The sequence below is a fragment of the Streptomyces sp. NPDC050423 genome, from assembly GCF_040655445.1.
Taxonomy (GTDB): domain Bacteria; phylum Actinomycetota; class Actinomycetes; order Streptomycetales; family Streptomycetaceae; genus Streptomyces.
This window is the reverse complement of sequence record NZ_JBFAJY010000012.1, coordinates 1-112,987: the sequence shown is the minus strand read 5'-3', so window position 1 is coordinate 112,987 and position 112,987 is coordinate 1. Positions and strand designations below refer to the sequence as shown.

The following is a 112,987-nucleotide window of genomic DNA, read 5'->3' as shown; positions in this document are numbered from 1 at the left end:
CGCCCGACGAGCAGCCCGACCGCCGCGGTGCCGCCCGAGGCCCCGGCGTTGAACGCGGTGTTGACCCAGGCGCCCGCCTGGGTGCGCCGGGCGGCGTCCACGGACTCGTCCGCGATCAGATACGCGGTCGTGAGGACCGGGGCGACGAACAGTCCGGCGACCGCGACGACGGCGACCAGCACGTACAGGCGCGGCGAGAGACCGGCCGCCATCAGTGCCGCACCCATCCCCGCGGCCGCGGCCACCAGCCGCGCCCGGCTCGACAGCTTCCACCGGACCGCCCCGTACGCCAGACCGCCGACGGCGCTCCCGGCCGAGAGGGCGGCCAGCACCCAGGAGACCGCCGCCGCCTGGCCGCGCTGCTCGGTGAACGCCACGACCAGCAGTTCGAGCGCCCCGAGGCAGAGCCCCACGGCGGCCGTCACCAGCACCGTGTGACGCAGAGCGGGGATGCCGTACAGCCGGAGCCGGGGAGCGGCGGGAACGTCGGGGGAGCCGGCGGGGGGCGGTTCGGGGCTCGCGTGCTCACGGGGCACCGCCGGTGACGACACCAGCGCCAGCGTCCCCACGAACACCAGCAGGGCGCCGGCCGGCACACCGGCCGCGGGCCGGCCGGCCCGCACGATCAGACCCACCAGCAACGGGCCCGAGACATAGAGCAGTTCCTCGGCGACGCCGTCCAGGCTGTACGCGCGCTGCAACAGCTCCCGGTCCGGAACGAGCGCGCTCCACAGCGTCCGCATGACCGGACCCAGCGGCGGAGTGCAGACACCCGCCGCCACGGCGAGCGCCCCCAGGGCGAGGGGCGGTGCGCCCGGCCGCCAGGTGGCCAGGGCGAGTACACCGAGCACCGCCGCGTACAGCCCCGCCATCGGCGGCAGGACGCGGCGCGGCCCGTACCGGTCGATCAGCGCGGCACGGGCGGGGGAGAGGAAGACACTGGCGGCCCCGAACAGGGCCATGGCGCCTCCGGCGACGGAGTACGAACCGGTGGCGTCCTTGATCGCGAGCAGCAGGGCGAGCGGGACCACCCCGTACGAGAGCCGCCCGAGCAGTGCGGCGCCGAAGGTGCGTACGGCATGGGGGGTGCGCAGGACAGTGGCGTACGAAGGCGCGCGCGAGGGCGCGGAAGAAGAGGTGAACACGATGACATTCCTCGTGAGGGCGGCGCGGGGACACGGCGCCGCGAGTGTGCGGGGACACCGGAGTGCCGCACCCGGGGTGACGGGTGCGGTCAGTGCGGGGTCCTACGCACGAGGAGGAGTCATGCGGGCAAATCACCGTGATGAGTGGCTTCCCGGGCTGGGTGGACGACGGCAGCCCCGACCCACGCGCCCAGATGGGCATCCTGTCCACCTGGACGGTCGACCTCAAGCAGGCGTGCCTCAACCTGGTGGTCCGGTCCTCGGTCCCCGCCGACTGGAGCGGCGTTCCCCGGGCGGCCCTGGCCGACAGGCCCGAGGTCCTCACCGTGGACCGCACGTTCCGCAGCGGTGACCGGGGCGACTTCCGGACCGTCGTCAACCCGATGCGCAATCTCCGGCCCGCGCCCGGCTCACCACACAGGACACCCGGTGTCCGTGTCCCCCACACCCGGCCCGAGCACGTCAAGAAGCGAACCCTCGGTCTCTCCCACGGGTGTGGTCCGTCTCGGCGCGCACACGGACGCCGAGCGCCTCGCGCTGCGCGTGCTGCCGAGCGTCTCAAGTCCCGCACCGCACAAGGGTCTGCGCATCGCGCGTGCGGATCAAGGGCACGCTCACCGTGACCGACTCCAAGGCCTTCGTCACCGCTCTCACCCAGGGCGTCGGCCATGCACGGGCCTGCAGCTGCGGTCTGGTCCTCGTACGGTGAGCACCCTTGTCAAAGCACCCCTGTCAGTCGTTCGGCCGGCCGGCGGCGACCGCCGGCAGCCCCGACGTGTCGAGCACCTGACGGATCGCCCGGCCCGACGCCAGCTCCTCCATCGCGTGGTTGACCTCGTCCAGCGCGAGGGTCCCGGTGTGCATCTCCTCCACCGGCATCAGCCCGGCCCGCCACAGGTCCAGGAAGCGCGGGATGTCGCGGCGGGGGACCGCGTCGCCCATGTACGAGCCCAGCAGGGACTTGCCCTCGCCCGCGAAGGCCAGGGCCGGGACCTTCAGCACCCGGTCGGGGGCGGGCAGGCCCACCGAGACGACCTTGCCGCCCCGGGCCACGGCGGCGAGGCACTCGGCCATCACCTTCGGGCTGCCCACGGCCTCCACCGCGACCTCGGCGCCACCGGACGTCAGCTCGCGGATCGCGCCGATCGCCTCGTCGGGGGCGTACGTGTGGGTCGCTCCCAGGCGCAGCGCCAGTTCGCGCTTCTCCGCCACCGGGTCCACGGCGACGATCGGGTACGCGCCGGCCGCCCGCGCACCCAGCACCGCCGACAGGCCCACTCCGCCCAGCCCGTAGACCACCGCCGACTGGCCGGGGCGCAGGGCCGCCGTGTTGATGACCGCGCCGGCGCCCGTCAGGACCGCGCAGCCGAACATCGAGGCCACGGTGAACGGGATGTCCCGGGCGATCGGCACCACGGACTCCTGAGCCACCACCGCATGACTGGAGAACGCGGAGACACCCAGCTGGTGGTGGACCGTGGCGCCGGAGGCGTCCGTCAGCAGGGACGGGCCGTGCAGCAGGGCGCCCGAGCCGTTCGCCGCGGCGGCCTGCGCGCACAGGGCCGGGCGGCCCGCCGCGCAGTCGGCGCAGAATCCGCAGCTCGGCACGAAGACCAGGGCGACATGGTCGCCGGGTGCGATCCGGTGGACGCCGGGGCCGGTCTCCTCGACCACTCCGACCGCCTCGTGCCCGAGGGCCATCGGGAGCGGCCGGACCCGGTCGCCGTTGACGACCGAGAGGTCCGAGTGGCACAGGGACGCGGCCGCGACCCGGACCAGCACCTCGCCCTCGCGCGGGGCGCCGAGGTTCAGCTCCTCCACCTCGGCCGGCCGGGTCTCCGAGTAGGGCCGGGCCGTCGATATCCCGCGCAGCACCACCGCCCGGGTCTTCACGCGCCCACCTCGTCACGGGGCGCGCAGCGCAGCACGTCGCGGCTCTCCAGCAGCGGGACGACCTTGCCGAGCACGATCTCCCGGAAGTGCGGGGTCGCGCAGTGCGCGGTGAAGTCGGCCTCGGTCGCGTACTCCTCGTAGAGCACGATCGCCCGCGGGTCCTCGGTGCCCTGGTGGACCCGGTAGCCGAGGTTGCCGGGCTCCCGGCGGGAGGCGGCGGCCATGGTGTCGAGGAGCGGGAGGACGGTGTCCTGCTCGCCGGGCCTGGTGCGGTACCTGGCCACTACTACGTACGTCACGGGTTACTCCTGAAGTGGTGCGGGCCTCTTGAGGGCGGCGGGCGGGACCGGCGGCAGCTGGTCGCGGCGCAGATGCCAGAGGCGGGGGTCGGACGTGGCGGCCGCGGCCGACCCGAGGGCCAGCGCGAGTGCCACGTCGGCGGCGGATTCCACGAAGCCCGCGGCCACCGACGGGGACATCGCGCGCTGGGCCTGCGGGGTCATCCGGGCGACGATCGGGGCGGGCATGATCTCGACCAGGTCCGGCGCCCCGCGCGAGATCGCGTCCGTGGAGCGGCGCAGGTTGGACCGGTCGGTGACGAACACCTTCATCATCGTCAGCAGCCCGAGAGGGCGGCCCTTCTCTATGAGCGAGAGCCGGGTGCTGACCACCCCGTGCGCGCCCATGTTCTTGATGAACTCCAGCGCGCCCCGGTCCTGTGCCAGACCGGGGCTGCTGTCGACGTTCACGAACACGGTCTTCCCCGCCCGGCCCAGCGCCGGTACGACCTGGGGCAGCTGCCCCACCGCGAACGAGGCGAGGATGCACACCCTGGCCGGCGCGGTGAGGAACTGCCGCAGCGGCTGGGTGCCGACGACCGACGCGACGACGGGCACCTCGGCGAACGCAGCGGTGAGCCGGGGGTCGAGCGGTGCGCCGGACCGGGAAGGGGAGGGGGACATGGTCAGGCCCTTCGTTTGGATCGTGCCGGGCTCGCGGGGCCTGGCACGCACATCTGCGGTGTTGTCGTCGGTCGCCAATGCTCCGCACTGACTCCCTCCTCCGCCTTGCAGCTGCACGCACCGGGCCCCGCTCCCTGATCCGGCACGGTCCAAACGAAAGACCTTGCCTGCCTGGGATGGGTGTGTGGTGACCGCGTCAGTTCAGCGGAGACATACCGAATCGGCTGGGAAGGCCCAGTTTGCCAGGGTTGAGAATGCCGGCCGGGTCCAGGGCCGCCTTCACCGCGACGAACGTCGCGAAGCCCGCACCCAGGGATTCCTCCAGGTAGGGGCCGCGCAGCAGTCCGCAGCCGTGGTGGTGGCTGAGGGCCGCCGCATGGCGGATGAGGACGGCGTTGGCGGCGTCCCACACCGAGCGGTACCAGTCGCGCCGCGACTCGGGAGCCACGTCACCGCGCAGCGAGAAGTAGACACAGGCGCCGTCGGTGTAGGCGTGCGACTGGTGCGCGGAGGCGGCCAGGGTGCCGGGCACCGACTGGATCGCGGCGACCACCTCGTCGTAGATCACCGGGAGGTCGGCCCAGGACGCGGCCATCTCCAGGGTGTCGGCGACGAAGCCCGGACCCGGCGTGAAGCCGTCCGCGGACTTGCCGACGATCATCCGCTCGTCCAGCCAGCGCTCGAAGACCGCCTTGGAGTCCAGCTCGGGCCCGTACGCGGAGCAGACCTCGGCCGCCACCTTGATCGAGGCGTCCACGATCGCCGGGTCGCCCTCGTCGGCGATCAGCAGGAGGTTGGTCTCCGGGTGGCCGAAGTGCGTACCCGACTCCAGGGCGTCGTACAGCCGCAGCACGGCCGGGGTCGCACCGCGCTGCATGATCTCGCGGCAGGCGTCCAGGCCCTCCGCGAAGGTCTCGAAACCGAACGCGACGGCGTTCGCGTACTCCGGCAGCGGGTGGACGCGCAGCCGGGCCGAGACGATGACCCCGAGGGTGCCCTCGGAACCGATGAACAACTGGCGCAGGTCCGGGCCGACCGCCGCGCGGGCGTAGTCGCCGTACGTGGCGCGGGTGCCGTCCGCGTGGATCACGTCCACACCGACGACCATGTCCTCGATCTTGCCGTAGCGCGTGGAGAGCTGACCGGCGCCGCGGCAGGCGATCCAGCCGCCGACCGTGGAGACGGCGAAGGCGGACGGCCAGTGGCCGGTCGTGACGCCGTACTCCTCCTGGAGCTGCTTCTCGAAGAGGTCGCCGAACATGCCGGCCTCGACGTCCACCACGTTCGACCCGGCGTCGAAGCCGGTGATCCGGTTGAGCGCGCACACGTCCAGGACGACACCGCCGAAGACCGGCAGCGCCGCACCCGTGACGTTCGAGCGGCCGGCGGACGGGGTGACCGGGATGCCCGCCTCGTTGCAGATCCGCAGCACGGCCGCGATCTGGTCCGCGTCGGCGGCCTCGACGACCACGGCGTCCGGCGTCGCGGGACGTCCCTCGGTCTCGCCGATCATCGAGCCGGCCCACCAGTCACGGGTCCGGGTGACGACCTCGTCGCGCTCCACGTGCACGGTGTGCGCGGCCTCGCGCAGCGCCTCGATCACGGTCTCGGGAACCTTCACCGGGTCGACCTGGAGCGCGGCCTCGCCGTCCCCGACGGGGGTGTTCTGCGCCCACTTGGCGAAGCTGGGGGCGCCGATCGTGTAGTTGCCCCGGTTGAACGGGTGGGTGATGGTCTGACGGCTGATCATGCTGCTGCCCCTTCGAGGAGTACGGACTTTTCGTGACGGACGGCTGCGAGGTACTCGGAGACCGAGCGGTCCACCTCGGCCTCCGTGAGGTTCAGTTCCCGGCCGAGGATCGCGCCCACCTCGCCCGCCGCCTCGGCGGAGGCGTCCCGGGCGAAGAGCCGGGCGCGCAGCCGGCGGGAGAGGACGTCGTCGACCGAGCGGGCCAGCTCGGCACGGGCCGCGTACACGACCTCCGCCCTGGTGTACGGGAGTCCCGCGACGATCGGCCGGGCCAGCGTCGGGTCCTCCTGGATCAGGTCACCGACGAAGCGGGCCTCGGTGCCGAAGCGCTCGCCCAGGTGGGCGGCGATACCGCCGGAGGCGGCCACGGCCTCGGCGTCGTACCCGGAGCCGCCGAGCAGCGGGAGGTCGCTGGTACGGCTCCTGCCCTTGCGGCCCAGGACCGTCATCACCTTGTCGATGACGAGTTCGCCCATGTGCCGGCTGGTGGTGAGCTTGCCGCCGGTCACGGTCACCATGCCGGTGCGGCCGATGCTGATGTGGTGGTCGCGGCGCATGTCGAGCGTCGCGCCCTCCTTGCCGCCGACCAGCGGGCGCAGCCCGCCGATGGAGCCGGTCACGTCGTCCGGGGTGAGCTTCCCCTCGAAGGCGGTGTTGGCGCCCTCCAGCAGGAAGTCCATCTCCTGACGGGTGCAGTGCACGTCGTCGGGGGAGCCCTGGTAGTCCTCGTCCGTGGTGCCCAGCACGACGCTGTTGCCCCAGCGGGTGCAGGTCGCGCGGCGGGCGCGGCCGGGGATCGGCACGGTGACCGTGCAGTTGATCCGCACCTTGTCCCAGGGCACCACGATGTGGACGCCCTTGGCGGGCCGTACCTGCGGCTTGTGGCCGTCGACGGCCTTCGCGTCCAGCTCGTCGGTCCACACCCCGGTGGCGTTGACGACGGCGTTCGCCCGGATGTCGACGCCGTCCCCGTCCACCGAGACCCGGGCCCCGGCGACCTTGCCGCTCCGCATCAGCAGACCCTCGGCCTTGGCGCCGTTGAGGACCGTGGCCCCCAGCGCCGCCGCGGTCCGCACGATGGTGAGGACGAGGCGGGCGTCGTCCGTGCGGGCGTCGAAGTACATGAGCCCGCCCTGGAGGTTCTCCGAGCGCAGCGTCGGCGCCTGCGCGAGGACCTCCGGCACGGTGAGCCGCTGGTGGAGCTTGCCGATCCGCCAGCCGCCGACCAGGTCGTACGTCCACAGCAGTCCCTCGAAGCCCTTGGCGAGGCGGGCGTCGAAGATGCCCTCCTTCTCCAGGATCGGGAAGAGGAACGGCAGCCGGTGCACCAGGTGCGGGGCGTTCTTGCGGAAGCGGTGCCGCTCCAGCAGCGAGTGGCGTACGAGGTTGACGTTGCCCTGCTCGATGTAGCGCAGGCCGCCGTGGACCATCTTCGAGGACTTCGACGACGTGCCGGAGGCGAAGTCGTCCTTCTCGACCAGCGCCGCGCGCAGCCCGCGCGAGGCCGCGTCGAGCACGGCGTACGCGCCGGTGATGCCGCCGCCGATGACGAGCACGTCGTACGTGTCGTCGGCCAGCCGGCGCTTGGCCGCGGCGCGGTCAAGCAGCAGGGGCGTCCGGCGGGTGGCCGCGGCACTGCGCCGCGGCTTCCGGGCGGGCATGGTGATCACAACATCAACTCCTGGTGTTTCGGTGCGGCGGCCGCATGGTCGGGTACCGGCCGCCGGCTGACGGTGAGGGGCCGTCAGTGGGGGGTGAGGGGGGTGAGTGCGGGGTCCTTGAGGTGGGCGATCAGCACGTCGCGCCAGGCGGTCCGCTGGGCGGTCCGTTCGTCCGCGCCGAGTGACGGCTCGAAGATCCGGCCGTGCGGCTGCGCCTCGACGACCTCTTCGAGCGAGCCCCACAGGCCCTGGGCGACCCCGGCCAGATAGGCGGTGCCGCGCAGGCTGGCGGTGGCCGAGTCGGCGACCCGCTCCAGCGGCAGGCCGGTCAGGTCGGCCTGGATCCGCAGCAGCGGGTCGCTGCCCGCGACCCCGCCGCCGACCCGGAGCCGGGTGAACGGGGCGCCCATCGTGGCGGCGACCCCGTCGACGAGGTCGCACACCGAGTGCGCGATGCCGTCCAGGACGGCGCGGGCCAGATCGGCCCGGGTGGTGGCGAGGGTGAGCCCGGTGAGGGCGGCGGTGGCCTCCGGATGCCAGACCGGCGTACGGACCCCGGCGAGTGCCGGGACGAAACGCGGGGTGCGGCCCGGCCGGGTGGGGACCCGGCCGGCCTCCTCACCGAGCTCCTTCGGCGAGGCGAACAGGCCCAGGTCGTCACAGAGCCAGCGCAGCGCCGAACCCGCCGTGGAGGTGTAGGCCTCCAGGCTGTAGTGGCTGATGTCGCCCTGCCGCCGGCCGGGCTGGGCGAGCACCCCGGAGATGTCCGGCCGGGGCAGGGCGGGCGTGGTGCCGGTCGCCGCGTCGACGAACGCGCCGGTCCCGTACACGCACATGCCCTGTCCGGCGGCCAGGCCGCCGAGCGCGATCAGTGCGGCGTGCTGGTCGCCCATCGAGGCGGCCAGCGGGACGGCGATGCCGAGGGCGGCCGGGTCGGTGGTGCCGAACCCGGCGTCGTCGGAGCGGAGTTCCGGAAGCAGGTCGAGGGGGAAGCCCAGGTGGCTGATCCACTCCTCGTCCCAGGCGTGCCGCTCCAGCAGGTAGCCGCCGCTGGAGGCGGCGTTGGTCGGGGTGGTGGCGTGCACCGCGCCACCGGTCAGCCGCCAGATCAGCCAGGTGTCGACGGTGCCGAAGAGCAGCCGGCCCTCGCGGTGGGCGGCGGCCACCTCCGGGTGCGCGGCGATCTGCCGGGCGGCCCAGAGGAACGGTGCGCGGGCGCCGACCGGGCGGCCCTGGCGGGCGGTGAGGGCGGCGTCCCACTCCGCCTCGTGAGCGGTGAGTTCGGCGGCGTACCGCCGGTCCTGCCACACCACGGCGGGCAGCAGCGGCCGCCCGCTGACCCGGTCCCAGAGCATCGCGGTGGCCCGCTGGGTGGACAGCGCGACCGCGGTGATCGCGATGCCCTCCGCCCGTGCGGCGCCGACGGCCCGGCGCGCCACCTCAAGGGTGGCGGTCCAGATCTCCATCGGGTCCTGCTCGACCGAGAGGTCGTCCGGATGGCTGACCTTGATCGACCGGTAGAACACCTCGTGCGCGGCGCCGGAGTCGAGGACGACTCCGGCCCTGGTGCCGGTGGTGCCCTCGTCGATGGCCAGCACACCGCGCCGTGGGGCGGCGCCGGGGAGCGTCTGCGTCATTGCAGCCCTTTCATTGCGAGCATCGCGAGCTGTACGGAGGGGGAGAGGGACCATCGTGTGGTGCGGCAGGCGCGGCGGACGGTCAGCGCGCGGTCGCGGACTCCGCGGATTCCTGCTCGTCCGCCGCGGCGGTGCGCGGCGGCGCCGTCTCGTCGGGCGACGCGGCCTTCATCGGGTCCCACTTGATGGCCAGGCAGGTGATCATGCCGAGCAGCGGCACGACGGCGAGGACCAGGAAGGTGTCGGCCAGGCCGAGCGACTCCTTGATCTGCGGGAAGAGGTACAGCCCGGCGACACTTCCGAAGCTGCCGACCATCCCGGTGACACCGGTGCCGAGCGCGCGCACGTCACTGCTGTACGAGAGCGCCGCGATGGACTTGCCGTTGGCGCCGGGCCCCGCGGAGTGGCACAGGATGAACAGCACCGGCAGCAGGAACGCCACCGCTGTCGGGACCTTCTCGAAGGTGAGTCCCATCGCGATCAGGGCGACGAAGACCCCGCCGAAACCGGCGGCGGAGCTGAGCCGCAGCCCGAGCCGGCGGCCGAAGTACGCGGACAGCAGCCCGCCCGCGATGCCGAAGGCGTTGAACACCATCGAGCCGATCGTGGCCTTCTCGAAGCTCTCGCCGAAGATCGTCAGGCTGATCAGCGGGAGGTACCAGCCGACCGCGAAGTACTGCATCGACTGCCCGAGCGAGATCACCGAGGAGAGGATGGTGCGCGGCAGGTACTCGCCCTTGAAGAGCAGCCCCGCCTGGCGGAAGCCGATGGCGGGTGCCTCGGCCGCGGCGCGGGTCGCCGCGTCGGGCTTCCCGGCGACGGCCTTGATCCGGTAGATCCGGTCCAGGTTGAGGACGGCCTCGTCCAGCCGGCCCTTGCTGGCGAGCCAGGTCGGACTCTCCCTGAGCATCAGCCACTGGCCCACCAGCAGCGCGAGGGCCACGACCGCGGCGGACCCCACCGACCAGCGCCAGATGTCCGCGCCGACGTCCATGTTGAAGAAGAACAGGGCGAGCGCGAGGTTGCTGGTGGTGGCGACGTACCAGACGGCCTGCCACAGGTTCAGCCGGCCGGCGAGCTTGGCGGGGGTGTACTCGGCGAGCAGCGCCATGGCGACGGCGAAGTCGATGCCGTACGCGACACCCACCAGGACCCGGCCGAGCCAGACGACGGTGAAGTCACCGGCGAACGCGGCGAGCAGGGCGCCCGCGATGGCGAAGACCTTCGCGATGAGCAGCGGGGGGACCCGGCCGATCCGGGTGGCGAGCCAGCCGCCGATGGGGTTGAAGATGATCGCCAGGGCCGGAGCGGTGGCCGTGAGGATCGAGACCTGCGTGCTGGTCAACTCCATCTGGGACGTCATCGGTCCCAGACCGGCGCTCAGCGCCGCGTTCGAGTAGGCGTCGAGGAACAGCCCGCCGAACACGAGGAACCAGATGACTTGCGCCCGGCCGGTGATCTTTCCCAGCCCATCGATGAGCGCAACGACGTCGGCGACGCCTTTGACGCTCGGACGTTGTGCCATGAATCCGCCTTCGAGGAAGACCCATCGGCGGCACGGGGAGCACAAGAAAACAGGCATGACGAAACCACCGACAGGTGGTCTATGTCTGTGCCTGTCAAAACACTGCGGAAAGCGCCGCAGCACGTGAAGTGCGACTACACGAGGAGATTAGGAAGACGTCAGGAGAAACGTCAAGGGTTTCCGGCGGGTTACCCAAACGTGACGTTCTGGCGTTCCCGCACGTCACGGGCGGGGCGGCGCGCCCCGCCCGTGACCGGGTCCGTCAGCGGCCCGCCTGCAGCGCCGCCCAGGTGTCCGGCCCCACGACGCCGTCGGCCGTCAGGCCCCGGCTCGTCTGGTAGCCGCGCACCGCCGTCGTCGTCGCCGGGCCGAAGCTCCCGTCGATGCCGACGGCCGAGCCGAGCGTCGCGGTCAGCGCGCGCTGGAGCCGCTTCACGCCGTCGCCCGTCGCGCCCTCCCGGAGCGTCGCCGTGCTGCCCGCCGACAACAGGGCGGTCCAGGTCCTGGCTCCCACCACGCCGTCCTGGACCAGCCCGTGCGCCGCCTGGTAGGCCGCCACCGCGCCCGTTGTCGCCGGGCCGAAGTCGCCGTCGGCCGCGCCGGCCGCCTGGCCCTGCTCGTTCAGAAGCTGCTGGACGGCCTTGACCTGGGCGCCCGTCGAGCCGCTGCGCTGGGTGGCGTACGCGGTGAAGCTCAGCCCGTCGGGGGTGGTGCCGCCCCCGGTGTTCCCGCCCACCAGCTGCATGTAGCGCGTCCAGTCCCAGTTCGGGCCGGGGTCGGTGTGGTCGTTGCCCGGCGCCTCGCTGTGGCCGATGATGTGCGCCCGGTCCTTCGGGATCCCGTACCGGTCGCACAGGTACGCCGTCAGGGCCGCCGACGACCGGTACATCGCGTCCGTGAACCAGGACGGGTCGTCGACGAATCCCTCGTGCTCGATGCCGAGCGCCGAGGAGTTGGCGCTGCGCGCGTGGTACGCGGTGTCGCTGTCGCGGACCATCTGGGTGATCTGGCCGTCGGACGAGCGCACCACGTAGTGCGAGCTCACCTCGGACGCCGGGTTCTGGAACCAGCTGATCGAGCCCGCGTACGAGCCCTGCGTGACGTGGATGATCACCTTGTCGATCGCTGCCGAGCGGCCCGCCGCGAAGTTGTTCGCGTCGGCCGGGACCCAGAGCGCGGCCGGGTAGTCGGCGCTGCGGGTGCCCGGCTCCGAGTCGGCCGGCGAGCCCTTGTGCGGGGAGACCGGGCGGCCCGTCACCGAGATCCGCTCGCCGTCCGGGGCGACGGCGTCGAGCCCGTCCGCCAGGAAGGTGTAGACCGTGTCGGCGTACAGGGCGGCGGCCGGACCGCCGGAGCCGCTGTACCGGGCGACGGCCGGGTACCAGGCATCGATGTCCGCCCGGTCCCGGGCGTCCAGGCCCAGCTTGTCCGCGTAACCGCGCAGCACCGCCGCGCCGCCCAGGATGTTGGCCTCGGTGTCGGTGCGCAGGTCCGCCAGGGACTCGCCGGTGAGGTCGGCGGCCCGCTCCAGGGTCCGGTTCTCGGGGTTGCTGGCGAGGTGCATCACGCCGAAGCCGTTCGCCTGGCTGGGTTGCCCGGAGTGGCCGTCGAGGTGGGTTTCGCCGTATCCGACGGCGGCGAGCAGATCGCGCGGCACGCCGAACCGGCTCGCCGCCCGCTCGAAGGCCTGGTTCATCGGGTGGCCGGGGTCCGGGGCGGCGAGGGCCGGGGTGCCGGTGAGGGCCAGGACGGTGGCGGTGAGGGCCGCCAGCACGGATGCGCGGGTCCTCGTGTGGGCTGCGGGGCGGCTGGGCATACCTGCTCCTGCTCTGTGGGGGGAGAAGAGACGGCCCCCGGGCCCGAGGGGGCGGGCCGAGGGGCCGCCAAGCCCGCTCAGCGTATCGATCTGTTCAGTGCATGACAATTATCGTGCTGCGTGTCGAACTCCTTTTCACTCCAATGGAGTTGACCTGCTGTTATCGGTGTGCGAGTCCGGTACCGCTCGGCGGTGGCCCGGACCCGGGCAATGCCCGGACCCGGGCCGGCCGGCCTACCAGCGGTCGCGGTGGATGACGTCCGCCACCGGACGGCGCCGGATCGGACCGAAGTTGCCCTGCGGCCACCCGACCGGAACGGCGGCGAAGGTCTGCATGTCCTCGGGGATGCCGAGGGCCTCCTTCCACTCCTGCTCCAGCATCAGGTGCCAGAGGGTGACGTTCGCCGCGAGCCCCAGCGCGCGGGCCGCGAGGAGCAGGTTCTGCACCCCGGGATAGACGCAGGAGCCCTCGGCGAGCGCCTGGAACCTCGCCTGAGTGCTCGTCATGTGCTCCACGCCCGCCGGGCCGAGCGCCTGCGCGTACGCGACCAGGCCCTCCTCCTCGATCCGGGGCTCCGGGAACCGGTAGCAGGGCACGACCAGCACGGGCGTATCGGCGAAGTGGTCGCGCTGGTACTCGATCGCGGCGACCATCCGGCCGTACGCCGCGTCGTCCATGCCCTTCGGCGCGTACTTCCCGGTCGTCGCCAGATACGCGTCCACACACCGCTTCCACAGCGGCGCCAGACGCGCCATCACCTCACGGTCGGTCACCACGACGTACTCGTAACACTGCATGTTGCCGCCGCTGGGACCCCAGACGGCGGCCTGTATGAGCTGTTCCAGCGTCTCGTCCGGCACGGGTTCCGGTCTCAGGCGGCGCATGGCGCGCATCGTGGACATGGTGGAGAACAGGGCGCGGGCGTCGGCGGAGAGCTCGGCGGCCGGTGCCGATTCGGCCTGTGCCGGGACGGCCTGTGTGGGTTCGGTGTTCATGATCGCGGAGTTTACGGGCGAAACCCCTCCGGGAGGAGCCCTGCCGGCCGGCTCCTGGAGGCGGCGGCCCCGTTCCGCCCCCGCCGGTCCGGCCCGGCGCGCGTCCCGGAGATTCGTACACCTGCCCAACCCCCCCACCGCACGGGGGAACGCGGACCTGAGCCACTGCCGGCAGGGCGTATAAAGGGTGCCTCCGGACCGGCCGGCGTCCCCCGATGGCAGTGACCTCTCACGCGGCAAGGCGTCACCGCGTACGACAGCGGAGGAGTGCCCATGAGCACGGCAGACGAGATCAGCACCTTGCTGGTGGCGAACTTCGGAACCGATCCCGTGGCGATCCGCCCCGAAGCGTCGCTCCGTCAGCTCAGGCTGGATTCCCTGGCCCTGGAAGAACTGCGGCTCCTCATCGAGGAGCGGATGGGCGTCGACCTGGAGGACGTGCAGCTGACCTCGCGCGACACCGTCGCCCAGTTGGTCGACGCCGTGCACCGCAAGGCCGCGGCATGACCGCCCGGTTCCGCCCCGAGCCGTTCGCCGCCGCCGTCACGGGGATCGGCCTCGTCACCGCGGCGGGCGTGGGCACCGAGGCCACCTGGCGCGGGGTTTCCGAGGCCGCCACCGCACCCTCCGTCCCGCACCGGCCCGAACTCCACGGCCTGCCCTGCGACTTCATGTACACCATCACGGGCCTCGACACGAGGGCGGTCCTCGGGGTGGCGGCCCAGCGCCTCATGGACCGCTTCTCGCAGCTCGCCGTCATCGCCGCCCGTGAGGCCGTCGCGGACGCCGGGCTCGACCCCTCGGTCTGGGACGGCTCCCGCGTCGCCGTCGTCATCGGCTCCGCCCACGGCGGCCTGCCCTTCTACGACGCGCAGCACACCGCCCTCACCGAGCGCGGCGCCCGCCGGGTCTCGCCCAAACTCGCCCCGCTCACCGTCGTCAACGGCGCCGCCAGCAGCGTCGCCACCGACCTCGGCGCGCACGGCCCCAGCCTGGCCGTCTCCACCGCCTGCTCGTCCGGCACCGTCGCCATCGGCACCGCGCACCAGATGCTGCGCACCGGGGCCTGCGACATCGTCGTCGCCGGTGGCGCCGAATCGGTCTGCTCCCGGCTCCTGATCGCCAGCGCCTGTCAGCTGAAGGCCGTCTCCACCCGCCGGGACGACCCCGAGTCGGCCTGCCGCCCGTTCGACACCCACCGCGACGGCTTCGTCGTCGGCGAGGGCGCCGGACTCCTCGTACTGGAACGCCCCGAACACGCCCGCGCCCGCGGCGCCACCGTCCGCGCGCACCTCGCCGGATACGGCGCGTCCAGCGACGCGTACTCCGCCGTCGCACCGGATCCCGAGGGCCTCGGCATCGAACGGGCCCTGCGCGCCGCCCTCGCGGACGCCGGAGTCGGCGCTGCGGACATCGGACACGTCAACGCCCACGGCACCTCGACCGTGGCGAACGACCTGATCGAGGCGACGATGCTGCGCCGGGTGCTCGGCGAGCACCCCCTCGTCACGTCCACGAAGGCGATGACCGGACACACCCTCGGCGCCGCGGGCGGCATCGAGACCGCGCTGACCGTGCTGGCCCTCCAGCACCAACTGGTCCCGCCCACCGTCAACCTGGACGCCCCCGACCCGGAGATCCCGCTCGAAGTGGTGAGCAAGGAGGCCAGGACCGGAGCGTTCGACGCGGCCGTCAAGACCTCGCTCGGCTTCGGCGGGCACAACGCCGCACTCGTCCTCACCAGGGCCTGACCACCCAGCGCACCCCCCAATCGCCGGACCTTCTAAGGACGGTCACCATGCCCGACGAGATCATCCGGAACCTGTCGGTGCACGGGCTGCGCTACAGCTACCGGACCCTGACGCAGCCCTCGCCCCGCACCGAGCCGGTCATCGTCCTCGGCGGCGCGCTCCAGGGGATGTACGGCTGGCCGCAGATGGACGAGCACCTGGGACCGCGGGCCCACGTCGTCACCGCCGACCTGCCCGGCATGGGCGGCGCCGACCCACTGCCGCCCGGCACCGGCGACGACATCCTGTACGCGGCCGTCACCGGCATCATCGACGACCTGGGCGTTCCCCGGGTCAACCTCTTCGGCTTCTCCTACGGCACGTCGATCGCGTTCGGCTGCGCCCGGCAGAACCCCGGCCGCATCGCCCGGCTGATGCTCGGCGGCGTACCGGCCCACATCAGCGAAGCCCAGCGGACCCAGTGGGGCCGGGCCGTCGCCCGGCTCGCCACCGGTGACATGGAGGGGCTCGCCACGCTGACCGCCGAGGCGCTCATGTGCCTGGACCCGGCCCGCAACGTCCATCGCAGGGAGCTCGCCCGGCGCTACGTCCGGCGCTCGTTCCTGCACGCGCTCACCCACTCCCCGCACGCCGCGCAGTCGCTGCGCCGGGCGCTGGGCCACCGGCCGGACTTCTCCGGCGGGCTGAGCGGCGTGCCCGCGCTGGTCTTCGCGGGCGAGCACGACACGGTGACCTCGCCCGAACGGCAGCGGGCCTTCGCGGCGACGATCGAGGGCAGCCGGTTCCTGACCATCACGGACTCCGACCACTGGGTCGTCCTGGAACGCCCCGACGATGTCGCGGACCTGGTCGCCCGCTTCTTCACCGACCGCCCGCTGGAGACGGCGCCCGCCCTGGGACCCCTCGCGCTGCCGCACCCGCGTGCGGGTGCGGCAGGAGCGGCCCTGCCGCGGACGGGCGGCTGAGCCGCCCGTCCGCGCGGGATCAGTGGTTGCGGTGGCCGGATCCGTCGGCCCGTACCCGGACGATCTGCGGGTCGTGGTCGCTCGCCTGGTCCGCGAACTCCGCGTTGATGTGCACCACGTCGTAGTCGAAGTGCCGGATGCCGGGGCTCGTCAGGATGTGGTCCAGCGTCTGCGAGTTGCCCTCGTACACATAGCTGTACCGCTCGTTCGCCGGCAGCGTGTTGATCAGCGGCTTGAGCGCCTTCCCGGCGGTCAGCGCGGACATCGTCGGCGAGAACGCGAAGTCGTTCAGGTCGCCCAGCGTGATGACCTGCGCCGACTTGTCCGCCGCCAGCAGCGACTTGACGAAGGTGTTGACCTCCGCCGCCTGCTTGACCCGCTTCGTCTCCGAGCTGCGGACCGGTGCCTGGTAGCGGCCGTGCAGCGGCTGGTCGCCGCCCTTGGAGGTGAAGTGGTTGCCGATGACGAACACCGGCTCCCCGCGGAAGCGGAACTCACCGACCAGCGGCTTGCGGCTGTCGGACCAGGACTCGTTCAGCGGGCTGATCCGGGCGGGCGAGGCCGACAGGGTGACGCCCTTCTTCGTCCGTACGGCCTTCACCGCGGTGGTCGCGTCGCCGCCGGCGCGGTCCACGAAGGAGACCCGGGCGGGGTTGAAGAGGAAGACGTTACGGATGTTGCCGCCGGGCTCTCCGCCGTCCTTGCCGTCCTGCGGAGCGACATAGCGCCAGGAGTACCGCGGGCCGCCCGCCGCGACGATCGCGTCGGTGAACCGCTTCAGGGTCGCCTCGGAGCCGACCGTGCCGTCGTTGACCGCACCGTTGTCGTCCTGGATCTCCTCCAGCGACACGATGTCGGGGGAGGCCAGGTTGACCGCGACGCCCTCGGCGAGGGTGTCGAACTTGCCCTGTTCGTCGAGCGCGTCGAGGTTCTCCACGTTGTACGTGGAGACGGCGAGTTCGTCGCGCTTCTGCTTCCTGGTGACCTCGCGCTTCAGGTGCCGGTCGGTGAGGGTGCCGAGCCGGGTGGCCTGGAGGCTGTAGCCGCCGAAGGAGTCGTAGTCCAGCACCCCGGTGGTGGTGCCGGACAGCACGTCGCCCACGTTCGCGACCGGGACGGGCCGGGTGCTGTCGAGCGACATCACCTTGATCCGGCCGGTGTTCTGGTCGGTGTACGAGGAGTACAGCGTGCCGCCGCGCCGGGTCGGGTTCTGCTTGGGCTCGACGGTCACCCAGACCTCGCCGTACGAGCTGGTGGCGCCGGTGACCCGGGTGTCGGCGGTCTCGACCCGGGTGCCCTCAAGGGACTCGTAGAGATCGAGCGCGTACTTCGCGGGTTCGAGGGGCAGCGGGTCGATCGAGCCGCCGCCCGCCGAGGGGAGGTAGCCGCCGGGCACCGAGGCCGCGTTGAGCACCACCGGCGCCGGCAGTGGGTTGCCCGAGGACAGGACCGTGGTCCTGGGAGCGGTGATCTCGGTGACGGACTGCGTGGTGGACGACGGGTAGTACTCGTCCACCGTGCCGCTGACCAGGACCGAGTCGCCCACCGAAACGGCCGGGGCGGCGGAACCGGTGTAGACGAGGACGCCCTCGGAGGTGCGGGGGTCCGCGTCCGGCGAGGGGTCCTGGATCCAGAAGCCGCGCGAACCCGTGGTGCGTACCGCCGTGACGATGCCGGGGACCCCGGTCACCGCCTGGCCGTCCAGCGGGGAGACCCGGGTGGTGCCCTGGATGTCGTGCACGCGCACGGTGCCGGGCTCGGTGGGGTTGTCCGGATCGCCGGGGTCCTCGCCGCCGCCCGACGTCTCACCGGCCGCGTTCACCGGTGTGGGGGCGGCCGCGGACAGGTCGGCGGCGTTGTCGTCGGTGTCCGCGAGCGAGGCCGCCCGCGCCACGGAGGCGGTGGCGGAGGCGCCCGTGGCCGGTCCGCTGCCCTCCCGGACGACCGCCGAGCCGTAGCCCACCAGGTCGACGACCCGGGTGTCCGAGGCGCAGTCGGCCGCCGTCTTGCAGGTCAGCGGCGCGGTGCCGGAGACCAGTGCGACCGTGCCGCTCGCGGCGGCCATCGCGACGGTGCCGGTGGCGTCCGGGGCGGGCAGGTCGACGGTACCGCCGGTGCCCGCGGCCTGGGCCACCAGATAGCGGCCGCCCGGCGCGACGGCGCCGGAGAGCGGGGACACCTGCCACTGCGAACCGGCGGACGGCGCCCCGGGAAGGTACTGGACGCTGAACCCGGACAGGTCGTACGCGGCGGAGCCGGCGTTGGCCAGCTCGACGAAGTCGCGGGTGAGCGTCGCCCCCGAGTTCCCGCCGCCCCCGTACACCTCGGAGATCACGGCGGTCGAGGACGGGGCCGCGAAGGCGGCGGGCAGCGCGGTCGCCGAGAGGGTCACGGCGACCGCGCCGGCCAGCAGGACGGAACGTGGTCTGGATATGCGCACGGAAACTGCCCCTCAGAGTGTGATGAGGGGGCACAAGCTATGCGCGTAGAACGGGTGATGACAAGGCACCAGAGGTGAATTTCGGAAAACGCTGCGCCATCCGGCCCAAGCAGGCCGCCGACCGGGATCCGGACCCGCCTCGCCAAGGGCCCCGGCGCCGCTGTTCACGCCCCCGCCGTACACCCGTCATGCGGGGGCAACGCGGGGCAACACCCGTCAGGGGCAACGGTGTCCATGACGCGGCAATGGTTTGACCGGCTTGCACCGGTCCGGTTGCGTTGCGCGGCATGCAGCGATCCGCTCACCTGACGACGCGAGGTCACATCGGCCTGAAGCGCGTGTGCTCCGCCGTGTGTCAGCGGGTCTGAGAGCACCACGCCCGCGCGACCCGGCAGGCAGGGGCCGGGATGACGGAGTCCGTGACTCCGGCGGCCGGGGCGGCGTGCCGGGTACCGCGCGTCAGGCGGCCGGTACCCGGTCCAGGAATCCGCTCACCGAGCTGATCCGCCCGTCGTCGGCGAGAGTGATCACGTCCGAACCGGCGACGGGCGCCGAGCCGTCCGCCGCGGCGACCAGCTCCCAGCTGAAGCGGACGAGGCGGTGGTGCCCGTCGACGGCCCCGGCCGGACGGAAGGCGAAGCCGGGGAACTGCTGCTGGGCGCCGCTGATCGCGGCCGCCAGCTCGTCGTGCCCCCGCACGGCGGCCAGCGGGTCGGTGTAGGTGGCGTCCTCGGTGAACGCCGCGGCGACGGCCTTCTCCAGCTCCTCGGGGGTGGTGGCGTTCCAGGCGGTGAAGTAGCGCTGGACGGCGTCGTCGTACGCGGTCATCGTGGGGTCCTCTCGTCGGCCCCGGCGGGTGCGCCGGGCGCGTCGTGCTCGTGAGGAACACGATGTCCGACACCGTGGAACCGGTCGATTACCTCCGGGGTAAGCGAGGGCCGCGCGAGCGTGAGAACGCCGGACCGGTCAGCGCCGGTGTTCGTCCAGGAAGCCCATCAGCGCGGTGTTGAGCTCCTCGGCATGGGTCCAGCCGATGTTGTGCGGACCGCCCGCGATTTCCACGAGGCGGCTGTCGGGGATGAGGCCGGGCAGCCGCCGCCCGGTGGAGTCGATGGGCAGGATGCGGTCCTCGTCGCCCTGCACGATCAGCGTCGGCACGTCGTTCTTCGGCAGGTCGTCGCGGAAGTCGGTCAGCCAGGTCGGCACGCACGCCAGCGTGGCGTGGGCCGAGGCGTCCGCCGCCACGTTCCACTGCATCCGCAGGGCCTGTTCGCTGATCAGAGTGCCCCCGAGCTTGTCGGTGTTGTTGAAGGCATCAAGGAACTCCGTCAGATAGGCGGGCCGGTCCGCGACGACGGCGCTCATGATGCCGTCGAAGACGCTCTGGTCGACGCCGGCGGGGTTGTCGTCCGTCTTCAGCAGGAAGGGCGGCACGGGCGCCACCAGGACCGCCAGGCCGACCCGGCGCGAGCCGTGGTTGCCGAGGTAGCGGGTGACCTCGCCGGTACCCATGGAGAACCCCGTCAGCACCGCGTCCTGGAGGTCGAGCATCTCCATCACGGTGTTCAGGTCCTCGGTGAACGTGTCGTAGTCGTACCCGGTGACGGGCCTGCTCGACCGGCCGAAACCGCGCCGGTCGTAGGTGATGACCCGGTACCCGGCGCCGAGCAGGACCGGGAGCTGCTTCTCCCACGACGCGCCGCTCAGCGGGAAGCCGTGGATCAGGACGACCGGCCTGCCCGTGCCGTGGTCCTCGTAGTAGAGCTCGATGTCGGCGGAGTTCTCCCGGCCGACGGTGATGTACGGCATGTTGACTCTCCTTCGGTACGGCGGTGCCGCGACGGACGGGCGAAGTGGCGGGGGAGCGCGGCGGGTTCCCGGGCCACGATGGTTTACACCTGGCCGTCCGGGACGACATGCATGGCGGCCTCCTCGGCCGATGCCGCCGCGCCGTCGATCCCGACGTCCTCGCCCGCCGTGGTGTCCGGGTCGTTCCGGTCCAGCTCCCTGGTGAGGCGCCCCGCACGTACGGTCCCGACCTCGTCGTCCCAGGGCTCGCCGTTCCCGTCCGGCTTGTCGCCCACGCCGTCACCGGGCTCGTCGGCGACCTCGGGCAGCTCCCGGGCCAGCCGGCCCTCCAGGGCCTCGCCGCTGTGCTGCTCGGACGCGGTGGTGCCCCGGTCCTCCACCGCCCACGGCCGCTCGGGCGGGGAGTACCCCTGGTCGAGGATGTCGGGGACGTCGTGGTGGTCCAGGGTCTCTTCCGCGTCGAGCAGATCGGCGGGGTCGGAGGCCTCCGGCTGCTGGGGCTGGTAGACCTCGTCGCCCCGGTCGGCATCCTTCATGATGAGTCCCTTCCCGATGTAGGGGATCCCGGTCATGCCCGTACGACGCGGGAGAAGGGGGGCACGGCAGCCCAATTCCCTTCGAACTTCCCGTACCTCCTCAGGATAGGGCGCCCGGCACCGGGCCCGCAGTCGTGCGGCGGCGGGTGGGCGGCGACGGCCGGAGTGGGGGAGGATGGTGGGTGTGTGGGCCCGAGCGGCCCCCCAGCGCGGGACCGGCACGGAGAGACGCGTGAAGCACCGCGTCGAGAGGCCGTCCGCAGACGCAGCGACGGAAAGGCCGTCATGGATTACCCGGAGAGCTATCAGCTGGTATTTCAGACGTCCGCGGTCGAGGACGACACGGTGACCGTCCGGCGGACCGCACAGTCCGGGGCCGGTGGATACCCGGTCTACGAGGACGAGACAGGGATCATCCGGGCGGAGATCAGCGAGCGCGCGGAGGTGCGCATGCTCGCCAGCGGCGGGCACCAGCTCCTCGGGACGCCGCTGGCGGTGCATACACCGGCCGAATGAACCGGGGCCGGCCCTGCCACCACCGCGGCGGGACCGGCGCGACGAGCGGGTCCTCCGCGGGCGTGGAGCGCCCGGGAGTCCTGGACATCGCGGAGCCGTATCACGTGCCCCTGTCCGGTGACATCGTGCCGACGCAGGACAATCCGCCCCGAGGCGTCAAACACTTGGTCGAAATTTTGCCCCTGGTGGGCTGTGCGCGGGAGACACCAGGCACACTCAAGCTGTAGGAATCTCGCCACGAAGAGGATCACGCATGATCACGTTGAAGAAGGAAGACGGCCCCGCGGATCTGGACGGGGTGACCCATCTGTCCATCGGGGCGTCCTGGGATCCCACTGTCGGCAGCAGTGGCGGGCTGATCGGGAAGATCCGCGCGAAGAAGGGCACCGACCTCGACCTCATCGCCATCGCGATGCAGGGCGCGGAGCCGGTGCGGCTGGCGGGGCTGGACTCGCTGGACCCGCTGGGCAATGGCTCGCTGGCGCACAGCGGCGACAACCAGACCGGGCGCGGTGACGGCGACGACGAGACCGTGACCGTCGACTTCGCCAGGGTGCCGTCCAATATCACGTCCATCGTCTTCGTCGCCGCGGCGTACAAGAAGCACAGCTCCTTCCAGAACGCGCGCAACATCAGCTTCAAGGTGTACGACGCGACGGGCGGCTCCACCCAGCAGGTCGCCGACATCTGGCCGAGCCTGCTCAGCAACGACAACGGCTGCGCCGTGGCCAAGGCGTTCCGCGTCGGCGGGAGCTGGAAGCTTGAGGTGATCAACGAGACCGGGAAGATCAAGCAGGGCGACGAGCAGGCCCTGATGCGCTTCGCCGTGAGCAAGTAGCCGGCAGACAGCCGGGGCGTGTTCCTGGAACACGGCGTCCCCGTTCCGCGACCGCGCCGGTGTTCAGTCCACCCGGCGCGTGCGGGACGGGGACGCCGCGTTTCCGGAGGCCAGCGGTGACCGTGCCAGTTCGACGCAGCCCGCGGTGATCAGGACCAGGGCCAGCAGTTCGGGGAGCAGCCACCAGCCGGTGCGCAGTTGCTCGCCGAACAGGGTCACCCCGTACAGGACGCTGATCAGGGCGTCGCCCAGGGTCAGGCACGGCTGGACCGCGACCAGGGTGCCCGCCTGGAGGGCGTTCTGGAGGAGGAACAGCGAGCCGACGCCCGCCGCTGCGGTGGCGTAGAGCTGCCAGGACTCGAAGAGCGTCACCACCCCGTCGCCGTCGCTGAGCCGCGCCATGGCGTCCTTCATGAGGGCGGCGGTGAGCGCGTATCCGCAGGCGGCGGCCAGGCCGAGCAGGGCGCCCCGGGGATTGCCGCGGGTGGCCCGAGCCCCGGCGATCAGGGCCGCCTCGAAGAGGCCGGTCAGGATCAGCGCCGGAACCCACGCCGCCCCGTGCACCGTGGTGCTCCCGCCGCCCGGAGCGGCCGATGCCATACCGAGGGCCAGACCGACCGTGACGGCGGCCGCCCCGTACCAGACGGGCCGGGGCACCCGCACCCGCATCACGAACCCCGCCAGCAGCAGGGTCGCCGGCAGTTCGATCACGAAGATCGGCTGCACCACCGCGATCGGCCCGGTGGCCAGCGCCACGGCCTGGCAGACGGCCGCGACGATCACCAGGGCGATGCCCGCGAGCCACACCTTCTGGCGCAGCAGATGACCGATCAGCGACACATGCATCGCCTCCCGGTCCGGGACGTTGGCGGCGGCCCGGCGCTGGAGAACGGAGGCGGATCCGTTGCTGAGCGCGGTCAGGACGGCGAAGAGGACGCTGATCACCGGTCCATGATGCGGGCGGACGGCCCCGGGAGCCGGGTCCCACGCCCGGCGGCACGGCGAAGCACGAAGAACCACGCGATCAGGACGGAATCCGGCCTGATGGCCGCGTACCGTGCCGCCCATGGCCGTGCCGAAGAAGAAGATCTCCGCCCCCGCCCCCGCGGTGCTCCCTCCTCGGGCACTGGGGCGCGCGACCCTGGAGCGCCAACTGCTGCTCCGCCGCGCCCGGATGACGGCCCAGGAAGCGATCCGGCACCTCGTCGGCCTCCAGGCGCAGAACACCAGGCCGCCCTACTTCCAGCTCCTGGCCCGCCTTGAGGGCTTCGACCCGGCCGAGCTCGCCGCACTGATGGAGTCGCGCGAGGCCGTCCGCATCGTCACTCTGCGCTCCACCATCCACACCCACACCGCCGATGACGCCCTCACCCTGCGCCCCCTCGTCCAGGAGGCCCGCGACCGGGAGCTGAGGATCTTCCGGAAGCGGCTCGTGGGCGTGGACCTGGGCCGGCTCCGCGACATCAGCCGCGAGTACGTCCAGGAGGCGTCCCGCACCCCGAAGGAGATCCGCGAGAGGCTGCTCACCGAGTGGCCCGACGCGGACCCGCAGGCCCTGAGCACGGCGGCCCGCTGCGTGCTGCCGCTGGTCCAGGTGACCCCGCGCGGGGTGTGGGGAAAGAGCGGCCGGGTGGCGCTGACCACCGTCGAGCACTGGCTCGGCAGGCCCTCCGTGCCGGTGCCCGCGCCCGACGCCACCGTGCTGCGCTACCTCGGCGCCTTCGGGCCGGCGTCGGTGCGGGACATGCAGGCATGGGCCGGTCTGACCCGGCTGGGGGAGGTCTTCGACCGGCTTCGCCCGGGGCTCGTCACCTTCCGGGACGAGAACGGCGTCGAGCTCTTCGACCTGCCCGACGCCCCGCGCCCCGACGAGGACACCCCCGCCCCGCCGCGCTTCCTGCCCGAGTTCGACAATGTGCTGCTCGGCCACGCGGACCGCACCCGTGTGATCCCGCCGAGGTTCAAGGGGCGCAACGGGGTGGGAAACCAGAGTTACGGAAGTGTGCTGGCCGACGGCTTCCTCGCGGCCCTCTGGCGGCTGGACGCCGGACGGGCCGGCGCGCCGGCCACCGTCACCGTGCAGGAGCTGCGGCGGCTCGACGCGGCCGGGCGCGACGCCGTCACTGAGGAAGCCGTCGCCCTGCTCTCCGTGATGACGGAAGCGACCAGGGAGGGCAGCGGGTACGACATCAGGTTCGCCTCGTTCGTCGACTTCGACGGGTGACGGCGGGACCGTGTGAACGGGGCGCCGGGGACGGAAAACCAGCTCCGGCCCCGCGGCTACGGCAGCAGCCCCGCCCGCCGGGCCGCGACGACCGCCTCCAGCCGGGTGTGCGCGCCGAGCTTGCGCATCGCGGAGCGCAGATAGCCCTTCACCGTCTCCGGGCGCAGCCCGAGCCGGTCCGCCGCCACCGCGTTCGTCGTGCCCGCCGCGACACAGGACAGGACGTCGAGCTCGCGCGGTGCCAGCTGCACCTCGCGGGACCCCGGCACCCGGGTTCCGGCCGCCGAGGCGAGCCGCCCGCACACCGCGAGCAGCTCGTCGCGCAGCGCCGGGTCGAGGACCTTCGGCACCAGGGCGCGCAGTTCCCGGTGCGCCTCCCGGACGCCCTCCCACGCCTCCGGGGCGGCCCGCGGATCGGTCACCTCCTCGCGGGTCACGGCCAGCAGCAGCTGCACCTCGTCCCGGACGGCGAGCGCCTGCTCCACGTCGCGGGCCGCCGCCACCGCCGCGTCGAACGTCCGGTCCCCGAGCACGAGGGGCTCGCGCAGCGCCCCGTACAGCACGCCCCGCACCTTGCGCCGTACGACGACGGGCACCGCGACCACCGAGCGCAGGCCCTCCGCGGCCACGGCCGTGTCGTACTCGTGGCTGATGTGGCGCGAGGAGTGGTAGTCGGTCACCGCGCACGGCCGGGACAGGGCGATCGCCTTGCCGCCCAGCCCGCTGCCGGCCGAGATCACCAGCCCGCGCAGGGCCGCGGTGTGCGCCCCGTTCAGCTCGGCGATCCTGGCATGGCGGGTGTCGGAGAGCAGCCCCCCGAACGCCACGGGCAGCCCGCTCGTCCGGCGCAGCCGCAACAGCGCGGCCTGCATCTCCACCGCATCGACGGATTCCGGCACGATGACGCCTCTCTGCCCGGCCCCAGGGCGTTCAGTTGACTGCGCGGCACCCCCGTTCGGGGGTGGTGAGACCTGGGTCACTGTTTACATCATGTTAAGAGACCGGTCCGGTCCGCAATGAGGAGGGCACATGTCGGCAACCAGTGCGACGGAGACGTTCCGGGCCGCCCGGGACTTCCTGCTGGAGCACCGCGAGGACTACAGCGCGGCCTACGAGGGCTTCCGCTGGCCCCGGAGCGACCACTTCAACTGGGCCCTGGACTGGTTCGACGTCATCGCCCGGAACAACGACCGCACCGCCCTGCACATCGTGGAGGAGGACGGCGGGCGCACGGAGATGTCCTTCGCCAGGATGTCCGCCCGCTCCAACCAGGCCGCGAACTGGCTGCGCGCCCAGGGCGTACGGGAGGGCGACCGCATCCTCGTCATGCTCGGCAACCAGGTGGAGCTGTGGGAGACCGCCCTCGCCGCGATGAAGCTGCGCGCCGTCGTCATCCCGGCGACCCCGTTGCTGGGCCCGGCCGACCTGCGCGACCGGGTGGAGCGCGGCAGGGTCCGCCATGTGCTGGTCCGGGACGCCGACACCGGCAAGTTCGACGAGGTGCCCGGCCGCTACACCCGGATCGCCGTCGGCGCGGACACCGCGGGCTGGCTGTCCTACCGCGGGGCCGACGAGCAGCCGGAGACCTTCACGGCGGACCGGGAGACCGACGCCGACGAACCGCTGATGCTCTACTTCACCTCGGGCACCACCGCCAGCCCCAAGCTGGTCGAGCACACCCATGTCTCCTACCCCGTGGGCCACTTGTCGACGATGTACTGGATCGGGCTGAAGCCCGGCGACGTGCACCTCAACATCTCCTCGCCCGGCTGGGCCAAGCACGCCTGGTCCAACCTCTTCGCCCCGTGGAGCGCCGAGGCGACCGTCTTCATCTTCAACTACACGCGCTTCGACGCGGCCCGGCTGATGGCCGAGATGGACCGCTCGGAGATCACCAGCTTCTGTGCCCCGCCCACCGTCTGGCGGATGCTCATCCAGGCCGACCTCTCCCAGCTGAGGACCCCGCCGCGCGAGGTCGTCGCGGCGGGCGAACCGCTCAACCCGGAGGTCATCGAAACGGTACGGCGCGCGTGGGGCGTCACCATCCGGGACGGCTTCGGCCAGACGGAGACGGCCGTCCAGGTCGCCAACACGCCCGGCCAGACGCTGAAGGCCGGCTCGATGGGGCGCCCGAGCCCCGGCTTCAAGGTGGTGCTCCTGGACCCGGTCAGCGGGGAGCCCGGTGCCGTCGAGGGCGAGATCTCCCTCGATCTGTCGGCCCAGCCGGTCGGCCTGATGACCGGCTACCACGGCGACCCGGACCGCACCGCCGAGGCCATGGCCGGCGGCTACTACCGCACCGGGGACATCGGCTCCCGCGACGAGGACGGCTACATCACCTACGTCGGCCGCGCGGACGACGTCTTCAAGGCCTCCGACTACAAGATCTCGCCGTTCGAGCTGGAGAGCGCCCTGCTGGAGCACGAGGCCGTCGCCGAGGCCGCGGTCGTACCGGCCCCCGACCCGGTACGGCTCGCCGTCCCGAAGGCGTACGTCGTGCTCGCCGAGGGCTGGGAGCCCGGACCGGACACGGCCAAGGTGCTCTTCGCCCACTCCCGCGCGGTGCTCGCCCCGTACAAGCGGATCCGCCGGCTGGAGTTCGCCGAGCTGCCCAAGACCGTCTCCGGCAAGATCCGCCGGATCGAGCTGCGTGAGGCCACGGCCCGGGGCACCGGAGCCGAGTACGCCGAGGGGGACCTGACGTGACCGAGCTGTCCTACGCCCACGGCACCGGCACCACCGCCCTGCTGGGCGACACCATCGGACGCAATCTCGACCGGGCGATCGACGCGTTCGGCGGGCGCGAGGCGCTGGTCGACGTGGCCTCCGGGCGACGCTGGACGTACGCGGAATTCGGCTCGGCCGTCGACGGCCTGGCCCGTGCGCTGATGGCGTCCGGGGTGGCCAAGGGGGACCGGGTCGGCATCTGGGCACTCAACTGCCCCGAGTGGGTGATCGTCCAGTACGCCACCGCCCGGATCGGTGCCGTCATGGTCAACATCAACCCCGCGTACCGGGCGCACGAGCTGGAGTACGTGCTGAAGCAGGCCGGGATCTCGCTCCTGGTCGCCACGCTCGCGCACCGCACCAGCGACTACCGGGCCCTGGTGGACGAAGTCCGTGCCAACTGCCCCGCGCTGCGCGCCGTGCACTACATCGGCGACCCCACCTGGGACGAGCTGCTGGCCGCCCGGGACGCGGTGACGTCAGAGCAACTCGCCTCTCGTGAGGCGGAGTTGTCCTGCGACGATCCGATCAACATCCAGTACACCTCGGGCACCACCGGCTTCCCGAAGGGAGCAACGCTCTCCCACCACAACATCCTCAACAACGGCTACTTCGTGGGGGAGCTGGTCGCCTACACCGAACAGGACCGGGTCTGTCTGCCGGTCCCCTTCTACCACTGCTTCGGCATGGTCATGGGCAATCTCGGCATCACCTCGCACGGCGCCTGCATCGTGATCCCGGCCCCCGCCTTCGAAGCCGCCGCCGTGCTGGCCGCCGTCCAGCAGGAGCGCTGCACCTCGCTGTACGGCGTCCCCACCATGTTCATCGCCGAGCTGAACCTCCCCGGCTTCGCCTCGTACGACCTCTCCTCGCTGCGGACCGGCATCATGGCCGGATCACCCTGCCCGGTCGAGGTGATGAAGCGGGTCGTCGCCGAGATGCACATGGACGAGGTGTCCATCTGCTACGGGATGACGGAGACCTCCCCGGTCTCCACCCAGACCCGCCGTGACGACGACCTGGAGCGCCGCACCGGCACCGTCGGCCGCGTGATGCCGCACGTCGAGGTCAAGGTCATCGACCCGGCTACGGGCGTGACGCTGGAGCGCGGCGCGTCGGGCGAACTCTGCACCCGTGGCTACAGCGTGATGCTCGGCTACTGGGACCAGCCCGAGCGGACCGCCGAGGCGATCGACCCGGGGCGCTGGATGCACACCGGGGACCTCGCGGTGATGCGCGAGGACGGTTACGTACAGATCGTCGGCCGGATCAAGGACATGATCATCCGCGGTGGTGAGAACGTGTATCCCCGCGAGATCGAGGAGTTCCTCTACGGCCACCCCAAGATCGCGGATGTGCAGGTCGTGGGGGTGCCGGACGAGCGGTACGGCGAGGAGATCCTGGCCTGCGTCATTCCCGGGGACCCGGCGGACCCGCCGACCCTGGAGGAGGTGGCGGCGTTCTGCCGAGGACAGTTGGCGCACTACAAGGTGCCGCGCCTGCTGGAGATCCTCGAAACCTTTCCGATGACGGTCAGCGGGAAGGTCCGGAAGATCGAACTGCGTGAGAACTACGGCCGGTAGGGCCCGGACCGGGTCCGCGTGAGCCGGGGCACCGGCAGGCGCAGGGGCGCGCTGTCAGGCGGCTTCGATGATGTCGCCCGCGGCGGCGTCCCGCGTGGCGGCCGCCCATTCGATCAGGAGCACCTCGTACGCGGCGGACTCTACGGAGGACCAGTCCTGTCCGGCGCGTGCGTCCACGAGCGCGCGGATCGCCTCGTTCGCCTCGACGGCGGCCGGGTGGGCCGGCTGGGCGAGGTGTGCGGGCTGAGGGGCGTGCGCCGGAGCATTGGGTGGAGAAAGCCGTGGAGTTAAGACCATGCGCCCCACTGTAAGGCCCGCCACCGACAACCGACCGAACATCTGTGGCCCCTGGCTCGAACGTGACCGATAGCACTCACCGTGGCCGGTTGATTTCTGTGAGGTGCGGCACGTCCCGGCGCATGCAGACCCTCGGCCACCGGTCCAGGCCGTGTTCCGCCTCCTCGGCGCGGATCTTGCGCAGTCCGTCGGTGAGTTCGCCCTCCGTCAGTACGCGGAAGCCGAGCCGGGCGTAGTACGGCGCGTTCCACGGAACGTGGGAGAACGTGGTGAGGGTGAGCGCGGCCAGCCCCTCGGCCGCCGCCCAGCCCTCCGTATGGCCGATGAGGCCGCCGCCCAGTCCCCGCCGGGCGGCCGACGGATGGACCGAGACCTGCTCGATGTGGGCGGCGCCGTCGACCGGATCGGCGACGAGGTAGCCCAGCGGGCGGTCGTCGTCGGGGCGGACGGTCACCCAGGCGCGGCCGGCCCGGCGGTACTCGTCCAGAACGTCCAGGGACGGCGGCTCGTCGTCGGCCACGCGGGACATGCCGACGGTGCGGAAGGGCTCGCCCGCGGCACGCTCGATGTCCTGAAGCAGCGGGAGATCCGAGCGTCGGGCGGGGCGGATACGCATACCTCAGTATGGAGCGTGCCGCCCGCCGAGCGGTACGGGACCGGCGCTCAGGCGCCCGTGCCGACCAGTTCGTCCGCCGGGCCGTTCACCGGCTGCGGGGTCCCGGTGAGATCCATGGCGAACAGCGGGATGCCGAGCCCGTCCGCGCGCTCCCGGGCGTCCGGCGTGTATCCGGCGAGCGAGAAGAACACCGCGGTGACCGAGGTGCTCAGCGCGTTGAGCCACAGGCATTCGACATCGCGCAGCGCGGTCGCCCTGGTCGTGGAGTCGACCTGGGCGATCAGCCCCGCCGCCCGCAGGTCGATCCGGGACGAGGGGCGTCCGGCGGGCTGGACGACGTCCCGGTAGCCGAGCCACCTCAGATACAGCGCGGCGGCGCCGACCGCGTCGCCCGCGGTACGGATCGTCAGCGGCCGGAACGCGGGCCTCGGGGCCGCGGCCGTACGCGGCAGCGGGATGTGCGACGGGCGCACCGGGCGCGACCCGGTGGACGCCACCGGGCGGACCGGGATCCGCAGCACCGCGCCGCACGGGCAGCACAGCTCGGGCTGCGGCCACTGGTCGTGCCGCCCGCAGGCGCGACAGCGCACCGTCACCCAGTCGTCGTTCCAGGTGCGGTGGGTGATCGTCGTGACGGGGGCGCCGCGCAGCAGCGGCGGGGCGGTCGGGGAGCCGCACGGGCAGGGGTAGGCGGGTGTGGCGAACATGTGGTCGCGGCGGCAGGCCGGGCACCGTACCGGCACTGACTCCACCATGGCCTCCTTCCGCCGCACGGACCGCGGGCGGCCCGGATTCCGGGCCGACTCCGCTCCGTACCCCCATGCTCCACCAGGAGCGAGGTCCCGGGGAGGGACTTGAGCCACTTCGCGGGACCGCCTCCGCCAGGCCGTGTCCACGGGCCGCACTCCGCCGCCTCCCTTGACGGCTGTCCGGGCGCACTTTAGATTTGCTTCCGTATAGCAGAACCAAGTTTCCGTAATGCGGAATAGGTGCTCTCAGGTGGCGCGACAGAGCCCGACTCCACCCAGGTCCGAGCAGGAGCACTCAATGCCTCGAATGACCGCTGCCCGAGCGGCAGTTGAGATCCTCAAGCGCGAAGGCGTCAGCAACGCGTTCGGTGTGCCGGGCGCGGCGATCAACCCCTTCTACGCGGCCCTCAAGGCCTCCGGCGGGGTTCATCACACGCTCGCCCGCCACGTCGAGGGCGCCTCCCACATGGCGGAGGGCTACACCCGGGCCCGCCCGGGGAACATCGGTGTCTGCATCGGCACGTCGGGACCCGCCGGCACCGACATGATCACCGGTCTCTACTCCGCCATCGCCGACTCGATCCCGATCCTGTGCATCACCGGCCAGGCCCCGACCGCCGTCCTGCACAAGGAGGACTTCCAGGCCGTCGACATCGCGTCGATCGCCAAGCCGGTCACCAAGGCGGCCACCACCGTCCTGGAGGCCGCGCAGGTCCCCGGCGTCTTCCAGCAGGCCTTCCACCTGATGCGCACCGGCCGTCCCGGTCCGGTCCTCATCGACCTCCCGATCGACGTGCAGATGACCGAGATCGAGTTCGACCCCGATCTGTACGAGCCGCTGCCGGTGCACAAGCCCGCCGCGAGCCGCAAGCAGATCGAACGCGCGCTGGAGATGCTGAACGCGTCCGAGCGGCCGCTGCTCGTCGCGGGCGGCGGCATCATCAACGCCGACGCGTCCGAACTCCTGGTGGAGTTCGCCGAACTGACCGGCGTCCCGGTCGTCCCGACCCTGATGGGCTGGGGCATCCTCGCCGACGACCACGAGCTGAACGCCGGCATGGTCGGCCTCCAGACCTCGCACCGCTACGGCAACGCGAACTTCCTGGAGTCCGACTTCGTCCTCGGCATCGGCAACCGCTGGGCCAACCGCCACACCGGCAAGCTGGACGTCTACACGCGGGGCCGGAAGTTCGTCCACGTCGACATCGAGCCCACCCAGCTGGGCAGGATCTTCGCCCCGGACCTCGGTATCGCCTCCGACGCCAAGGCGGCGCTGGAGCTGTTCGTCGAGGTGGCGCGCGAGCTGAAGTCGGCCGGCAATCTGAAGGACCGCTCGCGGTGGGCCGCGTCCACGCAGGAGCGCAGGGCCACCCTCCAGCGGCGCACGCACTTCGACGACGTGCCGCTGAAGCCGCAGCGGGTGTACGAGGAGATGAACCGGGCCTTCGGCCCCGAGACCCGGTACGTCACCACGATCGGCCTCTCCCAGATCGCGGGCGCGCAGATGCTGCACGTCTACCGGCCGCGCCACTGGATCAACTGCGGCCAGGCGGGCCCGCTCGGCTGGACCATCCCGGCCGCGCTGGGCGTCGCGACGGCCGACCCCGAGGGCTCCGTCGTCGCGCTCTCCGGCGACTACGACTTCCAGTTCATGCTGGAGGAGCTCGCGGTCGGCGCGCAGCACCACATCCCGTACGTGCACGTCCTGGTGAACAACTCCTATCTGGGGCTGATCCGCCAGGCGCAGCGCAACTTCGACATCGACTTCCAGGTCAACCTGGAGTTCGAGAACATCAACTCGCCGGAGCTGGGCGCCTACGGCGTGGACCACGTCAAGGTCATCGAGGGCCTGGGCTGCAAGGCGATCCGGGTCACCGAGCCGGACCAGCTGCTGCCGGCCTTCGAGGAGGCCAAGAAGCTGGCGGCGGAGTTCCGGGTGCCGGTGGTCGTCGAGGCGATCCTGGAGCGGATCACGAACATCTCGATGAGCGGTACGGACATCGCGTCGGTGAACGAGTTCGAGGACCTGGCGACGGAGCCGGGGCACGCGCCCACGGCGATCCGGCCGTACGTGGAGGTCTGAGTTCGTCTGGCCTGCGGGCCCGTTCCCAAAGAGCACCTACGGAGATCCGTAGGTGCTCTTTCCGTTGGGCCTCGGCGGGAACCGAACCTGCGACACCCGTTTTAGGAGTTCAAACGACCAGTCGTGAGCCCACGGCCCTGCGTCCCCTATGCCGACACGGGGCGACGCCACGACTATCCGTGGTCTGCCGTCGGGCGGTGACGTTGCCGTCACCAATGGGTCCACCGGCCTGTTTAGTGTGGGCAGATAACGGTGAGACCGGACGATGTCCATCGACGGCTGCAACAACGCCATCACGCCTACTCCCGACGGTTCTGAACCTGGACAATCGTCGACAGAAGCAGCCTCATGAGGAAAGCGGCCGCTGACTGATTCCGATCAAGGTCCTCTCGCGTGCATTCCTTGCCAAAGCGCACCTCCTGGATCTTGTTGTTCTCGCCGATAACGACGTGCCCTAAGGGCTGTCCCGCAATTCCTGGCGGGCGCACGACGACAGCTACGGCACCTCGCTGCGTTGTCGGAACGCCCGAATACATCCAGTATTCGGGCGTCCCTCCGCCTTGCGATGCACCGCATCTGACGCCGCGCGCTGTTCCACCAGCAATTGCGGGACAGCCCTTAGGTGCCACACAGTCGTCTCTGGTTCCATTCGTGCATCTCCTCGATAGAGTCGAAAGCCTTACGGGATGTCAGAGGCAGAAGCATTCTGCAAGAGCATTAACAGTCAGGTGAAGTCCGAGCCCTCGGGCGACTGTTCGAGGGCTCGTCTCACCGAGACGCAGAATGCAGTACTGCAGCTGCATCGCGCGCTTGCCCACGTCGGCGTCGAGCGGCGTCCGGACGTCCAGACGATTGGGGACCGGGCCCTCATCGACATCGGCACGCTCGATACAGACGAGGCCACGCTCCTCTACGGCAGTCTCGGCGGCGACGAGTCGGTCTTGTACGACCTCGACCTCGGGGACTGGCACGACCACGAGCGGATCGCCCGGGAGTTGCAGCGGGTGATTACCGCGCCGGGCCGGGTGCTGCTCGTCGAGTCGGTTCCGACCTGCGGACATTGCCGGGGTCGGCACGGCGGAAACCGCATCCGCTTCGACTACCTGGATGTCGACGACGCTCTGCTCCTCGCTGACACGTTGCACCGGACCGCCGCATCAGCAGGCTCGGCTCGGCCCAGTAACTGATGTGCCCATCGTGCAAGCCGAATGCGCGGCCTGTCCTGTCTCTCATCGAGGGCCACACAGGTGACGCCCTCGTACCGGTTGACCCGGAAGAAATGAGGACCCCATGGCGCCCACCCCGCCACGGGCGCCTTACCTCTCGACGTCGTACGACTCCCCACGCCAGAAATGGTGGCCGGCCACCTGGCCGAGCACTGGGGGTGCCGACCCGGGCTGTACACGGGCAGGTGATCGGCGAGCACGGAGACCTGGTGGTGATCTGCGCCTCCTCCACCACGGTCAATGGTCGGGCCGCCCGAATCCCCGTCCAGGCGATCCGGGCGGAGATGGCCGCCCGGCCCGGCCGTATCGCCGCCGGTATCGGCCGGGTCCGCTCCGGCCCTGCCGCTGCCACCGTGGCCGCCCTTGCCCGTGTTCTGGGCGTCACGGACGGCGTCATCGAAGTGTCCGCCCCGAGGAACGGCACGTATCTCGGAATGCCGTTGCACTTCTCCTCCGGGAACCCCACCGTGTGTCTCCCGCGCTTGGGCGCCGAAGAGAAACGCGACCTCGCGGCGGCAGAGGCCAACTTGCAGGCCGCCTACCACCACCTCTGCTCGACACTCAAGGAGATGTCCCTTTCATGACTTCCGCGACCCGCATCACGACGGCCGACAACCAATCGGTCACCGTCATCAGCCAGACCTCGGCCATCACCGACTGGGCCGGCCGGTACCTGGGCCTGTGGTGGACAGCTGCGGACGTTGACCCGGTCACTGTGACCGGCCCGGCGATCCGTGCCGACGTTGACGAGGAACAGCACGCCGAGCTTGGAGCCCGCGTGCTGGCCGGGCGACCGGAGGAGGTCACCTACGCCACCGCCCGGATGATGGTCAGCCGTGACGAGACCGGCCTCGTCACGGCGACTGTGGAAGAAGCCGGGAGCCGAGATGAAGCCGCAGTTCTTCCCAGGCCAACTGGAAACCTGGCTCGGCCTGACGCTGGCCACCGAGGGGCACGCCGTCGGAATCCTCTTCCCGGAGATCGCTCCGGACAGCGCCCCCGCATTGACCATGGCAGCGCGAGGCGTGACCGACGCCGACTTCTTCAGCTCCGCCACAGAGGACCGGTACCCGGACGTCTTCGGGCTCCTGCCCTCCGAAACCTCCACCAAGGATCTCGCCGCTCGCCTGACCCAGCTCCCTCATCAGTCGCTCACCATGAACCACGATCCCGAGGCAAGCACCGCCGTGCTGCTGGAGGCGACGAGGCCTGTCCCCATGGACGGGACCGTGGCCGTTCTCCGACCCAGAAAGGCGTGGAGTACGGGACCGTAATCCGTACTCCACGCCCGGTTCGGGGAAGACAACAGGGGCCGCGGCGGGGGCGAAGGGAAGCAGGTCCGGGGCCTTCAGGTCTGGAACCCGGACCACCACCCGCGTACCACCGCACTGGCATCGCACACCCGCCGCGGCCTCGTCCTGCCCGCGCCCCGCGCAACCCCTCATCCGGGCGGGCGCGATGACGCGAGCAGGGCTTGGGGGCCCAACGAGAGGGCTCAGTCCTCGCGCAGGGCGCGTACGGCCTCCTCCACGCGCTTGCCGTACTCGGTGTCGGCGGCGTGGAAGTGGGCGAGGTTCTTCTCGATCACGTCGTCCCGGGTGACCTGGGACAGGCCGCCCGCGATGTTGGCGATCAGCCGTCCCTTCTCGTCGTCCGACATCAGCCGGTACAGCTCGCCCGCCTGGAAGAAGTCGTCGTCCTTGGTGTGGGCGGGCGCCTCGTGGGTGCCGGTCCAGCCCTGGACGGCCAGCGGTGCGGAGTGCGCCGAGTCCGTCTGGGCCGGGCCCGCGTACGAGTTGGGCTCGTAGTTCTTGTCGTGCCGTGCGCCGTACCGGGTGGCGTGCAGACCGTCGCGGCCGTAGTTGTCGACGACGGCCGTGCGCGGCGCGTTCACCGGGAGCTGGGTGTGGTTGACGCCCAGGCGGTAGCGGTGCGCGTCCGCGTAGGCGAACAGCCGGCCCTGGAGCATCTTGTCCGGGGAGGGACCGATGCCGGGCACGAAGTTGTTCGGGGAGAACGCGGCCTGCTCGACCTCGGCGAAGACGTTGTCCGGGTTGCGGTCCAGCACGAGCCGGCCCACCCGCCGGAGCGGGTAGTCGCTGTGCGGCCACACCTTGGTCAGGTCGAACGGGTTGAACCGGTAGTCCGCGGCGTCGGCGGCCGGCATCACCTGTACGTGCAGGGTCCAGGACGGGTTCATGCCGCGCTCGATCGCCTGGAGCAGGTCCGTCTGGTGCGAGGAGGCGTCCTTGCCGACGAGCTCCGCGGCCTGGTCGGCGGAGAGCGAGCGCACGCCCTGGTTGGTCTTGAAGTGGTACTTGACGAAGAAGGCCTCGCCCGCGGCGTTCGTCCACTGGTAGGTGTGCGAGCCGTAGCCGTTCATGTGGCGGTACGAGGCGGGGATGCCGCGGTCACCCATGAGCCAGGTCACCTGGTGCGTCGCCTCGGGGGCGTGGGCCCAGAAGTCCCAGACGTTGTCCGGCTCCTGACGGCCCGTGAACGGGTCGCGCTTCTGCGAGTGGATGAAGTCGGGGAACTTGAGCGGGTCCTTGATGAAGAACACCGGGGTGTTGTTGCCGACCAGGTCGTAATTGCCCTCGTCCGTGTAGAACTTGAGGGCGAAACCGCGCGGGTCGCGTACCGCGTCCGCGCCGCCGAGCGAGTCGGCCACCGTGGAGAACCGTATGAAGGTCTCGGTGCGGCGGCCCACCTCGGAGAGGAAGTCGGCGCGGGTGAAGCCGGTGACGTCGTCGGTCACCTCGAAGTAGCCGTACGCGCCGGAGCCCCGGGCGTGCACCACGCGCTCCGGGATGCGCTCCCGGTTGAAGCGGGCGAGCTTCTCCAGGAGGTGACCGTCCTGGAGGAGGATCGGGCCACCGACGCCGGCGGTGGCGGAGTTCTGGTTGTCGGCGACCGGGGCGCCTGACTCGGTCGTAAGCACACGCTGCGTCATGGTGTCGGGGCGACCTTCCGTACGGGGAGCTGCTGAACTGCGACATCCTGCGGGGCTCCAGGAGCGTAGGTACGCCCCGAACCCGACGTCAACAGTTTGTTGAAATTCGTGGTGGAGAGGTGTTCCGGACGGCGCCGGCGCCTGGGCGCGACAGGACAGGTGTCAGCGCCGATGCCGTCCGGAAGTCTGTGGGCCGGGGTGTGAGCACCCGGCGGGGTGGTGCCGGCCGGGCCCGCGACGGGGCCCGGCCGCGGTGGATCGGTCCCGGGGTCTAGACGAGCTGACCGGAGAGGCGCTCGACCGAGCGGAGCAGTGCCGAGTGGTCCAGGCCGCCGTCGCCCTGGGCGCGCAGCGAGGCGACGAGCTGGGCGACGACTCCGCCGACGGGCAGCGCGGCACCGACGTTGCGGGCTGCGTCCGTGACGATGCCCATGTCCTTGTGGTGCAGGTCGATCCGGAAGCCGGGCGCGAAGTCCCGGTTCAGGAAGTTGGCCTTCTTGCGGGTCAGCACGGTCGAGCCGGCCAGTCCGCCGTTGAGGACGTCGAGCGCGGCGGCGAGGTCGACCCCGGACTTCTCCAGGAAGACGACGGCCTCGGCGCAGGCCTGGATGTTGACCGCGACGATGAGCTGGTTGGCGGCCTTCACCGTCTGGCCGGAACCGTGCGGACCGCAGAGCACGATGGTCCTGCCCAGCGTGTCGAGCAGCGGCCTGGCGGCGTCGAAGTCGGCCTGCTCGCCGCCGGCCATGATGGAGAGCACGGCCTCGATCGCGCCGGCCTCGCCGCCGGAGACCGGGGCGTCCAGTACGCGGATGCCCTTGTCGCGGGCGTTCCTGGCGAGGTCCACGGAGGTCTGCGGGGTGATCGAGGACATGTCGACCAGCAGCGCGCCGCGCCTCGCGTTCTCCAGGATGCCGTCGGGGCCGTACGCGATGGCCTCGACCTGCGGGGAGGCGGGCACCATCGTGACGATCACGTCGGCGTCCCTGACCGCCTCGGCGATCGAGGAGGCGCCGGTGCCGCCGGCCGCGGCCAGCCGGTCGATCTTGTCCTGCTCCAGGGTGTGACCGGTGACGTCGTAACCGGCCTTGATCAGGTTCTCGGACATGGGCGAGCCCATGATCCCGAGGCCGATCCACGCGACCTTGGGGAGGTTGTTGCTCATGAGGGTGCCTTCCGATAAGCGTGTGTACGAGGGGGAGTCCGCCGCTATCGGCGGGCGGCCCGCGCGGTGGCCGGGAGCCACTCGACGGAGTCGGCGCTCGGCCGGTCGCCGGGCTTGTACTCCAGGCCGACCCAGCCGTCGTAACCGGCCTTCGTCAGCTCGTCCAGGAGCTGCTCCAGGGGGAGCGAGCCGGTGCCGGGTGCGCCGCGCCCCGGGTTGTCGGCGATCTGGACGTGACCGGTCCTGCCGGCGTACGCGGTGATGACCTGGCTGAGGTCCTCGCCGTTCATCGACAGGTGGTACAGGTCCATCAGGAACTTCGCGTTGCCGAGGCCGGTCGCCGCGTTGATCCGGTCGACGACCTCGATCCCGGCCGGTGCGCTGACGAGCGGATAGCGCGGCGACTCCGGCGCGTTCAGGGTCTCGATCAGCAGGATCGCCCCGATCCGGTCCGCCGCGCGGGCGGCCAGTGCCAGGTTCTCCAGGGCGAGTTCGTCCTGCACGGCCGGGTCCACGCCGTCGACGCGGTTGCCGTAGAGCGCGTTGAGCGCCTTGCAGCCGGTCGAGGCGGCGAAGTCGGCCGCCACCTCGATATTGGCGCGGAAGCGGTCCGACTCCGTGCCGGGCACGGAGAGCGCGCCGCGGTCGGGGCCGGGCAGCTGTCCGGCGTAGAAGTTCAGCCCCACCAGTTCGGTGCCCGCGTCGTCGAGCGCCTTTTTGAGGGCGTCGAGTTCGGTCTGCGCAGGGGTGGGGGTCTCGATCCAGGGCCACCACAGCTCGACCGCGGTGAAGCCCGCCGCGGCCGCTGCCGCGGGGCGCTCCAGGAGCGGGAGTTCCGTGAAGAGGATCGAAAGGTTTACATCGAAGCGCTGGTCCGGGTAGCCCATGAGGGTTTCGGCGCTCCTTCCGTATTGCGGAAGTTAGTTTCTGCTTAACGGAAGATTGCCCGGGGGGTGGGCGGGCTGTCAAGGGGGTGCCCGGAATTCGGGCCGGTCAGGCCGGTCGGTGCCGACCGTTGTTGCGTCCTGCGCAATGGCCGGTGCGCCTCTTGCGGCAGCTGTCGGGGGGAGGTCACTGTGGCTGACACATCCGACGCAGCCGACCCCACGAGGTGCCTCGCATGACCACCCCCACAAGCCGCCGCACCCTTCTCGGAGCACTCCTGGCGGGCGGTGCCCTCGCCGCCGCCCCCTCGCTTCCCCGCTCCGGACATCAGGGGCGGGCCCCGCGCACCACCGGAGAGCGGGCGCGCAGGACCGCGACGCTCTTCCTCGGCACCTACACCTCGACGACCCCGGGAGGCACCGGTATCGGCGTCGCCTCCTACGACCCGGTGGCCGGGACGATCACCGGCCGCACCGTCGTCACCGGCGTCGAGAACCCCTCCTACCTCGCGCTGCACCCCTCGGGCGGCACGCTCTACGCCGTCGACGAGCAGGAACAGGGCGGCGTCACCGCGGTGGCCCTCGCCGGCGACGGGACGTTCCGGGTGCTGGGGACCCGGGACACCGGTGGCGCGGGACCCTGCCACCTCTCCGTCCATCCCGGCGGAAAGTGGCTGTTCAGCGCCAACTACACCTCCGGCAGCGTCGCCGTGCACCCCCTAGCCGCCGACGGCTCACCGGGGGAGCGCACCGACCTGGTCGCCCACGCCGCCCCCGCACCCGGACCGGGCCAGGACGGGCCGCATGCCCACCAGATCGTCACCGCGCCGGACGGGGGCCACATCCTCGCCGTCGACCTGGGCAACGACACGGTCTACACCTACCGGCTCGACGAGGACCGCGGCACCCTGGAACAGCTCTCACGGGCGGCGCTGCGCCCCGGCGCCGGACCGCGCCACCTCACCTTCCATCCCGGCGGCCGCTTCGCCTACCTGGCCTGCGAGGTCGACAACACGGTCGTGGTCTGCGGATACGACCCCGCGACCGGCGTCCTGGCCCCGGGCGCCCCGCAGTCCACCGGAACGGGCGGCGGCACCAGCTACCCCGCCCAGGTCCTGGTCACCGGAGACGGCCGCTTCGCCTATCTGGCCAACCGCGGGCACAACAGCCTCACCAGGTACGCCGTCGAGGACGGCGGGGCCACGCTGCGGCTGCTGGACACCGTGCCGGTGGGTGGCGACTTCCCCCGGCACATCGCCTTCTCCCCGGACGAGGCGCTGCTCCTGGCCGCCAACCAGAAGTCCGGCACGGTCACGGTGTTCCGGGTCGACGGGGAGAGCGGTGCCCTGGAGTCCGTGGGGACGCCCTTCGCGGCCCCGGCCGCGGTCTGCGTGCTGCCGCTGTAGCGGTCACCCCGGCGCGGTGACGCCCGTCCGTTAGTGTCGTGCCCGAGCCGCGGGGTTCCCCGCCGCGGTGACACGCACCATGGAGGCACCGTGCGCTTGCGAGTGGAGTTCACCACCGAGCCCTTCGATCTCGACGAGGCGCCCGCCCACGCGGTCGTCGCCCGTGAGGTCGTCCAGTCGGCCGACCTGGACGCCGTGGACGTCGGTCCCTTCGGCAATACGGCCGAAGGCGGCGCCGACGAGGTGCTCACGGCGGTGGACTCCCTCCTGCGCAAGGCCCTGGCATCAGGTGCCACCCGGGTCTCCCTCCAGGTCAACGTGATCGGGGAGGACTCCAAGTGAGCGAGTCCGCGGACCACCCCCTCGTCGCCGCCGTCAAGCCGCTCGTCGACGCCATGGGCGCCCAGCTGCTCGGCCCCGAGCAGGCGCAGCCCGACGACGTCGTGCTGACCTGGGAGGGGCTGGATGTCATAGCGGTCCGGCTGCCGCAGCTCTCGGACTCGCTGGATCACATCCTGGCCGCCATGGAGCGCCGGCACGGCATGCCGCTCGCCGAGCTCGACCGCAGGACCAAGCAGGCGGTCGTACGGTCCCTGGAGGCACGCGGTGCCTTCTCCGTACGTCATGGAGTGGAGACGGTGGCGGGCGCCCTGGGGGTCAGCCGGTTCACCGTCTACAACTACCTGAACAGGGATATCGGGCCGAAGAGCGAGTAGTCGGGCCCGTGGACGGGTGCGGTCCGCGCAGCGTCATGGAAGGCCGTCGTCCGGATCATCGGGCGACGGCCTTTTACCTGAACGTAATTTCAACAAAGTGTTGACGTGGTGTTGTGGAGGGCGTTAGCTATCCGCAGCCCGACCGACGCACAGTGAGAAACAGCCACGGAGGCTCCCGTGACTTCGAGCTCCACACCGGGCCCGGCCCGGTTCAACACCCTGGCGGATCGCGAGGCGGCCGCCGCACTGCACGAGATCTGTGCCAGTGCGGCCTGGGGAAGAGCGATTCTCTCCGGGCGCCCCTACGCCACGACGGAAGCCCTGTTCTCCGCGAGCGACGCCGCCACAGCGGCCCTCGACGCGCAGGACCTGGCCGAGGCGATGGCCGGTCACCCGCCCATCGGCCGCCCGAAGCCCGGGGACCCGGCCTCCTCCCGCGAACAGCGGGGGATGGCCGGCGCCACCAAGGAGCTCAGGGCCGAGATGCTCGAACTCAACCTGGCCTACCAGGAGCGGTTCGGACATGTCTTCCTGATCTGCGCCACCGGGGCCACCGGTGAGCAGATGCGCGACGCGGTGAAGGCCCGGTCCGGGAACTCGCCCGAGCAGGAGCGCGGACACGTGCGCACCGAACTGGGCAAGATCAACCGCATCAGGCTGACCCGTCTCGTCACAGAAGGAGAGTGAAGGTCTTGAGCACCTTCGCCACCGCATCGGTGTCCACCCACATCCTGGACACCAGCATCGGCCGCCCCGCCGCGGACGTCGCCATCTCGCTCGCGGCCCGCGCGGGCAGCGACGCGCGGTGGGTGGCGCTCGGCGGCTCCGCGACCGATGCGGACGGGCGCTGCAAGGACCTGCCGGCCCTGCCGGAAGGCACCACCCACGTACGGCTCGACTTCGAGACCGAGTCGTACTTCACAGCCAAGAAGCAAGCCGAGGCGCAGCAGGACGCCCCCCGCGTAAGGGACAGCGGTGCGTTCTTCCCGGAGGTGGCGATCACTTTCGCCGTCACCCCGGGCGAGCACTATCACGTACCGCTGCTGCTCAACCCGTTCGGCTACTCCGTATACCGAGGGAGCTAGCAGACACATGCCCACGATTCTCGGCCAGAACCAGTACGGCAAAGCAGAGAACCGCGTCGTCAGGATCACGCGGGACGGCGACACCCACCACATCAAGGACCTGAACGTCTCCGTCGCCCTCTCCGGCGACATGGGCGACGTCCACTACTCCGGCTCCAACGCGAACGTCCTGCCGACCGACACCACCAAGAACACGGTGTTCGCGTTCGCCAAGGAGTACGGCATCGAGTCCGCCGAGCAGTTCGGCATCCACCTCGCCCGGCACTTCGTGTCGTCGCAGGAGCCGATCCAGACCGCCCGGATCCGGATCGAGGAGTACTCCTGGGAGCGCATCGAGACCTCCGGCGGCAACTCGCGGTTCATCGGCGCCGACGAGGTGAAGCACTCCTTCGTGCGCAAGGGCCAGGAGACCCGCACCGCCCAGATCACCTACGACGGTGAGAAGTGGGAGATCATCTCCGGCCTCAAGGAACTCACGGTGTTGAACTCGACCAACTCCGAGTTCTGGGGCTACGTCAAGGACAGGTACACGACGCTCAAGGAGGCGTACGACCGCGTCCTGGCCACCGATGTGTCCGCCCGGTGGCGGTACAACTGGACCAGCGACGAGGCTCGCATGCCGAACTGGGAGAAGTCCTACGAGCAGGCGCGCAAGCACATGCTCGAAGCCTTCGCGGAGACGTACTCCCTCTCTCTCCAGCAGACCCTGTACCAGATGGGTTCGCGCATCATCAACAGCCGCAGCGAGATCGACGAGATCCGCTTCTCGCTGCCGAACAACCACCACTTCCTGGTGGACCTGGAGCCGTTCGGCCTCAAGAACGACAATGAGGTCTACTTCGCGGCCGACCGTCCGTACGGGCTCATCGAGGCCACCGTGCTGCGGGACGGCGTCGAGCCGCGGATCCCGGTCGACATGACCAACCTCTGACGCGGCGCGGTGCTGGTCCCCGTCCGTCCACAGTGGACGGGGACCGGCCGGGCCGGAGGGAACTCCCATGGCACAGACCGCACTTGGGCCAGCGGTAGCAGAAGGTCCATTCTCCGGCCAGGCCCAGGCGGCTGAGGCTCTTCCCGCCGCTCGTCACCGGCGTCGTCATCACCCTCATCGGCGTCACCCTGATGCCGGTCCTCCGGCACCGGCACCGGCGCCGGAGCGGTCGTCGCGGGCCTGCTCAATCTCCTCTTCCACCATCTCGGCACCCACAGCCGCACGGCCGTGGCACTCAAATCCTCCTAGGGTCCTGCCGTGCCCACATCGCTGATGAGAGAAGGAAGCACCATGGCAGCACAGGCAGCGCCCGAGCGCGTGGAACGCATCGTCATCGAGAACTGTTCGATCGCCACCGTCGACGCCGACGACACCGAGTACGCCTCGGGCCATGTCGTCGTCGCGGGCAATCGCATCGAGTTTGTCGGCGCCGGCCGGGCGCCGGAGGGCCTGGAGAACGTCGTACGCCGGGTCGACGGCACGGGGCATCTCGTCACGCCCGGTCTGATCAACACGCACCACCACTTCTACCAGTGGATCACCCGCGGCCTGGCCACCGACCACAACCTCTTCGAGTGGCTGGTCGCGCTGTACCCGACCTGGGCGCGCATCGACGAGCCGATGGTCCGCGCCGCCGCGCAGGGCTCGCTCGCCATGATGGCCCGCGGCGGTGTCACCACCGCCATGGACCACCACTACGTGTACCCGCGGGGCTCCGGCGACCTGTCCGGTGCGATCATCGGCGCCGCCCGTGAGACCGGTGTTCGGTTCACCCTCGCCCGCGGCTCCATGGACCGCAGCGAGAAGGACGGCGGGCTGCCGCCGGACTTCGCCGTGGAGAGCCTCGAAGGCGCCCTGGCCGGCACCGAGGCGGTCATCGACGCGCACCACGACGCCTCCTTCGATGCGATGACCCAGATCGCCGTCGCACCCTGCTCCCCGTTCTCGGTGTCCACCGAACTGATGCGACAGGGAGCCGAGTTGGCCCGCCGCCGCGGTGTGCGGCTGCACACCCACGGCTCGGAGACCGTGGAGGAGGAGAAGTTCTGCCACGAGCTGTTCGGCATGGGCCCGACCGACTACTTCGAGTCGGCCGGCTGGCTCGGTGACGACGTGTGGATGGCGCACTGCGTCCACATGAACGACTCCGACATCGCCGCCTTCGCCCGCACCGGCACCGGCGTCGCGCACTGCCCGTCCTCCAACGCCCGCCTCGCCGCCGGCATCGCCCGGGTCCCGGACATGCTCGCCGCGGGCGTCCCGGTCGGCCTCGGCGTCGACGGCACCGCGTCCAACGAGTCCGGCGAGCTCCACACCGAACTGCGCAACGCCCTCCTCGTCAACCGCCTCGGCCCGCACCGCGAACGCGCCCTGAGTGCCCGCCAGGCGCTGCGCCTGGGCACGTACGGCGGCGCCCAGGTCCTCGGCCGGGCCGAGCAGATCGGCTCCCTGGAGCCCGGCAAGCTCGCCGACCTGGTCCTGTGGAAGCTGGACACCATCGCCCATGCCTCCATCGCCGACCCGGTCATCGCCCTGGTCCTCGGCGCCGCGGCCCCGGTCACCCTCTCCCTCGTCAACGGCAAGCCGGTCGTCGAGGGCAACCACCTGATCACCGTGGACGAGGACGCCATCGCCCGTGCCACCCGCGACGAGGCCCGCCGCCTCGCGCAGATCGCCGCCGGGGCCTGACGGCCCGGCGCCCCCGAACCGGCCGGCCGAGGGGGACGGCCCTCGACCGGCCGCCGTGGACCCGAGCGGGGCCCACGGCAACCGGTACGGGAGGCGCGCACCCAGACGTACGCGCCTCCCGTACCGCTGAACCGAGCTGCCCGCACCAGCTGCACGACCTGCACCAACGCACCACCTCCCTGATACCCGCGTCGCCGCAGACGTGTACCCGACCGGAGGAACCGCCATGGCAGCCACGCCCAGGTTTCGCAACGACGCAGACGCAGCACCCGACCCCGACGGCACGTCGGAGCCGGCCGCCCGGTCCGACGGCACTCATCCGGTCGACGAGACACTTCCCCCACTGAAGATGTTCACCAGCGGCCTCCAGCACGTGGCCGCGATGTACGCGGGTGTGGTGGCCCCACCCATGATCGTGGGCCCCGCCGTGGGCCTCAGCCCGAAGGAGACCGCCTTCCTGATGGGGGCGAGCCTGTTCACCGCGGGCATAGCCACCCTGCTCCAGACCATCGGCTTCTGGCGCGTCGGCGCCCGGCTGCCGTTCGTCAACGGCGTCTCGTTCGCCGGGGTGACGCCCATGGTGGCGATCGGCAAGGACCGGGGACACGACGGCATCGCCGTCATCTTCGGCGCGATCATCGTCGCGAGCCTTCTCGGCTTCGTCCTCGCCCCCTACTTCTGCAAGCTGGTCCGCTTCTTCCCGCCGGTCGTCACCGGCACGGTCATCACGCTGATCGGTGTCTCCCTGCTGCCGGTCGCCTTCAACTGGTCCCAGGGCGGCAACGCCACGGCCGACGACTACGGCTCCACCACCAACATCATCATGGCGGCGGGCACCCTGGTGATCGTCCTCGCGCTGAGGAAACTGCTCCGCGGCTTCCTCCAGCAGATCGCGATCCTGCTCGGACTCATCGCCGGCACACTCATCGCGATCCCGGTCGGCATCACCGACTTCGGGGCCATCAAGGACGCCGACGAGGTCGGCTTCCCCACCCCGTTCCACTTCGGCGCACCGCAGTTCGAGATCGCGGCGATCGTCTCGATGTGCATCGTCATGCTGGTCTGCATGACCGAGTCGACCGCGGACATGCTCGCCCTCGGCAAGATCGTCGACCGGCCGGCCGACGAGCGGACCATCGAGGGGGGCCTGCGCGCCGACACCCTGGGCAGCGCCATCAGCCCGCTGTTCAACGGCTTCATGTGCAGCGCCTTCGCCCAGAACATAGGGCTGGTCGCGATGACCAAGGTCCGCAGCCGCTTCGTCGTCGCCGCGGGCGGCGGCATCCTCATCCTGCTCGGCCTGTTCCCGGTGGCCGCCTCCGTCATCGCGCTGGTACCGCTGCCGGTGCTCGGCGGCGCCGGCATCGTGCTCTTCGGGTCGGTCGCCGCGAGCGGCATCCAGACCCTGGCGAGCGCCGCTCTGGAGAAGGGCGAGAACGCCCTGATCGTGGCCGCCGCCGTGGGCATTGGCCTGATACCGATCGCCGCGCCGGACTTCTACCACGCGTTCCCCGAGGACATGCTCGTCGTGCTCGACTCCGGGATATCCACCGGCTGCGTCGTGGCGATCGTCCTCAACCTGGCCTTCAACCACCTGGGCCGACGGCCGGACATCGAGGCGGACGCGGGGGAGGAGAACCTGGATCCGGTCAACGCGTCCCCGGTGGGCGTGCACTGACGATCCGTCACAGTACCGTGGCGCGTACGGCCCCGCCCGTGAGGGGGACCGTACGCGCCACAGCCGTGCCCGGGTCCGTCAGCCGATGTGGAAGCTGTCGCCGTACACCTTCCAGTCCAGCGGCGGGTCCAGGTTCAGGTTGCCGTTCTTCAGGAAGACCCGCTGGGCGGTGTCCACCCGGCTGGTGTCCGAGTGGGCCTCCTCCTGCTGCATGGCCCAGACCCGCGCGTCCAGGAAGGCGTTGAGGTAGGTGACCTCGTTGCCGCCCTGGGCCGGCGGCTTCGCCTTCGCGAGGGCCCGCTTGCGGATGCTGCTGAAGCTCGTGCTGTCGCCGCCGTCGCCGTGCATGACGATGGCGTCGTAGTACGCGAACTGGCCGAGTGTGCCCAGTCCGTCGCTCTTGCCCCGGCTGACCGCCGGGTCGAAGTACACCCGGTCGCGCTCGTCGTTCTGCGCCTGCTGGAACGCCGGATCGTCCGCCGCCGTCTCCCAGGCCCGGGTGAAGCCCGGGTCGAGCCCCTCGTGCGAGTCGGTGCCGTCCACCTCGCGCAGGGCCGGCAGATACTCCGCGAGCGGGTTGCCCGGATCCCGCTGTGTGTACAGCTCCACGAGGTCGAGCATGTCGCCCGTGCCGGAGCAGAAGCCGATGATGCCCGCGGTGTAGCCGCGGCCGTCGTCGATGTCCTCGATGTACCGGTACTGGGACTTCCAGTCCAGCGAGGAGTTCTCCGCGCTGGAGACCAGTTGCATGGCGATGTCCTTCTTCGCCGGATCGTCGAGCCCGGTCGCGGCAGCCTCCTGGTGGTGAACGGCCGGCGGCGCGGGAGCGGTGCCGGCGAAAGCGGTGGCGGGAACAGCCGTGAGCGTCAGCCCGAGTGCGAAGAGCGCGACACGCAGGGTACGGGTGTTGCGACGTGCGGTGCGCTTGTGGGGAGCGTTCACCAGTCCTCCAAAGGAGTTCGTCGTTCCGATTCGTCTGTTAGGAAGCTTTCCTATCAGAATCCCACGACTGCCGTACACCCCTGCGACACAGATGAGTTGGGAGCGGCCCGGGAAATACGGAAGGCCCCGGACCGGGCGCGCGGGTGCCTGGTCCGGGGCCACGGAACGCGGAGGCCGGCCGGCTAAGGACTCTCGATCCGGTAGCTGTCGCCGTACACCTTCCACCTCAGCGGCGTCTCCAGGCCGAGCCTGCCCTCGCGCACGAACACCCGCTGGGCCGTCTCGACCCTGCTGGTGTCGGTGTGTGAGGGCTCCTCGCGCATCGCCGCGACCCGGGCGTCCAGGAACGCGTCGAGATAGGTCACCTCGGCGCCGCCCCGCGAGGGGGTGCGGGCCTTCGCGAGCGCGTGCCGGCGCATCGTACGGAAGCCGACCGTGCCGTCCGCGTCGCCGGACCCGTGCATCACGTAGGCGTCGTAGTAGATGAACTGGCCCAGCGCGCCGAGCCCGTCCGCCTTGGCCTGCCTGACCGCGGGGCCGAAGTACGACGCGTCCCGCTCGGCGTCCTGCGCCGACCGGAAGGCCGCGTCGCCGGCCGCGTTCGCCCATGCCCGGGTGAACGGGCGGCCGAGCCCGGTGTGCGCGTCGGTGCCCTCCACCGTCCGCAGCGCCGGCCCGAACCGCTCCAACGGGTTTCCGGGCCGGGCCTTCGCGTACCGCTCGACGACGCGTCGCATGTCGCCGGTGCCGGAGCAGAAGCCGATGATGCCCGCGGTGTAGCCGCGGCCGTCGTCGATGTCCTCGATGTACTTGTACTGGGACTTCCAGTCCAGCGAGGAGTTCTCCGCGCTGGAGACCAGTTGCATGGCGATGTCCTTCTTCGCCGGATCCTCCAGGCCTGCTGCCGCGGGCCCCTTGCCGTACGCGGTGTCCGGTCCGGCCGCCGAACATCCGCAGAGCACGGCCGCGGCCATGACGAGGGCGGCGGCCGATGAGATCAGGGAACGTGTGCTGAGCTTCACCGCTCCAGCCTGCCAGGCCGCGGGAGTGATCCTCGCCCCTGCACGGAGTTCTCCCTCCGCTGGTCGGGCGGCTGATCGCCCCCGCGGCGCGGCTGTCAGCCGCCGGGCTGCCAGTCGGGGCGCCGGCCGCTCCGGGCGACCGCGCGGTCCAGCAACGGCGCGTCGTCCGGCACCGGGACCGGCGGCCCGAACGGCGAGCCGGCCGGCGGGCTGTCGCCCAGGGCGGCCAGCAGTGCCAGCGTGGAGTGCAGATGCGCCTCCTCGGCCCGGAACGGCTGCCCGGTCGACCTCGCCAGGTCCCAGCCGTGCAGCACCAGCTCGTTCAGCCCGACCATGCCCGCCACCTCGCCCGGCAGGTCCACGCTGCCCGCCCGGCTCATGCCCTGCCAGGCGTCGGGGGAGCGCCAGGCGGTGACCATGGCGTCCAGCGCCTCGGGCAGCGTGCCGCGCCAGTCGTCCGCCGGCACCATCTCCGCCAGCGAGGGCGCCGTGTCGGTCGTCGGCCCCAGCTCCTTGCGCGCGGCATCGCGGAAGGCCACGGCGAGCCCGCCGATGTGGGCGAGCAGGGCGCTCACCGTGACACCGGGACACGGGGTCGGCGCGGACAGCCAGGTGTCATCGACCGCGTCGAGCAGCGCGGTGATCTGCCGGGCCGCGGGTTCCAGATCCTGCGGGGGAGCGTTCTTCGTCTCGTTGTCCGTCTTCGTCTTGTCGTCCATACAGTGCAGACTCCCCGCGTGCCCCGAACTCATCGCCCGCCGACACGGCCCAGGTCCGGGCGCGGTGCACACCGGTACATTGCGGAACGTTCCGCTCCGTCCCCTTGTCGACGCCCCCCACACCGTGCGATACAGGTCTGGACCATTGCTGCCGGACGGAAGGCAAGACCGTGCAACGCCCCCACGCACCCGCCGCGTTGGCCTGCTCAGCCGCCCTGCTCCTCGCCGCGCTCACCGCCTGCGGCGGGTCCGGCGACGATCCCGACACCAGCAGCCCGACGGCGCCGCGCGGGGTGACCGTGCAGGCCGGTAGCGCCACCTCAGCGCATGTGATGTGGGAGGCGGCCACCGACGACAAGGCCGTCACCGCGTACGAGATCTACCGCAAGGGCAAGAAGGTCAAGACCGTCCCGGCAGTCAGGGTGATGATCGACGTCGACGGGCTGACCGCCTCCACCGCCTACACCTTCACCGTCCGCGCCCGCGACGCCGCCGGGAACCTCTCCGCGCCGAGCGCCCCCGCGTCCGTCACCACGCCCGCCCCGACCCCCGCCGACCACGAGGCACCGACCCGGCCGGTGAAGCTGCGCGGCAAGGCCGACGGCAGCCGGGCCGCCACCCTGTCCTGGGGCGGCTCCACGGACGACGTCGGCGTCACCTCGTACGACATCTACCAGGAGGGCTCGCGCATCCACAGCGTGCCCGGCACACAGACCACCGCGCGGCTGACCGGGCTGCGGCCCGGCACGATTTACACCTTCACCGTCCGCGCCCGCGACGCCGCCGACACCTCGTCGAAGGACAGTGACGCCTTCGACCTCACCACCGCTTCCGCCCCCGGCGCACCCGCCGCCACCGCCCCCACCGACCTACGGATCACCAGCACCGCCCAGGGCGAGGAGTACGCCGTCGACCTGGACTGGAAGCAGCCCGTGACCGGCGGCGAGATCCCGGCCTACCAGCTCTACCTGGACGGCCGGCTGACCACCACGATCGTCTGGGGAGGCAAACCGCCCACGGGCCGGGCGAGCTACCGGCTCACCGTCAGCGACCCGCGCGGCACCCGCTACGCGATGAAGATCCGCGCCAAGCTCCCGGACGGCAAGTGGGGGGACTTCTCCGCCTCGCGGACGGTGGTGCTCGGCGGCTGACCGGCCCTCAGGCGTGCGGGGGCCGCCCCCTGTGATCCATTTGATCCCGGAACCTCATTGACCGACTCCACGAGGAACAGGGGATGGGCGATGGATCTCGGCTCCCGCGTCGACACGCTGATGGACGGCCTCACCGCGGACCTGGAGCGGCTCACCGCCATCCCGTCCGTCGCGTTCCCCGGCTTTCCCGCCGAGCCCGTGGACGTACAGCCCCCCGGCGACGCGAGCCTGTGGCTCTCACCGCCCTTCGGACCCACCCCCGTGGAGGGCGGGCTGCGCGCCCGGGGCATCGCGGACGACAAGGCGCGACCTGGGGATCGGGCGCCTCGCCCACCGCCTGCGCGACCGCGGCGCACTGCTCATCGCGGGCGTGATGCTGGTCTTCTCGCTGCTGGGCACGGTCGAGGGCTTCGCCGAGGAGACCCTCGGCTTCTACGGGCTGATCGTCCCGCTGATGCTCGCCCTCGGCTACGACCGCATGGTCGCCACCGGCACGATCATCCTCGGCGCGGGAGTCGGCGTGCTCTGCTCCACGGTCAACCCGTTCGCCACCGGGGTCGCCTCCGCCGCCGGCTTCATCTCGCCCGCGCTGGTCATCGTGCTGGCCCGCGGGGTCACCGTCATCATGAACAACTCCCGGATCACCGACACCGTCCTGCACTCCATCGAGGGCCTGGTGTCCGGCACCTCCTCCGCGGTGTTCGCCGTCGTCGTGTTCGTCGTCAACCTCCCGCTGGCCTTCCTCATCCCGTCCACCTCCGGCCACGCGACCCTGGCCATGCCGATCCTGGCCCCGCCGGCCGACTTCGCGGGCGTCTCGCGGGCGGTCGTCGTCACGGCCTGGCAGGCGGCGAGCGGCTGGATGAACCTGTGGGTGCCCACGACGGCGGTCACGATCGGCGGGGTGGCGCCGGCCAAGGCTGGATACGACAGGTACCTGCGCTTCGTCTGGCCGCTGCTCGCCGTCCTGGCCGTGCTGATCTGCGGGTTCGTCGCGCTGGGTGCGGTGTGGACGTGACCGCGGGGCCGGCGTGCGGACGGCCGGCGAACCGTAAGTGGTCTGTACCTATTGACGAGTTGGTTTAGACCAATTAGTTTCCCCTGTGCTCCATGGAACGAAGGACACCCGCTCCCCCCTGAGGACCCCCTCACAGGTCCCTGCCACAAGGGAGAACCATGTTCGAGCACATACCCCTCAGACGGAGATCGGTGACCGCGCTGGTCGCCGCCCTCGGACTCCTACTCGCCCTGCTGTCCCTCCAGGCCACCCCCGCACACGCGGCGGGCAAGCTGACCGCCACCTTCACCTCGGCAGACAACGGCTCCTGGTGGATGGGGACATACGTCCTGCACAACGACACCGACACGGCCGTCACCGGCTGGAGCCTCGAATTCGACCTGCCGGCCGGGGTCGCGATCGACACCTCCTACAACGGCACCGTCACCACCCTGGGCAGCCACATCACCGCGGTCAACGCCCACTACAACGGCACGGTCGCCGCACACGGCACCACAGAGCCGTACAGCTTCTGGTTCGTCGCCACCGGGCCGATCACCGCACCCACCGGCTGCCGGATCAACGGCGACAAGTGCGACGGCTCCGCGGACGCCCCGCCGGGCGCCCCCGGCACGCCGAAGCAGACCGATGTCACCGCCCGCACCGCCTCGCTGTCCTGGACGGCCGCCACCGCGGGGGACTTCCCCGTGGCCTCGTACGACGTCCTGGCGGGCGGCAAGGTGGTGGGTTCGGCCACCGCGACGACCTCCGCCACGGTCACCGGTCTGACGCCCGCCACCGCCTACTCCTTCACCGTCCGGGCCAAGGACACCCGGGGCAACACCTCCGCCGAGAGCGCCCCGCTGGCCGTCACCACCGTCGACCCGGCCACCGACGCCTCCCCGCCGACGGCCCCCGGCGCACTCCACTCCACCGCGACCGACTCCTCGTCCGTCACCCTGGCCTGGACCGCCTCCACGGACAACCGACGCGTCGCCGCGTACGACATCTACCGGGGCACCACCCTGGCCACCACGGTCTCCGGCACCACGACCACGGCGACCATCGGCGGGCTGTCCCCCTCGACCTCGTACACCTTCACGGTCAAGGCCCGCGACCCGGCGGACAACTCCTCGCCGGCCAGTAACACCCTCACGGTGAAGACCGACGACATCGTCGGCGCAGGCAACTACGCGAAGGTCGGCTACTTCGTCCAGTGGGGCATCTACGGCCGCCAGTACTTCGTGAAGAACCTCCAGGACTCCAGGGCCGCCGACAAGCTCGACATCGTCAACTACGCCTTCGCCAACATCGATCCCAACAACCTCACCTGCCTGAACGGCGTCACCAAGGGCACCACAGCCGACCCCGAGGACCCGGAGCAGGGCACCGGCGCCGGTGACGCCGACGCCGACTACACCCGCCCGTTCAGCGCCGCCCAGTCGGTGGACGGTGTCGCGGACGACGGCTGGGGCAAACTGCGCGGAAACTTCAACCAGTTGAAGAAGCTGAAGAAGCTCCACCCGGACCTGAAGATCGTGGTCTCGCTCGGCGGCTGGACGTACTCGAAGTACTTCTCCGACGTGGCGGCCACCGACGCGGCCCGCAAGAAGTTCGTCTCCTCCTGCATCGACATGTACATCAAGGGCAACCTGCCCGAGTACGGCGGCGCGGGCGGACCCGGCACCGCGGCCGGCATCTTCGACGGCTTCGACATCGACTGGGAGTGGCCCGGCACCGGCACCGGGCACCCCGGCAACCACTACTCGCCCGACGACAAGGACAACCTCACCCTGCTGCTCGCCGAGTTCCGCAAGCAGCTGGACGCGCTCGGCGGCGGCCACCGCCTCCTCACCGCCTTCACCCCCGCCGACCCGCAGAAGATCGGCGACGGCTGGGACCTGGGCAAGGTCTTCGACTCCCTCGACGTGGCCAACGTCCAGGGCTACGACTTCCACGGCTCGGGCAGCGACAACTCCTGGGAACCGAACCGCACCGGCCACCAGGCCAACCTCTACACCGACGACCAGGACCCGTACGACTTCCACTTCAGCGCGGACGCCGCGATCAAGGCGTACACGGACGCGGGCGTCGAACCCTGCAAGCTGACCCTGGGCATCCCGTTCTACGGCCGGGGCTGGCAGAACGTCACCGACGGCGGTGCGGCGGGCGAGTGGCAGTCCGCGGGCGGAGCCGCCCCGGGCCAGTTCGCCGAGGAGGCCGGCACCCGCGGATACGCCAACCTCATCGGCGCCTACCCGACGATGACGGTCCATCACGACGAGCAGTCCGTGTCCACGTACGGCTACACCGGGAACCAGTGGTGGTCCTTCGACGACACCTGGTCCATCGGCAAGAAGACGGCCTATGTGAAGGACGAGGGGCTGCTGGGCGTCATGGTCTGGGAGATGTCGGGTGACACCCCGCAGGGGACGCTGCTGGGCGCGCTCGATTCCGGGCTGAAGTAGGGCCCGCCAGGACAGGGCTTCGCCCCGGTGCCGCACGGCACCGGGGCGAAGGCGTGCGCGGGAGCCGGACTCAGCGCAGCTGCTCGTACGCGGGCAGTGTCAGGAAGTCCGCGTAGTCCTGGTCCAGGGAGACCTGGAGCAGCAGGTCGTGGGCCTGCTGCCACTTGCCGGCCGCGAAGGCCTCGTCGCCGGTCTCGGCGCGGATCGCGGCCAGTTCCTCGGCCGCGATCTTGCGGGCCAGCTCCGCCGTGGCGTGCTCGCCGTTCTCGAAGACCACGTCGGCGTTGATCCACTGCCAGATCTGCGAGCGCGAGATCTCGGCGGTGGCCGCGTCCTCCATCAGGTTGAAGATGGCGACCGCGCCCATGCCGCGCAGCCAGGCCTCGATGTAGCGGATGCCGACCGCTACGGCGTTGCGCAGGCCGTCGTAGGTGGGCTTGGCGTGCAGGGTGTCGATGGCGATCAGATCGCCGGCGGCCACCGAGACGTCCTCGCGCAGGCGCTCCTTCTGGTTCGGCTTCTCGCCGAGGACCGCGTCGAAGGAGGCCATGGCGATCGGGACCAGGTCGGGGTGGGCGACCCAGGAGCCGTCGAAGCCGTCGCCGGCCTCGCGGTCCTTGTCGGCCTTGACCTTCTCGAAGGCGACCTTGTTGACCTCGGCGTCACGGCGGGACGGGATGAAGGCCGCCATGCCGCCGATCGCGTGGGCGCCACGCTTGTGGCAGGTGCGGACGAGGAGTTCGGTGTACGCCCGCATGAACGGGGCGGTCATCGTCACCGCGTTGCGGTCCGGCAGGACGAACTTGGAGCCGCCGTCACGGAAGTTCTTGATGATGGAGAAGAGGTAGTCCCAGCGGCCCGCGTTCAGCCCGGAGGCGTGGTCGCGCAGCTCGTAGAGGATCTCCTCCATCTCGTACGCGGCGGTGATCGTCTCGATCAGGACCGTCGCGCGGACGGTGCCCTGCGGGATGCCGGTGTAGTCCTGGGCGAAGACGAAGATGTCGTTCCAGAGGCGGGCCTCCAGGTGCGACTCCGTCTTCGGCAGGTAGAAGTACGGGCCCTTGCCGAGGTCGATGAGGCGCTGCGCGTTGTGGAAGAAGTAGAGGCCGAAGTCGACCAGCGCGCCGGGCACCGGGGTGCCGTCGAGCTGGAGGTGGCGCTCGTCCAGGTGCCAGCCGCGGGGGCGGGTGACGACGGTCGCGAGCTCGTCGGCGGGCTTCAGGGCGTACGACTTGCCGGACTTCGGGTCCGTGAAGTCGATCGCGCGGTGGTAGGCGTCGATCAGGTTGAGCTGGCCGAGGATGACGTTCTCCCACGTGGGGGCGGACGCGTCCTCGAAGTCGGCGAGCCAGACCCTGGCGCCCGAGTTCAGGGCGTTGATGGTCATCTTGCGGTCGGTCGGACCGGTGATCTCCACCCGGCGGTCGTTCAGCGCGGCGGGGGCCGGGGCGACCTTCCAGGAGTCGTCCGCGCGGACCGCCGCGGTCTCCGGCAGGAAGTCCAGGGTGGAGGTGCGGGCGATCTCGGCACGGCGCTCGCCGCGGCGGGCGAGCAGCTCGTCACGGCGTGGGGTGAACCGGCGGTGCAGCTCGGCCACGAACGCGAGAGCCGCGGGGGTGAGGACCTCGTCCTGCCGGGGCAGGGGCTCGGCATCGACGATGGCCAGCGAGGACGGCGCTGGTGCGGACATGAGCTGTCACTCCTTCAGCGGGCGGTGCGGACGGCGTCTCACGGCCGCCGGGCCGCCTGAAACGGCACGGCGTGCCATGGCTCCGGGATACGGCCGTGGCCGCCGTCTGAGGTGCAGAGGGCTTCTGACCAGTGGATAGTAGTTTCCTCATGGTGGAAGTTCAATGGTTTGTTGATGTCGAGATTCTCCGGGTCGACAGAAGTGGGCCCCTGCTGGCGCAGCGTGCCAGTGTGTTCACTCAAGGTGGGACAGATCCTCCGCCGTGTCGATGTCGTACGCCTGAGCCACATCGGAACACTCGACGAGCGTGATCGCATCGCGGTGCGCCCGCAGATAGGCGCGCGCCCCCTGGTCGCCCACCGCACCCGCCGCGATGTCCTCCCACAGATCTGCCCCGAACAGCACCGGATGGCCGCGTTCCCCCGCGTACGAGGCCGCCGCGAGGCTCGTCCGGGAGCGGTACGCCGACCGGACCCGCGCCACCGCCTCCGCGCCGATGCCGGGCTGGTCGACCAGCAGGACGACCACCGCGTCCGCGCCCGTGCCGGCGAGGGCGCCGAGGCCCGCGCGCAGCGAGGAGCCCATGCCCCCGGTCCACTCCGGGTTGACGGTCACGGTGCAGCCGGGCAGCTCCGCCCCGGCCCGCACCTCGTCGGCCGCCGCGCCGAGCACCACATGGACCGGGCCGCAGCCGCCGTCCCGCAGGGTGCGCACCGCGTGGTCGGCGAGGAGGCGGCCGCGGTGTTCGAGGAGTGCCTTGGGGCGGCCGCCCAGCCGGCGCCCGCCGCCCGCGGCCAGGAGCAGCCCGGCGACGACCGGGGCGACGGACGGGGGGGAGGGAAGCGGAGTGCTTGTCATGCGGCCTGGATACCTCAGACGGGCGGTTCCCGCACAGGCGGACCGTTTCTGCAACCGGCTGTGATCACCCGGGACACACCGAGTTCCGTCCGCGGAGTGGCGCCCGGCACCTTTCATGGCGTTAACTTGCCCGCACCCCCGGACACTTGACCACGGTTCGGGACTCGGTCGAAACACCGGCACAAGGATGTGCGAGGGGGAGTGCTTTGTTGAAAAGCGTGGGGCAGGCTCGGGTGACCAGCAGCGATGAGGACCCGAGGGTGACGGAATTGCGTACGGCCGTCTCCCGGCTCCGGAGGGAGCTGGCCGGACATCCCGCGGAGTTCCCGGACCGGGCGATCGCCGAGGACGAGCTGGCGGCGCTGGACGCGATGGCGGTCAGCGGCACGCCCGAGATTCCGCGGCTCCGCCGGTCGCTGCTGCTGATCGCGGGGGCGATCGGCTCGGTCAGCGCACTGGCGTCGGCGCTCAGGGACGTACGGGTCGCCGTGGACCTCTTCGGAGAACCGCCGCGCCGCTGAACCCGAGCGGCCGGCTGCCGGCTCGCGCGCCCGGGGGAGGGCCGCGGTTCAGCGGCGGATGAGCCTTCGGGCCGTCGCCGCCGCGACCGCGGCCGTACGCGAGTCGACGCCCAGCTTGGCGTAGATGTGCACCAGATGGGACTTCACCGTCGCCTGGCTCAGGAACAGCTTCTTGCTGATCTGCAGGTTGGACAGGCCCTCGCCCACCAGTTGGAGAACCTCCAGCTCGCGCTTGGTGAGGGCCTCCGCGGGGGTCCTCATCCGGTCCATCAGCCGGTGCGCGACGGCCGGGGCGAGAGCGGACCGGCCGGCCGCCGCCGTACGGACCGCGGCGGCCAGTTCCTCGGGCGGGGCGTCCTTCAGCAGATAGCCGGCGGCGCCCGCCTCGACCGCGGCGAGGATGTCGGCGTCCGTGTCGTACGTGGTGAGGATCAGCACCCGGGGCGCGTCCGGCACCGCGGTGATCGCGGCGGTGGCCTCGGAGCCGTGCAGACCCGCACCGAACTGCAGGTCCATCAGGACGACGTCGAACTCGCCGGTCGCGGCCAGGGTGACGGCCTGCTCGGCGGTGGCGGCCTCGGCGGCGACATGGAAGTCCGGCTCGGTGTCCAGGACGGCCCGCAGCCCGGCCCGGACCACCGGGTGGTCGTCGGCGAGCAGCAGTCTGATCGGTGTGGTCATGCGGAGTCCTGTCCGTTCGGGCCGGCGGGGAGCGGCAGGGTGAGGGCGACGGCCGTGCCCTGGCCGGGCGCCGACTCGACGCTCAGCGTGCCGCCCAGGGAGCGGGCCCGGGACCGCATGGCGGGCAGCCCGAAGCCACCGGTGCCGCTGCCGCCGGCCGGGACGGAGTCCGGTGCGAATCCGTGGCCGTCGTCGACGACGTCGAGCGACACCGAGGTGTCCATGAAGCTCAGTGTGATCTCGGCCCGCCGCGCCTCGGCGTGCCGCACGGTGTTGGCCAGCGCCGACTGCGCGGTACGCAGCAGCGCCACCTCGTACGGGGTGGGCAGCTCGACCGGGGTGCCGCTGACGGCGAACTGCACCGTGAGGGCGGAGTCCGTGGTGCGGGCCGAGAGCCGTTCCAGGGCGGCGGCGAGGGAGCCGTTCTCCAGGTCGGGCGGGGTCAGGGCGCGGACGAAGCGGCGGGCCTCGGCGAGATTGTCCTGGGCGGCCTCGCGGGCCTGACGGACATGGGGGGCGGCGGGCGCGTCCGGCTCCAGGGTGCGTTCGGCGGCGCGCAGCAGCAGCTGAATGCTGGAGAGACCCTGCGCGAGCGTGTCGTGGATCTCCCGTGCCAGCCGTTCGCGTTCGGCGAGCGTGCCGGCGGTGCGTTCGGCCGCCGCCAGATCCGCCCGGGTCGAGACGAGCTCCTCGATGAGTTCGCGGCGCCGCTCGCTCTCCCGGAACAGCGTGTCGTACCCGAGCACCGTGGCCACGGCCACCGCCGCGCCGAGCAGCGGGCCGATGAAGGTGCCGGGCGTGACCGCCTGCCCGTGCACCAGGAAACTGGTGATGGCGGCGGCGGCGGTGACCACGACCGCGGGCAGGCCCCAGCGCATCGGCAGCAGATGCAGCTGGAGGAAGTACAGCGGGAAGGCCAGCCACAGCCCGTCCGGCGAGAGGGCCAGCAGCACCAGCCAGAGTGCCCCGAGGACGGCGAGCCAGCACGCCCCCGCCCGGGTCCCCGGCTGTACGACAGGGGCGAGCGCACCCGCCGCGTACACCGCGGCCAGCACGCAGGACGCCACGACGACGGCGGTGGCGTGCGGATCCCCGTCGCTCACGGCCTTGACGGCCGCCAGCGCCAGCAGTCCCAGCAGCAGGGCGTGCAGACACAGCCGCAGCGCGGCGGCGACCGGGGGGTGCACACGTGTTTCCATGATTCGTCCAGCGTAGGCGCGGGCTGCCCGGGGCCGGTCAACCGAAAGGTTGATGTCGGGCCCAGCCTGCGTGCGATGTTTCTCCGGCCGCGCGGACCGACGCTTGAGTCATGTTCGTTGCATGGAGAGATCTTCGGTTCGCCAAGGGCCGGTTCGCGCTCATGGGCACGGTCGTGGTGCTGATCACGCTGCTCGTGGGTCTGCTGTCCGGTCTCACGGCCGGACTGGCCCGGGAGAACACCTCGGCCGTCACGGGGCTGAGCGCCGACCACCTGGCGTTCGCCGCCCCGCCCGACGGCCAGTCGGTGTCCTTCACCAATTCCACCGTCAAGGAGTCCGCCTGGCAGAGCTGGGCGGGGCAGCCCGGCGTCGAGAAGGCCCAGCCGCTCGGCATCCGCACGCTCAACGCCGCCGCGGTGGCGGGGGAGCGAACGGCGGCCGTCTCGGCGTTCGGCGTCGAGCCGGACGGCGGCCTCGCCCCCTCCGGCACTCCGGTGGGACCCGGAAAGGTCGTGCTCTCCGCGCAGGCCGCCGATGACCTCTCCGTCAGGACCGGTGACCGGCTGCGCCTCGGCGGCGACGAGGTCACCGTCGCCGCGGTCGCCGGCGACGCCTCGTACAGCCACACGCCGGTCGTGTGGACCGCGCTGGCCGACTGGCAGCGGTTCGGGGCCGACGGCTCGGGCGGCGCGGCCAACGCCACCGTGGTCGCCCTGACCACCACCGACGGCGCCGATCTGGCGGCGGGCGACCGCGCGGCCGGCACCAGCACGCTCACCCTGGACGGCTCCCTCACCGCCATCGGCTCCTACCAGGCCGAGAACGGTTCGCTCCAGTTGATGCGGGGCTTCCTCTTCGCCATCTCCGCCCTGGTCATCGGCGCCTTCTTCACCGTCTGGACGATCCAGCGCAGCGGCGACGTCGCCGTCCTCAAGGCGCTCGGCGCCTCCACCCCCTATCTGCTCCGGGACGCACTCGGCCAGGCCGTGGTGATGCTCGCCATCGGTACGGGGATCGGCACCGCCCTCGCCTCCGGCATCGGCGCCCTGGTCAGCGGCGGGGCGGTGCCCTTCGTCCTGGAGGCGTCGACCGTCCTCGTCCCGGCCGCCGTCATGATCGCCCTCGGCGCAGTCGGGGCGGCCCTGTCCATCCGGCGGATCACCGCCGTAGACCCGCTCACCGCACTCGGGAGTGCCCGATGACCCTCACGCTCACCGACGTCACGCTCACCTACCCCGACGGCGACGGGCGGCTCACCGCCCTGGACCGGGTCGGACTCGACGTGCCCGCGGGCACCCTCACCGCGGTCGTCGGCCCCTCGGGCTCGGGCAAGTCGAGCCTGCTGGCCGTGGCCGCCACCCTGGTCACCCCGGACGAGGGCACCGTCGTCGTCGCCGGGACGGACACCGTGGGACTCAGCCGCGCCGACAAGGCGGAGCTGCGCCGCGAGCGGATCGGCATCGTCTTCCAGCAGCCCAACCTGCTGCCGTCCCTGACCGCGGCCGAGCAGCTCCAGGTCATGGCGCACCTGTCGGGCCGCGCGGCCCGGACCGCCCGGACCCGGGCGCTGGAACTGCTCGACGCGGTCGGTCTCGCCGACAAGGCCGACCGCAGGCCGCACCAGCTCTCGGGCGGCCAGCGCCAGCGGATCAACATCGCGCGGGCCCTGATGAACGACCCGGCGGTGCTCCTCGTCGACGAACCGACCAGCGCACTGGACCACGAACGGGGGGCGGCCGTGCTGGACCTGCTCGTCACGCTGACCCGGGAGCGGTCCACGGCGACCGTCATGGTCACCCACGACAGGAACCACCTGGACCGGATGGACATGACGGTCACGATGCAGGACGGCCGACTGACCGCCCCGGCGCTCACCTAGGCCGGCGGTGCGCCGCTACCGCGGAGGGGTGGCCCAGAGCTTTCGAGCTCCGGGCCACCCCTCCGTCGTGCGGGCAAGCCGTGTCAGCCGGACGTCGTCTCACTGCTGGCCAGCGCCTCGGAGAGCTCCCTGGCGGCCTGCTGGAGGATCGGCACGATCCGCTCGGTGGCCGCCTCGGTCACCCGGCCCGCCGGCCCCGAGATCGAGATCGCGGCCGAGGTGGGCGAGTTGGGTACCGGGACCGCGAGGCAGCGGACCCCTATCTCCTGCTCGTTGTCGTCCACCGCGTAACCGGCCCTGCGGACCTGGTCCAGCGCCTCCAGGAAGCCGTCGGGAGTGGTGATCGTCTTCTCGGTGGCGGCCGGCATCCCGGTGCGCGCGAGCAGCGCCCGTACCTCCTCCGGCGGGGTGTGCGCGAGCAGCGCCTTGCCGACGCCCGTGGAGTGCGGCAGCACCCGCCGGCCCACCTCGGTGAACATGCGCATCGAGTGCTTGGACGGCACCTGCGCCACGTACACGATCTCGTCGCCGTCGAGCAGCGCCATGTTCGCGGTCTCGCCGGTCTCCTCGACCAGCCGTGCGAGATACGGGCGCGCCCAGGTGCCGAGCAGCCGTGAGGCGGACTCGCCGAGCCGGATCAGCCGCGGGCCGAGCGCATAGCGCCGGTTGGGCTGCTGGCGCACGTATCCGCAGACCACGAGCGTGCGCATCAGCCGGTGAATGGTGGGCAGCGGGAGTCCGCTGCTCGCGGAGAGCTCACTCAGACCGACCTCGCCCCCGGCATCGGCCATCCGCTCCAGCAGATCGAAGGCGCGCTCAAGTGACTGCACACCCCCGCTGGATCCGGCGGGCTTGGAGTCGGATGTGCTGGCGTGGGACGGCGGCACGTCAACGGTCCTTTCGAAGCGGAAGAGCAAGGCAGCAGCCTACCGGGCGCTTCCCGGTCGGCCCACTGTTCCAGGGCGGGGTCCTGGCCGGTCAGGGCCCGTTTGTCCGGGTGTCCGCCGGTGGCCCGGAGGTTCCGCGACACCGCGTCCGGCATATTCTACATTCCACTCTCCGAAATCAGTCTTTTGCTTTGTGGAAATCTCCAGCCGATGTCCCGGGTGGTCCGCCGGGTGGGCGACGCGGGAAACGGGGTCTTGACGGGCCGCTTTCACGAGTGAAGACTCCCTCAACAGTTCGTTGAATTTCCGAGGTGGGGAGCACGGGTGTCCGGTACGGACGTGAAGCTGGTACTGCGCTCGACGCGCGTCGTCACCCCTGACGGGACGCGGCCCGCGGTGGTCGCCGTCGCCGGCGGGAAGATCGACGCCGTCCTGGCGTACGACGCGGAGGTGCCCGCGGGTGCCCGGCTGGAGGACTTCGGCGACGACGTCCTGCTGCCCGGCCTGGTGGACACCCACGTCCATGTGAACGACCCCGGCCGCACCGAGTGGGAGGGTTTCCACACCGCCACCCGGGCCGCCGCGGCCGGCGGGATCACCACGCTGCTCGACATGCCGCTCAACTCCCTCCCGCCGACCACCACCGTCGAGCACCTGCGCGTCAAGCAGCGGGTGGCGGCCCCCAAGGCGCACATCGACACCGGCTTCTGGGGCGGCGCGATCCCGTCCAACGTCAAGGACCTGCGCCCGCTGTACGAGGCCGGGGTCTTCGGCTTCAAGTGCTTCCTGTCGCCCTCCGGTGTGGAGGAGTTCCCCGAGCTGGACCAGGAGCAGCTGGCCCGGTCGATGGCGGAGATCGCCGGTTTCGGCGGGCTCCTGATCGTGCACGCCGAGGACCCGCACCATCTGGCGTCCGCGCCGCAGCGCGGCGGCCCCGCCTACGCCGACTTCCTCGCCTCCCGGCCGCGCGACGCCGAGAACACCGCGATCGAGGGGCTGATCGCCCACGCCAGGCGGCTGAACGCCCGCGTCCACGTGCTGCACCTGTCCTCCAGCGACGCACTGCCGCTGATCGCCGCCGCCAAGCGTGAGGGCGTACGCGTCACGGTCGAGTCCTGCCCGCACTTCCTCACCCTCACCGCCGAGGAGGTCCCGGACGGCGCGACCGAGTTCAAGTGCTGCCCGCCCATCCGTGAGGCGGCCAACCAGGACGCGCTGTGGGCGGGGCTCGCGGACGGCACCATCGACTGCATCGTCTCCGACCACTCGCCCTGCACCACCGACCTCAAGACGCCCGACTTCGCCTCCGCGTGGGGCGGCATCTCCTCCCTCCAGCTCGGACTGCCCGCCATCTGGACCGAGGCCCGCAGGCGCGGCCACTCGCTCGACGACGTCGCCCGCTGGATGTCGGCGGCACCCGCCGAACTGGCCGGGCTGCGCGCCAAGGGTGCGATCGAGGCCGGCCGCGACGCCGACTTCGCCGTCCTCGCACCCGACGCCACCTTCACCGTCGACCCGGCCGGGCTGTTCCACCGCAACCAGGTCACCGCCTACGCCGGCCGGACCCTGCACGGTGTCGTCAGGTCCACCTGGCTGCGCGGCGAACGGATCGCGTCGGACGGCATCCTGGCCGAGCCCACCGGCCGCCTCCTCGAAAGGAACCGCTGACGGGCAACTCGGCGGACTGGACGACTGAACCGGACCCCTCCGGCACCTGTCCGTATTCGGGGGATACGGTATGGATGTGGGACCCTGCCCGGGTTGCCGCACATCCCGAGCAGGAGTTGTCATGATCTTCATCGCCGTCAGGTTCACCGTCCGCAGCGCGGACCGCGACAAGTGGCTCCCGGCCGTCGAGGACTTCACAGTCGCCACCCGGCAGGAGCCGGGCAACGTGTTCTTCGACTGGTCGCACAGCGTCGAGAACCCGGACCAGTTCGTGCTGCTGGAGGCGTTCGCGTCCGCCGAGGCGGGTGCGGCCCATGTGAAGTCCGAGCACTTCGCAGCGGCCATGGACCGGATGGCGGACCTGGTGGCGCAGACGCCCGAGATCATCAACGTCGAGGTGCCGGGCGAGGGCTGGTCCCGGATGGCGGAGCTTCAGCCGCGCACCCGCTGAGCGTGCCGCCCGCCGCGGCGTCGCTCAGAACTCCTCGTGCGTCTCGGGGTCCCCGCCGAACCGCTCCCGCGGTCCCGACGAGATGCGGGCCAGTTCGTCCGCCGTCAGCTCGAAGCCGAAGAGGTCCAGGTTCTCGCGCTGCCGTCCCGGGTCGGCGGACTTCGGGATCGGTACGGCCCCGAGCTGGGTGTGCCAGCGCAGCACCGCCTGCCCCGGCGTCACGCCGTGAGCCCCGGCGACGGCGACGAGCCCGGGATCGGCCAGCAGATCGCGGCCCCGGCCCAGCGGGCTCCAGCTCTCCGTGACGATGCCCTTGGCGGCGTGCACGGCCCGCAGCTCCTCCTGCGGCAGCCGCGGATGCATCTCGATCTGGTTGACGGCGGGCAGCACCCCGGTCTCCCGTTCCAGCCGGCCGAGGTGGTCCGCGGTGAAGTTGGACACCCCGATCGACCGTACGAGGCCCTCCTCGCGGAGCCTGATCATCGCCTTCCAGGTGTCCACGTACAGATCGACGCGGGGCAGCGGCCAGTGGATGAGGTAGAGGTCCACATAGGAGAGGCCGAGGTTGCGGCGGGACTCCTCGAACGAGGCCAGCGTCTTCTCGTACCCCTGGTGGCGGCCCGGCACCTTGGTGGTGACGAAGACGTCGGCCCTGGGCACACCGCTGCGGGCGATCCCGCGCCCGGTGCCGGTCTCGTTGCCGTAGTTCAGGGCGGTGTCGACGAGCCGGTAGCCGAGCCCCAGGGCCCCGGCGACGGCCTGTTCCGCCGCGTCGTCGTCCAGTGGCCAGGTGCCGAGCCCGACCGCGGGAACGGTACGGCCGTCGTTCAGGTCGTGCACCGGGGTCTCGGACATGATCTTTCCTCTCGCCGACGGTGGCCTGCCCTGCCCGGCCAGCCTAGATGATCTATTCCAAGGGGTTAGTGGTCGTAGGCGGTCAGTGAGCGTAGGACGGGCTGTCCGGTGTGGTCGTTGTGCCAGATCGCGGCGGTGAGCGCGAGGATGCGCTGCATGACGCGGGCGATGACACCGCCGGGTGTGCGCCCTCGGTGCTGTTCGAGATCGAGGTGGCCCTTGAAGGTCTCGTTGACCGACTCGATGACCTGCCGCAACGGCCTGAACAGGGGTGCTCCGGGCCGTTCCGGCTCGCCTTTGCGGGCCGGCCGCAGCAGCCGGATGTCCTGCTCGGCCAGTTCGTGTTCGAAGCCCCGGCCGAAGTAGTTCTTGTCTCCGATCGGCTGTGGCTGGCGCAGTAGCCGTACTCGGCCCATCCGGCCAGGTCGGTACGTTTGACGGTCTCGCGGGAGCGGCCGCATTCCACTGGCGTGGAGTCCACGATCCACACGTCGTCGCTCCACACGGAGGTGTCGGCGGCCAGCAGTCGGGTGACGCGCCGCAGCAGACCGGCGGCCATTCGCAGCCGCTTGTTGTAGCCGGGCTGCTTGGGCAGGTACGGGAACAGATGTCGCAGGTGGGAGCGGGCGTGCCGGAGCCACCTGGCCTCGGAGGTGAAGCCGAGCATGGCCTGCATCATCGCCAGGGTCACCAGCTCGGCGTCGCTGAGCTGCGGCGCAATGCCCACGGCCGGCCGCCATGGCCCGAACTGCGGCGAACCCTTCAGCAGATCATCGGTCTTCGCGTAGAGCGCGGTCGCGAGGGAGTCCAACTCTGTCTTCACGCACCGACATTGGACTCCCTCGCGTCGACTGAGCAGGGGTCGTGGCAATCCCGGCGTGGATACCTTCGACTACGGTGTCAGCACGATCCTGCCGAAGACCTCGCCCGCGTCCATTTTCTGGTGCGCCAGCACGGCTGCGTCCAGTGGCAGCACCTCGTGCACCACTGTTTCGATCTCGCCCCGGCTCGCTGCGGCGAACTGCTCGCTCCGCACGGCACGCCGTTCGGCTGCGGTGACGGTGGCTGCGCTGAAAGCGGCGAAGGACATCGACTTCTGGAACGCGGCCATGACCTTCGTGCCGAAGTCCGCCGGTGGCTGGCCTGCGACAGCGCCCACGGCCACCATGCGGCCGTTCGGGTTGAGCCGGTCGAAGAACGACGGCATGTCCTTGCCGGCCACCACGTCGATGATGACGTCATAGCCTGCGGGAGATGGTTCCCCTCCGTCGCCGGAGCGGTCCAGCACGTGGGTCGCGCCGAGGCGTCGCAGTTGCTCGCCGCGCTCGGCCGAGGAGGTGGTGACCGCCACTGCGGCGGCGGCGCCGCGAGCGGCGAGTTGCACTGTCATGATCCCGATGCTGCCGGCCGCACCACGCACCAGGACCGTCTCCCCGGGAGCGAAGTGGGCGTGGCGGAGCCCGAAGTGGGCCACCACACCGGAGCTGCCGAGTGTCACCGCGTCGACTGCGGACAGGTTCACGGGCAGGGGAACGATCTCCTCGACCGGCGCGAGGGCCTGTTCGACGTAGCCTCCGCCGGTGCCGGTGAAGGCCCACACCCGCCCGCCGATCCACGACGCGTCGACGCCGTCGCCGACCGCGGTCACGGTGCCCGCCACCTCGCTGCCCGGGATGTGGCCCTCCTTGAAGCCGTAGGCGGCCAGAGCCCCGCTTCTGATCACGGTGTCGACACCACCGACGCCCACCGCCTCGGTGGCTATCAGTACCTGCCCGGCAGCAGGTGCGGGTACCGGCAGGCCGACAACAGCCAGACCGTCAGGACTTCCGAACGTCTGGATCGAGATTGCCTTCAATGTGGTCTCCAGGTTCTCGGACAGCTCAAGCACGAGAGCTTCTGCGTCTCGGACGGTAACGGACGCCCCCGTCCGTTTAGGTAAAGTGAGAGTGGTGACCGACCGTTTGCCTCATACGTTGCGTTCCGACGCGCTGGACAACCGCGAACGCATCCTCGACGCGGCCCGAGCGCTGTTCTCCACCGATGGCCTGGACGTGCCGATGCGGGAGGTCGCGCGGCGTGCCGGGGTGGGACCTGCCACCTTGTACCGTCGCTTCCCGACCAAGCAGATGCTGGTCGCCGAGGCCTTCGCGGACCAGCTGAATGCATGTCGCGCCATTGTCGACGAGGGGTGCGCCGATCCTGATCCGTGGCGTGGCCTGTGCCTGGTGATCGAGAGGATCTGTGAGCTGCACGCACGGGATCGGGGCTTCACCGAAGCCTTCCTGTCGACCTACCCGGAGGTGAAGGATGTCGCCGCAGGCCGTGAGTACACGGTGAAAGCAGTCGCCGAACTGGCTCAGCGAGCCAAGGAAGCGGGGCACCTGCGGTCCGACTTCGTCCTGGACGACCTGATTCTCATACTCATGGCCAACAAGGGGATCCACGCCACATCGACCGCCAGCCAGGTCAAGGCCTCCCGACGCTTCGCAGGGTTGGTGATCCAGGCGTTCGAAGCCTGCCCTCAGCACGCACCACTACCACCAGCGGCACGGCTGGCATCCGCAGCACCGGACAGCACCTGACCGTGGGCGAGCGGTATTTACGCTCGACGCACGAACCACTGAACCCCTTGGAATAGATCATCTAGGCCGGGCAGGGGCGAGGGGCAGTGCGGGGAGAGCCCGGCCGGCTTACGACCTGGTGCACGATAGTGAGCGGGCTCCCGACACCCTGCGACTCCGCCTCCGGCGTTGTCGTCGGTCAACGACGCTCCGCGTCGATTCCCTCCTCCGCCTTGGATCCGAAGCCGCATGACGCCGCTCGCTGATCCGCTCCCCATCGCGCACCAGGTCGTTACTTCCCCTGGCCCGCCTCGCGGTGCAACTGGGCGATGACCTCGTCCACCCGGCTCCGCTCGTATCCGCGGCGGACCAGCTCGAAGCCCACGGCATCGGCCGGCGGGGAGCCGCTGCGGAGCCGGGTGATGTAGGCGTCGACCTGATCGCGGTCATATCCGCGCCGGGCGATGCTGAATCCGAACTCCTCGTGCAGCGGTGGTTCGTACTTCCAGCGTGACGCGCCGAACATGGCTGCCCCCTCCGGACGGAAATAGTCCGCCCCACTCTGCCATGCACCTCAGGCGGTGTGGCCACCGTCCACCAGGATCTCCGTGCCGGTGATGTACGCGGCCTCGTCCCCGGCCAAGTAGGCGATGAGCGCGGCCACTTCACCGGCCGTGCCGAACCGGTCCAGTGCGGTCGCGGCGCGCTGCCCGGCGGCGAACGGGCCGTCGGCCGGGTTGAGGTCGGTGTCCACCGGTCCGGGCTGGACCAGGTTGACGGTGATCCCGCGCGGGCCGAGCTCACGGGCGAGCGGCTTGGTGAGTCCCGAGAGCGCCGACTTGCTCATGGCGTAGAGCGTGCCGCCCGGCCCGCCCGCGAACCGGCTCAGGGCCGTCCCGAGGGAGATGACGCGGCCGCCGCGCTCCATCACCCCGGCCGCCGCCCGGCAGGCCAGGAAGACGGCCCGCACGTTGACGGCGAGCACTCGGTCGACATCGGCGGTGGTGAGGGTGTGGATGGGGCCGAGAACGCCGATACCCGCGTTGTTGACCAGGACGTCGAGCCTGCCGAAGGTCTCCGCCGTCCGGTGCACCGCCGCAGGTGCGGCCTCCGGGTCGGCCGAGTCGGCGCGCAGGGCGACCGCGCGGCGGCCGCACGCCTCGATCTTCCGCACGGTCTCCCGGGCGGCGGCTTCGTCCCGGGCGTCGGTCAGTGCCACGTCGGCGCCGTCCTGGGCGAGCCGCAGGGCGGTCGCCGCACCGATGCCGCGGCTGCCGCCGGTGACGAGAGCGACTCGGTTCGAGCCGGTGCTGCTGGTGTCGTTCATCAGGGGTCCTGTCCGTTGCCGTCGGTGTCGCCGGTTGGCCGGCAACGACGAGGAAAGCGCTTCGGCGGACCGGACACCGGCGGTAAACGGACGCCCACTCCGCTACGGCGGCCGGGGGCCGGCCGATGAGTTGCGGCCGACGCGGGGGTCAGAACAGATGGAAGCGGAATCCGCGGCCATTCCCGAAGGAGCAGGATCATGGCGAAGCTGACCCTCATCACCTTTCTGACGCTGGACGGCGTCATGCAGGCCCCCGGCGCCCCCGGGGAGGACCCGAGCGGAGGGTTCGAGTACGGCGGCTGGCAGGCCCCGGTCATGGACGAGGGCCTGGGGCGGTTCATCACGGAGGTGTTCGACCGCTCGGCGGCCTTCCTGCTGGGCAGGCGTACCTACGAGATCTTCGCGGGGTACTGGCCGCGGATCACCGACCCCGGCGACCCGATCGCCAACCGGCTCAACCGGTATCCCAAGTACGTCGTCTCGACCACGCTGGAGAAGGCCGACTGGGAGAACACCACCGTGATCTCCGCCGATGCCGCCGCGGAGGTCGCCCGGATCAAGGAGCGCACGCAAGGGGGCGAGCTCCAGATCTGGGGCAGTGGCGTGCTCGCCCGGTCCCTGATGGCGCACGGCCTGATCGACGAGTACAACCTGCTCGTCCACCCGGTCGTGCTCGGCGCCGGCAGGCGGCTGTTCACGGACGGCGGACCGCCGACCGCCTTCGAGCTGACCGGTTCCCGGATGACCCCCAACGGCATCGCGATCAACACCTACCGGCCCACCGGGCCGGCCTCGTTCGGCTCCGTCCCGGACGGTACGTGAGCGGCCGGCGCGGTCAAACCGGACGGAACGCCCCGGGCCGGCCGGGCCGGGCGGCTGCCGTCGGGCCGGTCCCGGGGCTCGCCATCGCGGGAGGGCGGCCGGTACCGTGACCGTTCCGCGTGCGAGCCAGTGAGGTCTCCACATCATTCCGGTGGAGAACCAGGAGATCCGGGTGTCCTCAGTCGCCGTACCCGCACTCGCGCCGCCGCGCCGGGCGTGGCTCACCGATCTGCCCGTCCTGCTGGTCGCGGTGGTCTGGGGTTCCAGCTACCTGGCCGCGAAGGGCATCACCACGGCGCAGACCGTCATCGCCGTGCTCGTGCTCAGATTCGCCGTCGTGCTGCCCGTCCTGGTGGTCGCCGGACGGCGCCGGCTGCTGGCGCTGAGCGCGGCCCAGTGGCGCGGCGCGGGGCTGCTGGGCCTGGTGCTCAGCGGGATCTTCCTGGTGGAGACGTACGGCATCGTGCACACCTCGGCGACCAACGCCGGGCTCATCATCAGCCTCACCATGATCTTCACTCCGCTCGCCGAGGCCGCCGTGACCCGCGTCCGGCCGACCGGGACCTTTCTCGCCGCCGCCGCGCTCTCCGTGGCCGGCGTGGTGCTGCTGACCCAGGGCGGCGGGTTCACCAGCCCGTCGGCGGGCGATCTGCTGATGCTCGTCGCCGCCCTCGCCCGCACCCTCCACGTACTGCTGATGGCGCGCATCAGGTCCGTCCGGTCGGCGGACTCGCTGTCGCTGACGACCGTCCAGCTCGGCAGTGCGGTCGCCGTCTTCGCGCTGCTGGCCGCCGTCCCCGGAACCGGCGAGTCGCCGTGGTCGGTCGCCGCCGGATTCGGTGTCCGTGAGTGGGGCGGGCTGCTCTTCCTGTCGGTCTTCTGCACGCTCTTCGCGTTCTTCGTGCAGATGTGGTCCGTACGCCGCACCTCGCCGTCCCGGGTCAGCCTGCTGCTCGGCACGGAACCCCTCTGGGCCGCCGCCGTAGGCATCGCGATCGGCGGTGAACGCCTCGGCGTCCTCGGAGCGGCGGGCGCGGTCCTGGTGCTGGCGGGTACGGCCTGGGGCCGCCGCAGCGTGGCCGCGACCTCGCCCTGACCGCGCCGCCCCGGCGCGCAGGTGCCTACTCCTTGATCGCGTCCGACGCGATCATGACGGCGATCCCCGTCACCACCAGCACGATGCTGACGAACAGTGAGTACCCGCCGACGAACGGCAGCCGCTGCACCAGACCGAAGAGATGGAACCAGCCGAACCATGCGTGGAGCAGCCCCGCGGCACCCTGGGCGAAGACCAGGAAGCCGACCGTCTCGCAGAGTTTCTTCATGGCAGCGAGCCTGGCGGGCCGGACACCGCCGCCGCGTCGGCCGGTTGTCTGCGCCGGTCCGCCGAAAGTCTTCCCTTCCGCGACTTTGGTCGCCTCCCCGGCCCTGACCGCCGGAAGCCGCGAATCCACTGCGTAGCTTTGTCGATATGACGCGTACGGAGTACCCCTGGCTGCTGCCCTCGGCGATGGCCGACCCCGAGCTGCCCGGCGACCGGGACGCCCGTTCGCGCCGTACCGTCCGCGACTGGATCGTCGACATCACGGCGTTCCTCTGCGCGGCGGGCCTCGGGCTGGCGACCGTCGCCGCGATCGAGGCGGACCCCACCACATCCGAGAGTGTCGTCCTTCTCGACTCGCTGGTCGGCGCCGCCGCCTGCTGCGCCCTGTGGCTCCGGCGCCGGTGGCCGGTCGGCCTCGCGGGGGCGATGACGGCGCTGTCCGTCGTGGAGCCCGTCGCGGCCGGGGCGCTGCTGGTGTCCCTGTTCAGCGTGGCCGTGCACCGGCCGTTCCGCCCCGTCGCACTCGTCGGCGCGGGCGCCCTGGCCGTCGCCATCGTTCAGCCCTACCTGCGCCCCGACCCGGACACCTCGTTCATGGCGTCCGCGATCATCGGCGTCCTGCTGATCCTGCTGGTGCTCAGCTGGGGCATGGTCGTACGGTCCAGGCGCCAGCTCGTCGTCACCCTGCGCGAGCGCGCCCGGCGCGCCGAGACCGAGGCCGGACTCCGCGCCGAACAGGCCCAGCGGCTGGCCCGTGAGGACATCGCCCGCGAGATGCACGACGTCCTCGCCCACCGGCTGACCCTGCTCAGCGTCCACGCCGGAGCCCTGGAATTCCGGCCCGACGCGCGCCCGGCCGAGGTGGCCCGCGCCGCCGGAGTCATCCGGGACAGCGCACACGAGGCGCTCCAGGACCTCCGCGAGATCATCGGGGTGCTGCGCAGCCCCCGCGACAGCGAGGGCGACCGGCCGCAGCCCACCCTCGCCACGCTGGACGCCCTGATCGCCGAATCCCGCCTGGCCGGGATGAAGGTCACCTTCGACAACCACCTCGCCGACCCGGCCGCGGCGCCCGCCGCCACCGGCCGCACCGTGTACCGCATCGCCCAGGAGGGCCTGACCAACGCCCGGAAGCACGCACCGGGCGCCGAGGTCACCGTCACGGTCAGCGGCGGCCCCGGTCGGGGCATCACCGTCGAGGTGCGCAACCCGGCCCCCACCGAACCCTGCGAGCAGGTGCCCGGATCCGGCCAGGGACTCATCGGCCTCACCGAACGGGCCACCCTCGCCGGGGGCCGTCTCGACCACGGACCGGAGCCGGGCGGTGGGTTCGGGGTCCGGGCCTGGCTACCGTGGCCGTCATGACCAACCCGACTCCCACCGTTCCCGCGACCCGGCCCGTCCGGCTGCTCATCGTCGACGACGACCCGCTCGTACGGGCCGGGCTCACCCTGATGCTCGGCGGCGCCGACGACATCGACATCGTGGGGGAGGGCGCCGACGGCAGCGAGGCGGCCGGACTCGTCGAACGGCTCCGGCCGGACGTGGTCCTGATGGACATCCGGATGCCGGTCATGGACGGACTGACCGCCACCGAAGTGCTGCGCGGCCGTCCGGACGCACCCGAGATCATCGTCCTGACCACGTTCCACGCCGACGAACAGGTGCTGCGCGCGATCCGTGCCGGGGCGGCCGGTTTCGTACTCAAGGACACGCCGCCCGCGCAGATCGTCGACTCGGTGCGTCGCGTGGCGGCCGGTGACCCGGTCCTGTCGCCGGCGGTCACCCGCCAGCTCATGGCCCGCGCCGCCGGCCCCGGCAGGGAGGAGAGGGCGGACCGCGTGCAACGGGCCCGCAGGCTGCTCGCGTTGCTCGCCGACCGGGAACGCGAGGTGGCCGTCGCCGTCGGGCACGGCCGCTCCAACGCCGAGATCGCCGCGGCGCTCTACCTGAGCGTGGCCACCGTGAAGACCCAGGTGTCGCGGATTCTCGCCAAGTTCGACTTCAACAACCGCGTCCAGATCGCCCTGCTGGTCCACGACGCGGGCCTGCTGGACGACGGCGGCGGACACGGCCTGTCCTGAACCCTTCGTCGGGACCGGGCCCGGCGGCATACGCTGAACCGGCCGGTCCTGGCGGCCGGCCAACGATCAGACCGGGAGGGGCGGGCCCATGTCCGATGTCGACACAGATCTCCGCGGGGTCGTGGACTTCACCGCGAATCCGTACCCGTACTACGCGAAGATGCGTGCCGCGGGCCCGGTGCACACGGTCCGCACCGACGACTTCGACCGGGTGTGGCTCGTCGTCGGGTACGACGAGGGGCGCGCCGTCCTGGCCGACCAGCGGTTCGCCAAGGACTGGCGGACGCTGCCCGGCCAGACGGGTACGGGCGACCCGATCAACGCCAACATGCTGGAGATGGACGCACCCGACCACACCCGGCTGCGCAAGCTGGTCGCGCGGGAGTTCACCGCGCGCCGGATCGAGGCGCTGCGGCCCCGCGTGCAGCAGATCACCGACGGACTGCTCGACGCGATGCACCCCGCCGGGCAGGCGGATCTCATCGACGCCCTCGCCTTCCCGCTGCCCATGACCGTCATCTGCGAACTCATCGGCGTGCCCGACCTGGACCGGGACGCCTTTCGCAAGCTGTCGAACAGTGTGGTCTCACCGGCCGGCGCGCAGGAGGAGGGCGACGCGGTCCGCGCCATGGTCGCCTACCTCACCGAGCTGATCGAGGACAAGCGCCGCTCGCCGGGCGACGACCTGCTGAGCGCCCTGATCGCCGCGCGGGACGAGGAAGGCGACGCGCTGTCGCCCGACGAACTGGTCGGCATGGCCTTCCTGTTGCTCGTCGCGGGCCATGAGACGACGGTCAACCTGATCTCCAACGGGGTGCGGGCCCTGCTCGATCACCCGGATCAACTGGCCGCCCTGCGTGCCGACTTCGGGCTGATCGACGGAGCCGTCGAGGAGATGCTCCGCTACGACGGGCCGGTGGAGACCGCCACCTTCCGGTTCGCCCGGGAGGCCGTCACGATCGGCTCCGCCGCCATCGCGGCCGGTGATCCGGTCCTGGTCGCCCTGGCGGGCGGCGGCCGCGACCCCGGCCGCTACCCGGACCCGGACCGCTTCGACATCCGCCGCGACGCGCAGGGGCACCTGGCCTTCGGTCACGGGATGCACTTCTGCATGGGCGCGCCGCTGGCCCGGATGGAGGGCCGCATCGCGATCCGGTCGCTGCTGGAGCGGTGCCCCGGACTCGTACTCGATCCGGAGGCCCGGGAGCCGGACTGGCTGCCCGGCATGCTGATCCGCGGGGTACGACGGCTCCCCGTGCGCTGGTGAGACAGAGAGGAACGTCATGACCGTACTCGACCTGGAGACGGCGCAGAAGGTGCTCGACAGCCAGCCGTTCAGCGGCCTCGTCGGCGCACGGATCACCGAGTTCGGCGGTGGCGCGGCCACGCTGGAGATCGACGGCCGCGAGGAACTCCAGCAGCAGAACGGGTTCCTGCACGGCGGGGTGCTCGCCTACGCCGCCGACAACGCGCTCACCTTCGCCGCCGGAACGACACTCGGCCCGGCCGTGCTGACCGGCGGCTTCTCGATCCAGTACCTGCGGCCCGCCACCGGCACCGCACTCGTCGCGCGGGCGGCCGTCGTCCACACGGGCCGGCGGCAGGCGGTGGCGCGCTGTGATCTGTTCGCCGTGGGCGAGGACGGCACCGAGAGCCTCTGCGCGGTCGCCCAGGGCACCGTGCTGAGCGCCGCGGCATCCTGAAGGAGCCTGACATGACGACTGAAGCGATGGTCGACCTCGGGGCGCTCGGTGAGCGGTACGTCCGCGATCCGTACCCCGTGTACGCGGAGTTACGGGCCCGCGGCCCCGTCCACCGGATCCGCATCCCGGAGGGCACACCCGGCTGGCTCGTCGTCGGGTACGAGGAGGGCCGCGCCGCGCTCGCGGACCAGCGGCTCTCCAAGCAGTGGAGCAGTGCCTCGCCCGCCCTCGGCGTGAGCCAGGTCGCCGCGGGGACGTCCATGCTCAGCACGGACGCACCCGTGCACACCCGGCTGCGCAAGCTGGTCGCCCGGGAGTTCACCCAGCACCGGATGCGGCAACTCGTCCCGCGTGTACAGCGGATGACGGACGAGCTGCTCGACACGATGCTGGCGGGGCCCGGCCGCGGCGCCGATCTCGTCGAGTCGCTGGCGTTCCCGCTGCCGATGTCCGTCATCTGCGAACTGCTCGGGGTGCCCTTCCTGGACCGTCGGGCCTTCCGGGCCTGGTCCAACATCGCCGTGTCCTCCATCGACGCCGCGGAGCGCCGGGCGGCGACCGCCGAGATGTCCGGCTTTCTGGCCGGGCTCCTCGACGACAAGCGCGAACAGCCCGGCGACGACCTGATGAGCGCGCTGATCCACACGGCCGACGAGGAGGGCGACCGGCTCTCCGCCGAGGAACTGATGGGCATGGCCTGGCTGTTGCTCGTCGCCGGCCACGAGACCACGGTGAACCTCATCTCCAACGGGGTGCTCGCCCTGCTCACCCACCCGGAGCAGCTCGCAGCGCTGCGGGCGGACCCCGCGCTCATCGACAACGCGGTGGAGGAGACGCTCCGTTACGCGGGCCCGGTCGAGACACCCACCTACCGCTTCACCACCTGTCCGCTCGACATCGGCGGCACGGTGATCCCGGGCGGCGGCGAGCTGGTCCTGATCGCGATGGCCGACGCCAACCGCGACCCGGACCGCTACCCGGACGCGGACCGGTTCGACATCACCAGGGACGCCCGGGGACACGTCGCCTTCGGGCACGGAATCCACTACTGCCTGGGTGCGCCGCTGGCCCGCATCGAGGCGGCGGTGGCGATCGGATCGCTGCTGGAGCGCTGCCCGGGGCTGGCACTGGACGCGGCTTTGGACACGCTGACCTGGCGTACGGGGATGCTCATACGGGGCCCTGAGGGACTGCCGGTCAGGTGGTGAGGGCCCGCCGGCCGTCGCCCGCCCTCAGGCCCGGGTGAGCGCTCCCGGCCCTCGCGCCCGCCCTCAGGCCCCGGGGATCTCCGACAGCTCCACCGGCCGGCGTTCCCGGCGCGAGACCTCGCACGCCTCCGCGACCCGCAGGGCGTGCAGGGCCTCCCGGCCGTCGCACGGATTGGCCGCCTCGCCCCGCACCAGCCGGACGAAAGCGTCGAGTTCGGCCTCGTACGCCGGGGCGAAGCGCTCCAGGAACCCCGGCCAGGGCTTGGCCGGGGCGGCGGGGCCCTGCGGCTCGGCGGAGGTGAGCGGGGTGCGGTCGTCCAGGCCGACCGCGATCTGGTCCAGCTCACCGGCGAGCTCCATCCGCACGTCGTACCCGGCGCCGTTGCAGCGGGTCGCAGTCGCCGTGACGAGGGTGCCGTCGTCGAGGGTCAGCAGCGCGGCCGCGGTGTCCACGTCGCCGGCCTCGCGGAACATCGGCGGCCCGCCGTCCGAGCCGGTGGCGTACACCCGCCTCACCTCACGGCCCGTCACCCAGCGCACCATGTCGAAGTCATGGATCAGGCAGTCCCGGTACAGCCCGCCGGAGAGCGGCAGATAAGCCGCGGGCGGCGGCGCCGGATCGGAGGTCACCGTCCGCACGGTGTGCAGCCGGCCGAGCTCCCCGCCGCGCACGGCGGCGCGCGCCGCCGTGTACCCCGCGTCGAACCGGCGCATGAACCCCAGCTGGAGCACGCTCCCCGCCTCCTGTGTCACGCGCAGCGCGTCCAGCGTGCCCGCCAGGTCGAGGGCGACGGGCTTCTCGCAGAACGCGGGCAGCCCGGCCCGCGCGGCCCGGCCGATCAGCTCGGCGTGCGCGGCGGTGGCCGAGGCGATCACCACGGCGTCCACGCCCGCGCCGAACACCTCCGTGGCGGAGCCGACCGCGCCCGCTCCGGTCCGGTGCGCGACCTCGGCCGCGCGGGCGGGGTCGGTGTCCGTCACCACCAGGGCGTCCACCGAGGGGTGGCGGGACAGCACGCCCGCGTGGAAGGAGCCGATCCGGCCGGTGCCGATGAGTCCGATGCGCATGGACCCAACGTGCCGGTCACCGGCAACGCTGTCAACTATATGTCCTGACAAAGCCGGTTCTGTGTCGGGGCATGGCCCGCGGCCGCGACCGGCGAATCGCGCACCCACGCCGCCGGCCCCCGCGTCACTTCTTCGATTTCCGCCTCCCCGTACGGTGACAGCGCCCCGCGACTTCCGTACGGTGTCGGAGGCTTCCCGGCTTCTCGTACGGTGACGACGGCGGCACGCGGCCGCCCCGGCGCCGCACGCGCCCCGACCCGACACCCGCGCCACGCCCTGCCGGGCGACGGCGGCGACGGCTCGGGGATACTTGCCCAGCCGGACCGGGACCGTACGGGCCCCGGCTCCACCAGCAGCACAATGAGCAGCACGAGAAGGGCACGGAGTCGTGGCAAGGGTTCGGACAGGGGTACGTGCGATGGGTGCCGTGCTTGCGGCGGTGCTCGGGGCCTCCCTCATGGGATGCAGCAGCACCGGCGGCAAGCGGGCGGAGGACCGGGCGGCGCAGGCCGCCGCCGAGGGCCGGTCCGCGGTGAACACGCCCCGCTGGACCTTCGCCATGGTCACCCACTCGGGCGACGGCGACACCTTCTGGGACATCGTCCAGAAGGGCGCCAAGATGGCGGCCGGCAAGGACAACATCAACTTCCTGTACTCGCACAACGACGAGGCGCAGCAGCAGGCCCAGCTCGTCCAGGCCGCCATCGACAAGAAGGTCGACGGGCTGATCGTCACACTCGCCAAGCCCGACGCCATGAAGGACGTCGTCGCCAAGGCCACCCGGGCCGGCATCCCGGTGATCACGGTGAACTCGGGCTCCGCGGAGTCCAAGCAGTACGGTGCGCTCACCCACATCGGCCAGGACGAGTCCATCGCAGGCGAGGCCGTCGGCGACGAGCTCAACCGGCGCGGCCGCAAGAAGGCCCTGTGCATCCTGCACGAACAGGGCAACGTCGGCCATGAGCAGCGCTGCGCCGGGGCGAAGAAGACCTTCGACGGCCAATTGCAGAACCTGTACGTCGAGGGCACCAACATGCCGGACGTCCAGGCCTCGATCGAGGCGAAGCTCCAGGCCGACAAGGACATCGACGCGGTCGTCACCCTCGGCGCGCCGTTCGCGGACGCCGCCGTCAAGGCGAAGCAGACCGCGGGCAGCAAGGCCGAGATCGACACCTTCGACCTGAACGCCAAGGTCGCCGCCGAGCTCAAGGCCAAGACCCTCGGCTTCGCCGTCGACCAGCAGCCCTACCTCCAGGGGTACGAGGCCGTCGACCTGCTCTGGCTCTACCGCTACAACCGCAACGTCCTCGGCGGCGGCCGGCCGGTCCTCACCGGCCCGCAGATCATCACCTCCAAGGACGCCGCCCAGCTCGCCGAGTACGCCGACCGGGGAACCCGATGACCGCGGCACCCGGGCAGCCCGCCCCCGCCGGGGCCGACGAGCGGCTGCTGCGCACCTCACCGCTGCGCAAGCTGCTCGGCCGCCCCGAGCTCGGCTCGGTCGTCGGCGCCCTGGCCGTCTTCCTCTTCTTCGCGATCATCGCGGACAGCTTCCTGCGCGCCACCAGCTTCGGCACGGTGCTCTACGCGGCCTCCACCATCGGGATCATGGCGGCTCCGGTCGCGCTGCTGATGATCGGCGGCGAGTTCGACCTCTCGGCCGGCGTGATGGTCACCAGCTCGGCACTGGTCTCGTCGATGTTCAGCTATCAGATGACGGCCAACGTCTGGGTCGGCGTCTTCGTGTCGCTGCTGGTCACCCTGGCCTTCGGCGCGTTCAACGGCTTCATGCTGACGCGTACGAAACTGCCCAGCTTCATCATCACGCTCGGCACCTTCCTGATGCTGACCGGTCTGAACCTCGGCTTCACCAAGCTGATCAGCTCAACCGTGTCGACGAAGACCATCGGCAACATGGAGGGCTTCGACTCGGCCCGCAAGCTCTTCGCCTCGTACTGGACCGTCGGCGGTGTCGAGCTCAAGGTGACCATCCTGTGGTGGGCCGTCCTCGTCGCGATCGCGACCTGGATCCTGCTCCGCACCCGCTTCGGCAACTGGATCTACGCCGTCGGCGGCGGCGCCGACGCGGCCCGCGCGGTCGGTGTCCCGGTGATCCGCACGAAGATCGGGCTCTACCTCGGCGTGGCCTTCGCCGCATGGGTCTCCGGGCAGCACCTGCTGTTCAGCTACGACGTGGTCCAGTCCGGCGAGGGCGTCGGCAACGAGCTGATCTACATCATCGCGGCCGTCATCGGCGGCTGCCTGATCACCGGCGGCTACGGTTCCGCGATCGGCTCGGCGATCGGCGCCTGCATCTTCGGCATGACCAGCAAGGGCATCGTGTACGCGGAGTGGAACCCGGACTGGTTCAAATTCTTCCTCGGAGCCATGCTGCTCCTGGCCACCCTGCTCAACGCATGGGTACGCAAGCGCGCGGAGGCGACGAAATGACGGCCCCCCAGGCAGCGAACGGGCCGGCGGACACCGACCGGCGGGCGCTGGTCGAGCTCGACCACGTCAGCAAGTTCTACGGCAACATCAAGGCGCTCCAGGACGTCTCGCTGGAGGTGCGGGCGGGCGAGATCTCCTGCGTGCTCGGCGACAACGGCGCCGGCAAGTCCACCCTCATCAAGATCATCTCTGGGCTGCACCGGCACGACGCCGGGACCTTCCTCATCGACGGCGAGGAGACCACGCTCGCCAACCCGCGCGACGCCCTGAACCGGGGCATCGCCACGGTCTACCAGGATCTCGCCGTCGTCCCCCTGATGCCGGTCTGGCGGAACTTCTTCCTCGGCTCCGAGCCGACGACCGGCGTGGGCCCCTTCAAGCGCCTCGACGTCCGGCTGATGCGCGAGACGACCCGTTCCGCGCTGCTGCGGATGGGGATCGACCTGCGCGACGTCGACCAGCCCATCGGCACCCTGTCCGGCGGCGAGCGCCAGTGCGTGGCCATCGCGCGGGCCGTCCACTTCGGCGCCAAGGTGCTCGTCCTGGACGAGCCGACCGCGGCGCTCGGCGTCAAGCAGTCCGGCGTCGTCCTCAAGTACGTCGCGGCCGCCAGGGACGCTGGACTCGGCGTGGTCCTCATCACGCACAACCCGCACCACGCGTACCTCGTCGGTGACCGCTTCGTGCTGCTCAAGCGGGGTGCCATGGCCGGCAGTCACACCAGGGGCAGCATCACGCTCGACGAGCTCACCCGGCAGATGGCGGGCGGCAGCGAGCTGGAGGAGCTCAGCCACGAGCTGGAGCGCGCCCCCGGCCCGGACCTGCGGGGCGAGGGTCCGGCGAAGGGCGACACCGCGTAGCTCAGCCGCCCGGCCGCCCCGTCCGGCGGCCTCGCCCGCCCGGCAGTGGCAGAATCGGGGCCGACGGGCGCCGTCCGCCGCCGGGATCACCTCGACCCCGGCCACTCCAGACCCCCCAGGGACGATGAGCACGTACCGCGACTTCACACACCGCGGCTCCGCCCGCGCCACCGTCCTGCGGACCGTCGGCACCCGGGAGCGGCGCTCGCACCTCACCGCGCCGCGGGTCCCCACCGTCGGCATCGACATCGGGGGGACGAAGGTGATGGCCGGCGTCGTCGATGCCGACGGCAACATCCTGGAGACCCTGCGCACCGAGACGCCGGACAAGTCCAAGAGCCCCAGGGTCATCGAGGACACCATCGTCGAACTGGTCCTGGACCTCTCCGACCGGCACGACGTGCACGCGGTGGGCATCGGCGCGGCCGGCTGGGTCGACGCGGACCGCTCCAAGGTGCTGTTCGCCCCGCACCTCGCCTGGCGCGACGAACCCCTGCGCGACGCCATCGCCTCCCGGCTGGTCGTCCCGGTCATGGTCGACAACGACGCCAACACCGCCGCCTGGGCCGAATGGCGCTTCGGTGCGGGGCGCGGCGAGGACCACCTCGTCATGATCACCCTCGGTACCGGCATCGGCGGCGCCATCCTTGAGGACGGTCAGGTCAAGCGCGGCAAGTACGGCGTCGCGGGTGAGTTCGGCCACATGCAGGTGGTGCCCGGCGGCCACCGCTGCCCCTGCGGCAACCGCGGCTGCTGGGAGCAGTACAGCTCCGGGAACGCACTCGTCCGGGAGGCCAGGGAGCTGGCCGCGGCGGATTCGCCGGTGGCCCACGGGCTCATCGAGCGGGTCAAGGGCAACATCCCCGACATCACCGGACCGCTCATCACCGAACTGGCCCGCGAGGGCGATGCGATGTGCATCGAGCTCCTCCAGGACATCGGTCAGTGGCTCGGCGTCGGCATCGCGAATCTGGCCGCCGCGCTCGACCCCTCCTGCTTCGTCATCGGAGGCGGCGTCAGCGCCGCCGACGACCTGCTGATCGGACCCGCCAGGGACGCCTTCAAACGCCACCTCACCGGCCGCGGCTACCGCCCCGAGGCGCGGATCGCCAAGGCGCAGCTCGGCCCCGAGGCGGGTATGGTCGGCGCCGCCGACCTCGCCAGACTGGTGGCCCGCAGATTCCGCCGTACCAACCGCCGCCGCGTCGAGCGCTACGAGCGGTACGCGCAGATCTACGACCAGGCGGCGAGCACCATCCGTAATACGCGCAACACCCGCACTTCCTAGGGACTCCCAGATCCATGACCGCAGCCGAGCACCCCGTCGTGCCGCGTCAGTCCCCGCCGCCCGAGCAGGGCGACGGACGGCCGCCGCAGGACCGGCGCAGAACGATCCGCCGACGCCTGATCACGGCGACCATCATCGTGCTGCTCATCGGCATCCCGGCCGGATATCTGCTGATCTCCGCGGGACAGAGCCGCCGCTCCGGCCAGGACAAGGCGGCCGAGGCCTCGGCCCAGGGTCTCCGCGAGGGCTGGCCGTCCCGGATGCTGCGCCGGATCTTCGAGGTACCGATCCCCGGTGACGCCGTGGAGGTCCAGTACTACGAGACGAACAACTGGAAGGCCAGCCGGATGTACGTGCAGTTCCGCACCACGTCCAACGGCCTCGACCGTTTCCTGACCCGGGTCGGCACCGGCCGCGCGGCCCTGACCACGGGCGAGGTCACCGTCGGCGACCGCGACACGAAGGTCGCGGGCTGGTACTTCGGCGACGGCGTCGCATGGGCGGGAACCACCCACACCAACGCGGACCCGCGCCCCACCCAGGACATCACCGTCGACATGACCGACCCGATGTCCCCCGTCGTGTACGTCGTGTCCGCGGCCACCCCGTGACCTCGCGCGCACTGAGGCGACTGGAGTAATCGGGGCTCCCTTCGGTGCCTTCCTCGTCCTGGACCGACGTGCCTGACCGAGTCGGTCCCGTGTCCGGGTCATGGTGGTTCCGCCCGCACCATTCGTGACGTATCGCAGAGGGAGTGCCCATGCTTCGAGGTATTGCAATCACCCTGGCCACGGTTGCCGCAGCAGGTTTCGTCGCCGCCGCCCCGGCCGCAGCCCACGACGGCGGCGGGGAGGCCGGCAAGGTCCTCGCGGGCTACCAGCAGATCGACGCCTCGCGCTCGAACGCGGAGTTCCTCAACCTCGGCGGCCCGTACGGCATCACGTACGCCAAGGAGAACAAGCAGCACCTGCAGGACGAGAAGGGCTTCCTCTACGCCGAGTACGTTGCCCGCTGATCCTCTCGCACCACGCGGGGCCCGTCCCATCGAGGGGCGGGCCCCCGCCTGTTCCCCGGCCGGGGCCGGGCCCTGCTGTCCGGCGGCGGTTGCGGCTGACGACCGGGCTGGTGGGCCCGTGGGTTCAGGCGAGGGCAGCGACCAGCAGGGTGAAGGCGGCGATGATGACGGCGACGCGGACGTAGTGGTAGCGCTCCCAGCGGTTCAGCTGCTGCTGCCAGTCGGCGGGCCGGTTCTCGGGGGTCCAGGTCTTGTTCCGGTTGTTGATCGGGACGAGCAGCAGCACCGACATGACCACGCTGACGATCAGCAGGCCGGCGGCGGCGGTGACGAGTCCGGTGCCGTCGTGGTGCCGTCCGGCGACGGCCCAGACCGCGCCGAGGACGAGCGAGCCCATGTACCAGAACGGCATCAGGGCGCCGAGCATCCGGCCGCCGTGGGCGTGGCCGAGCTGGCCGCTGTCCCCGGGAAGCGCGTCCAGGATCCGCTTCATGACGAAGACGACGCAGAACTCCACCCCCACCATCAAGCCGACGACCACGGTGGTGAAGACCTCGAGCGCGTTGAGCATGACGACCCCTCCTGAAGCTAGCGCTACTAGATGATGACGCAACGCTAGTACTGCTGCCGCTTGATTGTCTAGCAATGCTAGGATCGAATCATGTCGGTACAAGAACGCAAGGAGCGCGAACGGGCGGAGCGCGAGCGCCTCATCGTGGCGACAGCCCGTGAACTCGCCGAGCAGCAGGGCTGGGACGCGGTCACCACCCGCCGGCTCGCCGAGCGCATCGAATACAGCCAGCCCGTCCTCTACAGCCACTTCCGCGGCAAGCGCGAGATCATCGGCGCCGTCGCCCTCGAAGGCGCCGCCGAGATGGCCGCGGCGCTGCGGGCGGCGACCTCCGCCGCGGACGGACCTCGTACCCGGGTCGCCACCCTCGCCCGCACCTACCTCGACTTCGCCGCACGCAACCCGGCGGTCTACGACGCAATGTTCCAGCTCGACGGCGGCCTGGCGTTCGCGGACGAGGACACCCCGGAACCCCTCAAGGACGCCTTCGCCGCGCTGCTGGAGAGCCTGGGCGAGGTCGCCGGGGAGGGCGTCCACCCGGGGCTGTTCACCGAGGTGTTCTGGGCGTCCCTGCACGGGCTGGCGACCCTGACCCGGGCGGGACGGCTGCCGCCGCAGGACACCGGGGCGAGGGTGGAGCTGCTGGTGGACCGGCTCGCCATGATCTGACGCACCGTCCCGGCGGGCACGCGGCCGGGGCCTCCTGGCCCCGCCACCGCCTGTCAGCGCCAGGCAGTCGTGCCCCGGTCATAGGGGCCGTCGTGAGAGATGGGAGTCTGAATGGGTGAGTGAGACGACGGCAGAAACCCTGCAATACCGCTTCGACGGGCCGGAAGACGCCCCCGTCCTGGTGATCGGCCCCTCCCTCGGCACGTCATGGCACATGTGGGACCGGCAGATATCCGAGCTCATCCAGCACTGGAGAGTCTTCCGTTTCGACCTCCCGGGCCACGGCGGCGCACCCGCCCACCCGGCCACCGCCGTCGGTGACCTCGCCGACCGGCTGCTCGCCACCCTCGACGGCCTCGGTGTCCAGCGCTTCGGCTACGCGGGCTGCTCCCTCGGCGGTGCGATCGGCGCCGACCTCGCGCTGCGCCATCCGCACCGGGTCGCCTCGCTGGCCCTGGTGGCCTCCTCCGCCCGCTTCGGCAGCGCCGACGAATTCCGGCAGCGCGGGGTGATCGTCCGCACCAATGGGCTGGAGCCGATGGCCCGCTCCGCTCCGGAGCGGTGGTTCACCCCCGGGTTCGCCGCCGCCCAGCCCGCCATCGTCGAGTGGGCCGTCCAGATGGTCCGCACCACCGACCCGGGCTGCTACATCGCCGCCTGCGAAGCCCTCGCCGCCTTCGACATCCGTACGGCACTGGGCCGGATCGGTGTCCCCACGCTCGTCCTGGTCGGCGCCGAGGACCAGGTCACCGGCCCCGGCGACGCCCGCACCCTGGTCGCGGGCATACCCGACGCCCGGCTGGCCCTCGTTCCGGGCGCCTCCCACCTGGCCCCGGTCGAGCAGCCCGGAGCCGTCACCGACCTCCTGCTCACCCACTTCTCCGCCGCGTGGCAGGACACCCAGGCGGCCATTCCGGCGCCCTCCTTCGCCCCGCGGATCTCCGCCCCCGTACTGCCCGTCGCGGAGATCACCGCGGCCACCGCACAGCCCGCGGACCCCTCGCAGGAGCGCGCCGATTCGTACCCGCAGGGCATGAGGATCCGCCGCGAAGTGCTCGGGGACGCCCATGTGGACGGTGCCATGGCCGCCTCCGACGACTTCACCGACGACTTTCAGGAGCTCGTCACCCGCTACGCCTGGGGCGAGGTGTGGAGCCGGGAGGGGCTGGACCGGCGCACGCGCAGCACTGTCACGCTCACCGCGCTGGTCGCCTCCGGACATCTGGAGGGACTGGCCGCGCACGTCAGCGCCGCCCTGCGCAACGGTCTCACCCCGGCCGAGATCCGGGAGGTCCTGCTCCAGACGGCCGTGTACTGCGGCATTCCGGCCGCGGGCGCCGCCTTCACGATCGCGCAGTCGGTGATTCAGGCGGAAACGACACCGCCCGCGTAGCAGGATGGGACCCATGAACGCTGTGAATCCCGAGCCGTTCGCGCTCACCCTGACCAAGAAGTCCCACTCCTGCATCCGTCTGGAGAAGGCCGGGCGCACGCTCGTCATCGACCCGGGCGGCTTCTCGGAGCAGGACGCCGCGGTCGGTGCCGACGCGATCCTGGTGACGCACGAGCACCCCGACCACTTCAACGAGGAGCGGCTGCGGGCCGGACTGGAGGCCAGTCCGGCCGCCGAGATCTGGACCCTGCGCAGCGTGGCGGACCAGCTCGGCGCGGCGTTCCCGGGACGCGTCCACACCGTCGGGCACGGCGACGCTTTCACGGCCGCCGGGTTCGACGTCCAGGTGCACGGCGAACTCCACGCGGTGATCCACCCGGACATCCCGCGGGTCACCAACATCGGCTTCCTGGTGGACGACTCGCTGTTCCACCCGGGCGACGCGCTCACCGTGCCCGACCGCCCGGTCGACACCCTGATGCTCCCGGTGATGGCTCCGTGGAACAAGATCTCCGAGGTCATCGACTACGTCCGCGAGGTCGCGCCGCGCCGCGCCATCGACATCCACGACGCGCTTCTCACCGATCTCGCCCGCCCGATCTACGACACCCAGATCGGCGGCCTCGGCGGCACCGACCACGGGCGGCTTGCACCGGGGGACTCGACGGCCGTGTGAGGGACGGCGCCCCGGCGGCTGTCAGTGGCAGCCGCTAGGTTTACGTACATGCGCATCGCCACCTGGAACGTCAACTCGATCACCGCCCGACTGCCGAGGCTGCTCGCCTGGCTGGAGAGCACCGGCACGGACGTGCTGTGCGTCCAGGAGACCAAGTGCACCGCCGAGCAGTTCCCGGCGGAGGCGCTCCGCGAGCTCGGCTACGAGTCCGCGGTCAACGCCACCGGCCGGTGGAACGGGGTGGCGATCATCTCCCGGGCCGGCCTGTCCGACGTCGTGACGGGGCTGCCCGGCGGCCCCGAGTACGACGCCGTGCAGGAGCCCCGCGCGATCGGTGCGACCTGCGGCCCCGTCCGCCTCTGGTCGGTGTACGTGCCCAACGGCCGCGAGGTCGAGCACGAGCACTACGCGTACAAGCTGCGCTGGTTGGAGGCGCTGCGGACGGCGGTCGCGGCGGACGCCTCGGGGGCGCTGCCGTTCGCGGTCATCGGCGACTTCAACGTGGCCCCGACCGACGAGGACGTCTGGGACCCGGCCCTCTTCGAGGGCGCCACCCATGTCACGCCCGCCGAGCGGGCCGCCCTCGCGGCGCTGCGCGAGGAGGGCCTCGCCGACGTCATGCCGCGCCCCCTGAAGTACGACCGCCCCTACACCTTCTGGGACTACCGCGAGCTGCGCTTCCCGAAGAACAAGGGCATGCGCATCGACCTCGTCTACGGCAACGCCCCGTTCACCGCCGCCGTCAAGGACAGCTACGTGGACCGCGAGGAGCGCAAGGGCAAGGGCGCGTCCGACCACGCTCCGGTGGTCGTCGACCTCGACCTCTGAGCACGGGCTGTGCTCAGGCGCCCGCCCCGGGTGCCTGAGCCCGCACGGCCTCCATCACCCGGCTCTTCGACGGGTTGACCATGGCCTTCCCGCCCACGGTGACCGTCGGCACGGTCTCGTTCCCGTCCGCCACGGAGCGGACGAACGCGGCGGCCTCGGGGTCCCGCCGGATGTTGACCTCGGTGTACTCCAGCTTCGTGAACCGGAGCCGCAGCCGGAGATTCATGCAGTACGGGCAGCCGGGCCGCCAGTAGACGACCACCCCGGCTCGGTCCTCAGCCACTCGAACTCCCCTGTTCGTATGTGTGTGCGTCTGCGCCAGATCCTAGTGCCGGGGCCGGGCGGCAGGCCCGCGCGGCTCCGGCGGTGCCGAGCGCCAGGATCATCAGCAGCGCGCTCACCCAGAGCGGCGCCCGGAAACCGAACCCCGCACCGATCGCGAGCCCGCCGATCCAAGGGCCGAGTGCGCCGCCCACATTGAACGACGCGGTGGCGAACGAACCCGACAGGGTCGGCGCACCGTCCGCCAGGCGGAACACGTGCGTGATCAGGGCGGTGCCGGTGCCGAACGCCAGCATCCCCTGGACGAGAACGAGCACGAACACCGCCACGGGGCTCCCCGCCGTCCATGCGAAAAGCGCCCAGCCGACGGTGAGCGACACCAGCCCGGCAGCCGTCAGCGCGACCGGCCGGGAGTCGATGATCCGGCCGCAGACGGTGACCCCGATGAACGAGCCGACCCCGAACAGGGCGAGCAGGGCGGGCACCCATGCGGAGCCGAACCCGGTGACATGTGTGGCGATCGGTTCGAGATACGAGAACGCGCAGAAGGTCGCGCCCTGCACGAGCGCGCTCGTCAGCAGCGTCAGCTGCAGCCCGCGCCCCGCCAGGCTCCGCAGTTCGGCGCGTGCGCTCGGCAGCGCGGACGGGGGCCGCCCCGCCGGAATCGCCGCCGCGATCACGGCGATCGCCGGCAGCGAGACGAGGGCGACGGCCCAGAAGGCCGCCCGCCACCCCCACTGGGCGCCCAGCCACGCCCCGGTGGGGACCCCCGCCACACAGGCGACGGTGACACCCCCGACGACCACGGAGGTCGCGCGGGCCCGCGCCCCCGGCCCGGCCAGGGCGACCGCGGTCACCAGGGCGACCGCCCAGAAGCCGGCATTCGCCAGCGCCCCGACGACCCGCGTCGCGAGCAGCAGACCGTAGCTGGAGGTGACCGCGCCGACGACATGGACGGCCGCGAAGACACCGAGGAAGAACAACAGGGCCCGCCGACGGGGCCAGTTGCGGCCCAGGAGCGCCATCAGCGGCGCCCCGATCACGATCCCGACGGCGAACGCCGAGGTCAGCAGGGCTGCGGCGGGGATGGAGACACCCAGGTCGTCGGAGATGGCAGACAGCAGGCCGGACAGCATGAACTCGGAAGTGCCCTGGGCGAAGACGGCGAGCCCGAGCGCGTAAACGGAAAACGGCATGAAGGAACCCCATGGACGGCTGATGGACAGAACCGGTAGGGGAAGCGGGCCGCACCCGCTCGCGTCAACGAGCGGCAACGCGGCGCAACGGTCACCGTGATCGTGGCCGTGACACGGCACATCGGCGGAGCCGTGACCGCCGGGGGATCCTCACCCCGGTGCGTACGCCGAAGCGCAACCCGCAACCGCATGGGTCCGGGGTGGCAGCCGTGCATGACCGGGGCGGACGTGGTCCGGCCGGTCCGGGAGCCACCGGGGGACCGGTGGCTAGCTTCTGTCCGACTCGGGGCTGCACATGATCGCGAAGCTATCAGTGCGCGGCGGGATGTCACCACCGCTTTTCCGGGCCCGCCCCGGGGCTGCCGGACATGGCCGGGGTGAACACACGAGGTACGTCAGGTGTTCAGCGCTCGAACGACAGACCGCGCGTCCTGTGGTGCGGATCCGGGCCGGGATGCGACCCTGAGCGGTATGAACATCCCTTTCTTGGACAACTGGCGTAAGCGTCATGACGGTACGCGGGAGGCGGGGCTCGCCGCCGCCGTCGACGCCGATCCGGAAGGCGTGGCCCAACTGCTCGCCGAATGTGACCTGCTCCGCGTCCGGGCCGGGGAGCGGGGGCTCGAACTCGACGACAGTCCGGCCTCGTTGGCCGCACTGGACCAGCTGCCGCCGCGCTGGCGCGACGACCCGGAGGAGCTGCCCTGGCTGGGCAATGACGCCGGGCTCTACCTGGGCACGGTCCTGGTGCGCAACGTTCCCGGTGCGCTCTGGCACATCTGGCCGAGCGGCCAGCCCGTGGTGCGGCTCGCCTCCGGACGCGAGATCGATGTGGTCGAGGCCGGCCTGAGCTGGGCGATGTCGGGCACCCCGGAGCTGTCCCAGCTCTACTCGGAGTCGGCCGAGAGCTGAGGCGGCCGTGCGGACCGGGACGGTCCCCGCGCCGCTCAGCGCTGCGGCGCGATAAAACGCCTTATACCCCATTTACGCGTGTCGGGTGTGAAGTCCCTTGCCGGGATGGATAGTTTGCGCTGACCTCGACCAAGCGATAAGTGGGTAGGGCAGCGAATGGCCGTCGATCCGTTGATCGAGCTGCGTGACGTCAATAAGTTCTACGGAAAGTTGCACGTACTGCAGGACATCAATCTCACCGTCGGCCGCGGGGAGGTGGTGGTGGTCATCGGCCCTTCCGGCTCGGGCAAGTCCACCCTCTGCCGGACCATCAACCGGCTCGAAACGATCGAGTCGGGCCACATCACGCTCGACGGCAGACCCCTTCCCGAGGAGGGCAAGGGGCTCGCCCAGCTGAGAGCCGAAGTCGGCATGGTCTTCCAGTCGTTCAACCTGTTCGCCCACAAGACCGTCCTGGCGAACGTCTCGCTCGCTCAGCTCAAGGTCCGCAAGCGGAAGAAGGACGAGGCCGACCTGCGGTCCCGCGAACTGCTGGAACGGGTGGGACTCGCCTCGCAGGCCGACAAGTTCCCCGCCCAGCTCTCCGGCGGCCAGCAGCAGCGCGTGGCCATCGCCCGCGCCCTCGCCATGGACCCCAAGGCGCTCCTCTTCGACGAGCCCACCTCGGCGCTCGACCCGGAGATGATCAACGAGGTGCTGGAAGTGATGCAGCAACTCGCCCGGGAGGGCATGACGATGGTCGTCGTCACGCACGAGATGGGCTTCGCCCGGTCCGCCGCCAACCGGGTCGTCTTCATGGCCGACGGCCGCATCATCGAGGACCGCACCCCGGAGGACTTCTTCACCGCGCCGGAGAGCGACCGCGCCAAGGACTTCCTGTCCAAGATCCTCAAGCACTGACGGGAGGCCCTGTGTTGCGTACGAGAAAAGTACTGGCCGCCTGTGCCGTCCTCCTGCTGGCGGTTCTCGCCGCCGGCTGCGGGAAGAACGGCAGCCCGCCGGTGAAGGGGCCGAAGGCCGGGGCGCTGCCGGTCTACCAGGTCGACACCGGCTTCCGGCTGCCCGGCTCCAGCACCTGGACGAAGGCGAAGAAGCGCGGATACCTGCGGGTGGGCGCCAAGGAGGACCAGCCCTACCTGGGCGAGAAGGACCCGGCCACCGGGGTCTACTCCGGCTTCGACATCGAGATCGCCCGGATGATGTCGGCCTCGCTGGGCTTCGACCCGAAGACGATCCGGTTCAAGACGATCGCCTCGGCCAACCGCGAGACGGCACTGCAGAACGGGCAGATCGACTACTACGTCGGCACCTACACGATCAACGCCATGCGCAAGAAGCTCGTCGGATTCGCCGGCCCCTACTACATGGCAGGGCAGGGGCTGCTGGTCCGCACCGACGAGAACGACATCCACGGCCCGCAGGACCTGGCGGGCAAGACGGTCTGCTCGGCGGCGGGTTCGACCCCGTACCAGCGGATCGCCGCCGACTACCCGAAGGCCGACCTGGTCTCCTACGACACCTACTCCATCTGTGTCGACAACCTGCTGACCTACCAGGTCGACGTCGTCACCACCGACGACGCGATCCTGCTGGGCTTCGCCGCCAAGGCGCCCGACGAGATGAAGGTCGTCGGCAAACCGTTCTCCGAGGAGCCCTACGGCATCGGCGTCCCGCGCGGCGACAACGCCCTGCGGTTCGCGCTGGACGACGCGCTGGAGACCAACGAGAAGAACGGCAACTGGAAGAAGGCCTTCGAGGCCACGCTCGGACTCTCCGGGGCGCCCGCACCGAAGCCGCCGCCCATCGACCGCTACCCGGCGACCTGAGAGGACGACCAGAACCATGGACGTACTCACCGAGAACTTCTCGCTCTACGGCAAGGGCTTCCTCGGCACCCTCGAACTCACCGTCTACGCCTCGATCCTGGCGATGGTCCTCGGCTTCGTGATGGCCTCCTGCCGGGTGGCGCCCGTCGGCTCGTTCCGGGTGCTCGGCACGGTCTGGGTCACCGTGCTGCGCAACACCCCGCTGACCCTGCTCTTCTTCGCCGTACTGCTCGGCCTGCCGCGCTTCGGCCTGGTGCTCCCGTTCAAGGTCTTCGCGGTCCTCGCACTCGGCTGCTACACCTCCGCGTTCATCTGCGAGGTGCTGCGCTCCGGGATCAACACCGTGCCCAAGGGCCAGGGCGAGGCAGCACGCAGCCTCGGCATGACGTTCGGTCAGACGCTCGGCAACGTGGTGCTTCCGCAGGCGTTCCGCTCGGTGATCCCGCCGATCGGCTCGACGCTCATCGCGCTGGCAAAGAACTCGGCGATCGCCGGCGCGTTCAGCGTCACCGAGCTGCTCGGCACCTACAAGACCCTCAACGAGCTGGGATTCAGCATCATCTGGACCTTCGTCTGGATCGCCGTCGGCTATCTGATCATCACGCTGTCGATCAGCGTGGTGTTCAACGTGATGGAGAAGCGCTGGGGAGTCGCCCGATGACCACCCACTCCGTACCCTCCGCCACCGCGCTCTACGACATCCCCGGACCGCTGACCCGCAAACGGCATCTCATCTACGGAGTCGTCTCGACGGCCCTGATCCTCGCCCTGGTCGGCTGGGTCATCTACCTGCTCTTCGACACCGACCAGTTCACCGCCGCCAAATGGTCGCCCTTCGAGTACAAGGGCATCCAGGAACTGCTGCTGCGCGGCCTCGGCAACACCCTGAAGGCGTTCGCGTTCGCCGCGGTGCTCTCGCTGGCCCTCGGGGCCGTCCTCGCAGTCGGGAGGCTCTCCGACCACCGGCCGGTGCGCTGGGCCGCCACGGTCCTCGTCGAGTTCTTCCGTGCCATGCCCGTGCTGGTGATGATCTTCTTCGTCTTCGTCGCGCTGAAGGTGCAGCCGCTGCCGGCGCTGGTCGCCGGACTGACGCTGTACAACGGCTCGGTGCTCGCCGAGGTGTTCCGCACCGGCATCAACTCGGTGGAACGCGGCCAGCACGAGGCGGCGTTCGCCCTCGGTATGCGCAAGACGCAGGTCACGACGTTCGTCCTGGCCCCGCAGGCGGTGCGCGCGATGCTGCCCACCATCATCAGCCAGCTGGTGGTGGCGCTGAAGGACACCTCACTCGGCTATCTGATCACGTACGAGGAATTCCTTCATGCCGGGAAGCTCATCGCCTCCAACCTCGACTACGATCTTCCCTTCATCCCTGTAGTGATGGTGATCTCGCCGATCTACATCGGGATGTGCATGCTGCTCTCCTGGTTCGCCACCTGGGTGGCCAAGCGGCAGCGGCGCAATCCGAGGACGGAGGCGGTGGACGTCGCACCGGCCGGTCCAGGAACGCTCCTGCCGGGAGCGCGGTAGCCGGGTAGCGCCGTGAGGCGGTACCCGGGAGCGGTGCCCGCCCGGCAGCAGCCGGTGATCACTTCTCGCGCAACGGCTCGGACGGCACGACGGTCCGCGCCGGCGAGGGGAAGGTCAGCTGTGAGCCGGCCGGGCTGTGCTCGGTGCGCGACGGGCCGACGGTGTCGGCCATCGGGGCACGTCGGTGACCGGCCGGGACGCCGTGGGAGCCGGAGGAAGATCTCCGGGCCCACGGGGAACGGCCGGCCCGGCGTCCGCCCGGAGCGCACCGCCGGTCCATGGCCCCCGTGCACACCGGTGAGAGGCCGGGTTCCCCGCGTCCGGTATTCTCCCCCCTTCGATCCCGACGACCACCCGCTCGCACCGCCGCGCCGCGAGCCGGCACCGGCGAGGAGGTCGTGGAGACCCTCGGAGAGTGGGAGACATCGGTGCGCGGAGCAGCCGGCCACACCCTGTACCGGACGTTCCGGGCCCGCCCGGTGCGCCGGTGACGGCCGCGGACGCGGCCACCGGGGTCGCCACGCGGGAGCACGAGCAGCCGGGCTCGGGCTCGGTGCTGCGCAGCGGCGCCGTCATGGCAGCCGGGTCCGTCGTCTCGCGGGCCACGGGATTCATACGCTCGGCGGTCGTCGTCGCCGCGCTCGGCACCGGATTGCGGGCCGACGGCTACACGGTCGCCAACACCCTGCCCAACATCCTCTACATGCTGCTGATCGGCGGCGCCCTGAACGCCGTCTTCGTCCCCGAACTCGTCCGGGTCGCCAAGGAACACACCGACGGCGGGGCCGCCTACACCGACCGCCTCCTCACCCTGTGCACGGCCGGGCTCCTCGCCCTCACCGCGCTCGCCGTCGTCGGCGCCCCGCTGATCATCTCCCTGTACGCCCCCACCTACGACGGGGACCAGGCCGAACTCACCATCGCCCTGGCCCGCTACTGCCTGCCCCAGATCCTCTTCTACGGGCTCTTCACCCTCCTCGGACAGGTACTCAACGCACGCAACCGGTTCGGAGCGATGATGTGGACCCCGGTCCTCAACAACGTCGTGATCATCGCCGTGTTCGGGCTCTACCTCTGGACCGCGGCGGGCTCGGACGGCAGCCTGACCTCCGCACAGGCCCAGTTGCTCGGCTGGGGGACCACGGCCGGGATCGCCGTGCAGACCCTGGCGCTCGTACCCGCCCTGCGCGCCGCGAAGTTCCGCTGGCGGCCGCGGTTCGACTGGCGCGGCAGCGGTCTCACCCGGCCGCTGCGCGCGGCCGGCTGGCTCGTCATGCTCGTGCTGACCAACCAGGCCGCCTACTGGGTGGTGACCCGGCTCTCCACCGCGAGCGGCCAGCGCGCCGTGGACCAGGGCGTGGCGGGCGGCGCGGGTTACACCGCGTACAGCTACGCCTTCCAGCTGTGGGTGGTGCCGCAGGGCATCGTGACCGTCAGCCTCGTCACGGCGCTGATGCCGCGGATGAGCCGGGCGGCGGCCGAGGGCGATCTGGCCGGGGTGCGGCGGGACGTCTCGTACGCGCTGCGGACCTCGGCCGCGGTGGTGATCCCGGCCGCCGCCGCGCTGCTCGCCCTCGCGCCGTGGGTGATGGGAGCGGTGTTCGGCTACGGACGGACCGGCCCGGCGGACGTCACCGTGATGGCGGGCATGATGGCGGCCTTCGCACCGGGGCTCATCGCGTACTCCGGGCAGTACGTGCTCTCCCGCGGGTTCTACGCGATGAGCGACACCCGTACGCCGTTCTGCCTGAACCTCGTCATCGCGGCGCTCAACGCCGGCCTCGCGGTCGCCGCGTATCTGCTGCTGCCCGCGCGCTGGGCGGTCACGGGGATGGCCGGGGCGTACTCCGTCGCGCTGTTCGCCGGCTTCGCCGTCACCGCGTACGTACTGCACCGAAGGGTCTCCGGGAGCGGCGCGGAGCGGCCCTCTCTGGTGCGCTCGCCCGGAGTGCGGGCGCACGCGCGCCTGGTGGCCGCCTGCGTGCCCGCGGGGCTGCTGGCCTACGCGGCGGCCCTCGCCGTCGACACGGAGGGCTCCGGGCTCGGGGACTTCGGCGCGGCGGCCACGGGGATGGCGGTCCTCGTCCTGGTGGTGGCGGTGCTGGCCCGTCCGCTGCGGCTGACCGAGGTCAGCACCGCGCTGGCAGCCGTCCGGAGCCGGCTGCGGCGGAGCTGAGCGCCGCTCACGGGGCGTCCCGGTCCGGGCCGGCCCGCCCGGTCACGTCTCCCACTCGCTCCAGAACATCGAGGCCGCCCCGAACGGAATGAAGCGGGGCGGCCTCGATGATGTGCATCGGCCGACCGTGATGAGCTGTGGCGCTCGAAGAACGTCACCCGGCCGCAGGCCGTGTCCGGTCAGCCGGCCGACTCCGCACCGGCGGCCTGCTCGGGCGTGAAGGGGTCGACACGTATGGAAGAGAAGGCGTCACGGAGGAACCGGTCGAGCTCGGCCGAGTCGCCGGGGCCGACGATGCCGGCCAGCGGGATGTCGGTGTCCGCGTAGCTGAGCGCCGTCTTGACCGGTTCGTCCTCGGGCCGCTGGCTCCACCGGTGGACGAGCGGGCTCTCGCGGAACGCCGCTTCGCCCTCGATCCGGCAGTACTCGGCACCGAGCTCGTGGCCCGGCCAGGCGAACCAGCCGTAGCGGGAACCGTCGCCCTGGGACCAGGTCAGGTTCTCGGCGTCCGCACCACCGGTGACCAACTGCAGGTACCGGGAGGGCAGGTGCACTCCGGTGGCGAGCTCGAAGGTGTCCACCACGTCGGCGCCGCCGAAGCGGGCGCCGACCTCCAGGAATACCAGCCCGTCCGGGGCCTCGATGCCTTCGAGGTGGAAGAGGCTGGTGGTGATGGAGACGGCGGCAAGGCACTCCGCGGTCCAGCGGCTCAGCTCCGGGGTCAGCTCGATCTGCACCGAGCCGAGCGGCGTTCCCTGCGCGTATCCCAGACAGGTGCCGACGTAGCGGCTGGCCTGGATCGCCATGGGCTTGCCGTCGATCAGCATGCCGTCCACGTGGACGATGGGTCCGGTGACGAACTCCTCGACCTCGAAGCCGTCCTGCTCGGCTCCTTGGGGCACCCCGGCCTCACGGACCGCCGCCAGGGCCGCGTCCGCCGTCGGGTAGATGTGGACGTTCAGGCTCGCCGCGCCGTCCAGCGGCTTGAGCACCGTCTCGCCCGACCAGGGCAGCCCGCCGGGCCCGGCATCGAGCGCTTCGGTCAGCGACAGGAACCGGGGAACCCGCAGACCCGCCGCGGCGACCGCGGACTTCATGACCACCTTGTCGCGCCAGGGCCGGATGTCCTCCTCCCGGTCGCCGGGCACGCCGAGGGCCGCCCGTACCCGAGCGCCGGCGATGAGGTCGAACTCGGAGAGCGCGAGCACCATGTCGAAGGCGGGGAGCCCGGAGACGGCGGCCAGCACCTCCTCCGTGAGGTCGCCGGTGTCGGGACGCTCGATGCGCGTGCAGCGGAGGTCGGACGGAAGGGTGGCCAGCCGGTCCGCAGGGCCGACGTAGGTGACGTCGTGTGCCGCGTGGTCAATTCCGTTCGCGTGCCGGATCATTTTGTCCGTGACTCGGTGCAGGATCAGGATGCGCATGATAGTTCCTCAGACGGGCGAGAAGCGGTATGAGTAGGACGACGGCGCAGACGGAGCCGATGACGGAACCCAGAACAATGCTCTGGGCGCTGAAGGACGTAGTGAAGAGGGTCACCAGGAGTCCGGCTGCCGGCAGTGACAGCTGATTCAGGAGGATGATGATGGCGATCGTTTTCGCGAAGTGCTCGCGCGGAATTCTTCTGACGCGCTCCGTGCGTATGACGACATTGAAGAATCCGACGACCCCGAGCAGGACCGCGTAGCTCACCGCGTACTGAGTGAAGGTGTTCGCCAGGCCGACTCCGATGCCGCCCAGGCAGATCAGGGAGTAGGACGTCATCAGGGCGGCGAAAGGATTCAGCCGCTTGGTCAGGCTCGGGACGACGAAGAACGTCAGGATGCCGACGATGCCGGCTCCGGCACTCAACGCCGCGTAGTACTTGTCCGGTTGGTGGAAGACGCCCACGGTGGTGGCGGCGCTGGTGGCCATGCCGACACCGACCATGAGGTTGACCGTCATGGTCAGTCCGACCAGACCCAGGATCGCGGGCAGCTTGAGCAGGGTCCTCACGCCCTCGCCGATGCCGGTGATCACCGAACGGACCGTGGTACGTTCAGCTGTGCCCCCGGCGAGTGCCTCGACCCGGAGCGAGTGGCGCAGGGACAGGGTGTTGAGCGTGGTCAGCCCGTACACCACACCGATCACCGCGAGCAGGCTCGTGGTCGGCAGTGCGGCGGCGAGCAGCGCGGCGAGCACAGGGCCCACCACCTCGCTGGTCTGTTCCGTCCCCTGGATGATCGACTGCGCCCGGACCATCTGGTCCATGGGAACGAACCGCGGGAGCGTGGCCTCAAGGGCGACGTACGACTGCGCGCCGGCCACCGACATGCCGGCGGCCAGTACGCACAGCGTGAAGAACTTCCCGTCGGGCAGCAGGAACATCAGGGCGAACGCGGTCAGCGCCAGCCCGGAGCGGACGACGTCCGAGCCTATGTACAGGATGTAGCTGCGTATTCGGTCCGCGAACACCCCGGCCACGGGTAGGAAGACCACGCGGGGAAGCCATTCGACAAGGAAGATCAGGCCGGTCTGCGACGCGCTGCCCGTTAATTTGTAGGCGAGCAGTGGAATGGCGAACAGGAGGAACTGGTCGCCGAGCGCGGCCAGTCCGCGACCGGCCACGAAACGCGCCACCTGGGGGGTCGGCATATACGCGTGTTTCGGTATTCCCGTATCGCCGCCGCCGAGTTCCCTGTCCCCTCCGGGGGCCTCGGTCGTACTCTCCCTCTCTTCGTGGCTCATGCTCCCCCATATTTCATGTCACCAAGTTCGATGAACAGGCTATCGATGTTCATGATCGGCCGAAGAGGCGAAGGTGACCATACCCGACGGTGACGAACGCGCTCGTTCGCACGGCCAATGGTCATGAGTTGGCTGTTCGGGTTCGACGGTCCACGGGTGGATCGAGCTGAGAGTGCGGTCGCGGGACGGCTGACGGACGACGTGTCGACCGGGTTGCTGGTGGAGGTGTCATGACGCTCGCTCGCAGGGCGGTGCCAGAATATACGGCTCGCCCCGGTCTTCCCCAGGATTCGGCGCATCCGGGACCTGCGCCTCTGCCCGGCAGGCGCGGGTCGCGGGGAGGCAGGTGTTACGTGTCAACATCTGAACACCCCTTGCCTGTCGGGGAGTCGGGAGCTAACTTCCAGATCGAATGCTTCAAGTGAGGCGCTGGTGAGGCGCGTTCCGCTGAGAAGTGTTCATCTTGGCCACTTACATGGGGGTGTTGTGGGGCCGCGTACCGTTGCCGAACTTCTGGAGTTCGAGCAGAACGTCATCCCTGCGGTGAACCGTCTCCGGCAGCTGCGGAGCGAGCCTCGCGGTGGTTCACCGGCCGGCTCCGACGAGGAGGTGCGTTTCGCAGTCGACGCGGTCTGTGCCGCCGTCGAGGGTCTGCGGGATCTGATGTCGGAGCGTCAGATCACAGCCACCTGCAAGGATTTGAGAATCTGGCAGGAAGCGGGCTGCGAGGGCGTGCCGCACTTCGACAGCACCCGGGACGCGGTTCCCGCGCCCGAGGACGGCGAGGCCGCCGCCTTCGTGGGGCCGGTAACCCTTCCCAACAGCGACCGGCACGATGTCCACATCGAGGCGTTCTCGGTGATCCGCCAGGACCCGGACAGCACCCCTCTGCTCCAGGCCACCTACCCGCACCCCAAGGCCGTCTTCCAGTCGACCCGGCTGCTGTCCGCCTCCCGCGGCCTGCGGGAGGGCAACTGCGTGGTCTTCTTCCCCGAGAACATCCCGGCCGCCACGCGCTGCACGGACCAGAATTTCGCGTGGTTCTTCTTCAACCGGCACACCGAGATATACGCCCACACCCTGGCGATCACGGAGCGCCTGTGCGGGCCCGGTTCACCCTTCGCGGGCGAGGACGAGCTCGTCTCCGCGGACGTGGACCCGGAGGACACCTACCAGGCGCGCTGCGTCTGGGGGTACATGCACGACTACTTCCACCACACCGGCCCGCGCCCCCTCGACCAGCACCTGGCGATCAAGACGACCTGGCGCCCCGGGCTCCTGGAGGAGCTCAAGGTCGACATGAAGTCGGCGATCGCCTGTTTCGAGGAGGAAGTGCCGTACGGCGAGATCGTGTTCGAGTACATCCTTCTGGAGCGGCTGTTGCGCTACCCGGCACAGCCCGAGCCGCTGCGCAACTTCGATGCCGGCACCGGCTTCGCCCTGGGCACCTGGCTCGCCTCGCAGGGGCTGTTCACCCAGGACGACCAGGGGCACAGCTCCCTGGGAACGAAGGCCCGCATCGTCGAGTCGGTACGTGAACTCGTGCGTCTGATCGAGGAGATCGAGGCCACGGAGGACGACGCCGCTTATCGGTCCGATGCCGTGGACTTCCTCTTCGGGACGCTGCTGCGCCGCCCGGAGGCCAAGCCCGACCGCTACGGCGGCCCCCTCGCGCCGCTCGACCTGTGGGGCTCCGAGGTCCATGTCTGAGCCGCGCAGCGCTGAGGAGCTCGAAGCGATCCTCAAGGACCCGGGCTTCTGCCGCTACTCCACCGGGCACACCGCCGTCGTCGACTGGGATGCCGGGACAGGCTGGTCCGAGCCGCGCGTCGAGCCCTGGGCCGACCTGGTGATGGATCCGGCCACCCTCGGACTCCACTACGGACAGGCGGTGTTCGAGGGCCTGAAGGCATTCCGTTCCGCGGACGGATCGGTGCACCTGTTCCGGCCCGAGGACCATGGGCGGCGCCTGGCCCGGTCCGCCGCTCGGCTCGCGATGGCCGAAATGCCCGCCACGCTGTTCTCCCGGGCATGTGCCGCGCTGGTCGCGGCCGACGAGCGATGGGTGCCGGGCGGCTACGGTCAGAGCCTCTATCTGCGGCCGCTGCTCATCGCCACCGAGCCGGACCTGGGGCTGCGGCCGTCGAAGCGCTACCGGTGCGTGATCCTGGCCTACCCCGCGGACCCGTGTTTCGGGGCCGGCTTCCGTCCGCTGTCGGTGACCACGTCGACCGAGACCGTGCGGGCCGTACGCGGCGGCACCGGCGAGTCCAAGTGCGCCGGGAACTACGCCGCCGGCCTCCTCACCCGTACCGAGGCGCAGGCCGCCGGGTACGACGAGGTGCTGTGGCTCGACGGGCTCGAACGGAGCCGGATCGAGGAGCTCAGCACCATGAACGTCTTCCTCGTCTGGCGTGACGGGGCGAAGGAACGGGTGACGACCCCGCCGTGCGACGGAACCATCGTCCGTGGCCTGACCCGCGACTCGCTGCTGACCCTGGCCGAGGACCGGGGGATCGCGGTCGCACAGGAGCACACCACGATCGACGCGGTCCGTACCGGCCTCCGCTCCGGCGGGCTGGCCGAGGTGTTCGCCTGTGGCACGGCCGGTGTCGTCGTCCCGGTGAGCCGGCTCGGTATCGGCGGCGAGGACCTGACCGTCGGCGACGGAGGGGAGGGCCCGATGACCGCGCTGCTGCGGAACAGCCTGCTCGACGTCCAGCACAGACGTACGCCCGACACACATGGCTGGCTTCGGACCATCACATGGGCCGATGAGAACGGGGGACGACGCGCATGAACGACCAGAGCACGGCCTTGAAGAGCGACCGGGAGCCCGCCCTGTCGAGAGTCACCGTGATCCACACCCTGGGCCCTTCGGGCACCAACCTGGAGAAGGCCGCTCACCACTGGCTCGCGGAGCGGGGCGTCGCCGGGAAGGTGGTGCTCCACACCGAGGTGGAGGACGGCCTCGACGCGATGGCTTTCGACGGCACCGAGGCCATCCTCGCCTGCGCCGTCTACCCCCGGCTGCACGACCTCGTCTTCAGGAACCTGCACCGCCTGGAGATGGCCGACAGCTTCATTCTCGACACCCACGACATGGTCCTGGCCGGGCGCCCGGACCACGCCGCCATGGCCACGATCGTCAGCCACCCGGCCCCCAGCAGCCTGGTGGCCGAGCTCGGCGATGTCACGCTGACCAGCAGCAACTCGCTCGCCGCGGCGCAGTGCGCGGCCGGGCAGTACGACGCCTGCGTGACGACGGGACCCGCCGCCGCGGCCAGGGGGCTGAGGTTGATCAAGAACTTCGGCCCGGTGCCGATGATCTTCACTCTGCACGTCGGCCGGACCCTCGGTGACGACGCCCGCAGCGGCGCGGGGATCGGAACCGCATGCTGATCGTCGTCCAGCCCCTGTCGGCCGGCGTCCGGCTCACCGCCCGGATGGTGGCCGCCGGGGTCCCCTGCCTCGTACCGACCCAGTTCCCCGAGTTGCTGCCGCCCGAGGTGCACTCCGGCGCGACCGTCGTCGACTGGCACCCCGACGCGGGTGTGGCCGGGCTGCTCCGCCTGGTCGAGAAGGCCGTCGCGGAGACCGGGGCCGCGCCCACCGGCGTCGTCGCCGGCTTCGAGTACGCGGTACCGGAGGCCGCCGAACTGGCCCTGGCCCTCGGGCTGCCCGCGCTCGGCGCGGGTGCGGCCGAGGCCGTGCGGCAGAAGGACGTCATGCGGCGGCGGTGCGAGGAGCGCGCGGTCGCCTTCCCCCGCTCGGTCACGGTCGGCCCCGGGGACACGGGCCCCTGCCCGCTGCCGTTCCCGGTCGTGGTCAAGCCGGTCGACTGCGGCGGCAGCCTGATGGTGAGCCTCTGCCACGACCAGGAGGAGTACGCGCGGGCCTGCGCGGCCGTGCACGACCCCGGCGAGGACGTGAAGTTCCACCCGAACCCCCGCCGGACCGCTCTGGTCGAGGAGTACGTGGAGGGCCCCGAGTTCTCCCTCGACGGCTGGGTCGACGCCGACGGCCCGCACGTCGCGAGCGTCACCACCAAGTTCCTCTCCGCCCCGCCGGACTTCTTCGAGATGGGCCACATCGCCACCGCGCCGGAGCGTTCGCCGCACGGCGAGGTCCTGGAGCGGTTCGCCCGTGAGGTCGTGGCCGCCTTCGACCTCACGGTGGGCCCGTTCCACATCGAGACCCGGATCGTCCGCGACCGCGGCCCCGTCCTGATCGAGGTCGGGGCCCGGCTCGCCGGCGACAACATCCCCGAACTGGTGCTCGCCGGACCCGGCGTGGACCTGTGCGCCGCCACGGCCGACGCCGCGCGCGGGGTGCGGCACGACCCCGGCGCGCTGTCGCCGGTGAGCGCGGGTCTCGCGTTCGTCACCACCGACCGGCCCGGCACCTTCGCCGGAACGCTCCCCGGTATCGACGCCTTCACGCAGGCGGCCGAGTTCCGCGGCCTCCTGCCGGAGGCGGAACCGGGGGCGGTGCTCGACCCGGGCGACATTTTCAGCAACCGGGTCGCCCGTATCCACTTCGAGGGCGACCTTGACCGGGTCGAGGGCCTCGTCGCCTCGGTCCTCGCAGACGTGAGGGTCGACGTCGACGGCGTCGGCCACCAGGACAAGGAAGGTGCCCCCGCATGAGCAACGAACTGACCGTCACCCCCACCACCACCCCGCGCCCGCGGCCCGAGGCGGCCGGGGCGGCCGGGTCCGTCCTCACCGACCACGCGTTCTTCATGCGGACCGGCAAGCGGCGCGGCTGGCAGGGGCTGACCGTTGCGGACCGGGACAGCATCCCGGCGCTGCGGCCCACGGCCGCCGCCGTGCTCGCCGGCCAGACGGTCGTCGACGAGTTCGCCGCGTACCGGCTCGCGGACGGCACGCTCGCCGTGTTCCGCCCCGACAGCCACATCAAGCGGCTGAACAACGGTGCCCGCCGGCTCGCGATGCCGCAGGTCGACTTCGACCGGGTGTGGAGTTCGGTCCGGGCGATGGCCGAGCTGGACGAGGGCTGGCTGCCGCGGGATGCGGGGGCTTCCCTGCGGCTGCGGGCGGTGCTCGCCGCCGACGGCGCGGCGCTGGACGCCGGGCCCGCGGACGACTGCCTCTTCTACGTGCTCGGGTCGGTGCCGGCCGCCGCGGAGGCGAAGCCGCTGAAGGCCATGACCCTGGACGGGTACGTGCGGGCCTGGCCCGGCGGCACCGGTGACGTGAACACGGCGGGCGGGCTCGCTGCGGGCGTGGTGCCCGGCGAGATCGCCGACAACTACGGCAACGACCACGTGCTGTGGCTCGACGGCCCGCAGGGGCGCTTCGTCCAGCAGATCGGCGAGCTGAACGCGTTCTTCGTGATCGACGGCGTGCTGACCACGCCCGCGCTCGACCGCACCGTCCTGCCCGGCGTCACCCGTGACTCCGTCGTGAAGCTGGCCCGGGACGCGGGGACCACCGTCGTCGAGCGGCCGGTGGAACTCGCCGAAGTCCTCAAGGGTGTCGCCGACGGCTCCGTCACCGAGTGCTTCGCCACCGGCACGGCCGCCGGGGTGTCGCCGGTGGTCTCCCTCGGCCACCAGGGCGAGGAGTACCGGCTCCGGTCGCAGGAGGCCGGTCCGGTGACCGCCCGTTTCCGGGACCTGCTGGACGGCATCCACCGGGGCGAGTCCGTCGACCGGTTCGGCTGGATGCGCCGGATCACCGAAGTAGCACCCGTACACGCCTGAGGGAGGAGAGAACCATGGCGTATGTCGTCACCGACGAATGCGTGGGCTGCAAGTACACGGACTGTGTGGACGTCTGCCCCGTGAGCTGTTTCCACGAGGGTCCCGAGATGCTCTACATCAACCCCGAGGAATGCATCGACTGCAACGCGTGCGTAGCCGAGTGCCCGCCCGAGGCGATCTGGGTGGACATCGACCTGCCGGAGGACAAGCTCCAGTGGATCGAGATCAACGGCGAGATGAGCAACAAGTACCCGGTCATCTTCGAGAGCCGGGGCACCAGGGGCGAGCCCACCGACGGCCCCGCCGAGCCCTCCAGCCAGCCTTCCTGACCCAAAGAGCGGGAGCCTAGGTCATGACGACCCACGTCGAGAACCCCTTCATGCTGGGCCTCGACTCGAACTTCTATCTGAAGGACGAGTTCGAGAGCCCCGAGAAGCGCACCAACGTCACCTGGTTCTACCCGAAGATCTGCGCCTTCCAGGACGCCCTCGACTCCGAGGGCAAGAAGGCGGAGTACTTCTCGTTCCTGGACCGCCAGTCCCACCCGGAGCAGACCGACATCCTGCTCTACTTCCACATCCCGTTCTGCGAGGCCTTCTGCAACTTCTGCGCCTGCTTCAAGGAGTCGGCGGCGAAGTACCAGGGTGAGCGGCAGAAGCGCTTCGTCCAGGCGATGGTCAAGGAGATCCAGCGCAACGCCCGCTCGAAGTACTTCGAGGGGACGAAGGTCAAGTACGTCCAGTTCGGGGGCGGTACGCCGTCCGCCCTGGAGCAGGAGTCGATGGCCACCATCCTGGAGGCCGTCCACCGCGAGTTCGACCTGAGCGAGGTCGACGGCATCTCCCTGGAAGGCAGCCCGCTCGGGCTCTCCAAGGACGGCTACATCGAGATGCTGAAGTCACTCGGCATCACCCGCATCTCCTTCGGCGTACAGACCCTCGACGAGGACATCCGCCGCAAGCTCACCATCAAGGCCAGCGTCGAGCAGGTCCACCAGACCGCCGAGAACATCCGCAAGGCCGGCATCCGCACCTTCGCCCTGGACCTCATGTACAACCTGCCGGGGCAGGACGACGAGGTCCTGGCCCGGGACCTGGAGGGCATCTGCGGCGAGCTGCGCCCCAGCTTCGTGCAGACGTACCGCTTCAACCAGTGGGAGGGCACCCGCCTCGACCAGCAGATCCGGGCCGGCAAGGTCGCCGAGGTGAAGCCGTCGGGCGCCATCGAGCGGGATCAGTACCGGCAGATCAAGAACGGTCTGGCCGCGTACGGCTACGACAAGCAGCTCCTGATCAACTTCTTCACCCACCTCGACGACGCGGGCGAGATCGGCCTCAACCACGCCTGCGGCGGCAACGGCTACCGCGCCAGCTACACCCTCGGCATCGGTCCCGCCGCCGAGAACTACATGGGCGAGCGCAGCTACCGCAACCACACCGACGTCGAGCGGTGGATGCGGGAGGTCGAGGAAGGCATCATCCCGATCGAGCAGGGCCGCATCTGCTCGGAGGACGAGGTCGAGAACCGGGTCATGGTCTTCTTCCCGGTCTTCGGCAGCGTCCGCAAGGCCGACGTCGGCAACTTCGAGAAGTACCGCCGCGAAGTGGACTGGCTGGTCGAAGGGGGCTACGCGATCGAGACCGACGAGGACCTGACCCTCACCGAGGCCGGCCGGGAGAACGCCGGCAACATCGCCTTCCTCTTCTACTCCGACGAGGAGAAGGCCCGCGCCCGGCGCACGATGTACCTGTCGCTGAAGAACAAGCGCAACCCCTTCCACCAGGACGCGCAGAACATCCCGCGCACCCCGCTCTTCCTCCAGACCCGCCCGAAGTCGGCGGAGGAGATCACCAAGGAGAGCACCTCCGCCAAGCCCGAGGGGAGCTGATCGGCCGGTGGACACCCGCAAGACCCAGAAGGAGATCGAGGACGACCTCCGTGGGGTGATCGCCCATATCTTCCCGGGGCAGCTGGTCGAACTCGACTCCGACACCCCGCTGTTCAACGGCGGTCTGTCGCTCAACTCGACCCAGATGATCGAACTGACCCTGGGCTTCGAGACGTTCTACGACATCGAGCTCGAACCCGAGCTGCTGACGACGGTGAACTTCGCGACCCTGGGTTCCCTCGCCGGTCTGCTGGAGGAACTCCTCGAGGATGAGGTGTCCCCTGTCTGAGATCCGTTCGGACGTGCGCGTGGTGCTGATCCACGGGAACGCCGGAGCGAGCGTCGAGGGCATCTGGTTCCCGTATCTCAAGCGGGAACTGGAGGCCCTCGGCGCCGAGGTGGTGGCCGAGACCTTCCCCGACCCCATCAAGGGCCGGATGCGGTACTGGCTGCCCTACCTCACCGACGTCATCCGCCCGGACGAGAGGACGGTCATCGTCGGCCACTCGTCCGGCGCGCTGGCCGCCTTCCGGTACGCCGAGAACGCGCCGCTCCTCGGCACCTTCGCCGTCGCCGGCCACCACCACGACTGCGGCTTCGAACTGGAGCGGCGCAGCGGCTTCTTCGACACCCCGTGGGACTGGGACGCGATCCGCGCCAACCAGTCGTTCATCGAACAGTTCCACTCGAAGGACGATCCCTGGGTGCCCTTCGAGGTCGCCGAGGAACTGCACGAGCTGACCGGGAGCACGTTCAACGCCCTGCACGGCATGGGCCACTTCGGCTCGTACGACCAGCAGATGGACACCTTCCCGGAGCTGCTGGAGGCGATCCGCCGCCGCCTCGACGGGACTCGCCTGGAGGAACGATGAACGTCATGCTCGCCGACGAGCTGCTCGAGCGGCGGCGGGACAGCGCGGCCACGGCCGTCGTGGACCTGGAGACCGGCGAGCAGCTCTCGTACCGGACCCTTGCCCGGCGCGTCCAGGCCCTGACCGAGCTCCTCGCCGGGCTCGGCGTGGGCCGGGGCGGCACCGTCGCGATGGTGATGGACAAGTCCGCCGCCTCGGTGGCGGTCATGTGGGCCGCGCTGCGGCTCGGCGCCCGCTACGTACCGCTGGACGAGTCGCTGCCGGCGGCCCGGATCGCGCTGCTGCTCGGCAAGTGCGCGCCCACGGCCACCCTGGTCCAGCCCGCCTACCGGGACCTGCTCGACGGCGCGCCGGCCGGGACGGTGGTCACGGTGGGCCCGGACCCCTTGGACGCCGGCACCGGCTGGGACCCCTCGGCCGAGGCCGAGCCGAGGCCGGCCGACGTGGCGGGCCGGAGCCCCGACGACCACGCGTACGTCGTCTTCACCTCAGGCTCGACCGGCTCGCCCAAGGGCGTCGTGATCAGCCACCGGTCGATGTGCGCCCTGCTGGCCGGGGTGCAGGAGACCGTCGGTTTCGAGGACGGCATGCGCTTCCTCAATGTGGCGCCGCTCTTCTTCGACGCCTCCGTCGTGGATCTGTGGTCGACCTTCCTGGTCGGCGGCAGCGTCCATCTGCTGCCCAGGCTCCGCATGCCCACCCAGGTCACCCGGGCCGTCGAGGAGTGGCGGATCACCGACACGCTGCTCGTGCCGTCCGTGATCCGGATGCTGGTGAGCCGGTTCAGCGACGCCGGGCGGCGCGACCTCGGCTCGCTGCGGCGGCTCTGGTTCGGCGGCGAGCCGTGCCCCGTGTCGGTCCTGGACGCGTTCTCCGCCCTCGTACCGGGACTGCGGTACGTGCACGGGTACGGGCCCACCGAGACCACGCACAGCGCCACGCTCTTCCTCACCGACGCCCCGGGCAAGGAAGGCGAGGAGTTCCTGCCCATCGGCCATCCGCTGCCGGCCGTCGACGTGCTCGTCGTGGACGACGAGCTGCGGCCGGTCCAGGACGGGGAGACCGGCGAACTCCTCATCGGAGGACCGCAGGTGATGGTGGGATACTGCGGCGAGCCGGAGCGCACCGCCCGGTCCGTGATCGAGCTCCCGGCCGGCGCCGGGGGCCGGTACTACCGCTCCGGCGACTACGTGCGCCGGCGGCCGCAGGACGGCGCCCTGGTCTTCCTGGGGCGCCGCGACGACGCCCTGAAGATCAACGGCAACCTCGTCCACCTCTCCGAGGTGGAAGCGGCGACGCTGGCCGTGGGCGGGGTGACGGACTGCTGCGCGGTCCCGGTGGCCCACCCGCTGACCGTCCGGGCGATCATGCTCTTCGTCCTGGGCCGGCAGGACGGCGACACGGGCCTGCGCGAGGAGGAGCTGCGCCGGGAGCTCGCGCTGCGGCTGCCCGACTACATGCTGCCGGCACGCATCGAGTTCCTGGCCGACGGCGACGTGAGCCTGACGCCGTCCGGCAAGCTCGACCGCGACCGGTTGCGGGCGACGGCGGACGCGACCGGAAACGGGACGGATTCCAGGTGACCGACGCGGAATTGGCCCGCTTCGAGCGGTGCGGCGTGCTGACGGTCGTGCCCCGCTCGGCCACCGGTCTCGCGCTCGGCGACGACCCCGCGCTGCTCCTGCGGCACCGGGCGGAGGAGTTCCTGCCGGCGCCCGGCACCGTGGACCGGCTGGCCGGCGCGTACGCCGGCGAGGGGCTCGACGTCGAGGCCCGGACGGAAGTGGGCATCACCGTCTCCGGCGCCCCCGACCTGCTCGCGGAGGTCTTCGGCCACCCGGTGCGGCCGGTGCGGAACAAGTACATCCGGGAGACGGTCCGCCACGAGTTCGCCGCAGCCGGTCCGCTCCGCTCCCGGCTCCACACCGAGCTGGTCGCGGAGGTACGGGTCCCCCGGGCGGGCTTCGAGCTGGGCGTCGGCGCCACCCCGCCGCTCCCTCGCGATGCCCGGTATCTGAGGCTGCCCGAGGACGCGGTGCGCCTCGCGGGCGCGGGCCGGCCGCACGCGGCCGGGGTCCGGGGCGACGGGGTCCGGGTCGTGATGGTGGACACCGGTCTGTACGACCATCCGCACCACCGTGCCCACGGCTACCGCACGACGGTCGTCCCCGCGCTGTCCGCCCTCGATCCCGCCGTGGACGAACGCGGCCACGGCACCGCCATGTCGGCGCTGCTGCTCGCGGTCGCGCCGGGGGCCGACCTCACCATGGTCAAGATGGCCTGCGAAAGCTTCTCCTTCCCGCTGGCGGCCTTCCAGCGGGCGGTGGAGCTGGCCCCGGACGTCATCTCGTGCAGCTGGGGCACCTTGCGCGCGGAGCCGCACCTCCACCTGGAGGTCGCGAACGCGGTGCGGCGCGGGATCACGGTGCTGTTCGCCGCCGGCAACGGTTCCACGGACCGGCGTACCGCCATGTTCCAGTCGGTGGCGACCCCGGACGCGATCACGGTCGGTGGGGTCCATGTGGGGCCGGACGGGCGCAGGCAGGCCGCCGACCTGGCGTCCAGCTACCGCTCGGACGTTTTCCCGGGCCGGCGGGTCCCCGACCTGTCCGGGCCCTGCGGCATGCTGCCGAACGGCGACTACGTGGTGTTCCCCACCCAGCCGGGGTGCATGTTCGACCGCCGCAACAGCGCGTACGACGGCACCGCCCCCGACGACGGCTGGCTGGTGTCCAGCGGAACATCGGGAGCGACGGCGTACGCGGCCGGGGTGGTGGCGCTCGCGGTGCAGCAGGGCATCGGCAAGGGCCGCGCGCTGACCGCCGCGGACCTGGCGGACGCCTGTCTGCCGGTGACGCGGGGGCGGACGCTGACCGGTGACGACTGCGGCGGGACCTGCCCGAACGAGGCGGTGGGCCACGGCCTGCTCACCGCCTCGCCGCCCGCGGCGACCGGGCTCAGATGAGGCGTCGCATCCAGCCGTAGTGGTCCTCGGCCCGCCCGAACTGGATGTCGACGAGACTGCGGCGCAGCTTCATGGTGATCGAGTCCCCGTCGCCGGTGTCCGGGGCGGTCACCTCGCCGTCCTCCCAGACGAGGCGGCCGACGGGAGTGACGACGGCGCCGGTGCCGCAGGCGAACACCTCGCGGATGTCGCCGTTGCGGGCGCCCTCCTGCCATTCGCGGATGTCGACGGGCCGCTCCTCGACGTCGAGGCCGAGATCCTTGGCGAGGGTGAGGACGGAGGCGCGGGTGACGCCCTCCAGGATGGTGCCGAGCTCGGGCGTGATGAGACGGCCGTCGCGGGTGACGAAGTACAGGTTCATACCGCCGAGTTCCTCGACGTACCGCCCCTCGGTGGCGTCCAGGAAGCAGACCTGGTCGCAACCGTGCTCATCGGCCTCCAGCATGGGCGCCAGGCTGGCGGCGTAGTTGCCGCCGCACTTCGCCGCGCCGGTGCCGCCGCGCCCGGCCCGGGTGTACTGACCGGAGAGCCAGATGGAGACGGGCTTCACGCCGCCGGAGAAATACGGGCCGACCGGCGAGGCGATGACCATGTATGTCACCTCGGCCGCGGGCCGCACACCGAGAAAGGCCTCGGAAGCGAACATGAACGGCCTTAGGTACAGGCTCTGTTCGCCCTGGTCGGGCACCCATTCGCGGTCGGCGCGAACCAGTTCGGTGACGGAGTCGAGGAAGACCTCGACGGGCAGCTCCGGCAGGGCCAGCCGGCGGGCCGAGCGGTTGAAGCGCTCGCCGTTGGCCTCGGGCCGGAAGGTCCACACCGAGCCGTCCGCATGGCGGTAGGCCTTCATGCCCTCGAAGATCTCCTGCGCGTAGTGCAGGACGGCGGCGGCCGGATGCATCGGGATGGGGGCGAACGGCACGACGGCGGCGTCCCGCCAGCCGCCTTCCCTCGTCCACATGACACGGGCCATGTGATCGGTGAAGTACTGCCCGAACTTGGGGTCTTCCAGGATCTCGGCGCGACGGGCGCGACTCACCGGGCTGGGATTGGTCTCGACCGTGAACCGCACACTCATCGCAGGGACCCTCTCGGTTCCGTGGTGCATTCTTGGGTAGCGGCAGGCACCTTAGCCTGCGGCCGGGCGGGCAGCAAGGAGATGGGATACCGGAGTGGCGCCTCACACGACGTGGACAGAACGCCTGGTCGGCAGGCGGGTCCTGTGCGTAGGAACGGACTTGGCGGACGTGGCGGAGATGCGGAGCGTGCTCGCTCGGCAGCCGTCCTTCAGGGCCAAGGTGTTCACCGACGCGGAGCGCGCCTACTGCGACCTCATGAGGGACCCGGCCGAGCGGTACGCGGTTCGGTTCGCGGCCAAGGAGGCGGTGTTGAAGGCACTGGGTACGGGGCTCGCCGGTGCGCCGCTCACCGATATCGAGGTCCGGCGGGCCCCGGAGGGGAAGCCCTCCCTCCACCTCGCGGGCCGAGCGGCGGCGCTGGCGGAAGCGGCGGGCGTCCGCATCTGGCTGATCAGCCTCACACATACGGCGACGCAGGCGCACGCGATGGTGGCGGGGGTCGGGGACGAGGCGTGAGCCCGGCCCGACCGAGATCGGTGCTCCCGTCAGGATGGCCGGGAAGCGGAGTCCGAGGTACGGGAGTTGCTCGCCGTTGCGGGGCGCTCCCGCGGGGGTCGGTGACGCCGACGGACGGTACTGATGCCGGCGGCTATCACGCCCGGCACGATGTCGCGTACGTCGTCAGTCATGGGCGGGCATGTTGGCGGGCATTCGGCCTCAAGTTCGAGGCGGACCTGACGGGGCGGCCGGGGCGGCGCTACCCTGCGCGGACGATCCTGCACTGGAGGTGCGCATGCGACGTTCCGTCGCGCGGAATGTGTCGTTCTTAGGTGTTCTCGCTGTGGTCGCGTCGGTCGGGGCGGCAGCCCCGTCCTCGTCCGCGCCCCCGGTCGCACCGCCGGCCAAGGCCCCGGTCGCGGTGGGATACGGGGGAGCGGTCTCCAGCGTCGACGCCGACGCGACCGCCGCCGGTATCGAGGTGCTCCGCAAGGGCGGCAACGCCGCGGACGCGGCGGTGGCGACCGCGGCGGCGCTCGGGGTGACCGAGCCGTACTCGGCGGGGCTGGGCGGTGGTGGCTACTTCGTCCACTACGACGCCAGGACCCGTACCGTGCAGACCATCGACGGCCGGGAGACCGCACCGCGCAGCGCGGACTCCTCGCTCTTCATGGAGAACGGGAAGCCGCTCGCCTTCGGCGACGCCGTCACCAGCGGACTCGGCGTCGGCACCCCCGGCACCCCCGCCACCTGGGAGACCGCACTCGACACCTGGGGCAGCAAATCGCTCCGTCAGGTGCTGAAACCGGCCGAACGCCTCGCCCGGGACGGCTTCGTCGTCGACAGCACGTTCCGTTCCCAGACCGAGGGCAATCAGGCCAGGTTCGCCGACTTCCCGGCGACCCGGAAGCTGTTCCTGCCCGGTGGCCAACTGCCCGTGGTCGGCTCGGTGTTCAAGAACCCCGATCTGGCCCGCACCTATGACGAGGTCGGCCGCAAGGGCCTCGACGAGATGTACCGGGGCGAGCTGGCCGAGGATGTCGTGCGGACGGTACGCAATCCGCCCGTCGACCCCGGGTCCTCCCGGATGGTGCGGCCGGGCGATCTGACCACGAAGGACCTGCGCTCCTACCGGGCGCTGCGGCAGGCGCCGACGAAGACCGGCTACCGGGGGCTCGACGTGTACGGCATGGCGCCGTCCTCCTCCGGTGGCACGACGGTGGGCGAGGCCCTCAACATCCTTGAGTCCACGGACCTATCGAGGGCGAGCGAGGCGCAGTACCTGCATCGCTACATCGAGGCGAGCCGGATCGCGTTCGCCGACCGGGGGCGCTGGGTCGGCGACCCGAAGTTCGAGGACGTGCCGACGCAGGGGCTGCTCAGCCAGCGGTTCGCCGACTCGCGGGAGTGCCTGATCAAGGACGACGCGGTGCTGACCAGCCCGCTCGCGCCGGGTGACCCCCGCCACCCGGCGGACTGCGCCACCGGTGGGAAGGCCGCTCCGACGACGTACGAAGGGGAGAACACCACTCACCTGACGACCGCCGACAAGTGGGGCAACGTCGTCGCGTACACCCTGACGATCGAGCAGACCGGCGGCAGCGGGATGACGGTGCCGGGGCGCGGCTTCCTGCTCAACAACGAGCTGACGGACTTCTCGTTCGCGCCCGCCGACCCGGCCGTCCACGACCCGAACCTGCCGGGTCCGGGCAAGCGGCCGAGGTCGTCGATCTCGCCGACCATCGTGATGAAGCACGGGCAGCCCGTGCTGGCCCTGGGCTCGCCGGGCGGCGCCACGATCATCACGACGGTGCTGCAGTCCCTGATCGGCAAGGTCGACCGGGGGCTCTCCCTGGTGGACGCCATCGCGGCGCCCCGCGCCAGCCAGCGCAACGCCGCGACGACTGAGCTCGAACCGGGGCTGTGGAACAGCCCGGTGCGGGCACAACTCGAAGCCCTGGGGCATGTCTTCAAGCCGAACCCGGAAATCGGTGCGGCGACGGGTGTGCAGCGGCTGCCGGACGGGCGATGGCTCGCCGCCGCCGAGCCGGAGCGGCGGGGTGGCGGTTCGGCCATGGTGGTGAGGCCGGCCGGCCGGTCCTGACGGGCCGTCGACAACAGGACACGGGGGGCCGGTCGTCGCGTGATGAACGCGTCGGCCGGCCCTCCGAGGTATTGACGTGAACATGCCTGGGGGAGCATCTTGGCATCTCGGTAAGGAAACTTTCCTAACAGAAGGGCACTCCCACCATGCGTATGCGAACGCTTGCCCTCGCCGCAGCCTCCGGCGCCGCTCTGCTCGCGGCCGGATCGCTGACACAGGCCGCCCCCGGCGGCTCGCTCGCCCCCTCCGCCGCTCCCGCGGCAGCACGGAACGCAGACCCGGGAGCGGTGCACCTCGAAACCGTCGCCCATGCCGCCCGACTGTCCGACGGCGGACCCTCCGACGGCACCGGCTCCGGCCGCAGCCCCGGCGTCAGGGAGGGCTCCGTCGGTGCGGCCGACCTGCTGGCCAAGGTCTCGTCCTGTTCGCAGATCTCGAACGGCAAGTACCGTACGGACGAGGAGACATCGGCCACGGTGCCGGTCTGCGGCAAGAACGGTGCGGTGTTCTGGAAGGCCGACATGGACATCGACTGCGACGGGCAGGTGACCTCGGCCTGCAACGCGGACACCGATCCGTGGTTCCAGGACGACACCGCGTTCCACACCTCGGGCGACAAGCCGCTGAGTGCGGAGAAGCTGCCGTACGTCGTCGTGCCGAGCAGCAGCGGCATCTGGAACTACAGCAGCGCCGGGATCAAGGGCGGCGGCGTCGTCGCCGTCATCTACGGAGGCAAGGTGGAGTACGCCGTCGTCGGCGACACGGGCCCCGACAAGATCATCGGCGAGGCCTCGTACGCCACGGCGAAGGCCCTCGGCATCGACCCCGACCCGGAGACGGGCGGCGTCGAATCCGGGGTCACGTACATCCTGTTCAAGAACTCCCGGGTGTCACCGATCGAGAGCCATGACGCCGCGGTGACCGCCGGGGACGCCCTCGCCAGGGAGTTCCTGCAGAACAACTAGGTGTTCTGTCCATGGAGGTTGGTGACGGATCCCACGGCTTGGGGATCTTGAACGAGTGAGGGCCTTCCGGGTTCGGTGTGGATTGCGACAT

The 112,987-nt window shown here is 71.0% G+C and carries 109 protein-coding genes and 2 pseudogenes (1 of these 111 cut by a window edge); 68 read left to right on the top strand and 43 right to left on the bottom strand.

Annotation, left to right across the window (positions count from 1 at the left end; all coding sequences use genetic code 11):
* Positions 1-1,145, bottom strand: partial view of an MFS transporter gene (locus tag AB0I52_RS12045; protein WP_363071468.1) — the 5' portion only. Its footprint begins 124 nt before the window's first position; the window shows 1,145 of its 1,269 coding nt (coding positions 1-1,145); it begins with the start codon at positions 1,143-1,145; its stop codon lies off the left edge, out of view.
* Positions 1,146-1,285: 140 nt separating this feature from the next.
* Here AB0I52_RS12045 and AB0I52_RS12040 point away from each other — a divergent pair, with 140 nt between their 5' ends.
* Positions 1,286-1,768: a type I-E CRISPR-associated protein Cas6/Cse3/CasE gene (locus AB0I52_RS12040; RefSeq protein ID WP_363071466.1), complete on the top strand. Its 483-nt coding sequence runs from the start codon at positions 1,286-1,288 to the stop codon at positions 1,766-1,768.
* Complete coding sequence (locus tag AB0I52_RS12035; RefSeq protein WP_363071464.1) at positions 1,741-1,854, top strand: type I-E CRISPR-associated protein Cas6/Cse3/CasE; 114 nt, start codon at positions 1,741-1,743, stop codon at positions 1,852-1,854. Before AB0I52_RS12040 ends, AB0I52_RS12035 begins: the two co-directional genes overlap by 28 nt.
* 23 nt (positions 1,855-1,877) lie before the next feature.
* On the opposite strand, the gene AB0I52_RS12030 is transcribed toward AB0I52_RS12035, so the two are convergent.
* The 9 genes from AB0I52_RS12030 to AB0I52_RS11990 form a co-directional block, all read right to left on the bottom strand.
* Positions 1,878-3,038, bottom strand: a complete 1,161-nt coding sequence (locus AB0I52_RS12030; RefSeq protein WP_363071462.1) for a zinc-binding dehydrogenase — start codon at positions 3,036-3,038, stop codon at positions 1,878-1,880.
* On the bottom strand, positions 3,035-3,337 hold the full coding sequence (locus tag AB0I52_RS12025; RefSeq protein ID WP_363020902.1) for an antibiotic biosynthesis monooxygenase family protein: 303 nt from the start codon (positions 3,335-3,337) through the stop codon (positions 3,035-3,037). The genes AB0I52_RS12030 and AB0I52_RS12025 overlap by 4 nt, the downstream gene beginning before the upstream one ends.
* Positions 3,338-3,340: 3 nt before the next feature.
* The gene (locus AB0I52_RS12020; protein WP_363071460.1) at positions 3,341-4,000 is read right to left on the bottom strand and encodes a glycerol-3-phosphate responsive antiterminator; all 660 of its coding nucleotides are present in this window, start codon (positions 3,998-4,000) and stop codon (positions 3,341-3,343) included.
* A gap of 196 nt (positions 4,001-4,196) precedes the next feature.
* Positions 4,197-5,750, bottom strand: a complete 1,554-nt coding sequence (locus tag AB0I52_RS12015) for an FAD-binding oxidoreductase (protein ID WP_363071458.1) — start codon at positions 5,748-5,750, stop codon at positions 4,197-4,199.
* Positions 5,747-7,420 carry a glycerol-3-phosphate dehydrogenase/oxidase gene (locus tag AB0I52_RS12010; protein WP_363071456.1) on the bottom strand — a complete coding sequence of 558 codons (1,674 nt, stop codon included), beginning with the start codon at positions 7,418-7,420 and terminating at the stop codon, positions 5,747-5,749. Before AB0I52_RS12010 ends, AB0I52_RS12015 begins: the two co-directional genes overlap by 4 nt.
* 74 nt (positions 7,421-7,494) lie before the next feature.
* Entirely contained in the window at positions 7,495-9,048 is a 1,554-nt protein-coding gene (locus AB0I52_RS12005) for an FGGY family carbohydrate kinase (protein ID WP_363071454.1), read from the bottom strand.
* An 82-nt stretch (positions 9,049-9,130) separates the two neighbouring features.
* Positions 9,131-10,573: an MFS transporter gene (locus tag AB0I52_RS12000; protein WP_363071452.1), complete on the bottom strand. Its 1,443-nt coding sequence runs from the start codon at positions 10,571-10,573 to the stop codon at positions 9,131-9,133.
* 262 nt (positions 10,574-10,835) lie between these two features.
* The gene (locus AB0I52_RS11995) at positions 10,836-12,389 is read right to left on the bottom strand and encodes an N-acetylmuramoyl-L-alanine amidase (RefSeq protein WP_363071450.1); all 1,554 of its coding nucleotides are present in this window, start codon (positions 12,387-12,389) and stop codon (positions 10,836-10,838) included.
* Positions 12,390-12,623: 234 nt separating this feature from the next.
* The gene (locus AB0I52_RS11990) at positions 12,624-13,292 is read right to left on the bottom strand and encodes a nitroreductase family protein (RefSeq protein ID WP_363071547.1); all 669 of its coding nucleotides are present in this window, start codon (positions 13,290-13,292) and stop codon (positions 12,624-12,626) included.
* 366 nt (positions 13,293-13,658) lie between these two features.
* Here AB0I52_RS11990 and AB0I52_RS11985 point away from each other — a divergent pair, with 366 nt between their 5' ends.
* From AB0I52_RS11985 to AB0I52_RS11975, 3 genes are read left to right on the top strand one after another with little or no spacing between them, the layout of a single operon-like run.
* A complete protein-coding gene (locus tag AB0I52_RS11985; RefSeq protein ID WP_363071448.1) occupies positions 13,659-13,892 on the top strand; it encodes an acyl carrier protein in 234 nt (77 codons plus the stop codon).
* Positions 13,889-15,136: a beta-ketoacyl-[acyl-carrier-protein] synthase family protein gene (locus AB0I52_RS11980; RefSeq protein WP_363071446.1), complete on the top strand. Its 1,248-nt coding sequence runs from the start codon at positions 13,889-13,891 to the stop codon at positions 15,134-15,136. The genes AB0I52_RS11985 and AB0I52_RS11980 overlap by 4 nt, the downstream gene beginning before the upstream one ends.
* Positions 15,137-15,183: 47 nt before the next feature.
* Positions 15,184-16,101 carry an alpha/beta fold hydrolase gene (locus AB0I52_RS11975; RefSeq protein WP_363071444.1) on the top strand — a complete coding sequence of 306 codons (918 nt, stop codon included), beginning with the start codon at positions 15,184-15,186 and terminating at the stop codon, positions 16,099-16,101.
* 19 nt (positions 16,102-16,120) lie between these two features.
* Here AB0I52_RS11975 and AB0I52_RS11970 read toward each other — a convergent pair whose 3' ends face one another.
* From AB0I52_RS11970 to AB0I52_RS11955, 4 genes are all read right to left on the bottom strand, one after another.
* Entirely contained in the window at positions 16,121-18,541 is a 2,421-nt protein-coding gene (locus tag AB0I52_RS11970) for an endonuclease/exonuclease/phosphatase family protein (RefSeq protein WP_363071442.1), read from the bottom strand.
* 459 nt (positions 18,542-19,000) lie between these two features.
* Positions 19,001-19,369, bottom strand: coding sequence for a nuclear transport factor 2 family protein (locus tag AB0I52_RS11965; RefSeq protein ID WP_363071440.1), 369 nt, complete (start codon positions 19,367-19,369; stop codon positions 19,001-19,003).
* Between the two features lie 138 nt (positions 19,370-19,507).
* Positions 19,508-20,350, bottom strand: coding sequence for an alpha/beta hydrolase (locus AB0I52_RS11960; protein ID WP_363071438.1), 843 nt, complete (start codon positions 20,348-20,350; stop codon positions 19,508-19,510).
* 83 nt (positions 20,351-20,433) lie between these two features.
* Positions 20,434-20,886: a DUF5709 domain-containing protein gene (locus AB0I52_RS11955; protein WP_363071436.1), complete on the bottom strand. Its 453-nt coding sequence runs from the start codon at positions 20,884-20,886 to the stop codon at positions 20,434-20,436.
* A 285-nt stretch (positions 20,887-21,171) separates the two neighbouring features.
* Between AB0I52_RS11955 and AB0I52_RS11950 the strand changes: the two genes are divergently transcribed.
* Both AB0I52_RS11950 and AB0I52_RS11945 read left to right on the top strand, forming a co-directional pair.
* The gene (locus AB0I52_RS11950; protein WP_363071434.1) at positions 21,172-21,402 is read left to right on the top strand and encodes a DUF6296 family protein; all 231 of its coding nucleotides are present in this window, start codon (positions 21,172-21,174) and stop codon (positions 21,400-21,402) included.
* Positions 21,403-21,655: 253 nt separating this feature from the next.
* Positions 21,656-22,240, top strand: a complete 585-nt coding sequence (locus AB0I52_RS11945; protein WP_363071432.1) for a TerD family protein — start codon at positions 21,656-21,658, stop codon at positions 22,238-22,240.
* A 63-nt stretch (positions 22,241-22,303) separates the two neighbouring features.
* Here AB0I52_RS11945 and AB0I52_RS11940 read toward each other — a convergent pair whose 3' ends face one another.
* On the bottom strand, positions 22,304-23,185 hold the full coding sequence (locus tag AB0I52_RS11940; RefSeq protein ID WP_363071430.1) for a DMT family transporter: 882 nt from the start codon (positions 23,183-23,185) through the stop codon (positions 22,304-22,306).
* Positions 23,186-23,306: 121 nt separating this feature from the next.
* Here AB0I52_RS11940 and AB0I52_RS11935 point away from each other — a divergent pair, with 121 nt between their 5' ends.
* Positions 23,307-24,464, top strand: a complete 1,158-nt coding sequence (locus tag AB0I52_RS11935; RefSeq protein ID WP_363071428.1) for a winged helix DNA-binding domain-containing protein — start codon at positions 23,307-23,309, stop codon at positions 24,462-24,464.
* A gap of 56 nt (positions 24,465-24,520) precedes the next feature.
* Here the strand turns inward: AB0I52_RS11935 and AB0I52_RS11930 are convergent, their stop codons facing one another.
* Positions 24,521-25,363, bottom strand: coding sequence for a LuxR C-terminal-related transcriptional regulator (locus AB0I52_RS11930; protein ID WP_363071426.1), 843 nt, complete (start codon positions 25,361-25,363; stop codon positions 24,521-24,523).
* 130 nt (positions 25,364-25,493) lie between these two features.
* Between AB0I52_RS11930 and AB0I52_RS11925 the strand changes: the two genes are divergently transcribed.
* Together AB0I52_RS11925 and AB0I52_RS11920 are read left to right on the top strand one after the other, a co-directional pair.
* Positions 25,494-27,170: an AMP-binding protein gene (locus tag AB0I52_RS11925; protein ID WP_363071424.1), complete on the top strand. Its 1,677-nt coding sequence runs from the start codon at positions 25,494-25,496 to the stop codon at positions 27,168-27,170.
* Positions 27,167-28,774 carry an AMP-binding protein gene (locus tag AB0I52_RS11920; RefSeq protein WP_363071422.1) on the top strand — a complete coding sequence of 536 codons (1,608 nt, stop codon included), beginning with the start codon at positions 27,167-27,169 and terminating at the stop codon, positions 28,772-28,774. The genes AB0I52_RS11925 and AB0I52_RS11920 overlap by 4 nt, the downstream gene beginning before the upstream one ends.
* Before the next feature lie 54 nt (positions 28,775-28,828).
* Here AB0I52_RS11920 and AB0I52_RS11915 read toward each other — a convergent pair whose 3' ends face one another.
* From AB0I52_RS11915 to AB0I52_RS11905, 3 genes are all read right to left on the bottom strand, one after another.
* A complete protein-coding gene (locus AB0I52_RS11915) occupies positions 28,829-29,071 on the bottom strand; it encodes a hypothetical protein (protein WP_363071420.1) in 243 nt (80 codons plus the stop codon).
* 76 nt (positions 29,072-29,147) lie between these two features.
* Positions 29,148-29,687 carry a GNAT family N-acetyltransferase gene (locus AB0I52_RS11910; protein ID WP_363071418.1) on the bottom strand — a complete coding sequence of 180 codons (540 nt, stop codon included), beginning with the start codon at positions 29,685-29,687 and terminating at the stop codon, positions 29,148-29,150.
* A 47-nt stretch (positions 29,688-29,734) separates the two neighbouring features.
* Positions 29,735-30,439, bottom strand: a complete 705-nt coding sequence (locus AB0I52_RS11905; protein WP_363071545.1) for a hypothetical protein — start codon at positions 30,437-30,439, stop codon at positions 29,735-29,737.
* Positions 30,440-30,743: 304 nt separating this feature from the next.
* On the opposite strand from AB0I52_RS11905, the gene gcl reads away from it, so the two are divergent.
* From gcl to AB0I52_RS11885, 4 genes are all read left to right on the top strand, one after another.
* Positions 30,744-32,519 (top strand): glyoxylate carboligase, encoded by a 1,776-nt coding sequence (gene gcl / locus AB0I52_RS11900; RefSeq protein ID WP_363071416.1) that lies wholly within the window; start codon positions 30,744-30,746, stop codon positions 32,517-32,519.
* A 686-nt stretch (positions 32,520-33,205) separates the two neighbouring features.
* Positions 33,206-33,706, top strand: coding sequence for a hypothetical protein (locus AB0I52_RS11895; protein ID WP_363071414.1), 501 nt, complete (start codon positions 33,206-33,208; stop codon positions 33,704-33,706).
* Positions 33,707-33,930: 224 nt separating this feature from the next.
* Entirely contained in the window at positions 33,931-34,329 is a 399-nt protein-coding gene (locus AB0I52_RS11890) for a hypothetical protein (RefSeq protein ID WP_363071412.1), read from the top strand.
* A 303-nt stretch (positions 34,330-34,632) separates the two neighbouring features.
* Positions 34,633-35,019 (top strand): hypothetical protein, encoded by a 387-nt coding sequence (locus tag AB0I52_RS11885; protein WP_363071410.1) that lies wholly within the window; start codon positions 34,633-34,635, stop codon positions 35,017-35,019.
* Positions 35,020-35,240: 221 nt separating this feature from the next.
* On the opposite strand, the gene AB0I52_RS11880 is transcribed toward AB0I52_RS11885, so the two are convergent.
* The 3 genes from AB0I52_RS11880 to AB0I52_RS11870 all read right to left on the bottom strand — a co-directional run bounded on the left by AB0I52_RS11880 (position 35,241) and on the right by AB0I52_RS11870 (position 38,750).
* Complete coding sequence (locus tag AB0I52_RS11880) at positions 35,241-36,698, bottom strand: catalase (protein ID WP_363071408.1); 1,458 nt, start codon at positions 36,696-36,698, stop codon at positions 35,241-35,243.
* 271 nt (positions 36,699-36,969) lie between these two features.
* Positions 36,970-37,863 (bottom strand): 2-hydroxy-3-oxopropionate reductase, encoded by an 894-nt coding sequence (locus AB0I52_RS11875; RefSeq protein ID WP_363071406.1) that lies wholly within the window; start codon positions 37,861-37,863, stop codon positions 36,970-36,972.
* A 44-nt stretch (positions 37,864-37,907) separates the two neighbouring features.
* Entirely contained in the window at positions 37,908-38,750 is an 843-nt protein-coding gene (locus AB0I52_RS11870) for a TIM barrel protein (RefSeq protein WP_363071404.1), read from the bottom strand.
* A 233-nt stretch (positions 38,751-38,983) separates the two neighbouring features.
* Here AB0I52_RS11870 and AB0I52_RS11865 point away from each other — a divergent pair, with 233 nt between their 5' ends.
* The 8 genes from AB0I52_RS11865 to AB0I52_RS11830 all read left to right on the top strand — a co-directional run bounded on the left by AB0I52_RS11865 (position 38,984) and on the right by AB0I52_RS11830 (position 46,312).
* On the top strand, positions 38,984-40,153 hold the full coding sequence (locus tag AB0I52_RS11865) for a lactonase family protein (protein ID WP_363071402.1): 1,170 nt from the start codon (positions 38,984-38,986) through the stop codon (positions 40,151-40,153).
* A 90-nt stretch (positions 40,154-40,243) separates the two neighbouring features.
* The gene (locus AB0I52_RS11860) at positions 40,244-40,495 is read left to right on the top strand and encodes a hypothetical protein (RefSeq protein ID WP_363071400.1); all 252 of its coding nucleotides are present in this window, start codon (positions 40,244-40,246) and stop codon (positions 40,493-40,495) included.
* Entirely contained in the window at positions 40,492-40,869 is a 378-nt protein-coding gene (locus AB0I52_RS11855) for a helix-turn-helix domain-containing protein (protein WP_363071398.1), read from the top strand. The genes AB0I52_RS11860 and AB0I52_RS11855 overlap by 4 nt, the downstream gene beginning before the upstream one ends.
* A 177-nt stretch (positions 40,870-41,046) precedes the next feature.
* Complete coding sequence (gene uraD / locus AB0I52_RS11850; protein WP_363071396.1) at positions 41,047-41,556, top strand: 2-oxo-4-hydroxy-4-carboxy-5-ureidoimidazoline decarboxylase; 510 nt, start codon at positions 41,047-41,049, stop codon at positions 41,554-41,556.
* Between the two features lie 5 nt (positions 41,557-41,561).
* A complete protein-coding gene (gene uraH, locus AB0I52_RS11845; RefSeq protein WP_363071394.1) occupies positions 41,562-41,954 on the top strand; it encodes a hydroxyisourate hydrolase in 393 nt (130 codons plus the stop codon).
* A 7-nt stretch (positions 41,955-41,961) separates the two neighbouring features.
* Positions 41,962-42,885, top strand: coding sequence for a factor-independent urate hydroxylase (gene pucL, locus AB0I52_RS11840; RefSeq protein ID WP_363071393.1), 924 nt, complete (start codon positions 41,962-41,964; stop codon positions 42,883-42,885).
* 351 nt (positions 42,886-43,236) lie between these two features.
* The gene (locus AB0I52_RS11835; protein WP_363071391.1) at positions 43,237-44,634 is read left to right on the top strand and encodes an 8-oxoguanine deaminase; all 1,398 of its coding nucleotides are present in this window, start codon (positions 43,237-43,239) and stop codon (positions 44,632-44,634) included.
* Between the two features lie 226 nt (positions 44,635-44,860).
* Positions 44,861-46,312 carry a nucleobase:cation symporter-2 family protein gene (locus tag AB0I52_RS11830; protein ID WP_363071389.1) on the top strand — a complete coding sequence of 484 codons (1,452 nt, stop codon included), beginning with the start codon at positions 44,861-44,863 and terminating at the stop codon, positions 46,310-46,312.
* Positions 46,313-46,390: 78 nt separating this feature from the next.
* On the opposite strand, the gene AB0I52_RS11825 is transcribed toward AB0I52_RS11830, so the two are convergent.
* From AB0I52_RS11825 to AB0I52_RS11815, 3 genes are all read right to left on the bottom strand, one after another.
* Entirely contained in the window at positions 46,391-47,254 is an 864-nt protein-coding gene (locus tag AB0I52_RS11825) for a chitosanase (protein WP_363071387.1), read from the bottom strand.
* Positions 47,255-47,436: 182 nt separating this feature from the next.
* Positions 47,437-48,276: a chitosanase gene (locus tag AB0I52_RS11820; protein ID WP_363071385.1), complete on the bottom strand. Its 840-nt coding sequence runs from the start codon at positions 48,274-48,276 to the stop codon at positions 47,437-47,439.
* Positions 48,277-48,371: 95 nt separating this feature from the next.
* Positions 48,372-48,995: a TIGR03086 family metal-binding protein gene (locus AB0I52_RS11815; RefSeq protein WP_363071383.1), complete on the bottom strand. Its 624-nt coding sequence runs from the start codon at positions 48,993-48,995 to the stop codon at positions 48,372-48,374.
* Positions 48,996-49,165: 170 nt separating this feature from the next.
* Here AB0I52_RS11815 and AB0I52_RS11810 point away from each other — a divergent pair, with 170 nt between their 5' ends.
* The 3 genes and pseudogenes from AB0I52_RS11810 to AB0I52_RS11800 all read left to right on the top strand — a co-directional run bounded on the left by AB0I52_RS11810 (position 49,166) and on the right by AB0I52_RS11800 (position 53,611).
* The gene (locus AB0I52_RS11810) at positions 49,166-50,146 is read left to right on the top strand and encodes a fibronectin type III domain-containing protein (RefSeq protein WP_363071381.1); all 981 of its coding nucleotides are present in this window, start codon (positions 49,166-49,168) and stop codon (positions 50,144-50,146) included.
* A gap of 313 nt (positions 50,147-50,459) precedes the next feature.
* Positions 50,460-51,164, top strand: a pseudogene (locus tag AB0I52_RS11805) (YfcC family protein); the annotation flags it as partial.
* Between the two features lie 158 nt (positions 51,165-51,322).
* A complete protein-coding gene (locus AB0I52_RS11800) occupies positions 51,323-53,611 on the top strand; it encodes a glycosyl hydrolase family 18 protein (protein ID WP_363071379.1) in 2,289 nt (762 codons plus the stop codon).
* 70 nt (positions 53,612-53,681) lie between these two features.
* On the opposite strand, the gene aceB is transcribed toward AB0I52_RS11800, so the two are convergent.
* Together aceB and AB0I52_RS11790 are read right to left on the bottom strand one after the other, a co-directional pair.
* Positions 53,682-55,301 (bottom strand): malate synthase A, encoded by a 1,620-nt coding sequence (gene aceB / locus AB0I52_RS11795; protein WP_363071377.1) that lies wholly within the window; start codon positions 55,299-55,301, stop codon positions 53,682-53,684.
* Between the two features lie 234 nt (positions 55,302-55,535).
* The gene (locus tag AB0I52_RS11790; protein WP_363071375.1) at positions 55,536-56,159 is read right to left on the bottom strand and encodes a nucleotidyltransferase family protein; all 624 of its coding nucleotides are present in this window, start codon (positions 56,157-56,159) and stop codon (positions 55,536-55,538) included.
* A gap of 218 nt (positions 56,160-56,377) precedes the next feature.
* On the opposite strand from AB0I52_RS11790, the gene AB0I52_RS11785 reads away from it, so the two are divergent.
* Positions 56,378-56,680 carry a DUF5955 family protein gene (locus tag AB0I52_RS11785; protein WP_363071373.1) on the top strand — a complete coding sequence of 101 codons (303 nt, stop codon included), beginning with the start codon at positions 56,378-56,380 and terminating at the stop codon, positions 56,678-56,680.
* 48 nt (positions 56,681-56,728) lie between these two features.
* Here the strand turns inward: AB0I52_RS11785 and AB0I52_RS11780 are convergent, their stop codons facing one another.
* Together AB0I52_RS11780 and AB0I52_RS11775 are read right to left on the bottom strand one after the other, a co-directional pair.
* Positions 56,729-57,361: a response regulator transcription factor gene (locus tag AB0I52_RS11780; protein ID WP_363071371.1), complete on the bottom strand. Its 633-nt coding sequence runs from the start codon at positions 57,359-57,361 to the stop codon at positions 56,729-56,731.
* Entirely contained in the window at positions 57,358-58,560 is a 1,203-nt protein-coding gene (locus AB0I52_RS11775; RefSeq protein ID WP_363071369.1) for a sensor histidine kinase, read from the bottom strand. The genes AB0I52_RS11780 and AB0I52_RS11775 overlap by 4 nt, the downstream gene beginning before the upstream one ends.
* Before the next feature lie 110 nt (positions 58,561-58,670).
* Between AB0I52_RS11775 and AB0I52_RS11770 the strand changes: the two genes are divergently transcribed.
* Positions 58,671-59,762: an ABC transporter permease gene (locus tag AB0I52_RS11770; protein WP_363071367.1), complete on the top strand. Its 1,092-nt coding sequence runs from the start codon at positions 58,671-58,673 to the stop codon at positions 59,760-59,762.
* Entirely contained in the window at positions 59,759-60,439 is a 681-nt protein-coding gene (locus tag AB0I52_RS11765; RefSeq protein ID WP_363071365.1) for an ABC transporter ATP-binding protein, read from the top strand. The genes AB0I52_RS11770 and AB0I52_RS11765 overlap by 4 nt, the downstream gene beginning before the upstream one ends.
* Positions 60,440-60,522: 83 nt before the next feature.
* Here AB0I52_RS11765 and AB0I52_RS11760 read toward each other — a convergent pair whose 3' ends face one another.
* Complete coding sequence (locus tag AB0I52_RS11760) at positions 60,523-61,326, bottom strand: IclR family transcriptional regulator (RefSeq protein ID WP_363071364.1); 804 nt, start codon at positions 61,324-61,326, stop codon at positions 60,523-60,525.
* Between the two features lie 324 nt (positions 61,327-61,650).
* Between AB0I52_RS11760 and allB the strand changes: the two genes are divergently transcribed.
* On the top strand, positions 61,651-62,994 hold the full coding sequence (gene allB, locus AB0I52_RS11755) for an allantoinase AllB (RefSeq protein WP_363071362.1): 1,344 nt from the start codon (positions 61,651-61,653) through the stop codon (positions 62,992-62,994).
* A 121-nt stretch (positions 62,995-63,115) separates the two neighbouring features.
* Positions 63,116-63,445 carry a putative quinol monooxygenase gene (locus tag AB0I52_RS11750; protein ID WP_362957911.1) on the top strand — a complete coding sequence of 110 codons (330 nt, stop codon included), beginning with the start codon at positions 63,116-63,118 and terminating at the stop codon, positions 63,443-63,445.
* Positions 63,446-63,469: 24 nt separating this feature from the next.
* Here the strand turns inward: AB0I52_RS11750 and AB0I52_RS11745 are convergent, their stop codons facing one another.
* The 3 genes and pseudogenes from AB0I52_RS11745 to AB0I52_RS11735 form a co-directional block, all read right to left on the bottom strand.
* Entirely contained in the window at positions 63,470-64,300 is an 831-nt protein-coding gene (locus AB0I52_RS11745; RefSeq protein WP_363071359.1) for an aldo/keto reductase, read from the bottom strand.
* Positions 64,301-64,365: 65 nt separating this feature from the next.
* Positions 64,366-65,123: pseudogene (locus tag AB0I52_RS11740) on the bottom strand (IS982 family transposase).
* A 69-nt stretch (positions 65,124-65,192) separates the two neighbouring features.
* Positions 65,193-66,155, bottom strand: coding sequence for a zinc-binding dehydrogenase (locus AB0I52_RS11735; RefSeq protein ID WP_363071543.1), 963 nt, complete (start codon positions 66,153-66,155; stop codon positions 65,193-65,195).
* Between the two features lie 94 nt (positions 66,156-66,249).
* Between AB0I52_RS11735 and AB0I52_RS11730 the strand changes: the two genes are divergently transcribed.
* On the top strand, positions 66,250-66,882 hold the full coding sequence (locus AB0I52_RS11730) for a helix-turn-helix domain-containing protein (RefSeq protein WP_356773493.1): 633 nt from the start codon (positions 66,250-66,252) through the stop codon (positions 66,880-66,882).
* A gap of 271 nt (positions 66,883-67,153) precedes the next feature.
* Here the strand turns inward: AB0I52_RS11730 and AB0I52_RS11725 are convergent, their stop codons facing one another.
* Both AB0I52_RS11725 and AB0I52_RS11720 read right to left on the bottom strand, forming a co-directional pair.
* The gene (locus AB0I52_RS11725) at positions 67,154-67,387 is read right to left on the bottom strand and encodes a hypothetical protein (RefSeq protein WP_363071357.1); all 234 of its coding nucleotides are present in this window, start codon (positions 67,385-67,387) and stop codon (positions 67,154-67,156) included.
* A gap of 48 nt (positions 67,388-67,435) precedes the next feature.
* A complete protein-coding gene (locus AB0I52_RS11720) occupies positions 67,436-68,188 on the bottom strand; it encodes an SDR family oxidoreductase (RefSeq protein ID WP_363071355.1) in 753 nt (250 codons plus the stop codon).
* A 198-nt stretch (positions 68,189-68,386) separates the two neighbouring features.
* Between AB0I52_RS11720 and AB0I52_RS11715 the strand changes: the two genes are divergently transcribed.
* Together AB0I52_RS11715 and AB0I52_RS11710 are read left to right on the top strand one after the other, a co-directional pair.
* Positions 68,387-69,010, top strand: a complete 624-nt coding sequence (locus AB0I52_RS11715) for a dihydrofolate reductase family protein (protein WP_363071353.1) — start codon at positions 68,387-68,389, stop codon at positions 69,008-69,010.
* 172 nt (positions 69,011-69,182) lie between these two features.
* Positions 69,183-70,106 (top strand): DMT family transporter, encoded by a 924-nt coding sequence (locus AB0I52_RS11710; RefSeq protein WP_363071351.1) that lies wholly within the window; start codon positions 69,183-69,185, stop codon positions 70,104-70,106.
* 25 nt (positions 70,107-70,131) lie between these two features.
* Here AB0I52_RS11710 and AB0I52_RS11705 read toward each other — a convergent pair whose 3' ends face one another.
* Positions 70,132-70,335: a hypothetical protein gene (locus AB0I52_RS11705; RefSeq protein WP_363071349.1), complete on the bottom strand. Its 204-nt coding sequence runs from the start codon at positions 70,333-70,335 to the stop codon at positions 70,132-70,134.
* A gap of 146 nt (positions 70,336-70,481) precedes the next feature.
* On the opposite strand from AB0I52_RS11705, the gene AB0I52_RS11700 reads away from it, so the two are divergent.
* From AB0I52_RS11700 to AB0I52_RS11680, 5 genes are all read left to right on the top strand, one after another.
* The gene (locus tag AB0I52_RS11700) at positions 70,482-71,699 is read left to right on the top strand and encodes a histidine kinase (protein ID WP_363071347.1); all 1,218 of its coding nucleotides are present in this window, start codon (positions 70,482-70,484) and stop codon (positions 71,697-71,699) included.
* A complete protein-coding gene (locus tag AB0I52_RS11695) occupies positions 71,696-72,418 on the top strand; it encodes a response regulator transcription factor (protein WP_363071345.1) in 723 nt (240 codons plus the stop codon). Before AB0I52_RS11700 ends, AB0I52_RS11695 begins: the two co-directional genes overlap by 4 nt.
* An 88-nt stretch (positions 72,419-72,506) precedes the next feature.
* A complete protein-coding gene (locus tag AB0I52_RS11690) occupies positions 72,507-73,685 on the top strand; it encodes a cytochrome P450 (protein WP_363071343.1) in 1,179 nt (392 codons plus the stop codon).
* 16 nt (positions 73,686-73,701) lie between these two features.
* Positions 73,702-74,121 carry a PaaI family thioesterase gene (locus tag AB0I52_RS11685; protein ID WP_363071341.1) on the top strand — a complete coding sequence of 140 codons (420 nt, stop codon included), beginning with the start codon at positions 73,702-73,704 and terminating at the stop codon, positions 74,119-74,121.
* A gap of 11 nt (positions 74,122-74,132) precedes the next feature.
* On the top strand, positions 74,133-75,329 hold the full coding sequence (locus AB0I52_RS11680) for a cytochrome P450 (RefSeq protein ID WP_363071339.1): 1,197 nt from the start codon (positions 74,133-74,135) through the stop codon (positions 75,327-75,329).
* A 63-nt stretch (positions 75,330-75,392) separates the two neighbouring features.
* Here AB0I52_RS11680 and AB0I52_RS11675 read toward each other — a convergent pair whose 3' ends face one another.
* Complete coding sequence (locus AB0I52_RS11675) at positions 75,393-76,397, bottom strand: Gfo/Idh/MocA family oxidoreductase (protein WP_363071337.1); 1,005 nt, start codon at positions 76,395-76,397, stop codon at positions 75,393-75,395.
* 418 nt (positions 76,398-76,815) lie between these two features.
* Between AB0I52_RS11675 and AB0I52_RS11670 the strand changes: the two genes are divergently transcribed.
* The 6 genes from AB0I52_RS11670 to AB0I52_RS11645 all read left to right on the top strand — a co-directional run bounded on the left by AB0I52_RS11670 (position 76,816) and on the right by AB0I52_RS11645 (position 82,011).
* Positions 76,816-77,799 carry a sugar ABC transporter substrate-binding protein gene (locus AB0I52_RS11670; protein WP_363071335.1) on the top strand — a complete coding sequence of 328 codons (984 nt, stop codon included), beginning with the start codon at positions 76,816-76,818 and terminating at the stop codon, positions 77,797-77,799.
* Complete coding sequence (locus AB0I52_RS11665; protein WP_363071333.1) at positions 77,796-78,848, top strand: ABC transporter permease; 1,053 nt, start codon at positions 77,796-77,798, stop codon at positions 78,846-78,848. The genes AB0I52_RS11670 and AB0I52_RS11665 overlap by 4 nt, the downstream gene beginning before the upstream one ends.
* Positions 78,845-79,708, top strand: a complete 864-nt coding sequence (locus tag AB0I52_RS11660; protein ID WP_363071331.1) for an ATP-binding cassette domain-containing protein — start codon at positions 78,845-78,847, stop codon at positions 79,706-79,708. Before AB0I52_RS11665 ends, AB0I52_RS11660 begins: the two co-directional genes overlap by 4 nt.
* 124 nt (positions 79,709-79,832) lie before the next feature.
* Entirely contained in the window at positions 79,833-80,996 is a 1,164-nt protein-coding gene (locus AB0I52_RS11655; protein ID WP_363071329.1) for an ROK family glucokinase, read from the top strand.
* Between the two features lie 14 nt (positions 80,997-81,010).
* A complete protein-coding gene (locus AB0I52_RS11650; RefSeq protein WP_363071327.1) occupies positions 81,011-81,607 on the top strand; it encodes a hypothetical protein in 597 nt (198 codons plus the stop codon).
* A gap of 149 nt (positions 81,608-81,756) precedes the next feature.
* On the top strand, positions 81,757-82,011 hold the full coding sequence (locus tag AB0I52_RS11645; RefSeq protein ID WP_363071325.1) for a hypothetical protein: 255 nt from the start codon (positions 81,757-81,759) through the stop codon (positions 82,009-82,011).
* A gap of 124 nt (positions 82,012-82,135) precedes the next feature.
* Here AB0I52_RS11645 and AB0I52_RS11640 read toward each other — a convergent pair whose 3' ends face one another.
* Positions 82,136-82,582: a DUF1772 domain-containing protein gene (locus AB0I52_RS11640; RefSeq protein WP_363071323.1), complete on the bottom strand. Its 447-nt coding sequence runs from the start codon at positions 82,580-82,582 to the stop codon at positions 82,136-82,138.
* A gap of 90 nt (positions 82,583-82,672) precedes the next feature.
* Here AB0I52_RS11640 and AB0I52_RS11635 point away from each other — a divergent pair, with 90 nt between their 5' ends.
* From AB0I52_RS11635 to AB0I52_RS11620, 4 genes are all read left to right on the top strand, one after another.
* Positions 82,673-83,251 carry a TetR/AcrR family transcriptional regulator gene (locus AB0I52_RS11635; protein WP_363071321.1) on the top strand — a complete coding sequence of 193 codons (579 nt, stop codon included), beginning with the start codon at positions 82,673-82,675 and terminating at the stop codon, positions 83,249-83,251.
* A gap of 115 nt (positions 83,252-83,366) precedes the next feature.
* Positions 83,367-84,644: an alpha/beta fold hydrolase gene (locus tag AB0I52_RS11630; protein WP_363071319.1), complete on the top strand. Its 1,278-nt coding sequence runs from the start codon at positions 83,367-83,369 to the stop codon at positions 84,642-84,644.
* 22 nt (positions 84,645-84,666) lie between these two features.
* Positions 84,667-85,320 carry an MBL fold metallo-hydrolase gene (locus tag AB0I52_RS11625; RefSeq protein ID WP_363071541.1) on the top strand — a complete coding sequence of 218 codons (654 nt, stop codon included), beginning with the start codon at positions 84,667-84,669 and terminating at the stop codon, positions 85,318-85,320.
* A 48-nt stretch (positions 85,321-85,368) separates the two neighbouring features.
* Positions 85,369-86,148 carry an exodeoxyribonuclease III gene (locus AB0I52_RS11620; protein ID WP_363071317.1) on the top strand — a complete coding sequence of 260 codons (780 nt, stop codon included), beginning with the start codon at positions 85,369-85,371 and terminating at the stop codon, positions 86,146-86,148.
* A gap of 13 nt (positions 86,149-86,161) precedes the next feature.
* On the opposite strand, the gene AB0I52_RS11615 is transcribed toward AB0I52_RS11620, so the two are convergent.
* On the bottom strand, positions 86,162-86,431 hold the full coding sequence (locus AB0I52_RS11615) for a glutaredoxin domain-containing protein (protein ID WP_363071315.1): 270 nt from the start codon (positions 86,429-86,431) through the stop codon (positions 86,162-86,164).
* On the bottom strand, positions 86,424-87,626 hold the full coding sequence (locus tag AB0I52_RS11610; RefSeq protein ID WP_363071313.1) for a Cmx/CmrA family chloramphenicol efflux MFS transporter: 1,203 nt from the start codon (positions 87,624-87,626) through the stop codon (positions 86,424-86,426). The genes AB0I52_RS11615 and AB0I52_RS11610 overlap by 8 nt, the downstream gene beginning before the upstream one ends.
* A gap of 471 nt (positions 87,627-88,097) precedes the next feature.
* Between AB0I52_RS11610 and AB0I52_RS11605 the strand changes: the two genes are divergently transcribed.
* From AB0I52_RS11605 to murJ, 6 genes are all read left to right on the top strand, one after another.
* A complete protein-coding gene (locus AB0I52_RS11605; RefSeq protein ID WP_363071311.1) occupies positions 88,098-88,538 on the top strand; it encodes a DUF6278 family protein in 441 nt (146 codons plus the stop codon).
* A gap of 156 nt (positions 88,539-88,694) precedes the next feature.
* Positions 88,695-89,438, top strand: a complete 744-nt coding sequence (locus AB0I52_RS11600; protein WP_363071309.1) for an amino acid ABC transporter ATP-binding protein — start codon at positions 88,695-88,697, stop codon at positions 89,436-89,438.
* Positions 89,439-89,452: 14 nt separating this feature from the next.
* Positions 89,453-90,364, top strand: coding sequence for a glutamate ABC transporter substrate-binding protein (locus AB0I52_RS11595; RefSeq protein WP_363071307.1), 912 nt, complete (start codon positions 89,453-89,455; stop codon positions 90,362-90,364).
* A gap of 16 nt (positions 90,365-90,380) precedes the next feature.
* Complete coding sequence (locus AB0I52_RS11590) at positions 90,381-91,025, top strand: amino acid ABC transporter permease (protein ID WP_362957991.1); 645 nt, start codon at positions 90,381-90,383, stop codon at positions 91,023-91,025.
* Positions 91,022-91,894, top strand: coding sequence for an amino acid ABC transporter permease (locus AB0I52_RS11585; RefSeq protein WP_363071304.1), 873 nt, complete (start codon positions 91,022-91,024; stop codon positions 91,892-91,894). The genes AB0I52_RS11590 and AB0I52_RS11585 overlap by 4 nt, the downstream gene beginning before the upstream one ends.
* Positions 91,895-92,381: 487 nt before the next feature.
* Positions 92,382-94,070, top strand: a complete 1,689-nt coding sequence (gene murJ / locus AB0I52_RS11580) for a murein biosynthesis integral membrane protein MurJ (protein ID WP_363071302.1) — start codon at positions 92,382-92,384, stop codon at positions 94,068-94,070.
* Positions 94,071-94,249: 179 nt separating this feature from the next.
* On the opposite strand, the gene AB0I52_RS11575 is transcribed toward murJ, so the two are convergent.
* Together AB0I52_RS11575 and AB0I52_RS11570 are read right to left on the bottom strand one after the other, a co-directional pair.
* Complete coding sequence (locus tag AB0I52_RS11575; protein WP_363071300.1) at positions 94,250-95,494, bottom strand: ATP-grasp domain-containing protein; 1,245 nt, start codon at positions 95,492-95,494, stop codon at positions 94,250-94,252.
* Entirely contained in the window at positions 95,433-96,704 is a 1,272-nt protein-coding gene (locus AB0I52_RS11570) for an MFS transporter (RefSeq protein ID WP_363071298.1), read from the bottom strand. The genes AB0I52_RS11575 and AB0I52_RS11570 overlap by 62 nt, the downstream gene beginning before the upstream one ends.
* 579 nt (positions 96,705-97,283) lie before the next feature.
* Here AB0I52_RS11570 and AB0I52_RS11565 point away from each other — a divergent pair.
* The 11 genes from AB0I52_RS11565 to AB0I52_RS11515 are packed head-to-tail and all read left to right on the top strand — an operon-like array spanning position 97,284 to position 108,250.
* Positions 97,284-98,507: a DUF6421 family protein gene (locus tag AB0I52_RS11565; protein ID WP_363071296.1), complete on the top strand. Its 1,224-nt coding sequence runs from the start codon at positions 97,284-97,286 to the stop codon at positions 98,505-98,507.
* The gene (locus tag AB0I52_RS11560; protein ID WP_363071294.1) at positions 98,500-99,597 is read left to right on the top strand and encodes a branched-chain amino acid aminotransferase; all 1,098 of its coding nucleotides are present in this window, start codon (positions 98,500-98,502) and stop codon (positions 99,595-99,597) included. Before AB0I52_RS11565 ends, AB0I52_RS11560 begins: the two co-directional genes overlap by 8 nt.
* Positions 99,594-100,199, top strand: coding sequence for a bacilysin biosynthesis protein BacA (locus tag AB0I52_RS11555; RefSeq protein WP_363071292.1), 606 nt, complete (start codon positions 99,594-99,596; stop codon positions 100,197-100,199). Before AB0I52_RS11560 ends, AB0I52_RS11555 begins: the two co-directional genes overlap by 4 nt.
* The gene (locus AB0I52_RS11550) at positions 100,193-101,446 is read left to right on the top strand and encodes an ATP-grasp domain-containing protein (protein ID WP_363071290.1); all 1,254 of its coding nucleotides are present in this window, start codon (positions 100,193-100,195) and stop codon (positions 101,444-101,446) included. The genes AB0I52_RS11555 and AB0I52_RS11550 overlap by 7 nt, the downstream gene beginning before the upstream one ends.
* Entirely contained in the window at positions 101,443-102,525 is a 1,083-nt protein-coding gene (locus tag AB0I52_RS11545) for an aminotransferase class IV (RefSeq protein WP_363071288.1), read from the top strand. Before AB0I52_RS11550 ends, AB0I52_RS11545 begins: the two co-directional genes overlap by 4 nt.
* A 14-nt stretch (positions 102,526-102,539) precedes the next feature.
* Positions 102,540-102,854, top strand: coding sequence for a ferredoxin family protein (locus AB0I52_RS11540; protein ID WP_363071286.1), 315 nt, complete (start codon positions 102,540-102,542; stop codon positions 102,852-102,854).
* 23 nt (positions 102,855-102,877) lie between these two features.
* Positions 102,878-104,413 carry a radical SAM protein gene (locus AB0I52_RS11535; protein WP_363071284.1) on the top strand — a complete coding sequence of 512 codons (1,536 nt, stop codon included), beginning with the start codon at positions 102,878-102,880 and terminating at the stop codon, positions 104,411-104,413.
* 7 nt (positions 104,414-104,420) lie between these two features.
* Positions 104,421-104,702: an acyl carrier protein gene (locus AB0I52_RS11530; protein WP_363071282.1), complete on the top strand. Its 282-nt coding sequence runs from the start codon at positions 104,421-104,423 to the stop codon at positions 104,700-104,702.
* Between the two features lie 13 nt (positions 104,703-104,715).
* The gene (locus AB0I52_RS11525) at positions 104,716-105,285 is read left to right on the top strand and encodes an alpha/beta hydrolase (protein ID WP_363071280.1); all 570 of its coding nucleotides are present in this window, start codon (positions 104,716-104,718) and stop codon (positions 105,283-105,285) included.
* Positions 105,282-106,868, top strand: coding sequence for an amino acid adenylation domain-containing protein (locus tag AB0I52_RS11520; protein WP_363071278.1), 1,587 nt, complete (start codon positions 105,282-105,284; stop codon positions 106,866-106,868). The genes AB0I52_RS11525 and AB0I52_RS11520 overlap by 4 nt, the downstream gene beginning before the upstream one ends.
* Positions 106,865-108,250, top strand: a complete 1,386-nt coding sequence (locus AB0I52_RS11515) for a S8 family serine peptidase (RefSeq protein WP_363071276.1) — start codon at positions 106,865-106,867, stop codon at positions 108,248-108,250. The genes AB0I52_RS11520 and AB0I52_RS11515 overlap by 4 nt, the downstream gene beginning before the upstream one ends.
* Here AB0I52_RS11515 and AB0I52_RS11510 read toward each other — a convergent pair.
* On the bottom strand, positions 108,243-109,328 hold the full coding sequence (locus AB0I52_RS11510; protein ID WP_363071274.1) for a branched-chain amino acid aminotransferase: 1,086 nt from the start codon (positions 109,326-109,328) through the stop codon (positions 108,243-108,245). The two genes, AB0I52_RS11515 and AB0I52_RS11510, sit on opposite strands and share 8 nt — an antisense overlap.
* Before the next feature lie 94 nt (positions 109,329-109,422).
* On the opposite strand from AB0I52_RS11510, the gene AB0I52_RS11505 reads away from it, so the two are divergent.
* The 3 genes from AB0I52_RS11505 (at position 109,423) to AB0I52_RS11495 (ending at position 112,896) form a co-directional block, all read left to right on the top strand.
* Positions 109,423-109,845: a holo-ACP synthase gene (locus tag AB0I52_RS11505; RefSeq protein WP_363071272.1), complete on the top strand. Its 423-nt coding sequence runs from the start codon at positions 109,423-109,425 to the stop codon at positions 109,843-109,845.
* 277 nt (positions 109,846-110,122) lie between these two features.
* Positions 110,123-111,931, top strand: coding sequence for a gamma-glutamyltransferase (ggt, locus tag AB0I52_RS11500; RefSeq protein WP_363071270.1), 1,809 nt, complete (start codon positions 110,123-110,125; stop codon positions 111,929-111,931).
* A 152-nt stretch (positions 111,932-112,083) separates the two neighbouring features.
* Complete coding sequence (locus AB0I52_RS11495) at positions 112,084-112,896, top strand: glycoside hydrolase family 75 protein (RefSeq protein WP_363071268.1); 813 nt, start codon at positions 112,084-112,086, stop codon at positions 112,894-112,896.
* The last annotated feature ends 91 nt before the right edge of the window (positions 112,897-112,987 follow it).

Coding starts and splice junctions, on each gene's coding strand:
- AB0I52_RS11700 (WP_363071347.1), top strand. CDS start 70,482: ATGACGCGTACGGAGTACCCCTGGCTGCTGCCCTCGGCGATGGCCGAC.
- AB0I52_RS11790 (WP_363071375.1), bottom strand. CDS start 56,159: ATGACAAGCACTCCGCTTCCCTCCCCCCCGTCCGTCGCCCCGGTCGTC.
- AB0I52_RS11665 (WP_363071333.1), top strand. CDS start 77,796: ATGACCGCGGCACCCGGGCAGCCCGCCCCCGCCGGGGCCGACGAGCGG.
- AB0I52_RS11960 (WP_363071438.1), bottom strand. CDS start 20,350: ATGCCGTACATCACCGTCGGCCGGGAGAACTCCGCCGACATCGAGCTC.
- AB0I52_RS11680 (WP_363071339.1), top strand. CDS start 74,133: ATGACGACTGAAGCGATGGTCGACCTCGGGGCGCTCGGTGAGCGGTAC.
- gcl (WP_363071416.1), top strand. CDS start 30,744: ATGACCGCTGCCCGAGCGGCAGTTGAGATCCTCAAGCGCGAAGGCGTC.
- AB0I52_RS11545 (WP_363071288.1), top strand. CDS start 101,443: ATGAGCAACGAACTGACCGTCACCCCCACCACCACCCCGCGCCCGCGG.
- AB0I52_RS11585 (WP_363071304.1), top strand. CDS start 91,022: ATGACCACCCACTCCGTACCCTCCGCCACCGCGCTCTACGACATCCCC.
- AB0I52_RS11605 (WP_363071311.1), top strand. CDS start 88,098: ATGAACATCCCTTTCTTGGACAACTGGCGTAAGCGTCATGACGGTACG.
- AB0I52_RS11725 (WP_363071357.1), bottom strand. CDS start 67,387: ATGTTCGGCGCGTCACGCTGGAAGTACGAACCACCGCTGCACGAGGAG.
- AB0I52_RS11885 (WP_363071410.1), top strand. CDS start 34,633: ATGAAGCCGCAGTTCTTCCCAGGCCAACTGGAAACCTGGCTCGGCCTG.
- AB0I52_RS11620 (WP_363071317.1), top strand. CDS start 85,369: ATGCGCATCGCCACCTGGAACGTCAACTCGATCACCGCCCGACTGCCG.
- AB0I52_RS11690 (WP_363071343.1), top strand. CDS start 72,507: ATGTCCGATGTCGACACAGATCTCCGCGGGGTCGTGGACTTCACCGCG.
- AB0I52_RS11895 (WP_363071414.1), top strand. CDS start 33,206: ATGTCAGAGGCAGAAGCATTCTGCAAGAGCATTAACAGTCAGGTGAAG.
- AB0I52_RS11650 (WP_363071327.1), top strand. CDS start 81,011: ATGACCGCAGCCGAGCACCCCGTCGTGCCGCGTCAGTCCCCGCCGCCC.
- AB0I52_RS11715 (WP_363071353.1), top strand. CDS start 68,387: ATGGCGAAGCTGACCCTCATCACCTTTCTGACGCTGGACGGCGTCATG.
- AB0I52_RS11835 (WP_363071391.1), top strand. CDS start 43,237: ATGGCAGCACAGGCAGCGCCCGAGCGCGTGGAACGCATCGTCATCGAG.
- AB0I52_RS11780 (WP_363071371.1), bottom strand. CDS start 57,361: ATGACCACACCGATCAGACTGCTGCTCGCCGACGACCACCCGGTGGTC.
- AB0I52_RS11645 (WP_363071325.1), top strand. CDS start 81,757: ATGCTTCGAGGTATTGCAATCACCCTGGCCACGGTTGCCGCAGCAGGT.
- AB0I52_RS11600 (WP_363071309.1), top strand. CDS start 88,695: ATGGCCGTCGATCCGTTGATCGAGCTGCGTGACGTCAATAAGTTCTAC.
- AB0I52_RS11870 (WP_363071404.1), bottom strand. CDS start 38,750: ATGGGCTACCCGGACCAGCGCTTCGATGTAAACCTTTCGATCCTCTTC.
- AB0I52_RS11610 (WP_363071313.1), bottom strand. CDS start 87,626: ATGCCGTTTTCCGTTTACGCGCTCGGGCTCGCCGTCTTCGCCCAGGGC.
- AB0I52_RS11675 (WP_363071337.1), bottom strand. CDS start 76,397: ATGCGCATCGGACTCATCGGCACCGGCCGGATCGGCTCCTTCCACGCG.
- ggt (WP_363071270.1), top strand. CDS start 110,123: ATGCGACGTTCCGTCGCGCGGAATGTGTCGTTCTTAGGTGTTCTCGCT.
- AB0I52_RS11910 (WP_363071418.1), bottom strand. CDS start 29,687: ATGCGTATCCGCCCCGCCCGACGCTCGGATCTCCCGCTGCTTCAGGAC.
- AB0I52_RS11560 (WP_363071294.1), top strand. CDS start 98,500: ATGTCTGAGCCGCGCAGCGCTGAGGAGCTCGAAGCGATCCTCAAGGAC.
- AB0I52_RS11915 (WP_363071420.1), bottom strand. CDS start 29,071: ATGGTCTTAACTCCACGGCTTTCTCCACCCAATGCTCCGGCGCACGCC.
- AB0I52_RS11535 (WP_363071284.1), top strand. CDS start 102,878: ATGACGACCCACGTCGAGAACCCCTTCATGCTGGGCCTCGACTCGAAC.
- AB0I52_RS11830 (WP_363071389.1), top strand. CDS start 44,861: ATGGCAGCCACGCCCAGGTTTCGCAACGACGCAGACGCAGCACCCGAC.
- AB0I52_RS11660 (WP_363071331.1), top strand. CDS start 78,845: ATGACGGCCCCCCAGGCAGCGAACGGGCCGGCGGACACCGACCGGCGG.
- AB0I52_RS11685 (WP_363071341.1), top strand. CDS start 73,702: ATGACCGTACTCGACCTGGAGACGGCGCAGAAGGTGCTCGACAGCCAG.
- AB0I52_RS12040 (WP_363071466.1), top strand. CDS start 1,286: ATGAGTGGCTTCCCGGGCTGGGTGGACGACGGCAGCCCCGACCCACGC.
- AB0I52_RS11550 (WP_363071290.1), top strand. CDS start 100,193: ATGCTGATCGTCGTCCAGCCCCTGTCGGCCGGCGTCCGGCTCACCGCC.
- AB0I52_RS11745 (WP_363071359.1), bottom strand. CDS start 64,300: ATGTCCGAGACCCCGGTGCACGACCTGAACGACGGCCGTACCGTTCCC.
- AB0I52_RS11925 (WP_363071424.1), top strand. CDS start 25,494: ATGTCGGCAACCAGTGCGACGGAGACGTTCCGGGCCGCCCGGGACTTC.
- AB0I52_RS12020 (WP_363071460.1), bottom strand. CDS start 4,000: ATGTCCCCCTCCCCTTCCCGGTCCGGCGCACCGCTCGACCCCCGGCTC.
- AB0I52_RS11495 (WP_363071268.1), top strand. CDS start 112,084: ATGCGAACGCTTGCCCTCGCCGCAGCCTCCGGCGCCGCTCTGCTCGCG.
- AB0I52_RS11995 (WP_363071450.1), bottom strand. CDS start 12,389: ATGCCCAGCCGCCCCGCAGCCCACACGAGGACCCGCGCATCCGTGCTG.
- AB0I52_RS11520 (WP_363071278.1), top strand. CDS start 105,282: ATGAACGTCATGCTCGCCGACGAGCTGCTCGAGCGGCGGCGGGACAGC.
- AB0I52_RS11950 (WP_363071434.1), top strand. CDS start 21,172: ATGGATTACCCGGAGAGCTATCAGCTGGTATTTCAGACGTCCGCGGTC.
- AB0I52_RS11935 (WP_363071428.1), top strand. CDS start 23,307: ATGGCCGTGCCGAAGAAGAAGATCTCCGCCCCCGCCCCCGCGGTGCTC.
- AB0I52_RS11555 (WP_363071292.1), top strand. CDS start 99,594: ATGAACGACCAGAGCACGGCCTTGAAGAGCGACCGGGAGCCCGCCCTG.
- AB0I52_RS11975 (WP_363071444.1), top strand. CDS start 15,184: ATGCCCGACGAGATCATCCGGAACCTGTCGGTGCACGGGCTGCGCTAC.
- AB0I52_RS12015 (WP_363071458.1), bottom strand. CDS start 5,750: ATGATCAGCCGTCAGACCATCACCCACCCGTTCAACCGGGGCAACTAC.
- AB0I52_RS11575 (WP_363071300.1), bottom strand. CDS start 95,494: ATGCGCATCCTGATCCTGCACCGAGTCACGGACAAAATGATCCGGCAC.
- AB0I52_RS12005 (WP_363071454.1), bottom strand. CDS start 9,048: ATGACGCAGACGCTCCCCGGCGCCGCCCCACGGCGCGGTGTGCTGGCC.
- AB0I52_RS12000 (WP_363071452.1), bottom strand. CDS start 10,573: ATGGCACAACGTCCGAGCGTCAAAGGCGTCGCCGACGTCGTTGCGCTC.
- AB0I52_RS11590 (WP_362957991.1), top strand. CDS start 90,381: ATGGACGTACTCACCGAGAACTTCTCGCTCTACGGCAAGGGCTTCCTC.
- pucL (WP_363071393.1), top strand. CDS start 41,962: ATGCCCACGATTCTCGGCCAGAACCAGTACGGCAAAGCAGAGAACCGC.
- AB0I52_RS11750 (WP_362957911.1), top strand. CDS start 63,116: ATGATCTTCATCGCCGTCAGGTTCACCGTCCGCAGCGCGGACCGCGAC.
- AB0I52_RS11705 (WP_363071349.1), bottom strand. CDS start 70,335: ATGAAGAAACTCTGCGAGACGGTCGGCTTCCTGGTCTTCGCCCAGGGT.
- AB0I52_RS11865 (WP_363071402.1), top strand. CDS start 38,984: ATGACCACCCCCACAAGCCGCCGCACCCTTCTCGGAGCACTCCTGGCG.
- AB0I52_RS11815 (WP_363071383.1), bottom strand. CDS start 48,995: ATGGACGACAAGACGAAGACGGACAACGAGACGAAGAACGCTCCCCCG.
- AB0I52_RS11635 (WP_363071321.1), top strand. CDS start 82,673: ATGTCGGTACAAGAACGCAAGGAGCGCGAACGGGCGGAGCGCGAGCGC.
- AB0I52_RS11985 (WP_363071448.1), top strand. CDS start 13,659: ATGAGCACGGCAGACGAGATCAGCACCTTGCTGGTGGCGAACTTCGGA.
- AB0I52_RS11990 (WP_363071547.1), bottom strand. CDS start 13,292: ATGTCCACGATGCGCGCCATGCGCCGCCTGAGACCGGAACCCGTGCCG.
- AB0I52_RS11955 (WP_363071436.1), bottom strand. CDS start 20,886: ATGAAGGATGCCGACCGGGGCGACGAGGTCTACCAGCCCCAGCAGCCG.
- AB0I52_RS11875 (WP_363071406.1), bottom strand. CDS start 37,863: ATGAGCAACAACCTCCCCAAGGTCGCGTGGATCGGCCTCGGGATCATG.
- AB0I52_RS11670 (WP_363071335.1), top strand. CDS start 76,816: ATGGGTGCCGTGCTTGCGGCGGTGCTCGGGGCCTCCCTCATGGGATGC.
- AB0I52_RS11965 (WP_363071440.1), bottom strand. CDS start 19,369: ATGACCGCGTACGACGACGCCGTCCAGCGCTACTTCACCGCCTGGAAC.
- AB0I52_RS11695 (WP_363071345.1), top strand. CDS start 71,696: ATGACCAACCCGACTCCCACCGTTCCCGCGACCCGGCCCGTCCGGCTG.
- AB0I52_RS11800 (WP_363071379.1), top strand. CDS start 51,323: ATGTTCGAGCACATACCCCTCAGACGGAGATCGGTGACCGCGCTGGTC.
- AB0I52_RS11540 (WP_363071286.1), top strand. CDS start 102,540: ATGGCGTATGTCGTCACCGACGAATGCGTGGGCTGCAAGTACACGGAC.
- AB0I52_RS11510 (WP_363071274.1), bottom strand. CDS start 109,328: ATGAGTGTGCGGTTCACGGTCGAGACCAATCCCAGCCCGGTGAGTCGC.
- AB0I52_RS11945 (WP_363071432.1), top strand. CDS start 21,656: ATGATCACGTTGAAGAAGGAAGACGGCCCCGCGGATCTGGACGGGGTG.
- AB0I52_RS11765 (WP_363071365.1), top strand. CDS start 59,759: ATGACCCTCACGCTCACCGACGTCACGCTCACCTACCCCGACGGCGAC.
- AB0I52_RS11775 (WP_363071369.1), bottom strand. CDS start 58,560: ATGGAAACACGTGTGCACCCCCCGGTCGCCGCCGCGCTGCGGCTGTGT.
- aceB (WP_363071377.1), bottom strand. CDS start 55,301: ATGTCCGCACCAGCGCCGTCCTCGCTGGCCATCGTCGATGCCGAGCCC.
- AB0I52_RS11770 (WP_363071367.1), top strand. CDS start 58,671: ATGTTCGTTGCATGGAGAGATCTTCGGTTCGCCAAGGGCCGGTTCGCG.
- AB0I52_RS11980 (WP_363071446.1), top strand. CDS start 13,889: ATGACCGCCCGGTTCCGCCCCGAGCCGTTCGCCGCCGCCGTCACGGGG.
- AB0I52_RS11570 (WP_363071298.1), bottom strand. CDS start 96,704: ATGCCGACCCCCCAGGTGGCGCGTTTCGTGGCCGGTCGCGGACTGGCC.
- AB0I52_RS11640 (WP_363071323.1), bottom strand. CDS start 82,582: ATGCTCAACGCGCTCGAGGTCTTCACCACCGTGGTCGTCGGCTTGATG.
- AB0I52_RS11720 (WP_363071355.1), bottom strand. CDS start 68,188: ATGAACGACACCAGCAGCACCGGCTCGAACCGAGTCGCTCTCGTCACC.
- AB0I52_RS11880 (WP_363071408.1), bottom strand. CDS start 36,698: ATGACGCAGCGTGTGCTTACGACCGAGTCAGGCGCCCCGGTCGCCGAC.
- AB0I52_RS11655 (WP_363071329.1), top strand. CDS start 79,833: ATGAGCACGTACCGCGACTTCACACACCGCGGCTCCGCCCGCGCCACC.